Source organism: Micromonospora sp. NPDC050695, from assembly GCF_040654415.1.
GTDB lineage: Bacteria > Actinomycetota > Actinomycetes > Mycobacteriales > Micromonosporaceae > Micromonospora.
Genome location: NZ_JBFAHZ010000018.1, coordinates 1 through 111468 on the forward strand (window position 1 = coordinate 1; position 111468 = coordinate 111468).

Annotated in this window: 121 protein-coding genes and 2 pseudogenes (1 of these 123 only partly in view); 76 read left to right on the plus strand and 47 right to left on the minus strand. The window is 71.7% G+C overall.

The features are described 5' to 3' along the window. Positions 1-747 (plus strand): IS5 family transposase (locus AB0H52_RS16075; RefSeq protein ID WP_357948158.1); only part of this gene is annotated, 747 nt, incomplete at its 5' end. Beyond that, positions 744-1151, plus strand: a complete 408-nt coding sequence (locus tag AB0H52_RS16080) for a hypothetical protein (protein WP_151493387.1) — start codon at positions 744-746, stop codon at positions 1149-1151. The genes AB0H52_RS16075 and AB0H52_RS16080, both read left to right, overlap by 4 nt. Before the next feature lie 847 nt (positions 1152-1998). On the opposite strand, the gene AB0H52_RS16085 is transcribed toward AB0H52_RS16080, so the two are convergent. From AB0H52_RS16085 to AB0H52_RS16105, 5 genes are all read right to left on the minus strand, one after another. After that, on the minus strand, positions 1999-2280 hold the full coding sequence (locus tag AB0H52_RS16085; protein ID WP_357948161.1) for a hypothetical protein: 282 nt from the start codon (positions 2278-2280) through the stop codon (positions 1999-2001). Continuing rightward, positions 2277-2771 (minus strand): hypothetical protein, encoded by a 495-nt coding sequence (locus tag AB0H52_RS16090; protein WP_357948164.1) that lies wholly within the window; start codon positions 2769-2771, stop codon positions 2277-2279. The genes AB0H52_RS16085 and AB0H52_RS16090 overlap by 4 nt, the downstream gene beginning before the upstream one ends. Before the next feature lie 116 nt (positions 2772-2887). Next, positions 2888-3091 (minus strand): hypothetical protein, encoded by a 204-nt coding sequence (locus tag AB0H52_RS16095; RefSeq protein WP_357948167.1) that lies wholly within the window; start codon positions 3089-3091, stop codon positions 2888-2890. Between the two features lie 36 nt (positions 3092-3127). Then, entirely contained in the window at positions 3128-3376 is a 249-nt protein-coding gene (locus AB0H52_RS16100) for a hypothetical protein (protein ID WP_357948169.1), read from the minus strand. Next, entirely contained in the window at positions 3376-4077 is a 702-nt protein-coding gene (locus AB0H52_RS16105) for a hypothetical protein (protein WP_357948171.1), read from the minus strand. The genes AB0H52_RS16100 and AB0H52_RS16105 overlap by 1 nt, the downstream gene beginning before the upstream one ends. A gap of 181 nt (positions 4078-4258) precedes the next feature. On the opposite strand from AB0H52_RS16105, the gene AB0H52_RS16110 reads away from it, so the two are divergent. After that, positions 4259-4489, plus strand: coding sequence for a hypothetical protein (locus AB0H52_RS16110; protein WP_151492274.1), 231 nt, complete (start codon positions 4259-4261; stop codon positions 4487-4489). 458 nt (positions 4490-4947) lie between these two features. Here the strand turns inward: AB0H52_RS16110 and AB0H52_RS16115 are convergent, their stop codons facing one another. The 3 genes from AB0H52_RS16115 to AB0H52_RS16125 form a co-directional block, all read right to left on the minus strand. Then, the gene (locus AB0H52_RS16115; RefSeq protein ID WP_357948172.1) at positions 4948-7551 is read right to left on the minus strand and encodes a M48 family metalloprotease; all 2604 of its coding nucleotides are present in this window, start codon (positions 7549-7551) and stop codon (positions 4948-4950) included. Positions 7552-7814: 263 nt separating this feature from the next. After that, a complete protein-coding gene (locus AB0H52_RS16120) occupies positions 7815-8327 on the minus strand; it encodes a hypothetical protein (protein ID WP_278122743.1) in 513 nt (170 codons plus the stop codon). 48 nt (positions 8328-8375) lie between these two features. Next, positions 8376-8609: a hypothetical protein gene (locus AB0H52_RS16125; protein ID WP_151488970.1), complete on the minus strand. Its 234-nt coding sequence runs from the start codon at positions 8607-8609 to the stop codon at positions 8376-8378. A 145-nt stretch (positions 8610-8754) separates the two neighbouring features. On the opposite strand from AB0H52_RS16125, the gene AB0H52_RS16130 reads away from it, so the two are divergent. Continuing rightward, positions 8755-9192 carry a GNAT family N-acetyltransferase gene (locus AB0H52_RS16130; protein ID WP_151488969.1) on the plus strand — a complete coding sequence of 146 codons (438 nt, stop codon included), beginning with the start codon at positions 8755-8757 and terminating at the stop codon, positions 9190-9192. A gap of 5 nt (positions 9193-9197) precedes the next feature. Here AB0H52_RS16130 and AB0H52_RS16135 read toward each other — a convergent pair whose 3' ends face one another. Next, positions 9198-10109 carry an NAD(P)H-binding protein gene (locus tag AB0H52_RS16135; protein ID WP_357948176.1) on the minus strand — a complete coding sequence of 304 codons (912 nt, stop codon included), beginning with the start codon at positions 10107-10109 and terminating at the stop codon, positions 9198-9200. A 113-nt stretch (positions 10110-10222) separates the two neighbouring features. Between AB0H52_RS16135 and AB0H52_RS16140 the strand changes: the two genes are divergently transcribed. The 3 genes from AB0H52_RS16140 (at position 10223) to AB0H52_RS16150 (ending at position 12363) form a co-directional block, all read left to right on the plus strand. Beyond that, the gene (locus tag AB0H52_RS16140) at positions 10223-10594 is read left to right on the plus strand and encodes a hypothetical protein (protein WP_225854233.1); all 372 of its coding nucleotides are present in this window, start codon (positions 10223-10225) and stop codon (positions 10592-10594) included. Positions 10595-10784: 190 nt separating this feature from the next. Next, complete coding sequence (locus AB0H52_RS16145) at positions 10785-11330, plus strand: hypothetical protein (RefSeq protein WP_357948179.1); 546 nt, start codon at positions 10785-10787, stop codon at positions 11328-11330. Between the two features lie 88 nt (positions 11331-11418). After that, complete coding sequence (locus AB0H52_RS16150; protein WP_151488966.1) at positions 11419-12363, plus strand: acyltransferase domain-containing protein; 945 nt, start codon at positions 11419-11421, stop codon at positions 12361-12363. 72 nt (positions 12364-12435) lie between these two features. On the opposite strand, the gene AB0H52_RS16155 is transcribed toward AB0H52_RS16150, so the two are convergent. The 4 genes from AB0H52_RS16155 to AB0H52_RS16170 form a co-directional block, all read right to left on the minus strand. Next, positions 12436-15132 carry a PQQ-dependent sugar dehydrogenase gene (locus AB0H52_RS16155; RefSeq protein WP_357948182.1) on the minus strand — a complete coding sequence of 899 codons (2697 nt, stop codon included), beginning with the start codon at positions 15130-15132 and terminating at the stop codon, positions 12436-12438. 87 nt (positions 15133-15219) lie between these two features. Further along, entirely contained in the window at positions 15220-16401 is a 1182-nt protein-coding gene (locus AB0H52_RS16160; protein ID WP_357948185.1) for a ThuA domain-containing protein, read from the minus strand. Between the two features lie 281 nt (positions 16402-16682). Continuing rightward, positions 16683-17006 (minus strand): hypothetical protein, encoded by a 324-nt coding sequence (locus AB0H52_RS16165; protein WP_357948188.1) that lies wholly within the window; start codon positions 17004-17006, stop codon positions 16683-16685. Between the two features lie 77 nt (positions 17007-17083). Then, on the minus strand, positions 17084-17827 hold the full coding sequence (locus AB0H52_RS16170; RefSeq protein WP_357948191.1) for a methyltransferase domain-containing protein: 744 nt from the start codon (positions 17825-17827) through the stop codon (positions 17084-17086). A 515-nt stretch (positions 17828-18342) separates the two neighbouring features. Here AB0H52_RS16170 and AB0H52_RS16175 point away from each other — a divergent pair. Both AB0H52_RS16175 and AB0H52_RS16180 read left to right on the plus strand, forming a co-directional pair. Beyond that, positions 18343-18576 carry a hypothetical protein gene (locus tag AB0H52_RS16175; RefSeq protein WP_151488962.1) on the plus strand — a complete coding sequence of 78 codons (234 nt, stop codon included), beginning with the start codon at positions 18343-18345 and terminating at the stop codon, positions 18574-18576. An 85-nt stretch (positions 18577-18661) separates the two neighbouring features. Next, the gene (locus tag AB0H52_RS16180) at positions 18662-18844 is read left to right on the plus strand and encodes a hypothetical protein (protein WP_151488961.1); all 183 of its coding nucleotides are present in this window, start codon (positions 18662-18664) and stop codon (positions 18842-18844) included. A gap of 129 nt (positions 18845-18973) precedes the next feature. On the opposite strand, the gene AB0H52_RS16185 is transcribed toward AB0H52_RS16180, so the two are convergent. Both AB0H52_RS16185 and AB0H52_RS16190 read right to left on the minus strand, forming a co-directional pair. Next, positions 18974-19204 carry a hypothetical protein gene (locus tag AB0H52_RS16185; protein ID WP_151488960.1) on the minus strand — a complete coding sequence of 77 codons (231 nt, stop codon included), beginning with the start codon at positions 19202-19204 and terminating at the stop codon, positions 18974-18976. Then, positions 19174-19485: a flavin reductase gene (locus AB0H52_RS16190; protein WP_357948195.1), complete on the minus strand. Its 312-nt coding sequence runs from the start codon at positions 19483-19485 to the stop codon at positions 19174-19176. Before AB0H52_RS16190 ends, AB0H52_RS16185 begins: the two co-directional genes overlap by 31 nt. Before the next feature lie 231 nt (positions 19486-19716). On the opposite strand from AB0H52_RS16190, the gene cutA reads away from it, so the two are divergent. Continuing rightward, complete coding sequence (cutA, locus tag AB0H52_RS16195) at positions 19717-20040, plus strand: divalent cation tolerance protein CutA (RefSeq protein WP_192580186.1); 324 nt, start codon at positions 19717-19719, stop codon at positions 20038-20040. On the opposite strand, the gene AB0H52_RS16200 is transcribed toward cutA, so the two are convergent. Continuing rightward, complete coding sequence (locus AB0H52_RS16200; RefSeq protein ID WP_151488974.1) at positions 20015-21184, minus strand: helix-turn-helix transcriptional regulator; 1170 nt, start codon at positions 21182-21184, stop codon at positions 20015-20017. The two genes, cutA and AB0H52_RS16200, sit on opposite strands and share 26 nt — an antisense overlap. A gap of 147 nt (positions 21185-21331) precedes the next feature. On the opposite strand from AB0H52_RS16200, the gene AB0H52_RS16205 reads away from it, so the two are divergent. Then, positions 21332-21691 (plus strand): hypothetical protein, encoded by a 360-nt coding sequence (locus AB0H52_RS16205; RefSeq protein ID WP_151488958.1) that lies wholly within the window; start codon positions 21332-21334, stop codon positions 21689-21691. A 907-nt stretch (positions 21692-22598) separates the two neighbouring features. Here AB0H52_RS16205 and AB0H52_RS16210 read toward each other — a convergent pair. Beyond that, positions 22599-22961 carry a hypothetical protein gene (locus AB0H52_RS16210; RefSeq protein ID WP_151488956.1) on the minus strand — a complete coding sequence of 121 codons (363 nt, stop codon included), beginning with the start codon at positions 22959-22961 and terminating at the stop codon, positions 22599-22601. A 167-nt stretch (positions 22962-23128) separates the two neighbouring features. Between AB0H52_RS16210 and AB0H52_RS16215 the strand changes: the two genes are divergently transcribed. Further along, on the plus strand, positions 23129-23872 hold the full coding sequence (locus tag AB0H52_RS16215; RefSeq protein ID WP_151488955.1) for a neutral zinc metallopeptidase: 744 nt from the start codon (positions 23129-23131) through the stop codon (positions 23870-23872). A gap of 122 nt (positions 23873-23994) precedes the next feature. Then, on the plus strand, positions 23995-24645 hold the full coding sequence (locus tag AB0H52_RS16220; RefSeq protein WP_151488972.1) for an HAD family phosphatase: 651 nt from the start codon (positions 23995-23997) through the stop codon (positions 24643-24645). Positions 24646-24695: 50 nt separating this feature from the next. Here the strand turns inward: AB0H52_RS16220 and AB0H52_RS16225 are convergent, their stop codons facing one another. The 4 genes from AB0H52_RS16225 to AB0H52_RS16240 form a co-directional block, all read right to left on the minus strand. Further along, the gene (locus AB0H52_RS16225; RefSeq protein ID WP_357948200.1) at positions 24696-27251 is read right to left on the minus strand and encodes an FtsX-like permease family protein; all 2556 of its coding nucleotides are present in this window, start codon (positions 27249-27251) and stop codon (positions 24696-24698) included. Next, positions 27251-28018 (minus strand): ABC transporter ATP-binding protein, encoded by a 768-nt coding sequence (locus tag AB0H52_RS16230; protein ID WP_151488953.1) that lies wholly within the window; start codon positions 28016-28018, stop codon positions 27251-27253. Before AB0H52_RS16230 ends, AB0H52_RS16225 begins: the two co-directional genes overlap by 1 nt. 333 nt (positions 28019-28351) lie before the next feature. Further along, positions 28352-29038 (minus strand): response regulator transcription factor, encoded by a 687-nt coding sequence (locus AB0H52_RS16235; RefSeq protein WP_278122719.1) that lies wholly within the window; start codon positions 29036-29038, stop codon positions 28352-28354. A gap of 207 nt (positions 29039-29245) precedes the next feature. After that, a complete protein-coding gene (locus tag AB0H52_RS16240) occupies positions 29246-30160 on the minus strand; it encodes a PD-(D/E)XK nuclease family protein (protein WP_151488951.1) in 915 nt (304 codons plus the stop codon). Positions 30161-30237: 77 nt separating this feature from the next. On the opposite strand from AB0H52_RS16240, the gene AB0H52_RS16245 reads away from it, so the two are divergent. The 4 genes from AB0H52_RS16245 to AB0H52_RS16260 are packed head-to-tail and all read left to right on the plus strand — an operon-like array spanning position 30238 to position 33099. After that, positions 30238-31392 carry a M50 family metallopeptidase gene (locus tag AB0H52_RS16245; protein WP_151488950.1) on the plus strand — a complete coding sequence of 385 codons (1155 nt, stop codon included), beginning with the start codon at positions 30238-30240 and terminating at the stop codon, positions 31390-31392. A 44-nt stretch (positions 31393-31436) separates the two neighbouring features. Next, complete coding sequence (locus AB0H52_RS16250) at positions 31437-32390, plus strand: tRNA (adenine-N1)-methyltransferase (protein WP_278126925.1); 954 nt, start codon at positions 31437-31439, stop codon at positions 32388-32390. Further along, on the plus strand, positions 32387-32530 hold the full coding sequence (locus tag AB0H52_RS16255; protein WP_192580185.1) for a hypothetical protein: 144 nt from the start codon (positions 32387-32389) through the stop codon (positions 32528-32530). The genes AB0H52_RS16250 and AB0H52_RS16255 overlap by 4 nt, the downstream gene beginning before the upstream one ends. Next, complete coding sequence (locus tag AB0H52_RS16260) at positions 32527-33099, plus strand: hypothetical protein (RefSeq protein ID WP_357948206.1); 573 nt, start codon at positions 32527-32529, stop codon at positions 33097-33099. The genes AB0H52_RS16255 and AB0H52_RS16260 overlap by 4 nt, the downstream gene beginning before the upstream one ends. Positions 33100-33150: 51 nt before the next feature. Here AB0H52_RS16260 and AB0H52_RS16265 read toward each other — a convergent pair whose 3' ends face one another. Continuing rightward, on the minus strand, positions 33151-33441 hold the full coding sequence (locus AB0H52_RS16265) for a ferredoxin (RefSeq protein WP_074309704.1): 291 nt from the start codon (positions 33439-33441) through the stop codon (positions 33151-33153). Positions 33442-33619: 178 nt separating this feature from the next. Between AB0H52_RS16265 and arc the strand changes: the two genes are divergently transcribed. From arc to prcA, 7 genes are all read left to right on the plus strand, one after another. Further along, positions 33620-35404, plus strand: a complete 1785-nt coding sequence (gene arc / locus AB0H52_RS16270; RefSeq protein WP_151488948.1) for a proteasome ATPase — start codon at positions 33620-33622, stop codon at positions 35402-35404. Positions 35405-35565: 161 nt separating this feature from the next. Then, complete coding sequence (locus AB0H52_RS16275; RefSeq protein WP_357948209.1) at positions 35566-37554, plus strand: hypothetical protein; 1989 nt, start codon at positions 35566-35568, stop codon at positions 37552-37554. 110 nt (positions 37555-37664) lie between these two features. Further along, positions 37665-39182, plus strand: a complete 1518-nt coding sequence (dop, locus tag AB0H52_RS16280; RefSeq protein WP_151488946.1) for a depupylase/deamidase Dop — start codon at positions 37665-37667, stop codon at positions 39180-39182. Positions 39183-39286: 104 nt separating this feature from the next. Further along, positions 39287-39502 (plus strand): ubiquitin-like protein Pup, encoded by a 216-nt coding sequence (locus tag AB0H52_RS16285; protein WP_151488945.1) that lies wholly within the window; start codon positions 39287-39289, stop codon positions 39500-39502. 20 nt (positions 39503-39522) lie between these two features. Then, positions 39523-40209, plus strand: coding sequence for an endonuclease VII domain-containing protein (locus AB0H52_RS16290; protein ID WP_151488944.1), 687 nt, complete (start codon positions 39523-39525; stop codon positions 40207-40209). Beyond that, on the plus strand, positions 40128-40967 hold the full coding sequence (gene prcB, locus AB0H52_RS16295; RefSeq protein ID WP_192580184.1) for a proteasome subunit beta: 840 nt from the start codon (positions 40128-40130) through the stop codon (positions 40965-40967). The genes AB0H52_RS16290 and prcB overlap by 82 nt, the downstream gene beginning before the upstream one ends. A gap of 61 nt (positions 40968-41028) precedes the next feature. Beyond that, complete coding sequence (gene prcA / locus AB0H52_RS16300) at positions 41029-41850, plus strand: proteasome subunit alpha (RefSeq protein WP_151488942.1); 822 nt, start codon at positions 41029-41031, stop codon at positions 41848-41850. A gap of 70 nt (positions 41851-41920) precedes the next feature. On the opposite strand, the gene AB0H52_RS16305 is transcribed toward prcA, so the two are convergent. The 6 genes from AB0H52_RS16305 to rfbB are packed head-to-tail and all read right to left on the minus strand — an operon-like array spanning position 41921 to position 47200. Beyond that, on the minus strand, positions 41921-42949 hold the full coding sequence (locus tag AB0H52_RS16305) for a glycosyltransferase family 2 protein (RefSeq protein WP_357948215.1): 1029 nt from the start codon (positions 42947-42949) through the stop codon (positions 41921-41923). After that, a complete protein-coding gene (locus tag AB0H52_RS16310; protein WP_357948218.1) occupies positions 42946-44256 on the minus strand; it encodes a polysaccharide biosynthesis protein in 1311 nt (436 codons plus the stop codon). The genes AB0H52_RS16305 and AB0H52_RS16310 overlap by 4 nt, the downstream gene beginning before the upstream one ends. Then, positions 44253-44954, minus strand: a complete 702-nt coding sequence (locus AB0H52_RS16315) for a glycosyltransferase family 2 protein (protein WP_151488940.1) — start codon at positions 44952-44954, stop codon at positions 44253-44255. Before AB0H52_RS16315 ends, AB0H52_RS16310 begins: the two co-directional genes overlap by 4 nt. Then, positions 44947-45318, minus strand: coding sequence for a DUF2304 domain-containing protein (locus tag AB0H52_RS16320; RefSeq protein ID WP_139584287.1), 372 nt, complete (start codon positions 45316-45318; stop codon positions 44947-44949). Before AB0H52_RS16320 ends, AB0H52_RS16315 begins: the two co-directional genes overlap by 8 nt. Next, positions 45315-46202 (minus strand): dTDP-4-dehydrorhamnose reductase, encoded by an 888-nt coding sequence (gene rfbD / locus AB0H52_RS16325; RefSeq protein WP_357948221.1) that lies wholly within the window; start codon positions 46200-46202, stop codon positions 45315-45317. The genes AB0H52_RS16320 and rfbD overlap by 4 nt, the downstream gene beginning before the upstream one ends. Continuing rightward, entirely contained in the window at positions 46199-47200 is a 1002-nt protein-coding gene (rfbB, locus tag AB0H52_RS16330) for a dTDP-glucose 4,6-dehydratase (protein ID WP_151488938.1), read from the minus strand. Before rfbB ends, rfbD begins: the two co-directional genes overlap by 4 nt. 87 nt (positions 47201-47287) lie before the next feature. On the opposite strand from rfbB, the gene rfbA reads away from it, so the two are divergent. The 4 genes from rfbA to AB0H52_RS16350 all read left to right on the plus strand — a co-directional run bounded on the left by rfbA (position 47288) and on the right by AB0H52_RS16350 (position 50487). Beyond that, complete coding sequence (gene rfbA / locus AB0H52_RS16335; protein ID WP_357948224.1) at positions 47288-48178, plus strand: glucose-1-phosphate thymidylyltransferase RfbA; 891 nt, start codon at positions 47288-47290, stop codon at positions 48176-48178. Beyond that, positions 48175-48798 (plus strand): dTDP-4-dehydrorhamnose 3,5-epimerase, encoded by a 624-nt coding sequence (gene rfbC / locus AB0H52_RS16340; RefSeq protein WP_151488936.1) that lies wholly within the window; start codon positions 48175-48177, stop codon positions 48796-48798. The genes rfbA and rfbC overlap by 4 nt, the downstream gene beginning before the upstream one ends. Positions 48799-48866: 68 nt before the next feature. Next, positions 48867-50225: a Pup--protein ligase gene (gene pafA, locus AB0H52_RS16345; RefSeq protein WP_151488935.1), complete on the plus strand. Its 1359-nt coding sequence runs from the start codon at positions 48867-48869 to the stop codon at positions 50223-50225. Between the two features lie 67 nt (positions 50226-50292). Continuing rightward, the gene (locus AB0H52_RS16350; protein ID WP_151488934.1) at positions 50293-50487 is read left to right on the plus strand and encodes a hypothetical protein; all 195 of its coding nucleotides are present in this window, start codon (positions 50293-50295) and stop codon (positions 50485-50487) included. A 101-nt stretch (positions 50488-50588) separates the two neighbouring features. Here AB0H52_RS16350 and AB0H52_RS16355 read toward each other — a convergent pair whose 3' ends face one another. From AB0H52_RS16355 to AB0H52_RS16365, 3 genes are all read right to left on the minus strand, one after another. Further along, positions 50589-50774 carry a hypothetical protein gene (locus AB0H52_RS16355; RefSeq protein WP_151488933.1) on the minus strand — a complete coding sequence of 62 codons (186 nt, stop codon included), beginning with the start codon at positions 50772-50774 and terminating at the stop codon, positions 50589-50591. Positions 50775-50890: 116 nt separating this feature from the next. Next, positions 50891-51976, minus strand: a complete 1086-nt coding sequence (locus AB0H52_RS16360; protein ID WP_357948229.1) for a DUF3866 family protein — start codon at positions 51974-51976, stop codon at positions 50891-50893. 61 nt (positions 51977-52037) lie between these two features. Continuing rightward, positions 52038-53045, minus strand: a complete 1008-nt coding sequence (locus AB0H52_RS16365) for a cation diffusion facilitator family transporter (RefSeq protein WP_278122703.1) — start codon at positions 53043-53045, stop codon at positions 52038-52040. A gap of 129 nt (positions 53046-53174) precedes the next feature. Between AB0H52_RS16365 and AB0H52_RS16370 the strand changes: the two genes are divergently transcribed. The 6 genes from AB0H52_RS16370 to AB0H52_RS16395 all read left to right on the plus strand — a co-directional run bounded on the left by AB0H52_RS16370 (position 53175) and on the right by AB0H52_RS16395 (position 57980). After that, entirely contained in the window at positions 53175-54173 is a 999-nt protein-coding gene (locus tag AB0H52_RS16370; protein WP_151490693.1) for a WYL domain-containing protein, read from the plus strand. Further along, positions 54170-55210, plus strand: a complete 1041-nt coding sequence (locus AB0H52_RS16375; protein ID WP_357948232.1) for a YafY family protein — start codon at positions 54170-54172, stop codon at positions 55208-55210. Before AB0H52_RS16370 ends, AB0H52_RS16375 begins: the two co-directional genes overlap by 4 nt. A gap of 10 nt (positions 55211-55220) precedes the next feature. Next, positions 55221-55466, plus strand: coding sequence for a hypothetical protein (locus AB0H52_RS16380; protein WP_151490691.1), 246 nt, complete (start codon positions 55221-55223; stop codon positions 55464-55466). A 172-nt stretch (positions 55467-55638) separates the two neighbouring features. Then, positions 55639-55950, plus strand: a complete 312-nt coding sequence (gene tatA / locus AB0H52_RS16385; protein ID WP_139584298.1) for a Sec-independent protein translocase subunit TatA — start codon at positions 55639-55641, stop codon at positions 55948-55950. Between the two features lie 18 nt (positions 55951-55968). Beyond that, on the plus strand, positions 55969-56919 hold the full coding sequence (gene tatC / locus AB0H52_RS16390) for a twin-arginine translocase subunit TatC (RefSeq protein WP_278122700.1): 951 nt from the start codon (positions 55969-55971) through the stop codon (positions 56917-56919). Positions 56920-57056: 137 nt separating this feature from the next. Continuing rightward, on the plus strand, positions 57057-57980 hold the full coding sequence (locus AB0H52_RS16395) for a diacylglycerol kinase (protein ID WP_151490689.1): 924 nt from the start codon (positions 57057-57059) through the stop codon (positions 57978-57980). Here AB0H52_RS16395 and AB0H52_RS16400 read toward each other — a convergent pair. Both AB0H52_RS16400 and AB0H52_RS16405 read right to left on the minus strand, forming a co-directional pair. Then, the gene (locus AB0H52_RS16400) at positions 57943-58854 is read right to left on the minus strand and encodes an EamA family transporter (RefSeq protein WP_225854581.1); all 912 of its coding nucleotides are present in this window, start codon (positions 58852-58854) and stop codon (positions 57943-57945) included. The two genes, AB0H52_RS16395 and AB0H52_RS16400, sit on opposite strands and share 38 nt — an antisense overlap. Before the next feature lie 134 nt (positions 58855-58988). Further along, entirely contained in the window at positions 58989-59759 is a 771-nt protein-coding gene (locus tag AB0H52_RS16405; protein ID WP_151490688.1) for an HAD-IA family hydrolase, read from the minus strand. An 86-nt stretch (positions 59760-59845) separates the two neighbouring features. Here AB0H52_RS16405 and AB0H52_RS16410 point away from each other — a divergent pair, with 86 nt between their 5' ends. From AB0H52_RS16410 to AB0H52_RS16445, 8 genes are all read left to right on the plus strand, one after another. Then, a complete protein-coding gene (locus AB0H52_RS16410) occupies positions 59846-62647 on the plus strand; it encodes a DEAD/DEAH box helicase (RefSeq protein WP_357948237.1) in 2802 nt (933 codons plus the stop codon). 165 nt (positions 62648-62812) lie between these two features. Further along, positions 62813-63697 carry an MHYT domain-containing protein gene (locus AB0H52_RS16415; RefSeq protein WP_151490686.1) on the plus strand — a complete coding sequence of 295 codons (885 nt, stop codon included), beginning with the start codon at positions 62813-62815 and terminating at the stop codon, positions 63695-63697. A 109-nt stretch (positions 63698-63806) separates the two neighbouring features. Continuing rightward, a complete protein-coding gene (locus AB0H52_RS16420; protein ID WP_151490685.1) occupies positions 63807-64658 on the plus strand; it encodes a fumarylacetoacetate hydrolase family protein in 852 nt (283 codons plus the stop codon). Continuing rightward, positions 64655-65404 (plus strand): SDR family oxidoreductase, encoded by a 750-nt coding sequence (locus AB0H52_RS16425; RefSeq protein WP_151490684.1) that lies wholly within the window; start codon positions 64655-64657, stop codon positions 65402-65404. Before AB0H52_RS16420 ends, AB0H52_RS16425 begins: the two co-directional genes overlap by 4 nt. Positions 65405-65423: 19 nt before the next feature. Further along, a complete protein-coding gene (locus AB0H52_RS16430) occupies positions 65424-66173 on the plus strand; it encodes a (Fe-S)-binding protein (protein ID WP_151490683.1) in 750 nt (249 codons plus the stop codon). Between the two features lie 20 nt (positions 66174-66193). Further along, positions 66194-67615, plus strand: coding sequence for a LutB/LldF family L-lactate oxidation iron-sulfur protein (locus AB0H52_RS16435; protein ID WP_151490697.1), 1422 nt, complete (start codon positions 66194-66196; stop codon positions 67613-67615). Continuing rightward, on the plus strand, positions 67612-68220 hold the full coding sequence (locus tag AB0H52_RS16440) for an LUD domain-containing protein (RefSeq protein ID WP_192580315.1): 609 nt from the start codon (positions 67612-67614) through the stop codon (positions 68218-68220). The genes AB0H52_RS16435 and AB0H52_RS16440 overlap by 4 nt, the downstream gene beginning before the upstream one ends. Further along, the gene (locus AB0H52_RS16445) at positions 68221-68550 is read left to right on the plus strand and encodes an NIPSNAP family protein (RefSeq protein ID WP_357948243.1); all 330 of its coding nucleotides are present in this window, start codon (positions 68221-68223) and stop codon (positions 68548-68550) included. It begins immediately after the preceding gene. A 46-nt stretch (positions 68551-68596) separates the two neighbouring features. On the opposite strand, the gene AB0H52_RS16450 is transcribed toward AB0H52_RS16445, so the two are convergent. Continuing rightward, positions 68597-69790, minus strand: coding sequence for an endo-1,4-beta-xylanase (locus AB0H52_RS16450; RefSeq protein ID WP_151490680.1), 1194 nt, complete (start codon positions 69788-69790; stop codon positions 68597-68599). A 301-nt stretch (positions 69791-70091) separates the two neighbouring features. Between AB0H52_RS16450 and pdxY the strand changes: the two genes are divergently transcribed. Further along, complete coding sequence (gene pdxY, locus AB0H52_RS16455; RefSeq protein ID WP_357948246.1) at positions 70092-70943, plus strand: pyridoxal kinase PdxY; 852 nt, start codon at positions 70092-70094, stop codon at positions 70941-70943. A gap of 6 nt (positions 70944-70949) precedes the next feature. Here the strand turns inward: pdxY and AB0H52_RS16460 are convergent, their stop codons facing one another. Next, complete coding sequence (locus tag AB0H52_RS16460) at positions 70950-71120, minus strand: AbfB domain-containing protein (protein WP_225854580.1); 171 nt, start codon at positions 71118-71120, stop codon at positions 70950-70952. A gap of 550 nt (positions 71121-71670) precedes the next feature. On the opposite strand from AB0H52_RS16460, the gene AB0H52_RS16465 reads away from it, so the two are divergent. Beyond that, positions 71671-73452 (plus strand): family 43 glycosylhydrolase, encoded by a 1782-nt coding sequence (locus tag AB0H52_RS16465; protein ID WP_357948312.1) that lies wholly within the window; start codon positions 71671-71673, stop codon positions 73450-73452. Positions 73453-73870: 418 nt separating this feature from the next. Beyond that, entirely contained in the window at positions 73871-75136 is a 1266-nt protein-coding gene (locus tag AB0H52_RS16470; RefSeq protein ID WP_357948315.1) for an endo-1,4-beta-xylanase, read from the plus strand. A gap of 67 nt (positions 75137-75203) precedes the next feature. Here the strand turns inward: AB0H52_RS16470 and AB0H52_RS16475 are convergent, their stop codons facing one another. Beyond that, positions 75204-75329, minus strand: coding sequence for a hypothetical protein (locus tag AB0H52_RS16475; RefSeq protein WP_357948249.1), 126 nt, complete (start codon positions 75327-75329; stop codon positions 75204-75206). A gap of 17 nt (positions 75330-75346) precedes the next feature. Next, positions 75347-75613: a DUF1223 domain-containing protein gene (locus tag AB0H52_RS16480; protein ID WP_151490677.1), complete on the minus strand. Its 267-nt coding sequence runs from the start codon at positions 75611-75613 to the stop codon at positions 75347-75349. A 270-nt stretch (positions 75614-75883) separates the two neighbouring features. Here AB0H52_RS16480 and AB0H52_RS16485 point away from each other — a divergent pair, with 270 nt between their 5' ends. The 5 genes and pseudogenes from AB0H52_RS16485 to AB0H52_RS16505 all read left to right on the plus strand — a co-directional run bounded on the left by AB0H52_RS16485 (position 75884) and on the right by AB0H52_RS16505 (position 78419). Beyond that, the gene (locus AB0H52_RS16485; RefSeq protein ID WP_357948252.1) at positions 75884-76579 is read left to right on the plus strand and encodes a hypothetical protein; all 696 of its coding nucleotides are present in this window, start codon (positions 75884-75886) and stop codon (positions 76577-76579) included. A 288-nt stretch (positions 76580-76867) separates the two neighbouring features. Then, positions 76868-77113: a transposase family protein gene (locus tag AB0H52_RS16490; RefSeq protein ID WP_225854503.1), complete on the plus strand. Its 246-nt coding sequence runs from the start codon at positions 76868-76870 to the stop codon at positions 77111-77113. Between the two features lie 60 nt (positions 77114-77173). Further along, positions 77174-77545, plus strand: a pseudogene (locus tag AB0H52_RS16495) (ISAs1 family transposase); the annotation flags it as partial. Between the two features lie 134 nt (positions 77546-77679). Next, positions 77680-78066 (plus strand): transposase, encoded by a 387-nt coding sequence (locus tag AB0H52_RS16500; protein ID WP_357948255.1) that lies wholly within the window; start codon positions 77680-77682, stop codon positions 78064-78066. A gap of 47 nt (positions 78067-78113) precedes the next feature. Beyond that, entirely contained in the window at positions 78114-78419 is a 306-nt protein-coding gene (locus AB0H52_RS16505) for a GNAT family N-acetyltransferase (protein WP_225854504.1), read from the plus strand. Between the two features lie 57 nt (positions 78420-78476). Here the strand turns inward: AB0H52_RS16505 and AB0H52_RS16510 are convergent, their stop codons facing one another. Then, the gene (locus AB0H52_RS16510; RefSeq protein WP_151490035.1) at positions 78477-79403 is read right to left on the minus strand and encodes a 5'-3' exonuclease; all 927 of its coding nucleotides are present in this window, start codon (positions 79401-79403) and stop codon (positions 78477-78479) included. A gap of 58 nt (positions 79404-79461) precedes the next feature. After that, positions 79462-79689, minus strand: coding sequence for a hypothetical protein (locus tag AB0H52_RS16515; protein WP_151490036.1), 228 nt, complete (start codon positions 79687-79689; stop codon positions 79462-79464). Positions 79690-80097: 408 nt separating this feature from the next. Between AB0H52_RS16515 and AB0H52_RS16520 the strand changes: the two genes are divergently transcribed. Beyond that, positions 80098-80985, plus strand: a complete 888-nt coding sequence (locus AB0H52_RS16520) for a winged helix-turn-helix transcriptional regulator (protein ID WP_278122683.1) — start codon at positions 80098-80100, stop codon at positions 80983-80985. Between the two features lie 38 nt (positions 80986-81023). Here AB0H52_RS16520 and AB0H52_RS16525 read toward each other — a convergent pair whose 3' ends face one another. Continuing rightward, positions 81024-82394, minus strand: coding sequence for a glycosyl hydrolase family 18 protein (locus AB0H52_RS16525; RefSeq protein WP_151490039.1), 1371 nt, complete (start codon positions 82392-82394; stop codon positions 81024-81026). A 203-nt stretch (positions 82395-82597) separates the two neighbouring features. On the opposite strand from AB0H52_RS16525, the gene AB0H52_RS16530 reads away from it, so the two are divergent. From AB0H52_RS16530 to AB0H52_RS16540, 3 genes are all read left to right on the plus strand, one after another. Next, positions 82598-83707: a Xaa-Pro peptidase family protein gene (locus AB0H52_RS16530; protein ID WP_357948260.1), complete on the plus strand. Its 1110-nt coding sequence runs from the start codon at positions 82598-82600 to the stop codon at positions 83705-83707. Continuing rightward, positions 83704-84846, plus strand: a complete 1143-nt coding sequence (locus AB0H52_RS16535; RefSeq protein ID WP_151490041.1) for an acyl-CoA dehydrogenase family protein — start codon at positions 83704-83706, stop codon at positions 84844-84846. Before AB0H52_RS16530 ends, AB0H52_RS16535 begins: the two co-directional genes overlap by 4 nt. 108 nt (positions 84847-84954) lie before the next feature. Then, positions 84955-85461, plus strand: a complete 507-nt coding sequence (locus AB0H52_RS16540) for an Lrp/AsnC family transcriptional regulator (protein WP_151490042.1) — start codon at positions 84955-84957, stop codon at positions 85459-85461. On the opposite strand, the gene AB0H52_RS16545 is transcribed toward AB0H52_RS16540, so the two are convergent. Further along, entirely contained in the window at positions 85391-86002 is a 612-nt protein-coding gene (locus AB0H52_RS16545) for a histidine phosphatase family protein (protein ID WP_151490043.1), read from the minus strand. The genes AB0H52_RS16540 and AB0H52_RS16545 overlap by 71 nt on opposite strands. 156 nt (positions 86003-86158) lie before the next feature. Between AB0H52_RS16545 and AB0H52_RS16550 the strand changes: the two genes are divergently transcribed. The 6 genes from AB0H52_RS16550 (at position 86159) to AB0H52_RS16575 (ending at position 89240) form a co-directional block, all read left to right on the plus strand. Then, positions 86159-86353, plus strand: coding sequence for a CsbD family protein (locus tag AB0H52_RS16550; protein ID WP_151490044.1), 195 nt, complete (start codon positions 86159-86161; stop codon positions 86351-86353). A 74-nt stretch (positions 86354-86427) separates the two neighbouring features. Then, positions 86428-86769 (plus strand): YnfA family protein, encoded by a 342-nt coding sequence (locus tag AB0H52_RS16555; RefSeq protein ID WP_151490045.1) that lies wholly within the window; start codon positions 86428-86430, stop codon positions 86767-86769. Between the two features lie 348 nt (positions 86770-87117). Continuing rightward, the gene (locus AB0H52_RS16560; protein WP_225854505.1) at positions 87118-87798 is read left to right on the plus strand and encodes a polysaccharide deacetylase family protein; all 681 of its coding nucleotides are present in this window, start codon (positions 87118-87120) and stop codon (positions 87796-87798) included. A gap of 55 nt (positions 87799-87853) precedes the next feature. Then, a complete protein-coding gene (locus tag AB0H52_RS16565) occupies positions 87854-88033 on the plus strand; it encodes a sigma factor (RefSeq protein ID WP_225854506.1) in 180 nt (59 codons plus the stop codon). A gap of 23 nt (positions 88034-88056) precedes the next feature. Then, the gene (locus tag AB0H52_RS16570; protein ID WP_357948266.1) at positions 88057-88980 is read left to right on the plus strand and encodes a sigma factor-like helix-turn-helix DNA-binding protein; all 924 of its coding nucleotides are present in this window, start codon (positions 88057-88059) and stop codon (positions 88978-88980) included. Continuing rightward, positions 88977-89240: a hypothetical protein gene (locus tag AB0H52_RS16575; protein ID WP_357948269.1), complete on the plus strand. Its 264-nt coding sequence runs from the start codon at positions 88977-88979 to the stop codon at positions 89238-89240. Before AB0H52_RS16570 ends, AB0H52_RS16575 begins: the two co-directional genes overlap by 4 nt. A gap of 17 nt (positions 89241-89257) precedes the next feature. Here AB0H52_RS16575 and AB0H52_RS16580 read toward each other — a convergent pair whose 3' ends face one another. After that, positions 89258-89950 carry a TetR/AcrR family transcriptional regulator C-terminal domain-containing protein gene (locus tag AB0H52_RS16580; RefSeq protein ID WP_151490047.1) on the minus strand — a complete coding sequence of 231 codons (693 nt, stop codon included), beginning with the start codon at positions 89948-89950 and terminating at the stop codon, positions 89258-89260. 53 nt (positions 89951-90003) lie between these two features. Here AB0H52_RS16580 and AB0H52_RS16585 point away from each other — a divergent pair, with 53 nt between their 5' ends. Continuing rightward, positions 90004-91122, plus strand: a complete 1119-nt coding sequence (locus tag AB0H52_RS16585) for an NAD(P)/FAD-dependent oxidoreductase (protein WP_357948272.1) — start codon at positions 90004-90006, stop codon at positions 91120-91122. Between the two features lie 7 nt (positions 91123-91129). Here the strand turns inward: AB0H52_RS16585 and AB0H52_RS16590 are convergent, their stop codons facing one another. Then, positions 91130-92521, minus strand: a complete 1392-nt coding sequence (locus AB0H52_RS16590; protein ID WP_278122674.1) for a lysine 2,3-aminomutase — start codon at positions 92519-92521, stop codon at positions 91130-91132. A 153-nt stretch (positions 92522-92674) separates the two neighbouring features. Between AB0H52_RS16590 and AB0H52_RS16595 the strand changes: the two genes are divergently transcribed. The 9 genes from AB0H52_RS16595 (at position 92675) to AB0H52_RS16635 (ending at position 103031) form a co-directional block, all read left to right on the plus strand. After that, positions 92675-93724, plus strand: a complete 1050-nt coding sequence (locus tag AB0H52_RS16595; protein ID WP_192580275.1) for a zinc-binding alcohol dehydrogenase — start codon at positions 92675-92677, stop codon at positions 93722-93724. 4 nt (positions 93725-93728) lie between these two features. Beyond that, a complete protein-coding gene (locus tag AB0H52_RS16600; protein WP_151490051.1) occupies positions 93729-95294 on the plus strand; it encodes an amidohydrolase in 1566 nt (521 codons plus the stop codon). Between the two features lie 34 nt (positions 95295-95328). Further along, entirely contained in the window at positions 95329-96888 is a 1560-nt protein-coding gene (locus AB0H52_RS16605; RefSeq protein WP_151490052.1) for a lysine 5,6-aminomutase subunit alpha, read from the plus strand. Next, entirely contained in the window at positions 96885-97634 is a 750-nt protein-coding gene (locus AB0H52_RS16610) for an OAM dimerization domain-containing protein (RefSeq protein ID WP_278122671.1), read from the plus strand. Before AB0H52_RS16605 ends, AB0H52_RS16610 begins: the two co-directional genes overlap by 4 nt. Further along, on the plus strand, positions 97631-98038 hold the full coding sequence (locus tag AB0H52_RS16615; protein WP_151490054.1) for a hotdog domain-containing protein: 408 nt from the start codon (positions 97631-97633) through the stop codon (positions 98036-98038). The genes AB0H52_RS16610 and AB0H52_RS16615 overlap by 4 nt, the downstream gene beginning before the upstream one ends. A 100-nt stretch (positions 98039-98138) precedes the next feature. Beyond that, positions 98139-99476 (plus strand): glutamate mutase L, encoded by a 1338-nt coding sequence (locus AB0H52_RS16620; protein WP_357948277.1) that lies wholly within the window; start codon positions 98139-98141, stop codon positions 99474-99476. Positions 99477-100029: 553 nt separating this feature from the next. Continuing rightward, complete coding sequence (gene lnt, locus AB0H52_RS16625) at positions 100030-101595, plus strand: apolipoprotein N-acyltransferase (RefSeq protein ID WP_225854507.1); 1566 nt, start codon at positions 100030-100032, stop codon at positions 101593-101595. 34 nt (positions 101596-101629) lie between these two features. After that, a complete protein-coding gene (locus AB0H52_RS16630) occupies positions 101630-102439 on the plus strand; it encodes a polyprenol monophosphomannose synthase (RefSeq protein WP_151490057.1) in 810 nt (269 codons plus the stop codon). 67 nt (positions 102440-102506) lie between these two features. Then, on the plus strand, positions 102507-103031 hold the full coding sequence (locus AB0H52_RS16635; RefSeq protein ID WP_151490058.1) for an FxsA family protein: 525 nt from the start codon (positions 102507-102509) through the stop codon (positions 103029-103031). A gap of 63 nt (positions 103032-103094) precedes the next feature. Here the strand turns inward: AB0H52_RS16635 and AB0H52_RS16640 are convergent, their stop codons facing one another. Next, positions 103095-103436 (minus strand): RNA polymerase-binding protein RbpA, encoded by a 342-nt coding sequence (locus tag AB0H52_RS16640; RefSeq protein WP_046564157.1) that lies wholly within the window; start codon positions 103434-103436, stop codon positions 103095-103097. Positions 103437-103658: 222 nt separating this feature from the next. On the opposite strand from AB0H52_RS16640, the gene AB0H52_RS16645 reads away from it, so the two are divergent. Further along, positions 103659-105140: a peptide MFS transporter gene (locus AB0H52_RS16645; RefSeq protein WP_151490059.1), complete on the plus strand. Its 1482-nt coding sequence runs from the start codon at positions 103659-103661 to the stop codon at positions 105138-105140. 12 nt (positions 105141-105152) lie between these two features. Here AB0H52_RS16645 and AB0H52_RS16650 read toward each other — a convergent pair whose 3' ends face one another. Continuing rightward, positions 105153-106310, minus strand: coding sequence for a hypothetical protein (locus tag AB0H52_RS16650; protein ID WP_357948282.1), 1158 nt, complete (start codon positions 106308-106310; stop codon positions 105153-105155). 26 nt (positions 106311-106336) lie between these two features. Next, positions 106337-107707: an MFS transporter gene (locus AB0H52_RS16655; RefSeq protein ID WP_357948285.1), complete on the minus strand. Its 1371-nt coding sequence runs from the start codon at positions 107705-107707 to the stop codon at positions 106337-106339. A gap of 57 nt (positions 107708-107764) precedes the next feature. Between AB0H52_RS16655 and AB0H52_RS16660 the strand changes: the two genes are divergently transcribed. From AB0H52_RS16660 to AB0H52_RS16670, 3 genes are read left to right on the plus strand one after another with little or no spacing between them, the layout of a single operon-like run. Continuing rightward, complete coding sequence (locus AB0H52_RS16660) at positions 107765-108412, plus strand: TetR/AcrR family transcriptional regulator (protein WP_357948288.1); 648 nt, start codon at positions 107765-107767, stop codon at positions 108410-108412. A 55-nt stretch (positions 108413-108467) separates the two neighbouring features. Further along, entirely contained in the window at positions 108468-109802 is a 1335-nt protein-coding gene (locus tag AB0H52_RS16665) for an NAD(P)-binding domain-containing protein (protein ID WP_357948291.1), read from the plus strand. Next, positions 109799-110611 carry an SDR family NAD(P)-dependent oxidoreductase gene (locus tag AB0H52_RS16670; RefSeq protein ID WP_151491768.1) on the plus strand — a complete coding sequence of 271 codons (813 nt, stop codon included), beginning with the start codon at positions 109799-109801 and terminating at the stop codon, positions 110609-110611. The genes AB0H52_RS16665 and AB0H52_RS16670 overlap by 4 nt, the downstream gene beginning before the upstream one ends. 21 nt (positions 110612-110632) lie before the next feature. On the opposite strand, the pseudogene AB0H52_RS16675 reads toward AB0H52_RS16670, so the two are convergent. Next, positions 110633-110744, minus strand: a pseudogene (locus AB0H52_RS16675) (LysE family translocator); the annotation flags it as partial. A 229-nt stretch (positions 110745-110973) separates the two neighbouring features. On the opposite strand from AB0H52_RS16675, the gene AB0H52_RS16680 reads away from it, so the two are divergent. Next, positions 110974-111462 (plus strand): DUF1992 domain-containing protein, encoded by a 489-nt coding sequence (locus tag AB0H52_RS16680; protein WP_151491769.1) that lies wholly within the window; start codon positions 110974-110976, stop codon positions 111460-111462. Further along, positions 111441-111468: the start of a GNAT family N-acetyltransferase gene (locus AB0H52_RS16685; protein WP_357948295.1), read on the plus strand. The gene runs 578 nt beyond the window's last position; 28 of the gene's 606 nt are visible here — the first part of the coding sequence; it begins with the start codon at positions 111441-111443; the stop codon falls past the right edge of the window. The genes AB0H52_RS16680 and AB0H52_RS16685 overlap by 22 nt, the downstream gene beginning before the upstream one ends.

A 111468-nucleotide genomic window follows, 5' to 3' on the forward strand; every position in this document is an offset into this window, starting at 1 on the left:
GTGTCGGTGTCGGTGTCGGGCCGTCATGGTGACTACGACCTGCGGGAGATCGTGAACGCGATCTTCTACCAGAACCGGACGGGTTGTCAGTGGGCGTACCTGCCGCACGACCTGCCGCCGAAGTCAGCCACCTACTACTACTTCGCCCTGTGGCGTGACGACGGCACCGACCAGACGATCCACGATCTGCTGCGCTGCCAGGCCAGAGAGAAGGCCGGCCGTCGGGAGGATCCGACCGCGGTCGTGTTGGACACCCAGTCGATCCGGGCCGCGAACCACGTCCCGGCCGCCACGACCGGTAAGGACGCCGGCAAGAAGGTACCGGGACGCAAGCGGGGCTTGGCCGTGGACGCGTTGGGACTGATCATCGCGGTCGTCGTGACCGCGGCGTCGGTCACCGACAACGCCATCGGCATCCGGCTGCTCGACAAGGTCACCGAGCACACGCCGACGGTCACCCGCGCCTGGGTCGACGCCGGGTTCAAACAGGACGTAGCGCTGCACGGCGCCGTCCTGGGTGTCGACGTCGAGGTCGTCAAACGATCCGATACCAAGCCCGGGTTCGTACCGATCCGCAAGCGGTGGATCGTCGAGCAGGTCAACGGCACGTTGATGCTGCACCGTCGCCTCGCACGCGAGTACGAGAGCCGACCAGAATCCTCGGTGTCACGAACCCTGTGGGCATCGACAGCGAACATCGCGCGGCGACTGACCGGGACCAGCACACCCTCCTGGCGGCACCGGTGAACCTTCCCACGGTCCTCGACCTGATCGCCGACCGCGAAACCACCACACGCCACGACGCCGACCGGCTACGCGAGCAGATCACCGCACTGACCGGCGAACTCGCCCGCATCGACGGCGAACTGGCCGACCTGGCCACGACCCGCACCACCCTGCGCACTCTCGCCGCAGCCGAGTTCACCGCCGACGACCCGACGATCACCAGCGCCCCCTACCAGCAGATCCTGCACGTCCTCGCCACCGCGCCCACCGGCATGCGCGCCAAGGGCATCTGCCTCGCCCTCGACGTCGAACCCTCACCGAAACACGTCGAAGGCACCCGCGCGAAGCTGAAACGCATGGTCAACCGCCAGGTCCTCACCGAAGACGAGCCCGGAGTATTCACCCTCGCCCAGAAACGGACCTAACACTCCGAACCACCCTCTCAGATGCACGACAGGACGTAGCCCAGGGCGATGACGACCACGACGCCGGTCGCGACGAGGGTGCCTCTCACGATGCCCTCCCAGGGGCGGGTTTCGGGGGTGCTGGACAGGGGCCGCGACCACGCGACCAACGGGCGTTTGTGCTGGTCAGGGCTGGTCGCGGGGCTGGTCGCGGATCCGCGACCACGGTCCGTGCCGCGACCAGCTCTGCGACCTCTACTCGGCTTCGATTTCACGGCGCTGCTGGGCGGCCCGCGACGATGGCCGGAACACTGCCCCGCCCACCTTCTTCCCGGCGCCGGGAAGAAGGTCCCCCACACTGTGGGTACCCCTGCCCTCGCTACTGACGAGGGGCAGGTCCCGCTGTTACAGCAGTACCTGAACCGTCGTAACAGCAGTGCAGGTCCCGTCGTAACGACAGTGCCTGTCCGGACCGTCCGCACAACCGTGGCCGCCCCTGGTAGGGCACGCTCAGTGAAGTCTGCACTCTGCAATGCAGACTTCCCGGGGGCCCCTCCTGAGCGTGGAGAGGCCCGTAACTCTGCAATCTGCGGCCAAGTCTGCAATCACGCTCGGTGACTTGGAGGCTGGGCGACAACTCTCCCAACGGCGCTCCCTCCCTTAAGGGGTAGTGACCTCCAAGCCTGCCAACTTGGAGACTTGGAGCCCGGATTTGGAGCTCTGGTTGGTGACGCTCGGTGAACTGTCCACTCTCCATGGAGAGTTCCAGACCCCCGGTCGTGAGCGTGACGCCGCACGTAGAACGCCCGGAACTCTCCACTCTCCGATAGCAGAGGGTGAGGAGTTCCGGGCGTTGGAGGTGGTGCTGTCAGGCGTGGTCGGCGGCGTGGAGCAGCTGAGCGGCCAGCATCCGGGCACGAGCGGGGGTGAGCAGGATCGAGTACGGCTCTCCGTCGACCTGGACTACGACGTCAGGGGTTCCCCGCTCGCCGCTGGAGTCGTCGGCCAGCTCCGTCCACACCGTGACCCCGCTGGAGTCCTCAGCGGGGCTATGGGCGGTCGCGCTGCGGTGCCAGAGCAGGTCGTCCTCGCCGAACGCGTGGTGGTGCGTCGTGCACCAGGGCGGGCAGGTCACCGTGGCCGTCTTCATCGCGCGGTCACCATGCCGATGGAGTGGTAGTCCAGGCCCGAGGTGGCACGCCACTGGGCGACGGTCAACCGTCCGGCGAGGATGTCGCGGGCGGCGAGGGTGAGCCGGGAGACGGCCTCCGCGGCATCCGGGGTGATGTAGTCGTCCAGGTTGATGCTGACGCGCTCCCCGGCAGACTCGCCGGTGTACAAGTGGTCGACTCGGGTCAGCTCGACGCAGAGGTCCTCGTCGGCGTCGTAGCCCAGGCAAGCCGTGTGCCAGCGTTCCTGGCAGCTCTCCTCCAACCCGAACTTGAGCCGCGCGTTGGGGCTGTGGTCCTCTTCGCACCACACCGGGCACGGCCGGATCACCCGGCACGGCCGGTCCGCAGGTGGCACGGGGTGCGGCCCGGCCGGCACGGTCTGCGGCACGGCCTGGGCCGGTCGCGGCACGGTGATGAGGGTCGCGGTGGCCGCCAGGGCGGTACCGGTGAGCAGTCCACGTCGGTTCATCGTCTTGTCTCCATCGATCAGGGTTGCGGGGAGTGGTCCAGGTCGGTCGGTGGTCCACGTGGACCGGGGGGCCGTACCGCGCGGTACAGACGGTGCCGTCCGCGCGGTACGGCGGGTCAGGAAGTGAGCAGGGAGAAGGTGGACCGGCCGGCGGCGTAGATGGCGGTCCGCATCATCAGCGCGATGGCGTGACGCTGGTCCAGGCCGTCACCGGCCACCTGGTCGGCGCTGACCACCTGCCAGCCGCCCGGGCCGTTCACCGCCGCGGCGAGCGCCCCGCGCTGGGAGCTGGTCCACGTCACGGACCACGTACGCCTCACCGGCGCGGATGGTCTGCTTCAGCAGGACGGGGGCCATCAAGCACCCCCGGCGGTGGGGAAGCGGTACACGTGGCCGCACGCCCGGGTGTACCGGATCGGCGTGTGGGTGCGGTGCGCGGTGAGACCGACCGCGTAGGCGGCGGACACGGCCGGGATGGCGTGCGCCTCGCAGGCGTACAGGTTGGCGTCGAGCGAGCCGTACAGCGCGGCGCCGGCCGGGGAGTACACCTCGATGCGGATGGTGGCCGGCTTGCCGCAGCCAGCCCACACCAGGGGCCGACGCATCAGGCGTGACGGGCGATGCGGGCGGCGGACAGCAGCGCGTAGCCCAGCTGCTCCACCTCGTCCGGCGTGCCAGTCCAGCCCTGCGTGTCCTCACTGCCCGGGTAGCTGCCCCGGTCGCCCTCGGCGATCGACAGGACGACGCGGGTCGGGGTGATGACCTCGCCGCGCTCGGTGGTCGACTCCACGAACACCCGCGCCGTAGCCGGCCGGTTGTCGCTCCAGGCCGGATCCTCGGCGGTGAGGTCGGCCAGCATGCGCTCGTGGACGAGGCCGATCGAGAAACCATCGACCTCGGTGACCTGACCGCGGTGGTCGTCGGAGCAGTACGACGGGCAACCAGCCGGGCGAGCGTCCAACGCTCGCCGGAGGCCGTCGGCGTACCCGTGGGCGTAGCCCTCGTTGAAGTCGAGCCCACCGGATCGGCGGATCGCGTCAGCCAGCTCCCGCACGGCGGCGGGGTTGGCGACCAGCGCCGCCTGGACGAGCGCCAAGTCCGCGGCCTCGGAGGGGTCCGTCGTAACGCCGGTGCCCTCACCACTGTTGAGGGCAACCATGGGCGAGACGCCAACGGTTGCCGGCCGGGCCTGGTTGATCGGCCAGCGAGTGTCCGCCGGCCGCTGGAGCGCGGTCAAGTCGGTGGTGTCGGCGTCGTCGAGCCGGTACTCCGGTGGGACGGATGCGGATGCGATGATGTTTGCCATGGTCGACTCCTTCGCAGTCGATCTAGGCCCTCGGTCGGTGTTGACGCACCGCCGGGGGCCGACTTGTCGGCGCTCCCGGTGTCGGGGCCTGTGTGCTTGTGTATGTACACGTTAGCGTCCGTGTACATACACGTCAAGGGTTGCTAGCATCCTCGTGTACAGACACCGGAAGGGGAGACGGATGGCACCGCGCAGCAGGGGAGAGGGCAAGACCCCGCACCGAACCATCAGGGCCGAGCAGGAAATCTGGGATCCGTTCGGCGCTGCCGCGAAGCAACAGGGGGAGCCCGACCGCTCCGCAGTGCTCCGCGCGTTCATGGCGTGGTACGCCCGACTGCCCGGGGCGAAGATGCCGCAACGTCCGCCCGCCGAGTGGAGCTACCAACGGCCTGCCGCCGAGCCGGGGGAGTGACCCTCGGTGCTGGGGCACATGTGGGGCACATGGCAGCCCGTAGCGATGAGACACAGTGGGATGTCGTGAGGGGTAAAACCGCAGGTCATAGGCCAGGTGCCGAACCCTTTTCCTGGTCAGGCGAGACTGGCAGTCTTTCCAACGCCAAGTGACGGACACAGGTGCGCTGACCTGCACCTGAGGCCGTCCGGAAGGCCACTGAACCATGATCATGCCGTCTCCAGGCCGTCAACGGGTGCCGGTCCATCCTGGGCGGCCTGGTTCTCGCCGGACGCGGTGTCGATGGCGCGCCGCGTCCGGTCCTCGCTGGTCGATAGGAGATGCGTGTAGGTCCGCCGGGTGAACCCGGGGTCGGCATGGCCCAGGTGCGTCGACAGGGGCCTTGATGCTCTCCCCGGCGTCCAGAAGGACCGAGGCGTAGGTTAACCAGCATCATGACCACCGGATCCCGCGCAGGCCTAGCGGCTGAGGGCAGCCACCGTCGAGGAGACCGCCGCATTGAACACCCACTCGTCCAGCGGCTCCGCGATGGCGGTCAGCTGCACCTGCACCAGGTTGTGACCGATCCGGACCAGGCCGAACAGGGTTGTGCCGGTGATCCTGCTCGAACCACTGCCGAGGGAGAGGTCATACCGCACCCGCCAGGACTCTTCCCCCACCTGGGGAGCCGGCTGGGCGCTCACGGCGAACCGCACTGGTGAGCTGCCGGGGACGGTGGTGTCGAACCGGGGGCACGCGGCGCGGGCTGCCTCGGCCTCGTCGAGAAGGGTGTCGGGCACGGGGTGGGCGTACGAGGTGACGATCACGATGACGGTCGATTGCCTGATGCTGCTCGGCAATTTCCTGGTGGCAAAGCCGCGAATCTCGTCGACCCGTTCGTCCGACTCGATCCGGCGCAGATAGTCGTCCCGGGCCAATTCCCGGCAGGCCGCCGGCACGATGACGGTGTCGGGGTCCTCGGTCTCCTGCTCCTGCGGTTCCGGCTTCCAGAACGCCGGCAGTGGCCCCCGGACGGCGCTGGCGGCGGCACCGGCTTCCGCGACGGTAAGCAGCCGGCCGGGATCCGCACCGGTCCGCGCACCGGGCGAGACGCTGGCGTTCGGCCCGGCGGTGGTCGATGACGGCACCACCACGACCGCCGGGCCGGTGGTGGCCGGTGCCCCTGTGGGCAGCAGCAGCACCGGCCCACCGGGCAGGCCGATGACCGCCGCCGCCCCGACCAGGAGCACCGCCGTCACCGGACCCACCGCTGGCCACACCTGCGGTCGTGTGTCAGCCCGGCCGGGCGGCCATCCGATCGGGTCGGGTCGTTGTACGAGCCGTCCGGTGAGAGCGGAGAGCCCGATCAGGACGGGCATCGTGAGCACCGCGAGGTAGAGCCACCAGATCACCGGCACACCGACATAGAGCCGGAGCAGGGTCGCATCCGAGGTGCGACCGGCGACTATTTGGTGCACGAACTGCGAGGCCCCGGCCAGCGCCGCGACACCCGCACCGGCAACAAGGGCCCGCCCCAGACCGGGGTCACCACGTCCGATGGCGAGCACCACGAGCGCCGCCCACCCGGCCAGGGCGCAGATCCACCATCGCTGCTGGGAAAGGGAGAGCGCGGCGTCCAGCGTGATCGGTGGGTGCCGCAGCGCCTGTGCCGATGCGAGGCTCCCACCGATCAGCACCGTCACCACCACGATGGACAGGACGGCACGGGTGGCGACCCGGCGCCAACCGAGCAGGGCCACGACCGCCGCTGGCAAGGCTAGGCCCAGCCACGGCCACGGCGCGTCGGGCAGCGCGTAGACCAGCCAGGCACGTACCGGCACCGGCCGTTCCAGGCCGACGACGAGGGGCTGCAACGGCCAGCAGATCGCCGTGACGGTCGCGGAGGCCGCCAGATAGGTGAACCCTCGCCGGAGTCGGGTGTACCGGTCCGGGCCCCGGCGGGCCGCCATCTCGGCGAGCACGGTGCAGGTCGTGACGGCGACCACGCCGGCCAGTGCGACCACGATCGCGAACCGCAGACTGACGCCCAGACTGGCCGTGCCGGCCGGGAACGACGCACCGCCACCGGTCGTCCCGGTAGGAAAGAGGAAGCCGCCCACGGCGAGACCGGCAGCGGCCGCGACGACCGGGAGCCAACGCCGCGACGGCGCACCGGTGAGCGCCCTGCGGCGCAGCGCGGGGGTCAGCCCGAACCCGAGCAGCACACCGACCAGACCGGCCGGCAGCACGGAGAGATCCCGGTCAATCGCCAAGGCGCTGACCGCCTGGGTCGCCGCCCCCGCGACGATCGCCGTCACCGCCCCGGTCACCGCGGCCTGCATCGGGCCACTAACCGACACCTGTTGCCCGCCACGCAGCGCGGCGGCCCGTCGCTGCGGCGTCGGGTGCCGGGCGAACAGCCGGCGCAGCCGCCCGGGGCGGTGCGGTCGGATCGAGGCGGCGGCGTCCAGCAGCCAGACCAGCGCGGTCCGATCACCGGTCCGGTTGACCTGCTGATCCGCCTCGTGTTCGCGCAGTCGCAGCACCTGCGCCCGCAGCAGGGCGCTCAGCAGCACCAGCAGCAGCGCCCGGCTGAGCGTGACGACCGGGATCTCGGTGAGCCCTTCCCGGCGGATCTCGGAAACACTGGCCACCGCCACCGCCGGTACGACCAGCCACAGCAGACCACGCACGGCGGAGACCCACCGGACGTCCCGACCCTGCACATGCGCCAACTCGTGCTGGACGACTGGGTCGAACCGCGCCGGATCCCGGTGACCCACCGCCACCGCGGCTGGCAGCACCACGAGTGGTCGGCCGCCGGGCCGGACGGTGGTGAACGCCTGCCGCACCGATGGTCCCGCCACGAACAGCCGGGGCCGGTGCCGACCGTGCAGCCCTTGCTGATCGCAGAGCTCGGCAAACCGCTGCTCGGCACCGGCGATGGTGCCCGGGAGTCGGTGGCGACGCAGCCGCCAGTGATCGACCACCGGGGTGAGCGTGACGATCAGGGCCAGCCCGACCAGCAGCAGGACGCCGCCGGTGAGCATGACCAACCCGCGTATCCGGGACGGGTCGGACATGCAGGTCAGGAATTGCATTGTCCGGGTGACATCGAACTCGGCGGAACTGCTTGGGTCGATGTCATAGGTCCGGGAACACCGGACGGTCGCCTGCGCGTAGGGCTGCGCCAGTGGACGGCGACCGAAGAAGAAAACTGTGCCCAGCGCGACACCGACGCCACCCACCACGCCAACGACTTGGAGATAGAGCCAGAGCAGTGGGGTGGGATGTCCGCCGGGTCTCCGGGCCTGCGGAGCAGCCGGCGGCGGCGCGTCGGTGCCGATCACTCCGGTGCGGACCTGCGGACGTGCAGGGCTCCCACCGCCGCGTCGGCCAACAGGACGGCCTGCTCCTCGGTGAGCCCAAGGGTGATTCCGTGGCGCCGGCATGCCTCACGTAGAGCCTGTGCCTGCGCATCAGTCAGCACCAGCCGGTCCCCGTCGATGACCGGCTGGGGTTCGTCGCCGCCCGACTCGACCGTTGCCGGCGCCGTCGACCGGCGTAACCGGCGCCTGCTGCGCCACCAACCGGCACCAGCCGCGGTCGCACCGGTCGCGAGGATGTCAGCGAGACCCGACGTGACCGCCTGCAGTGCGATCTCGCTGACCAGGACCGAGTCGATCCCGAACCCGATCGACCCGCCAGGCGCCGGTCGGCCCCGTAGCGACGACCCGTCCCGCCGCCACTTCTGGGCGACCGGGGCGAAGACCGCCAGCTCCTCGGGGGCTAGCCGGGCCACCCCGGCGCGTGCGGCGGCCTCAATGAGGCCCGGCAACTGCGTGTGCGTGTCGACCATGCCCACCCTCCACAGAGTAGGCATTAGGATACGCAACGTCCGCCAGCCTCATCGGGCAGAAGACAGGGCTGCTGCCGTTCGTAAGTCGACTTCTCGGCCGGCCGTCAAGCCGACGACCAGTAAACCCAAACCGAAGTCGACAACGGCAGCGCCGAAACCGAAGCCGGCCACCACCAAAACCAATCCGCCAACAGTCTCGACAGTGCATCCCGGATCGTTCTGCTCGAAGCAGGGCGCTCGCGGCGTGACGAAGACGGGCAAGCCGATGGTGTGTACGACCACCGCAAAGGATCCCAAGAAGCGGTGGCGGGCCGCCTGATGTCACAAACGACTGAGTCCGGCCATTCGAAATGGTTGTCGGGACGCCAGCCGCCCAGCCCACGCGCAAGGGTCCGCCGGCGTGCCGCGCCGTGGTTAGGCTCCTGACATGTTTCGTACGGCTCGGCCCGACGACTTCGCGCAGATCGTCCACCTCTACCGGCAGTTGAATCCCGACGATCCGGTTCTCGACGACGGATCTGACGCGGCGGCCTACCAGCAGATCTTGGATTCGCCGGCGCTGCACCTGTTCGTCCTCGACGTCGATGGGGTCGTCGTCGCCACGACGTACCTCAACGTGATCCCGAACCTCACCCGGTCGGCGTCGCCGTACGCGGTCATCGAGAACGTCGTCGTCGACGAGTCGCGGCGCGGCACCGGCCTGGGCCGGCAGATCATGGCCGGCACACTTCAGGCCGCGTGGGATGCGGGCTGCTACAAGGCGATGCTGATGACGGGCTCGCGGACGCCGGGAACCCACGCCTTCTACCGGGCCTGCGGGTTCTCCCCGGACGCCAAGACGGCGTACCTGGCCCGGCCGTCGTGACGGGGCTAGGTGGCGGGGAACGTCTCGCGCAGCGCGGAGTCCAGCGACCGCCCGGTCGTCGGCTCGACGAACAGGTCGGCGAGCAGGAGGTCGGGCAGGTGGCTCGGGTTGACGCCGGACTCCTTGCGGCCGAGGGCCTGTAGCGCGCCGCCCAGTCGCAGGGCGGCCCGCGCCGCGCCGGACGGCATCCGCGCCACCCGGCGGCGTCGGCCGACCGCCTCGGCGATGCGGCCGATCATGTCCGTCCAGGTGAGGTTCTCGTCGGCGACCGGGATGTCGTCACCGCGGGCCTGCTCCAGGGCGTCCACCGCGATCTCGGCCACGCTGCGCGCCGAGGTCGCGGCGGTCCCGCCGGTCGGGCCTACCAGGGGTGTACGGGAGCGGGCCCACCGGTCCAGCGGCCCGGCCCAGTTGGGGAGCCGGTCGCCGGCCCGACCGAAGACGAAGGGCAGTTCGAGTACGGCGATCGGCAGGTCCGGGCCCGCCGCCGCCCGCCCCTCCACGGCCTGCTCGACCCGGCAGCGGATGTACGTGTGGCGCTCCGCGAGCCGCCACTGCGGGTGCAGCCGGTCGAAATAGGTGTAGTACGAGCCCATGACGACGCCGCGGGTGAGACCTTCCTGGCGGGCGGCGGTGAACAGGCGTACCACCGGCTCGACGTTGTCCCGGCGGAACCGCGGATAGATCGGCTTGGGCAGCGGTCGCTGCTCGTCGGTGCGGGTGGCGTACACGACGCCGTCGTGGCCGGCGAGCAGCGCCCGCAGCTCGTCGATCGAGGCGGCGTCGACATCCACGAGATGGTCGACGCCCGGCTGGGCGGTACGCGCCACTGTGGTCGCGGCGTGGCCCCGCTCGCGCAGCACGTCCACGACATGCGCGCCGATCAGACCGCTGCCACCCACCACGAGAATTCGCACGCTGCATCGTCCACTCTGGACCCGGTCGTTTGTCAAGTCACGATCGGCACCGGGCGGGGCGGCTCTCGAATGTCGGTAGTGTCGAGACCGTTTGGGGTCTACCGTGGCCCGCCGTGCTCTCAAACGAACAGATAATCGGACAGGCCCTGGATCGGATCGAGGCAGGGTACGTCTTTGCTGACAAGGTCGAGGACATCGGCGCCGCGATTCGGCGCCGTCTCGCGGCGGGCGAGTACGACGACCTGGACGGGCCGGTGCTATCGCGTACGCCGATGAAGGCGCCGCCGCGATCGGCGCGGCCATGCAGTTGGTCGCCCTCAGCTCCGCGCTCATCCTGGACCTGCGCGGCCGCGCCGGTGGCGCGCCGGAGGGAGCCGCGATGTGGCACCAACTGGGAGGGCGTCGGGGTGGTCCCCGATGTGCCCGTGCCGGCGGACCAGGCACTCGACACGGCACGCACGGCCATCATGGCCTCCGGCGCGTAGACGCGGCCTCGTACGCGGGGCTCGGGTCGACCCGAGCCTGTGCACGAGACACCCGAACGGAACACCGCCGTCGCTCGGCATGAGTTGTTGATCCATAGTGGTGGAGTCGTATACGTTCAGTGACGGTTGCCCGACTGTGGGACGCACCGGCCGCATGAGAAGTCCTCACGCCGTGATGAACGGGGGAAGAATGCCGGAGACGCGCGCCTTCTGGCTGGACGAGCAGTTCGACCGCGAACACGGCACCGACGGGCGGGGTCGCTACGAGGTTGAGGTGCACGCCCGGATCGACGAGTTCGCCGACACGTGGGGTGACTTCGCGCCCGTCGCGTTCGCGGCGACGGCCTGGCGGGTGGCCAGCGAGCTGTCGCCCGGTTTCGTCCGCTGGCACCGGCGGATCATCTCGGCGGACTGCGCGCGCAGCCCGTGGGACGGCAGCATGGTCTGCGCGGTGACCGTGGCGTCCCGCTGGCCGGCGGAGCTCACCTGGACCAAGCAGTGGCAGCGCGACCGTGGTTGGCAGGACTGGCCGCGGCTGTTCGGCCAGTTCACGGACCCCACGGAGCAGGACCAGACGCGCCACCCCATCTGCGCGCGCTGCTCCAGGTGCAGGCGCCGGTCCCGCTCGACGATCTGCCGCCGGCCCCCGGCGGCCCGGACGACGACGTCGCGTCCGCGGCGCGTCGGGCCGTCGTGGTGCTGGCTCGGGAACTCAACGACCTCCTCGCGCCGATGATCGGCCAGCTCGACGCCGGGGTACCCGCCGACTCCTGAGCCCTCGGGGCGGGCCACCGGGAGCCCTCCTCGCCGGTAGGGTCGCCCTCGTGGATCTGGACGACACCGCCGCGCGGCTCGGCGTACCCGTCGAGGACGTCGACCGCGTGCACCGGCTCGCCGGCGGCCGACCGTCGGCTCCGCTGCCCGCCCGGGCCGATGCGCCCGCGATCCTCGACCGGCTCGGCGTGCCACCGGACGACGCGGTCGAGATCATGGACGGCTGGCCCGACCCGGATTCCCCACTGTGGACCCCGGAGCTGCGCTGGCTGCTCGACCGCTCGATCGCCCTGGTCCGCGCCGATCTCGGTGGCCACGAGTGGCTGCCGCCCGGTCCGGAGCTGCCGCGTGAGCGTGGCCTCGCCTCGCGGCACCTCTACGTGTACGCGTACCTCGCCCTGGTCGACGTGGCGCGGGCGTACCACCGCGATCACGGCATCGCCGACGCGGTGTCGTGGCTGAGCCTCGCCGATCTGGGCCGCAACCTCGCGATCGACCGGCGGATGCGCGGTGAGGGTTGGCCGGTCATGCAGAGCTGGCTGACGCTGCACGTACGCGGCAGCGTCTACGAGCTGGGCCGGTTGCAGCACCACCGGGGCGGCGAGACCCTCGCCCTGCACGTCCCCGATGCGGGTCCGTTGACCCCCGACGCGGTCGACGCGTCGCTCGACGAGGCCCGCGCGTTCTTCCCGCGCCACTTTCCCGACGAGCACTACGAGGCGTTCTCCTGCGGCTCGTGGCTGCTCGACCCGCAGTTGCGGGAGTACCTGCCGGCGGAGTCGAACATCGTCCGATTCCAGCGGCGGTTCGAGCTGACCCCCTACGAGGAGCAGGAGGGGCCGGACGCCGACGTCGAGGTGCTGCGTTTCGTGTTCCGTACCCTGAGCACGCCGCTCGACGAGCTGCCCCGCCGCACCGCGCTGCAGCGCGCGGTCGTCGACCACCTGAGGGCCGGCCGCCACTGGCAGTGGCGGCACGGCCGCTTCCCGGTCTGAGGGCTCTGCGCAGCCGGTGGTTCGGTGGGTCCGGCCCGGCCGCCGACCAGGGCGGGCCGGACCCACCACCGGTCAACCGGTCAGCGTGAACCTCTCCCAGGCGCCGACCGTCGCGCGGTTGGCGATCAGCGGCTCCGCGCCCGCGTTCTCGGCGCAGACGTACAGGCCGTTGGCGCGCGACCGCAGGGCGATGGTGCCGTTGCCGGCGTCCACGCGGTCGAACTGCTCGGTCGTTCCGACGCTGGCCTTGTTGGCGATCAAGGCGGCGGTGCCGACCGCCGACACGTACTGGTTGTTGACCTGCGCCCGCAGACTGATCACCCCGCTGCCGCCGGTCGTGCCGGTGGTGAAGGTGAACGCGTCCACGTCGAACAGGTAGCCGGACCCGCCCTTGAACACCAGGTACAGCGTGGCCGTCGAGGCGGGCGGGTTGGTGATGGTCGCGGACACCTCGGTGAAGGTCTCCCAGTTGCCGGTCACCGGCACCGTGACAGTGCCCAGCAGGGTTCCGGTGGCCGAACCGGCCCGTACCTCGATGGTGCCGCCGGCGCCGGCCGACGACGCCCGCACGGTGATGCGATTCGCGTTGGACAGGTTGTACGGCTGGTACGAGATCCAGTCGTTGTTCTCGATGAACCCGGCGGTGCGACCACCCTCGGCGCTGGTGTGGTCGGTGGCCTGGACGCCCGACTGGGCGCCGAAGTGCTCACCCTGGCGGTGCTTCGGTTGCAGGGTCCGGATGCTGTGCGTGGTGAGCCCACCGTTGTCGGTGTACGCGGCGTCGAAGACGCCGTAGATGTTGGCCGCCGCGTCGTGCTCCCCGTCGGTCGGGACGGTGATCGAGCCACTGCACCCGGTCTTCGAGGTGATCTGGTGGGCGTGGCTGTCGTGGCCCAGCGCGTAGGTCAGGCTCACCTTGGAGCAGTCGATCGTGCCGTCCTGCGGGTCGCTCACCGAGATCGTGTACGGCACCGTGTCACCGAAGGTGAACAGCTGCCCGTCCGCCGGCGAGGTCAGCGTCACCGTCGGAGCGGTGTTGCCCACGGTCACGACCAGGCTCGCCGTGCCGGACAGGCCGGTCGGGTCGGTGACCTTCAACGTGGGGGAGTACGTGCCGTTCGTGGTGTACGTCTTGGTGGGGTTCGCCGCCGTCGAGGTGGTGCCGTCGCCGAACGTCCACAGGTAGCTCAGCGCCCCGCCCTCGGGGTCGGAGCTGCCGGCCGACGAGAAGGTGACCGTCAACGGGTTGGCCCCCGACGTGGGGTTCGCCGAGGCGACCGCGATGGGGCTGCGGTTGCCGCCGCCGATGTACTCGATCCGGAACAGCGCCTGGTTGTTCGAGCCGGTGCCGTAGTCCAGCACGTACAGGGCGCCGTCCGGGCCGAAGGCCATGTCCATGACCTGGGTGCCGCTCCACGGGAAGTTGGAGATCTCGCCGCGGCTGCCGTCGGCGTTGACCGCGATGGCCTTGATCCAGCGGCGGCCGTACTCGCCGGCGAAGAACTGGCCGTTCAGCGACGCCGGGAACTTGATGCTGGAGTTGAGCGAGGCGTCGTACCGGTACACCGGGCCGCCCATCGGCGACTCGGAGCCGCTGCCGAACTCCGACGGTGACCCGGAGTCGCCGGCGTACTTGATCCAGGCCGGCTTCGCCGCGGGCAGCGTGGTGAGCCCGGTGTTGCGGAACGAGTTGTTCGTCGGCCCGCCCGTGCAGTTGTACTTGGACTGCGACGGCCCGGACGGGAACGTGTATTCATTGTATGTTTCGGTGCTGGTGTTGCTGCCGGTGCAGTACGGCCAGCCGTAGTTGCCGGGTGCCGTGATGCGGTTGAACTCGACCTGACCGGAGGGGCCACGGCTGGAGTTCGTGGACCCGGCGTCGGGGCCGTAGTCGCCGAGGTAGACGACGCCGGTCGCCTTGTCGACGCTCATCCGGAACGGGTTGCGCATACCCATCGCGTAGATCTCCGGCCGGGTGATGGCCGTGCCGGGCGCGAACAGGTTGCCCGACGGGATCGTGTACGTGCCGTCCGCCTGCGGTTTGATCCGCAGCACCTTGCCCCGCAGGTCGTTGGTGTTGGCCGCCGAGCGCTGGGCGTCGAACTGCGGGTTGCGGTCGGTCCGTTCGTCGATGGGCGCGTAGCCGGACGACTCGAACGGGTTGGTGTCGTCGCCGGTGGTCAGGTACAGGTTGCCGGCGGCGTCGAAGTCGAGGTCACCGCCGACGTGGCAGCACTGTCCACGGTCGTTGGCGACCTGGAGCACGATCTTCTCGCTGCCCAGGTTGAGCGTGTCGTCGGAGTTGAGGGTGAACCGGGACAGCCGCAGGTGCCCCTTCCACCGGTCCCAGTCGGACTGCGTGCCGGTCGTCGGGGCGTCCCCGGACGGGGTGCTCAACGTGGGGGAGTAGTAGAGGTAGATCCACCGGTTGGTGGCGAAGTTGGGGTCGACGGCGACGCCCTGCAACCCCTCCTCGTCGTGGGTGTAGACCGACAGGGTGCCGGAGATCTTGGTGTTGCCGGCCACGTCGGTGACCCGCAGGACGCCGTTGCGGGCGGTGTGCAGCACCGGCCGGTTCGGCAGGACGGCCAGGGACATCGCCTCACCCAGCTCGGCCGAGCCGGTGGCGAGTTTGACCTGCTGATAGTCGGAGGCGGGAATCACCGCCGCCTGGGCGGTGGATGGTGCGGCAACGGCCAGGGTCACGCTCGCGGCGGCGGTGAGCGCCGCGACGAGGACCCGGGACCAGCGCCGGGGGTACGAGAACATGATCGTCCTTCCTCGACGACCGGGGCCGGGCGTGCGGGGACGCACCACGGCCAGGTGGGGGTGGTGAGAGGCGGGCCGGGCCCGGGGTCAGCTGGTGGCGAGGTCGAACTTCTCCCACTGCCCGATGGAGGTCCGGTTGGCGATCAGCGCGGACGCGCCGGCGTTCTCGGCGGCGACGTAGCGGCTGTTCACGGTGGCCCGCAGGCTCACCGTGCCGTCGGAGTTACGGATCAGCTGGAAGGTCTCCCACGCGCCGGCGGTGGCCCGGTTGGCGATCAGCGCGGCGGCACCGGCGTTCTCGGCCGCGACGTACTGGCCGTTGCCCTTGGCGCGCAGCGCCACGTTGCCGTTGCCGAGGTCGACCAGGTCGAACTGCTCGGTGGTGCCGGCGCTGCTGCGGTTGGCGATCAGCGCGGTGGTGGAGTTGGGCGCGCTGACGAACAGGTTGTTGGCCCGGGCCCGCAGGGTGGAGCCGCTGGTGGGCGGCGGGGTGGTGGTGCGGGGCGAGCAGTCGGCCGTCACGGCGCCCGCCGCGACGCGCAGGCCGCCGAGCAGCATCTGGGTGAACTTCGGGTCGGTGTACGACGCCTCGGTGTGCCCGAGACCCGTGTACCAGGCCCGCCCGCCGCCGTACGCCTTGCACCAGGTGATCGGGTGGTCCCCGCTCATGTTGCCGCCGCTGTACGACGACTCGTCGAGGCTGGCGAGCACCCGCGCGCCCGAGCGGGGGTTGGTGCGGTAGTTGTACCACTCGTCGGAGCGGACCCAGGTGGTGCCGAGGTGGGCGGTCGACGGGTTCGTCTGGTCCTCGATCCGCACGGTCGCGGTCTGGATCGCCGGGTGCGAGTCGAACCAGGCGCCGACCAGCCCGCCGTACCACGGCCAGCTGTACTCGGTGTCGGCGGCGGCGTGCACGCCGACGTACCCGCCGCCGGCGGCGATGTACGACTCGAAGGCCGTCTGCTGGGAGGCGTTGAGCACGTCGCCGGTCGTCGACAGGAAGACCACCGCCTGGTACTGCGCCAGGTTGGAGGTGGTGAACTGGGCGGCGTCCTCGGTGGCGGTCACGGTGAAGCCGTTGGCCGAGCCGAGTTGCTGGATCGCGGCGATGCCGTTGGGGATGGACGAGTGGCGGAAGCCCGCGGTCTTGCTGAAGACCAGAACCTTGGTCAGCGGGGCCGCCGAGGCGGGAGTCGGCAGGGCGACCAGGCCGGCCAGTAACACGGCCAGGCCGGTGACGAATGCCAGCACACGGGGACGGGAACGCATGGTGGTGCTCCTCTGCTGAGCGTCGGCCCGGGGCGGTGCACGAGGGCATGCCGGGGGCCAGGGTGGCGGTGGTGCGGAAGCCGGGCCGCCGATGCTCGGCTGAGGTGGTGCGAGGTGGTGGTGTCGTGGTGCGGTGGACCAGCCGGCGACTCCGACCACCCAGTGTGGACGGTCGGGAACATCGACTGGCATCGTTGAGGCAGTAAACCTCCGATGTCTGGGCCCCGTCAAGCCCACGATCGGCCGCGTCCACAGGCTGGAACCGTGCCGCCGACGAATCCTCAGGAGGCGGGCTCCGGTTCGAGGGCCAGCCAGTTCAGGTGATGCCGGTGTCGTCGCTCGATGACGGTCCAGCCGAGGGCGAAGGGCAGGCCGCCCAGCGCCACGAGCCCCAGAACGTCGGACCCGGTCACGTCGAAGACCCCGCCGACATCTCCGAACAGTTGGGCGACGCTCTGGAAGGCGACGTGGAAGCCGATGCCCGCCCAGATGTCCCCGGTGGCCGCCCGGAAGCCGCCGAGCAGCAGCGCGAAGACGACGAACAGCGCGAGCCGGCCGGGGGATCGGGCTGCCCCGACGAGGAACCCGAACAGGGTGAACAGCACCGCCTGCCCGATGACCGCCTGCCAGGCCGGCAGTCGTTCACCACCCGCGGCGTATGCAGCGGCGTCAACGACGGTCGTCAGCGACCGAGGACGAGGTAGGCCAGGCCAAGGAGCCCTCGGTAGGTGCCGACGTACTGGCGCAGCCGGTCGTCGAGCTCCGCGCGGACCTCTGCGGCGCGGGGGTCTTCGGGGTACGTGAACAGCCACTCCTGCCGGCCCGCGAGCCAGGTGGACTCGAAGTCGTCCCATTCCCGCTGGTCGGCGGTGCTCAGGTGCAGCACCCGCCAGCCACGCTCCCGAGCTGTCTCGACGAGGCCCGCCAGCACCGTGACCTCGGTGCCGAAGATCTGCTCGGCCGCCGGGGTTGGGGGTCGTTCCCAGTAGGCGTCGCCGAACAACAGCCGACCTCCGGGCCGGACCACGGTGGCGAGCGCGTCCAGCGCGGCGCCGGTGCCACCGAAGGCGTGTGCCGAACCGATGCACAGGACCCGGTCGGCGGGCTCCTGCCAGGCCGCCGCCTCGCCCATCACGAACGCGACATGCCGGTTCAGCGACCGACCTGCGGCGAGCCGCCGCCCTCGGGCGAGCGCGTCGTCGTCGGTGTCGACACCGACGCCCCGGGTGGCGAGCGGGCCGGACACGCCACCGGCCGCGACGGCCCGCAGCAGCAGCTCACCCCAGCCACAGCCGAGGTCGAGCACCCGCGCGCCGGGGCGTACGTCGAGCCGTTGCAGCAGCAGCGCGGCGTGCTCCTCGGACAGGGGCGTGTTCCAGCGCATCCGCGCGTAGCGGCTGGCGGCGAGGTGGTCGGTTGCCTGCATCCGTTGAGGGTGCCAAGTCGCGATTGACGGCGCACGCCGCGACAGGGTGTCGGCATCACCAGCCTGAGCAACCGGGCCACCGCCCGCGCCGCCGAGCTGACGGCGGCGGAGCTGGTGGCGGGCGTCACCGGCCTGGCGGTCAAGGCGGAGCGGTACCGGCCGCGCTGGGTGGCGATCCTCGGGGTGACCGCGTATCGGATCGCCCTTGTTGAAGGGACTGTGCGTGGTGACGAGAGCAGAACGCGTCAAACGGTCGAGCCTGGACTTCGGCTGCATCGTGACTGGTCTGGGCGTGATCATCCATCAGACGGTGGTGGTGCCGCCGGGGCAGGCGTCCGAGGCGCTGCTGGTGGCGGCCGTGTCGGTGTTGGGGATCCCGGCTGGCGTGGGGCTGCTGTCGCTGGGAGCAGTGGCGCTACCGGTACAACGTTGCCGCCGTTGCCCTCTCCGGGTTCGGGCTCACCGCCGCCACCATCATCACCGTCGCCCGCGCCGTCAGGGGCGGGCGATTCGTCGTGACGTTCCGAGCCTGGCAAACCTTGGTGGTGGCGCTGCTGTTCGCGGTGCTGACCGGGGCGGCATCGATGGCGTACTCGAATCGTGCAGCGGCTGCGTTGGAGCGCAAGTGGTGCGATCTGCTGTCCACGTTCGATGACGCCTATCGGGAGACGCCGCCGCAGACTCCGACGGGCAAGAAGATCGCCGACCGGTTGCGCGAGCTGCGGGGGCAGCGGTTCAACTGCCCGTAGCGGACGAATCCTGTTGCCATCTGACCCACCTATCGTGCCCGCCCGGACCTGCCGGAGCGGGCTTCTTCATGCCCGGGAGGCATCCGTGAAGATCGGCAGTTACGCCAAGACCATCGTCGCCGCCGTCGTCGCTGGTGGGGTTGCCCTCACCGTGGCCATGGGTGACGACACCTTGACCGCCACCGAGGGCATCTCGGTGGCCCTGGCCGTGCTGGGGGCGCTCGGCGTGTACGTCGTGCCCAACTCCACCGACAGCCCCAAGCGGTAAGGCCGGTTTGGCCCAACCCGGAGCCCCCGTTTGGGGGTACCCCCGAGAATTACCGTTCCCGTCGGGAACGCCCATGAGCTGGTCTGCTACTCCCCAGCGGCAGGTCCAACGAGACGCCCCGCCGACCCTTCACCGGGTCGGCGGGGCGTTGTCGTCGTTTCGGGGCCGGCGCACATCCAAGCCCCGCTGGTGATCCTCCATGTGCGCCTTGAGCGCCGCCTGCCACGCGGCCTGCCCCGCTTCGTCGGCCGGGCCACCGGACCACCGGTGCGACCAGTCCGAGTGGTGCAACCCTTCGTCGCCGCGGTGGATGCTCCCCACGCCGAGGGTCAGCGCACCCAGCTCACGAACCGTGCCCACGTCTCACCGTTGGTCGTGACCGGCAGGTCGTTGACGGCGGCGGCGTAGAGCGCGCCGCAGTACATGGCTAGGCCGATGCGGTCCCTGCCGTATGCCTCGCCGAGGCGGACCTGCGCCGGGGCGCACGGCCAGTCGGCACCGCAGCCGGCGCAGTCCCATTGCGGCCGGCGCGGCGTGTGCTGGCCGTCGAGCCGCCGGTCGAGGGCGTCGACGGCCTTGCGCCCGCGTTCGCGGTCGGCTCGCCGGGCGTCGTGGATGGTGGTTGGTGCCTCCGCGATCAACGCTGCCCCCTCCGTCAGTGGCTGGAGGGGCGCCCGGTCATCTCCGGCGCGGACGCCCCCCGCCTCTCGGCGGGACGGCCGTGGTCGCCGCACACATCGCATAGGTTCGGAATTCACCACGGCCGTCCCGTCAATCGGACGCTACGGACAACCAAGGGCGGTGAGGTGGGGTCGGCTGTCCGCCGACTGTCCGCAACCGTCCGCGGACACCCTCCCCGCTAGCCTGTACAGGTGAGCGACTACGTGCAGGTGTCGACGGCCGCACCCACCCGGGATGCGGCGGTGAAGCTGGCCGAAGGAGCAGCAGCGGCACGATTGGCGGCCGGCGCTCAAGTCGTCGGCCCGGTGACATCAGTCTTCTGGCACCTCGGCGAGCAAGGCACAGGCGAGGAGTGGCAGGTGCTGCTGTACACGACCGACGACCGGTATCCGCAGCTAGAGGCTTACCTGCTAGACGCTCATCCTTGGGACAACCCGCAGGTCACCGCCGTCCCGGTTGTTCGCGGCTCGGCCGCCTACCTGCAATGGATCACACGGACAGTCGAGGGCGTGTAGACGCCTCGGCGGCCAGGGATCGCAGTTCAACGACGCACGGCATTTCGGCGTGGGGCTCCAGCCGGTTGAGGAACGTGTTGAGGCGCTGGGCGGGCCGCACCGACCCGACCCCACCGGCGAGGCCGATCGCGGTCCCGGCAGTGGCGCACGCCTGCTCGACCTCGTTGGCGTCGAGGTAGGCGTCTGCCAGCCACGACAGGTAGAGGGCTTTGTCGCGGGAGTGAGTGTCGTCGAATCGGGCGAGGGCGCGTTCCAGCACGGGGATGGCGCGCATCGGCCTGCGCAGGACCGTCCAGCACCGCCCGGTCATGATTTCGCCTTCCACATGGTCGACCCAGTACACCCAGTCAGGCTCGGGCCGATCGTCGTGCTCGGTCAGGCACGTGGTGCCGTGCGCAAGCTGCTGGTCGGCCGCTGCGGCGTTGCCCTCGACGGCGTACGCCCAGGCGGCCCTCAGGTGCAGCAGCGCGCGAACGGTTGGCGTTGCGGTCGAGGCGGTCTCGCATCCGGCTGCGGCGGTGTCGGCGGCGGGCTGGCCGAGTGCAAGTTGCTGGTAGGCGAGGAACGCGAATGCGTTGCCGGTGAGGGCGTGGTCGTCGGCGTCGCGGGCAGCGGAAAGGCTGGTCCGGTACAGCCGTTCTGCGTCGGCGTGCCGTCCGGAGTCGAATGCCGCCCATCCCGCGAGTTGGGTTTGCTCGGCGAGGACGGCAAGGAGTTGCCGGCCGACGGTTTCGCTGTAGGAGCCTTCTTGGATGAGTCGGGTGGTGGAGTCCGCTTCGGCTTGGTACAGGCGGTGGGTGTCGGCGCCGCCGAGGAAGTTGTCGAGGCGGCGAAGTCGGGCGGTGCGTTCGGCGAGCCGTCCGGCGGTTCCGGGTCCGACGTGTCGGCCGTGGCCGAGCAGGGTGTGGGGTAGGGCGGCGGCGAGTCCGGCGGCGGCCACGAATTCGCGGCGCCGAATGGTGGGCTGGGTGGCGAGGGCGACGAGTTCACCGGCGGCGTTGAGTGCGTCGTCGATGCGCTGGGCGACCTGGCTGGTGGGCTTTTTCATGCCGGTCTCCAGCTCATGCAGGTACGTCTTACCGTGATAGGTGATCTTGGCGAGGTTGCGCAGGGAGATGCGCTGCGCGTCGCGGAGTTGTCGCATCCGTCCGGCGAACGACGGGTCAGTCACGGCGTGCCTGCCTTCGGGGTAGAGGGCCCGATGGCGGCACCGCCGGCCTCTACCCCGGCGGGCCGCCACCTGGCACGCTACTCCGGGCAGCTATCACCGTCACGTATTGCGAGGGCTATCATGGACGACTTCTTGTACCGGACCATTGACTTCCGGCCCGCGCAGGTCCATGGATGGCGCGCATGCTTCATTGACGACGACGGCAGCCTTCGAGTGGATCCGGTTGTCGGGTGGCTTGTGCAGGAGAGGTACGGGGTCTACCGCGACGGCCGCGAGCATGTTCACGAGGAACCCGTCGAGGGTTACGAGCGGAGGGTCATCGCCGCAACTCATTCGAGTGAATGGGAGGGGCGTGTCTTCGAAGTTGACTTCGGGGACGGCTTCTGGAAGATCCTGCCGCCCGGCGCCGCCGATCCGACGACTGAGGAAGTGGCGGCCGAGCGCAAGTATCAGGAGCAGCGGAAGAACGCCAGACGGTGACGCGGGAGGGACGCCCGACACAGGCGTCCCTCCGCCGCAACCTCTGCGTACGTGCTATTTGATCTTGCTGTCACTCTGAGATCATCTCTGTTGCCGAAGCTACGACGTGCCCCGATACAGGATCGACGACCCTCGGCTTCAGCAGTACATGGAGGAGCAGGCCAAGCAGACTGCCGCCGACTGGCCGGAGCTGGACGACGCTCAACGAGCGACGCTCGCCCGCCTTCTGGCTTCCGCCCCGCCGCCTCACGTACCCAGTCACATCATCGAAGCAACCGTGCGGGAAGCGCCACCGCTCAACTCGGAACAGATCGACCGTCTCCGCCCGGTCCTTCAGCGTTGGAGGGATTCGACGTAGCGCCGCATCATGGCCGTGTGCTCGTCGAGAGCGCGGGCCAAATTGAAGTTGGGCGTGTGGCTGTCGCTCAGCGCGTTCGTCAGACTGGCCATCGTCCTGTCGACGCCGCTCGCAGAGGTGACCGCCGCGTGGTGACGGAGTTCCTAGTACATAGCGAGCACAGCATGCACAGTGGCTGCTGCGGGGTTGAGTTCCGAACCGCCGGGGTGTTCCTCCTCGTAGTGATCCAGGATCGCTTTCGCTCGACTCGCGGCAAGCTCACCACGTGTCCGATGGCTCGGCTAGCCGGCCGGTCGGAAGCCCGCCCCGACAGCACGTCGTAGTCCTGCTGCGACCCGTAGAGCAGAATCATGTACTTCACGATGGTTCCTCCTGTCCCTGGTGCCGGCTGGCACCGTCCACCAGAAACGTCGAACCCGCCCCCCCGTCCCCGGACACCCTCACCCAGCAACCTCGGTGATCAAGAAGTTCGCGTCACGACACGCCGGTCGGGCTGACGCCAACCTCGTGATCACCCAGGCGGAGGGAGCCGGAGCCCCGCGGGTGGGGTTACTGGCCGTAGGAACGGCGCAGCCGGTGGTTGATCAGGTAGTTGAGGCGGTGTCGCAGGTAGCCGAGGGTGCTCTCGCTCGGCAGGTCGCCGTCGGTGGTGAGCGTCCAGCGGAGCGCGCAGTCCCCGCCGGGTGGCCCGGACGTCAGGTCGAAGCGGATGCGGTCCAGCGGCCGGTGCGGCCACAGCGATGACCACACCAGCAGCACCGGCGCGTAGCCCGCCACCACCCGGGGCGGCACCTCGTCGTCGCGCAACTCCAGCCACGGCCTGCTGCCAGCCTCGTACGGATCGCGCAGCGAACGCCACACGATGGGCGCCGGCGCCGGCTGACGCCGCAGACGGCTGCCCAACTCGTGCATCGCGACCCTCCTCGGCGGACGGCCACACCCCGCCCCAGGCCATTGTGGCGGCCCGGCCCCGGCCAGGTGAACCGTCCGGCCGCACCCCGCGTGAATCCGGTGACGGGCGTGGCGGTCGTATCGTCGGGGTACTGCGCACCGTGAGTACCGATGTCTGGGGAGGCACAGTGGGGGCACGGTCAGGACACGACGCCCGAGGTCCGCTGGCGGGCCTGCTGATCGCCGCGCTGGTGTCGGTCGCCTGCGCCGGTGGCGGCCTGGCCGACCCCGAGGGCGACCGCCCAGGGGCGAACCCGCCCGCCGCCTCAGCGGAGCCGAGCACCACCCGGGCCGACAGCACCACCAGCGTCGCCGAGTTCGAGCAGGACGTCGCCGACGCGCAGGCGGTCGCCGAACGGTACTGGGCCGCCCAGTTCAAGGAATCCGGGCAGCGCTTCGAGCCCATCCGGCGGATCACCCCGTACCAGCGGGCCGGGGAGGTGTCCTGCGGCGGGCAGCCGCTGCCCCGCAACAACGCCGTCTACTGCTCCAAGGGCGACTTCATCGCGTACGACGTCGCCTGGTCGGTGGGCGCGTTCCGGCAGGTCGGCGACGCGTTCGTGTTCTACCTGCTCGGCCACGAGTACGCCCACGGCATCCAGGTGCGCCTCGGCATCAACTACAGCTTCACCATCCAGCAGGAACTGCAGGCCGACTGCATGGCCGGGGCGTACCTCGGCGACTCGGTGCGCTCCGGCGTGCTGACCCTGGCCGAGGGCGACCTGGACGAGTTCCGGGAGGGGGTGGCGGCGGTCGGCGACGACCCGGACCAGCCGTGGTTCGCCGAAGGCGCGCACGGCACCGCCGAGCAGCGCACCGACTCGTTCTTCCGCGGCTACGAGCGTTCGCTGGGGGCGTGCGACCTGGGCTGAGCGGGGTTGCCCGGATCACCCTGGCGCCGGTTGCCGCCACCGGTGGCGGGCGGTGCTGGCAGGATCGCCGATGTCGGCCCGTGACCCTGGAGGATCCGCTGAACAGCCACCACCCCGCCGCCGTGCTCTTCGACATGGACGGCACGCTGGTCGACAGCGAGAAGCTGTGGGACGTCGCGTTGCAGGAACTCGCGAAGGAGTACGGCGGGGAGCTCTCCGCCGACGCCCGCCAGTCGATCATCGGTACCGCCATGGCCGAGTCGATGCGCATCCTGCACGACGACCTGGGGCAACCCGAACGGGATCCGGACATCAGCGCCGCGTGGATCAACGCACGGATCCTGGAGTTGTTCCGCACCGGCCTGCGCTGGCGTCCCGGCGCGTTCGCCCTGCTGCGCGCGGTCCGCGCGGCGGAGATCCCCACCGCCCTGGTGACCTCCAGCCCTCGGGCGCTGGTCGAGATCGCCCTGGACACCCTGGGCCGGGACAACTTCGACACGGTGGTCGCCGGTGACGAGGTGATCGCGGCCAAACCACACCCCGAGCCGTACCTGACCGCGGCGCGGCTGCTCGGCGTGCCGATCGAGCGGTGCGTGGCGATCGAGGACTCGCCGACCGGGGTGGCCAGCGCGCTCGCCTCCGGCGCGGCGGTGCTGGCCGTACCGGCGGAGGTGGCGTTGCCGGACATCGCCGGCGTACACCAGGTGGAGAGCCTCACCGGCGTGGACCTGGAGTTGCTCGCGGCCCTGCTGGCCGACCGGGCCGCGGCCTAGCGGCAGGAAGGGGGCCCCGCGGATCGCGGGGCCCCCTTCCTGCCGGGCACTCAGTCGTGGGCGATGGCGCCCAGGACGTTGATCCGGGCGGCCCGCACGGCCGGGAGCACCGCGGCCACCACACCGATGACGGCGGCGAGACCGAGGAACACACCCATCTGCCCCCACGGCAGGATCAGATCGGTGATGCCCTCGTCCTTGAGCGCCTCGACCACCGCGGCGCCGAGTCCGGTGCCGACCGCCACGCCGAGCAGCGCGCCGAACACCGAGATCACCACCGCCTCCACGGTGATCATGCCCATCGTCTGACCACGGCGCAGGCCGATCGCCCGCAGCAGACCCAACTCGCGGGTCCGCTCCAGCACCGACAGCGCGAGGGTGTTGATGATGCCGAGCACGGCGATCACGATGGCCAACGCCAACAGGATCTGGATCATCGTGAGCAGCCCGTCGAGCTGACTGGTCTGCTGCTTGATGAACGCGTCCCGGTCGGCCACCGACACCTCGGGGCTGTCCGCGAGCAGCGTCTCCACCTGCGGCTGCACGTCGGCCACCCGGGCGCCGGGGGCCAGCTGGATGAAGGCCTGGATGGGCTGCGGGATGGCGAAGTCCTTCGCCGCCGTCGCCGGCAGCGTCACCGGGTTCGTCAACTGCGTCGACTCGTAGATGCCGCTGACCGTGTACGTGCGCGCCTCACCCCGGGTCAGCTGCACGTTCACCGTCGAGCCCACCGACCAGCCCCGCGACGTGGCCGTGTCCGAACTGGCCAGCATCTGGGTCGGCCCGAGCCGGTCGATGTCACCGGCGGTGGCCTTCGCGCCGAAGATCTGCCGCAGGGACGCGATGTCGCTGCTCGCCGTGACCCAGGTGCTCTCGCCGTCGATCCTCGCCATGTCGCCGTACTCGCCGTCGACCAGCTGCACACCGGGCAGGGCCTTGGTCCGGTCCAGTACGCCCGGGTCGAAGCTCGGCGGACGCGGACCGCCCTGCTGCCCGGAGATCACCAGCTCGGCCTTGATGGTGTCCTGGGCGAGCGCGCTGAGGCTGCCCTTGGCCGAGTCGAGGATCACCGTGACGCCGGTGACCAGCGCGATGCCGACCATCAGCGCCGCCGCGGTGATCGCCGTACGGCGCGGGTTGCGCCCGGAGTTGAGCCGGCCCAACTTGCCCGGCACCGACCAGGAGAAGATCGCGCCGAGCAGACTCACCACCGGCCGGCTGATCAGCGGGGTCAGCAGCGCCACGCCGATGAACGCGAACAGCACCCCACCCAGGATGGTCGCCAGGGTCTGCCCGCCCGCGTTGCCGCTGAGACCCAGGAAGAGCAGCACCGCGCCGATGCCGGTGACCAGCGACCCGGCCACCGTGACCTTGGTCAACGGCCGGTCCGGGGTGGCCACGTCCTGCATCGCTGCGATCGGCGGGATCCGCGACGCCCGCAGCGCCGGCAGCAACGCCGCCACCACCGTGATCACCAGACCGACGGCGAACGAGCCGATCACCGCCGCCGCCGGCACACCGATCCCGGCGAGGGTGAGCCCACCGGCCAGCTTGCCGAACAGGAACGCCAGCAGCGCGCCCACACCGATGCCGGCGGCCAGGCCGAGCACCGACGCGATCAACCCGACCGCGATGGCCTCCAGCACCACCGAGCCGATGATCTGCCGACCGCTGGCGCCGATGGCACGCATCAACGCCAACTCCCGGGTGCGCTGCGCCACGATGATGGAGAAGGTGTTGAGGATCAGGAAGGTGCCGACCAGCAGCGCCACCGCGGCGAAGCCGAGCAGGATCTTGTTGAAGAACGACAGACCCTCCTTCAGGCTGGCCGAGGCGTCCGCGGCCACCTGTTCGCCGGTCTTCACCTCGAAGTCGGCACCCAGGGTGCGGGCCACGTCGTCGCGCAGCGCCTCGTCCGACACGCCGTCCGCGGCGCGCACCGTGACGCTGCTGAACGTGTCCGGCTCGCCCAGCATCAGCCGCTGCGCCACCGGCGTGGTGAAGAAGACCTCGTTGACCCCGCCGATCGAGTCCCGGTCACCGCTGTAACCGGCGACGCCGACCAGGGTGAACTCGCGCTTCTTCGACTCGAACGCGGTCAGCACGCCGACCTTCTGGCCAACCTGCACCTTCGCCGTGGTGGCCAACGCCCGGTTGATGACGATCTCGTCCTCGGCCTGCGGAGCGCGTCCCTCCCGCAGTTGCAGCAGGTCGCTCTCGCCGGTCCAGTTCTCACCCAACTGGGGCGGACCGAACGAGGTCACCACCTTGCCGTTGCTGCCGATCACCCGGGCACCGTCGGCGTTGACGATGCCCGTCGCCGAGGCGACCCCCGGCACCTGCGTGACCCGGTCCACCACGGCGGCCGGCAGCGGGGAGGCGGTCTGCTCGCCCTCCAACTCGCTGATCTCGACCTTCGGCTTCGCCGCGACGTTCACGTCGATCTCGGAGAAGCCGTCGGCGAAGACCGAGTCGAAGGAGCGGCCCAGCGTGTCGGTGAGCACGAAGGCACCCGACACGAACATGACCCCGAGCACCACCGCCAACCCGGACAGGATCAGCCGGACCTTGCGGGCCAGCAAACTCTTCAGTGTCGCCCGGAACATCAGTTGCCCACCTCGGCCGGAGTGTCCAGCTTCTTCATGGTGTCCAGCACCGTGTCGGCCGTCGGCTCGATCAGCTCCGACACGATCTGCCCGTCGGCGAGGAAGACCACCCGGTCGGCGTACGCGGCGGCCGTCGGGTCGTGGGTGACCATGACGATGGTCTGGCCGTGCTCGCGTACCGAGTTGCGCAGGAAACCCAGCACCTCCGCGCCGGAACGCGAGTCCAGGTTGCCGGTCGGCTCGTCGGCGAAGATCACCTCGGGGCGGGAGACCAGCGCCCGCGCGCACGCCACCCGCTGCTGCTGCCCGCCGGAGAGCTGTGCCGGCCGGTGGTCCAACCGGTCCCGCAGACCCACCGTGTCGATCACCGTGTCGTACCAGGCCGGGTCCGGCTTGCGCCCGGCGATCGACAACGGCAGCAGGATGTTCTCCTTCGCGGTGAGCGTGGGCAGCAGGTTGAACTGCTGGAAGATGAACCCGACCTTGTCGCGGCGCAACTTCGTCAACCCGCCGTCGCCCAGCCCGGTGACCGTCGTCTCACCGATCGACACCGTCCCCCGGGTCACCGAGTCCAGGCCGGCCAGGCAGTGCATCAGCGTCGACTTGCCGGAACCCGACGGGCCCATGATCGCGGTGAAGCGGCCACGTTCGAACTCGGCGCTGACCCCCCGCAGCGCGATGACCTGAGCCTCGCCGCTGCCGTACACCTTCCACACGTCGTTCGCCCGGGCCGCGGCCTGCGCCTGCTGGCCTACCGTCGCGGTCACGTCATCTACCTCTTCCGTCTGTCCGAAAATGCACGCCGCCCCCGATGGTCCGGCGCGACTGTTCAATCATCGGTGCCGCACACGCCCGTCCCGTCCGCCCCTGGGGGGACTCGGCGCGGATTTCCCGCTGCGGGTGCACCCCCATGCCGGATCAGGGTTGCCCCTGACCCGATGGTCGGTCGAGCGTGTTTCGCGAGCCTGCCCCCTCACGTCACAGGAGGGTCAACCCCGCCAGACCGTCTCCGGTCACGGTAGGTGACGGCGGCAACGGCGGCCGTCACCCCACGGAGGGATCTTCGGGTACGCCGGGTGAGGTATTCCGGCCCGGCGCGGCTACGCCCGCGGGCGGACCAGCCCCGACTCGTACGCCAGCACCACCGCCTGCACCCGGTCCCGCAGCCGCAGCTTGGTCAACAGGTGCCCGACGTGGGTCTTGATGGTGGTCTCGCTGACCGACAGCACCGCGGCGATCTCGGCGTTGGACAACCCGCGCGCCATCTGCACCAGCACCTCGCGTTCCCGGTCGGTGAGCGCGTCGAGGGCCGCCGACGGTGTCCGCGCCGGATCGGGCAGCAGCTCGGCGAAACGGTCCAGCAGCCGCCGCAGGATCCGCGGTGTCACCACCGCGTCCCCACCGGCGACCGTCCGGATCGCCGCGATCAACTCCTCGGCCGGCACGTCCTTGGCCAGGAACCCGCTGGCACCGGCCCGCAACGCGCCCACCACGTACTCGTCCAGGTCGAACGTGGTCAGCACCAGCACCCGCACCGGCAGCCGGGCGTCGACGATCGCCCGGGTCGCGGCCACCCCGTCCATCCGCGGCATCCGGATGTCCATCAGCACGACGTCGGGCAGCAGCCGACGGGCCAGCTCCACCGCCTCCACGCCGTCGCCGGCCTCGGCCACCACGTCCAGGTCGCCCTCGGTGCCGAGCACCATCCGGAAGCCGGTCCGCAGCAGCGGTTGGTCGTCGGCGAGCAGGATCCGCACCGGCCGCGCCGAGGCCACCCGATCGGTCATCTCGTCTCCCGTCCCGCTCACGCCGTGCCGCCGCACCGGTCATCCTCCCGTACGCGGGCCGGTGCGTCGTGGACCGCGGTAGAGACGGACCCGGCGCCCTGTCCCGATCGGCGTGGCACCGATCCGGTCGGGTCCGGTCGCGAGGCCGGCTCCGGTGGGCGCCGGACGCCACCCGGTCGACGGCGCGCGGACCCGGCTACCGGTGGGTCACTCGTCGGTGCCGGGCGTCACCGGAGCGGACCGGGCGTCGCGCAGCGGGTCGGCGCCCGCCGCCGCGACCGGGAACGGTGGCGGAGTGCCGCCGAAGCTCGGGCACAGCGCCTGGTGGCTGCACCAGTCGCAGAGCCGGCTGGGCCGGGGCCGGAAGTCCTGCCGGGCGGTGGCCTGCTCGATCGCCCGCCACAACGCCACGACCGTGCGCTCGAAGCGCACCAACTCGTCGGCGTCCGGCGTGTAGTCCAACACCTCGGCGTCGCGCAGGTAGAGCAGCCGCAGCACCCGGGGCACCACGCCGCGGGTGCGCCACAGCACCAGCGCGTAGAACTTCAACTGGAACAATGCCCGCGCCTCGAACGCCTCCCGCGGAGCGCCACCGGTCTTGTAGTCGACCACCCGCAACGCGCCGTCCGGGGCCACGTCGAGCCGGTCGAGGTAACCGCGGATCAGCAGTTCCTCGTCGACCACCGCGGAGATCAGACTCTCCCGTTCGGCCGGCTCCAGCCGGGTCGGATCCTCCACCGCGAAGTAACCCTCCAGCAGCCCCGCCGCCGAGCGCAGGAACTCCACCGGCCCGGCCGGCTCCGACCCGTCGAACAGCTCGGCCAGGTCGGGCTGTTCGGTGACCAGCCGGTCCCACTGGGGGGCCACCAGGTCGCCGGCCGCCGCCGGCGTACGCCCGACGGCCGGCAGGTCGAACAGGCGCTCCAACACCGCGTGCACCAACGTGCCCCGGGCCTGCTCGACGGTGGTGCGCTCGGGCAGCCGGTCGATGCTGCGGAACCGGTAGAGCAGGGGGCAGGTCTTGAAATCGGCCGCCCGCGACGGGGACAGCGACGCCCGCACCGTCGGCGGGACCTGCGCCGGTAGGGGGGACTGGGTGGTGGTGACCGGTTCCGCCGTCATGTCGGCAAAGGTTAGGGCACCGGTGTGACACCCACCGCCACCCGCCCCGGGCGGCACCGGTCCGTAGCATCGTTGCGATGGAGCAGACATCCCGCCCGTCGCGCCGGCCCGACCGGCGTCCCGGCCTGAGCGTGGGACGCGTGTTCGGTGTGCCGCTGCACCTCAACGGCTCGATGGTCCTGCTCGCGGTGCTCGTCGCCGTGCTGTACGCCGAATTCGCCCGCCGCCAGCTGGACCTGCCACAGCTCGCCGGCTACCTGATCGGTTTCGGGTTCGTGGTGTCGCTGCTCGGCTCGGTGCTGCTGCACGAGCTGGGCCACGCGCTCACCGCCCGGCACTACGGCATCGGTGTGCGCGGCATCACCCTGGAACTGCTCGGCGGCTACACCGAGATGGACCGCGACGCCCCGTCACCCCGCGTCGACCTGCTGGTGTCGCTGGCCGGCCCGGCGGTCTCCGCGGTGCTCGGCGTCCTCGCCGTCGCCGCCACCGTCGCGCTGCCCGAACGGACCGTCGCCCACCAGCTCGCCCTGCAGCTCGCCGTGAGCAACGTCATCGTCGCGGTGTTCAACAGCCTGCCCGGGCTGCCGCTCGACGGCGGACGGGCACTGCGCGCCCTGGTCTGGGGGCTGACCCGCGACCGGCACCGTGGCACCGAAGTCGCCGGCTGGGCGGGACGGGCGGTCGCCGTCGGCACCGCCGCCGTGGTTCTGCTGCTCACCCTCGCCGACTACCTCGCGCCGTTGGCGCTGCCCCTGATGCTGCTGGTCGCCTTCACCCTGTGGCGCGGCGCCGGGCAGGCCATCCGCGCCGCCCGGGTCAGCCGACGGTTCCCGCTGATCGACCTGTCCCGGCTGGCCCGACCGGTCTGGCCGGTGCCCACCGGCACGCCGCTGGCCGAGGCGCAACGCCGCCGCGCCGAGGCGGGACAGCCCGGCGCCGCGCTGCTGGTCACCGACTCCACCGGCCGGCCGGTCGCGCTGGTCGACCCGGCCGCCGCCGAGGCGGTGCCCGCCGAGCGACGCCCCTGGCTGGCGGTCGACGCCGTCGCCCGGTCGCTGGGCGCGCTGCCCACCCTCGCGGCCGGGCTCGACGGGGAGCGGGTGATGGATGCCGTACAGACCCACCCGGGCGCGCAGTACGTGGTGACGTCAGGCGAAGATGTCGTCGGCATTCTGCACATCGGGGACCTGGCACAGCTCCTCGAACCCAACCGGAAGATGACATCGTGACCGCAACGTCCTCCACCGTCCCGGCCGACGCCGCCACCCCGGCGCTGACACCCGTGCACCGTGGGCCCTTCCGGCCCGGCGACCGGGTGCAGCTGACCGACCCGAAGGGGCGGATGCACACCGTGACGCTGGAGCCCGGCAAGGAGTTCCACACCCACCGGGGCATCCTGGCGCACGACACGCTGATCGGGCTGCCCGACGGCAGCGTGGTGACCACCGCCGGCGGCGGCACGGCGTTCCTGGCGCTGCGGCCGCTGCTGTCGGACTACGTGCTCTCCATGCCGCGTGGCGCGCAGGTGATCTACCCGAAGGACTCGGCGCAGATCGTCGCCATGGGCGACATCTTTCCCGGCGCGAAGGTTCTCGAAGCCGGTGCCGGCTCCGGCGCGCTGAGCTGTTCACTGCTGCGGGCCGTCGGCACCGAGGGTGAGCTGCACTCGTTCGAGGTGCGCGACGACTTCGCGCAGATCGCCAAGCGCAACGTGGAGGCGTTCTTCAACGGCCCGCACCCGTCCTGGAACCTGCATGTCGGCGACGTGGCACAGTGCCAGGAGACCGGTTTCGACCGGATCATCCTGGACATGCTGACCCCGTGGGAGACCCTCGACATGGTCGAGCGGGCGCTGGTGCCCGGCGGTGTGTTCATCGGTTACGTGGCCACCACACCGCAGCTCTCCGAGCTGGTCGAGGCGCTGCGCGAGCGCGGTGGCTGGACCGAGCCGCGCGCCTGGGAGTCGCTGGTGCGCGACTGGCACGCCGAGGGCCTCGCCGTCCGCCCGGACCACCGGATGATCGCGCACACCGCGTTCCTGGTCTCCGCGCGCAAGCTCGCCCCCGGCGTCACCGCCCCGCCCCGGCGGCGCAAGCCCAGCAAGGGCACCGAGGCGTACGCGCAGCGCCGGCAGGACCTGCGCGCGGCGGAGGCGGCCCGGCAGGCGGCCGCCTCGCAGGCGGCCGGCGCGCAGCCCGACGCGACGGGGGAGATGGACAGGCCGTGACGATGGAGCTGGGCGCCGGCGTGACCCGGCGGATCGAGCTGGGCGCCGGCGTGACCCGGCGGATCGAGCTGGGCGCCGGCGTGACCCGGCGGATCGAGCTGGGCGCCGGCCCCGCCGGGCGGGGGGAGGCGGCGGCATGAGCCGACCGGGCTACGGCGGCGGCGACCTACCCGCGGTGTTTCCGGACTGGTCGCCCTACCAGGACCTGGAATCGGCGGCGCGGGCCTACCTGCGCGACCCGGACGTGGCCCTGGAGGCGCTCGGCGGGGTGCTGCGGGGCGCGTCGGTGCTCGGCTTCACTCTGGAGCGTTTCGTCAACGAGGTCAACGGCGTGTGGCAGGAGGTCGTGGTCTGCGACGGCAGCCGGCTGATCCTCTGGCACGGCGAGGACGTGCCGCCGGGGGAGGGGCCGCCGGGGTCGATGACCTCGTCGCTACGGGTGGTGCCGGCGTCCACCGTCACCGAGGTCGGCTGCCGGCGTCGGCTCAACCGCCTGGAGAACGGGGAGATCCGGGTCGACAGCATCGACGTCTACCTGCTGCTCACCTCGCTGGACGAGGCGCCGCCGAGCGAGGAGATGGCCGGCACGCCGCGGCATGACGCGCTGCGCTTCGGCAAGACCCTCGACGACGGTGGCGCCGGGCAGATCGCCCGCCTGGAGGAGTTCGCCCGGCTCGTCGCCTCGGTGGTCGGCCGCCCGATGCTCTGAGGCGTACCCCTCACCACCGGCCGGGCCGCGCGGCCCGGCCGGTGGTGGGCTTCAGTCCTCGGCGTCCGGGCCGGCGACCTCGACGCCGTCGCCGCGCACCACGTGGATGCAGTCGCCCGGGCACTCCTTCGCGGAGTCGATCACTTCGAGTCGCAGGTGTTCGGGCACGTCGACGCGACTGCCCGGCGCCATCCGCAGCTCACCGTCGGCGCCCTTGACGTACGCCAGGCCGTCGATGTCGAACTCGAAAACCTCCGGCGCGTACTGCACGCAGAGCCCATCGCCCGTGCAGAGATCCTGGTCCACCCAGACCTGCAACTGGTCGGTCGCGACCTCGGCCACCGGTGCACCCCCCATGTTCTCCCGTACCAGCCTCCGACGGTACCCGAACGCCAGTACCGGCCCGCCGGGCCACCCTTGGCGATCAAGGTTCGGTGACGAGGGTGTTGCATGGGACCGAATCGGCCTCATAGCGGCTAGTGTTAGGGCAGAACGTTCAAGCCCCCCGGGGAGGTGGGACGTGGCAGCACGCAGCGACGACGCGGACTCGCGCGCCGCACGGTGGGAGAAGGAAGCCCACGATCTCTCCACGCAGGTCGCGTTTCTTCAAGAGGAACTCGCCCTGGTGCGGCGTAAGTTGACCGAGAGCCCCCGACACGTCCGGCAGCTCGAAGAGCGGCTGGCGGCCACCCAGGCACAGTTGGCGCGGCTGACCGAAAACAACGACCGGCTGGTGAGCACCCTCAAAGAGGCTCGCACGCAGATCGTGACGCTCAAGGAGGAGATCGACCGCCTCGCGCAACCGCCGAGTGGCTACGGCGTCTTCCTGGCCAAGCACGACGACGGCACCGTGGACGTCTTCACCGGCGGCCGCAAGCTACGCGTCGCCGTCTCGCCCTCGCTGGACGTGGCCGAGCTGCGCCGCGGGCAGGAGGTTCTGCTCAACGACGCGCTCAACATCGTCGACGCGTTCGGCTACGAGCGGGTCGGCGAGGTGGTGATGCTCAAGGAGATCCTGGAGGGTCCGGGCGGCGGGCCGGGTGACCGGGCGCTGGTGGTCTCCCACTCCGACGAGGAGCGGATCGTGCACCTCGCCGAGACGCTCATCGGCTCGACGATCCGGGCCGGCGACTCGCTCATGATCGAGCCCCGCTCGGCGTACGCGTACGAGCGGATCCCGAAGAGCGAGGTCGAGGAGCTGGTCCTGGAGGAGGTGCCCGACGTCGACTACTCCGACATCGGTGGCCTCCAGTCACAGATCGAGCAGATCCGCGACGCGGTGGAGCTGCCCTTCCTGCACGCGGAACTGTTCCGTGAGCACCAACTCCGCCCGCCCAAGGGCATCCTGCTCTACGGCCCGCCCGGCTGCGGCAAGACGCTGATCGCCAAGGCGGTGGCCAACTCGCTGGCCAAGAAGATCGCCGAACGGCAGGGCAAGGAAAAGCACACCAGCTTCTTCCTCAACATCAAGGGCCCCGAGCTGCTCAACAAGTACGTCGGCGAGACCGAGCGGCACATCCGGTTGATCTTCCAGCGTGCTCGGGAGAAGGCCGGCGAGGGCACCCCGGTGATCGTGTTCTTCGACGAGATGGACTCGATCTTCCGCACCCGTGGCTCCGGTGTCTCCTCCGACGTGGAGAACACCATCGTTCCGCAGCTGCTCAGCGAGATCGACGGCGTGGAGGGGCTGGAGAACGTCATCGTCATCGGCGCCTCCAACCGGGAAGACATGATCGACCCGGCGATCCTGCGCCCCGGACGACTCGACGTGAAGATCAAGATCGAGCGACCGGACGCCGAGGCGGCCAAGGACATCTTCTCCAAGTACATCCTCTCCGGGCTGCCCCTGCACCCGGACGACCTGGCCGAACACGGAGCCGACCCGCAGGCCACCGTCGCCGCCATGATCGACGCCGTGGTGCTGCGGATGTACTCGGAAACCGAGGAGAACCGCTTCCTCGAGGTCACCTACGCCAACGGTGACAAGGAAGTCCTCTACTTCAAGGACTTCAACTCCGGCGCGATGATCCAGAACATCGTCGACCGGGCCAAGAAGATGGCCATCAAGGAGTTCCTCACCTCCGGCCGTAAGGGGCTACGCCTGCAGCACCTGCTCGACTCCTGCGTCGACGAGTTCCGCGAGAACGAGGACCTGCCCAACACCACCAACCCCGACGACTGGGCCCGGATCTCCGGCAAGAAGGGCGAGCGGATCGTCTACATCCGCACGCTCGTCTCCGGCGGCAAGGGCACCGAGGCCGGCCGGTCCATCGAGACCGCCAACAACACCGGCCAGTACCTCTGAACCGCCCAGCGGCGGCACCGGACACGTCCGGTGCCGCCGCTGCACGTGTGCGACACCCACCCCACCGGCGGGCCAACGGCCGCGCCCGTTCCCGCTAGACTGCGGCGACTCCGCCGACCAACCGAACGAGGACTCCCGTGCGTGCCGACGCCACCATGGAAATGCCAGCAGTGCCAGGTGGCACCGACAACCGGAGGCCGGCCGAACAGCCGCCCGCGCCACCAGCCGCCCGACGCCTCGGAATCGGCCCGCTGCTCGCCATCCTGCTCGCCTGCTGGCTCGTCCCGTTCGCCGCGAACGCCGTACACGCCGCGTGGCTGCTGCCCCCGGTGATCCTGCTCGGCACGGCCAGCCTGGTGCGCTCCGGCCGCACCCTGCTCGACCGGATGATGCTCGCCCTCGCCCTGCTCGCCGGCCTCACCTGCGCCACCGGGCTGCTCTTCACCGTGTGGCCCTGGGGCCTGCACCCGGTCCCCGTCACCGGCCTGGCGCTGACCGTCCTGACCCTGGCCGCCGTGCTGTCCCAGCGCGCACCCCGGCTGCCCCGCCCCAGCTGGTCCGACCTCGCCACGCTCGCCGCGGCGGCCCTCGCCGCCGGCTACCTCGCCACCCCCTACCTGCGGGCCGACACCTTCGGTCAGCGACTCAACCTCGCCATGGTCGGCGAGGACAACGGACGCCACCCCGCCCTCTTCGACGTGATCGGCCGCCTCGGCGGCTACCTCTTCCTCGACGCCGACACCGCCCGCGAGAACATCTTCTCCGGCCTCGTGCACTACCCGCAGGGCTGGCACTTCACCACCGCCCTGCTCGACGGCTTCCTGCGCAGCGCTGGCGACCCACCCACCGGCGCGCGACTCATGGACCACTACGTGCTCTGGTGCCTCCTCACCTTCGCCGGGCTGCTGCTCGCGCTCAGCTGGGCCGCCCAGCACGTCGCCGGCCCCCTGCACCCGCTGCGCCGCCTGGTCCTCATCGTCGCCGTCACCGCCCTGGCCCTCGGCACCGAACTGCCCCGCCTGCTCGTCGCCGGCTACCCCAGCGAGACCTTCGGGCTCAGCCTGTCCGCGATCCTCGTCGCCCTCGTCGTCCGCCCCCTCAACCGGCTGCGCGAACAACTCCTGCTCGTCGGGGCGCTGCTCATCGGCATCGGCTTCAGCTACTACCTCTTCCTCTTCCCGACCGGCGCCATGGTTCTCTGCTGGCTCATCGCCGACCGGCGCCGACTTCGCGCCCGCCCCGGCACCGTCGCCGCCATCGCCGTGCCCACCGCGGCGCTGGCCCCGCTGATCCCCCTGCTCGGCCTGCTCGTCGCCGGCCAGAGCGAGGCCCTTGCCGCCCCCGGCGGCACACCTCCGGTCGAGACCTACAACACCATGCTCGGCCTCGGCGCGGTCGTCGCCGCCATCCTCGTCCGCACCAACCTCGCCGAGTCCACCTGGCGGCGCTACCTCGTCACCCTCGGCGTCGGCCTGCTCTTCTCCGCCAGCATGGCCGCCGTGAACCTGGCCAACGGCACCCAACCGGCCTACTACTTCGGCAAGACCGCCCACCTGGTCATCGCCGTCCTCATCATCGGCGCCGCCGCACCCGCCCGACTGCTGCCCGTGCCCGCTCAGAGCACCGACTCCGAGCCACGGCGACGCCCCATCACCGGCACCCTCCCCGCCGTCGCCACCGCCGCCCTCGTGACGCTCGCGGTGCTCGCCGGCACCGGCGTGCTCGGCTGGACCGGCGGCTACTTCCACCGCACCGGCAGCAACGGCACGTGGGCGAAGGACTGGGCCAGCCGGGACGTCCGGAACATCACCCGCTCCGCGTCGGTCACCTCCATCGCCTACCGCAACTACCCGGCGATCCCCGGCACCGTCACCCTCGTCGTGGACAAGCAGGGCCTCCAGGGCTACCGGGAGTCGATCTTCCTCTCCGCCATGCAGGGCACCAGCGGCCAGACCGAACCCGGCATCTACTTCCGGATCTACGACGAACCCGCCCGGACCGCGGAGATCCTGCGCCGCGTTCCCCGCCCGCTGCGCCTCATCGTCGCCGACCCGGCTGCCCAGCGGGCCATCGACGGCGCGCTCACGGCAGACCCGACCCTGCGCGACGGCCTGACCCTGGTGCCACTCAAGCCCGCCACGGCGCGGTAACGCGCCGCGCCGACCGGCGGGGCCGCGCGGTCGGCCACCACGCAGACTAGTCTCGATGGTGTGAGCGGCGGGCACGCCGGCTCCGTGGGGCGAGCGAAGCGAGTGGTCGCATGACGGTACGTCGGATCATGGGCACCGAGGTCGAGTACGGCATCTCCGTTCCCGGCCAGGCCGGAGCCAACCCGATGGTCACCTCATCGCAGGTGGTCAACGCCTACGGGGCCCGCCCCGAACTCAACCGAGGCGGGCGGGCCCGCTGGGACTACGAGGAAGAGTCGCCGCTGCGCGACGCCCGCGGCTTCACCTACTCCGGCGCGCTCTACGACCCGGCCGAGGCCCTCGCGGACGAGGACCTCGGCCTGGCCAACGTGATCCTCACCAACGGCGCACGCCTCTACGTCGACCACGCCCACCCCGAATACTCCACCCCCGAGGTCACCACCCCTCGCGACATCGTGCGCTGGGACAAGGCCGGGGAGCGGGTGATGGCCGAGGCGTCCCGCCGTGCCGCCACCATCCCCGGCAGCCACCCGATCCGTCTGTACAAGAACAACACCGACAACAAGGGCGCCAGCTACGGCGCCCACGAGAACTACCTGATGCGCCGGCAGACGCCGTTCGCCGACATCGTGGCGTACCTGACGCCGTTCTTCGTCACCCGGCAGATCGTCTGCGGCGCCGGCCGCGTCGGCATCGGCCAGGACGGCGGGCAGAGCGGCTTCCAGATCTCCCAACGCGCCGACTTCTTCGAAGTCGAGGTGGGCCTGGAAACCACCCTCAAGCGGCCGATCATCAACACCCGCGACGAGCCGCACGCCGACGCCGACAAGTACCGCCGACTGCACGTCATCATCGGCGACGCCAACCTCTCCGAGATCTCCACCTACCTCAAGGTCGGCACCACCGCGTTGATCCTCACCATGATCGAGGAGAAGGCGCTCGGCGCCGACCTGGGCATCGCCGACCCGGTCAGCGAGCTGCGCGCGGTCAGCCACGACCCCGCCCTGTCGCACCTGATGCGGCTGCGCGACGGCCGCCGGCTCACCGCCCTCGACCTGCAGTGGGCGTACCTGGAGCGGGCCCGGTCCTTTGTCGACGACCGGTACGGCACCGACGCCGACGAGCAGACCGTGGACGTGCTCGACCGCTGGGAGAGCGTCCTCGACCGGCTCGGCCGCGACCCGATGCTCTGCGCCGACGAACTAGACTGGGTGGCCAAGCTGCGGCTGCTGGAGGGCTACCGGGAACGCGAGAAGCTCGGCTGGGGCTCGCACAAGCTCCAGCTGGTCGACCTGCAGTATTCCGACGTCCGGCCGGAGAAGGGCCTCTACAATCGGCTGGTCACCCGGGGGGCGATGAAGACGCTGCTCACCGACGACGAGACGCGCTCGGCGATGACCGAGCCCCCGGAGGACACCCGGGCCTACTTCCGGGGCCGCTGTCTGGCCCAGTACGCCTCCGAGGTGGTCGCCGCCAGCTGGGATTCGGTGATCTTCGACGTGGGTCGGGAGTCGCTCGTCCGGGTGCCGATGATGGAGCCGGAGCGGGGCACCCGCGCGCACGTCGGGGCGCTGTTCGACCGCTGCGCCAGCGCCAAGGACCTCCTGGAGACGCTGACCGGCGGCTGAGCACGGGCCCGAAAGCCCGTCATGTGCCGCGAGCCGGCGCGTGGCGGGCTTTTCGTCGTCCGTGCGAGGTAAGTTCATCGCAGACGATCGTGGAGGAGACAGCTATGGCCACTCATGACAGCGGCGGTCAGTCGCAGTCCGGCAAGTCCCGCCAGGGCGAGGAGATCGAGGACGTCGTCACCGAGGCCAACCCCGAGGTGGCCGAGCGGCACTCCAAGACCACCGAAAGCACCAAGGACCTCCTCGACGTGATCGACGAGATCCTCGAAGAAAACGCAGAAGAGTTTGTGAGGGGCTACGTTCAAAAAGGAGGTCAGTGAACATATAGGGTAATTCGGACATGGCTAAAGCGAGCGATGATCGTGACGGGCTCCGTCGCTGCCGAGATTGCGGCGAATGGAAGGCGTTCGATCAGTTCTGTGTGAGCTCCAAGAGGCCGGGCGGGCGGGGTAGCTACTGCAAGCTCTGCTTCAACGAGCGATCCAAGGCGAGCTACGCGCGGCGGGTGAGAGCCGAGTTTGGCCGCGAGGTGCGCGGAGGTCGCGTCGTGCCGGAGGGGCACAAGCACTGTCCGGCCTGCGACGCGGTCGAGCCGTTCGATGCCTTCCCCCGCAACCGGGCGGACACGTCCGGCTGCGCCACCTACTGCAAGCCCTGCCACAACACCAAGACCAAAGAGACGAAAGAGCGCCTGTACGGGGGTAACCGCGAGTATCACCTGCGGCGGCGGTACGGCGTCGGGGAGAAGGAGTTTCAGGAGCTCCTGGCCGAGCAGGGCGGGGTCTGCGCGATCTGCGGCGGCGCGGACCCGCAACATCTGGACCACGATCATCGCACCGGATGGGTGCGCGGGATACTCTGCTTCAACTGCAACGGTGGTCTTGGCCAGTTCCGTGACAGTCCCACGAGGCTGGCCAGGGCGATCACGTACCTGAGAGGAACCACGTGGCAGCGGGCTTTGATCCATCCGGGCGTCTACCAGATGTGTTCACCAACGCGGGGACGTCCTCCTTCACGACGTTTCTGAGCCGGGTGGCACCCGAGATGCTGCCCGGTCGGCGACCGCTGCCGCCGGGCATGGCCGCCGACCTGGCGCCGCACGCGACCACCATCGTGGCCATCGCGGCCGTCGACGGTGTGGTGATGGCGGGCGACCGGCGGGCCACCATGGGCAACCTGATCGCCCAGCGTGACATCGAGAAGGTGCACCCGGCCGACGCGTACTCGCTGGTCGGTATCGCGGGCACCGCGGGCATCGGTATCGAGCTGATGCGACTGTTCCAGGTGGAGCTGGAGCACTACGAGAAGATCGAGGGCGCGATGCTCTCGCTGGACGGCAAGGCCAACCGGTTGGCCTCGATGATCCGGGGCAATCTGGGCGCGGCCATGCAGGGGCTGGCCGTGGTGCCGCTCTTCGCCGGCTTTGACCTGGCCGCCGCCGATCCGGCGAAGGCCGGTCGGATCTTCAGCTTCGACGTGACGGGTGGCCCGTACGAGGAGACCGGTTACGACGCGATCGGTTCCGGGTCGCTGTTCGCCAAGTCCGCGCTGAAGAAGCGGTTCCGGGCCGGGTTGTCCGTCGCGGACGCGACCCGGCTCGCGGTCGAGGCGCTCTACGACGCGGCCGACGACGACACCGCGACCGGTGGCCCGGACCTGACCCGGCGGATCTACCCGGTGGTGATGACCGCGACCGCCGAGGGCACCCACCGGCTCATCGACGCCGAGACGGCGACGATCGCCGAGGGCGTGGTCGCCGGTCGGATGGAGAATCCGGGCGGTTGAGCCGCGCCCACCCCCACCAGCCAGCAGTCGTCAGCACAGCGCCGTTAGGAGAACCGCCGCCGTGGCCATGCAGTTCTACGCCTCGCCCGAACAGATCATGCGCGACCGTTCCGAGCTGGCCCGTAAGGGCATCGCCCGGGGCCGCAGCGCGGTGGTCCTGAGCTACGCCGGCGGGGTGCTCTTCGTCGCGGAGAACCTCTCCAGTGCCCTGCACAAGGTCAGTGAGATCTACGACCGGATCGGGTTCGCCGCGGTGGGCCGGTACAACGAGTTCGAGAATCTGCGTCGCGCCGGTGTGCGGATGGCGGATCTGAACGGGCTCAGTTACGACCGTCGGGACGTGACCGGCCGGGCCCTGGCCAACGCGTTCGCGCAGACCCTGGGTGCGATCTTCACGGAGCAGTCGAAGCCGTTCGAGGTGGAGATCTGCGTGGCGGAGGTCGGGCCGACACCCGCCGACGACGAGTTGTACCGGCTCACCTACGACGGTTCGGTCAACGACGAGCCGGGGCGGATGGCGATGGGTGGGCAGGCCGAGGCGATCACCGGCGTGTTGAAGTCCAACCACCGGCCGGACATGTCGCTCGCCGAGGCGGCGAAGGTGGCGGTGCAGGCGTTGAGCACCGTCGGTGGGGAGGGCGGTGCCGCCCGGACGATCGCCGCGAACCAGCTTGAGGTGGCGGTGCTGGACCGTCAGCGGGTCGGTCGGACGTTCCGGCGGATCACCGGGGCCGCGCTGACCGCCCTGTTGGACGGGGAGTCGACGCCGCCGACCAGCGACCGACCGGACACGCCGAGCGTGCCGACCGGGGAGGCCGGTAAGCCGACCAGTTCGGCGGGTTCCGCGGATCTGGAGGACCGGCCGGGTCAGCCCGACAACTGACGGTGTGACGACGAAGCGCCGGTGCCCACGTGAGGTGGGCGCCGGCGCTTCGGTCTGTCTGTCGGGTGGGTCAGCGGCGTTGCAGCAGCGGTCGGGCGAGGGCCCAGTAGCCGGCGGCGACGGCGTTGAACACGCCCATGCCGGGCGGCGAGTCGACGTTCGACGGGGCGACGCGGGCGGTCATCAGGTCGGCGATGACCCCGTCGGGCACGGTGCGTTCGCGTTGGAGTTGACGGCGGCGGGAACCCACCCAGGCGCGGTTGCTCCACAGCCAGCCCCAGCCGCGGGTCTTCTGCCTGGTCCAACCGCCAGCGAGCGCGGCGGCGAGCATGGCTGCCTCGGTGAGCAGCAGCATCGGGGCGAGCACCACCAGCGTCCGGGTCTGGTAGGCGGTCAGCAGGGTGACCAGTCGGTTGCGTTCCACCAGGTAGAGCTTGAGGTCGTTGCGGGAGAACTCGTAGTGGTGGCGGACAACGGCGTCGGGGACGTACTCCAGGCGCAGGCCGCGTTGCCACAGCCGCAGGCTGAGTTCGGTGTCCTCGTGGTAGGCGAAGTATTCGGCGGCGAAGCCGTCGAGGTCCTGCCAGCGTTCGCGGCTGATCACGAAGCAGCAGCCGCTGAGGGAGGGCACGGTGGTGCGTACGGCGTGTGCGGTGGCGGGTTCGCCGTTGCCGCCGGCCCAGGACAGCCCGGTGAAGTGCAGCGGGTTGCCGGACGTGTTGATCAGCTCGGGGTTGTCGGCGAGCCGGATGGAGGCCATGGCCGCGCCGACGCCCGGTTCGGCGGCCACCGCGACGGTCTTGGCGAGGGCGTCGGGGGCGACGATGGCGTCGGAGTTGACGAAGGCCAGCCAGTCTCCGGTGGCTTCGGCGGCGCCGACGCGGCAGCCGCCGGAGTAGCCCGTGTTCTGTTCGGGTCGGACGACCCGGACCTGGGGGAAGCCCTTGACGATGTCGATGCCGTCGCCGGTGCAGCCGTTGTCGACGACCACCAGGTCGATGTCGACGTCGGTGCTGGCCAGCACGGCACGGGCGGCGTCGACCAGGTACGGCTCGGTGCCGTAGGCGAGCATCACCGCGGTCACCTGTGGGCGGGTCATCGGATGCCTCCGGTTACGGCAGGGGCGACGGCGTCGTCGAGGGGCCGGGTGGGGGTGGTGGGTCGGCGGAAGCCGCCGCGCAGCAGGACGGCCATGGTGGCGGCGACGACGACGGAGCCGACGGTGTAGGCCAGTTCGACGCGCAGGGTGACCGGGGCCGGGATCAGTGTCACGGCGACCAGGGCGGCGACGCCGACGGTCCAGGCGAGGGCCTGTGCGCGGTGCCGGTCGAGGGCGAGCAGGGCCTGGCCGAGCACCATGGCCCAGAGGTAGGCGAGGGTGGCGACGGCCAGCCACGCGAAGTCGCCGTGGCCGAGCACGTCGGGGGCGTCGAAGAGGGTGCGGACCAGCCATGGGCCGATCAGTACGGCGCCGAGCGCCCCGGTGAGGCCGAGTGCGGTGACGATGCCGAGTGCGCGGCGCAGCAGGCTGTGGAAGCCGGCCTGGTCGCCGGTGGTGGCGGTGGTGGCGAGGCCGGGCAGGAGGGACGCCTGGAGTGAGCCGAAGACGAACAGGGGGATGCGGACCAGCACGAGGGCGGAGAGCAGGGCGCCGGCGGCGGCCGTCTCGGTGGGGGCGAGCAACTGCACGTTGATCACGCCGATGTTGACCACGACCTGGGAGAGCAGGCTGGACGCGGTGAGCAGGCCGAGGCCGCGCAGCAGGGTGGCCCAGGCCACGGGTGCGCCGCCGCCGATGGCGCGCAGTACCGGGGGCAGGGTGAGCAGGACGCTGACCAGTGGGGCGGCGACCAGGACGAGGCCGTACCAGACGGGGGAGGTCACTCCGGCGAGCCCGAGCAGGGCGACCAGGATGATCCGCAGGCCGCCGTCGGCGCCGAGCTGGGTGCCGTACCAGGGGAAGAGTTGCAGGCCGGAGAGGACGCCGCGGGTGGCGTAGGCGACGGCCATCGCGGCGAGCGCGCCGACCAGCACGGTGACCATGGTGCCGTCGCCGTGGAAGAGCTTGTCGGCGAGCAGCTGGCGGCCGGCGGTGACGGCCAGCACCAGCACGGCGAGCATCACGGCGGCCACGGTGACGCCGCGGGCCAGCACGGGCCCCGGGGGGAGCCCCTGGCTGTGCCGGGCGGCGACGACCCGGGCGACCTCCTGCTCGACGGGCATGAACACGCCGATGCCGAGGGTGAACACGATCGACCAGAGCACCGAGAGCGATGAGTAGTCGACTTCGGTGAGGTTGTGGCCGGCGACCGCGAGGTGGACGTATGAGGCGAGGCCGAGAAGACCCAGCCCGGCACCAACAGCGATGGTGCCGGGCGGGATCAGGCTCAGCAGGCGACGGATCACCGGCGGATGAGCGCCAGCGTGAGTACCGCGAACGCGCGACCGAGGTAGATCATCGCCTTGGCGGGGGAGTGGCTGGGCGTGCCGGCCATCCGCTTGCGCATGGCGACCGGCACCTGCCGGATGCGGAAGCCGCGGCGGGCGGTGTGCACCAGGGTCTCCACCGTGTCGCCGAGGTACTCGGCCGGGTACCACCCGGCGAACATCTCGATGACCCGCCGGTTGGCGGCCCGGAAGCCGGAGGTGGTGTCGGTGAGCTTGGTGCGGGCGACCCGGGACAGCACGGCGGAGAGCATGACCATGGCCCAGCGGCGGGGGCCGCGGACGTTGTAGTCGCCCTCGCCGGCGAAGCGGGCGCCGATGACCAGGTCGTTGTCGTCGAGCAGGTCGACGAGCTTTGGCACGTACCGGGGGTCGTGCTGGCCGTCGGCGTCGATCTGGATGGCGACGTCGTAGTTGTTGTCGCGGGCGTAGCGGTAGCCGAGGCGCATGGCCCCGCCGACACCGAGGTTGTACGGCAGCTTCGCGACCCGGGCGCCGGCGGCGGCGGCGACGTCGGCGGTGCGGTCGGTGGAGCCGTCGTCGACGACGAGCACGTCGACGCCGGGCAGCTCGCCGCGGACCTCCCCGACGACGTCGGCGATGGAGCCCGACTCGTTGAGGGCCGGGATGATGATCAAGGTGCGCTTGCCGTTAACCATCGGTGGACACCAGTTCGTCTCGGGCCGCCCGGTCCGCGTCGATCTGCGCGCGGAGCAGGGCGAAGTCTTCGGCCAGGGTGCGGGTCTCTTCTTCCAGGGCGCTGACCTCCCAGCTGAGGTGTACGCACACCAGCAGCAGGAAGACGATGCCCAGGAAGAGCACCAGGCTGACACCGGAGGCGACGCCGAGGAGTTCGGCGACGTTGTCGAGCAGCCGGGGGAACAGGGACAACGGGATCACGATGATCAGTACGGCGAGCCAGAGCATGCCGTACTTCTCGCGCAGCTGACGACGGCGCAGCAGCTCGACGATGGTGCCGAGCAGCAGCAGGCCGGTCAGGCCGGTGACGAGGGTGAGCTTCATGCGACCTTCCACGGGGCGGGTGGAGCGGGGGAGTGGAACGCGTCAACCAGGGTGGAGTGCCAGTCCTGAAGTGGCGGCAGACCCGCGGCCGCCCAGCGGTTGTGCCCTAGCACACTGTACGCCGGACGGGGGGCGGGACGAGGATACCGGTCGCTGGTGGTGGGTCGGATCCGGTCCGGGTCCAGTCCGGCGAGCGTGAACGCGGCGCGGGCGAGCCCGTACCAGGTGGTCTGGCCGGCGCAGGTGCCGTGGTACACGCCGGGCGCCGCCCGACCGGCCAGGGCGGCGTCGGCGAGCGCGACCAGCCGCTCGGCGAGCCGGTAGGACCAGGTGGGTTGCCCGTGCTGGTCGTCGACCACGTCGAGGTGCTCGTGCTGCCCGGCGAGCCGCAGCATGGTGGCCACGAAGTTCGGCCCGTGCGCCCCGTACAGCCAGGCGGTCCGGACCACGTACCCGGTGTCCGGGAGCAGTCGGGCGACGGCCTGCTCGCCGACCAGCTTGCCCCGGCCGTACGCGTTGACGGGCGCGGTGGGCGCGTCCTCCGGGTAGGGGGTGTCGGCGTCGCCGGAGAGGACGTAGTCGGTGGAGACCTGGATCAACCGGGTGTCGCCGGTGGCGCACGCCGCCGCGAGGTTCGCGACGCCGTGGCCGTTGACGGCGGTGGCCGCGGCCTCCTCGGCCTCGGCGCCGTCGACGTTGGTCCACGCCGCCGCGTTGATCACGACGTCGTGTCCGGCGACCGCGGCGCGCACGGCGGCGGGGTCGGTGACGTCCAGGTCGGCGCGGGCGGCGGTGGTGACCTTCAGGTCGGGCCGGGCCCCCAGCACGGTGACCAGGTCCCGACCGAGCATCCCGCCGGCGCCGGTGACGAGTAGTCGGGTCATGCGGTGGGCGCCGACTTCAGCGGCTCCCACCAGGCCCGGTTCTCCTGGTACCAGCGCACGGTGTCGGCGAGGCCCTCGTCGAGGGTGATGCTGGGCTGGTAGCCCAGCTCCGCGCTGATCTTGCTGATGTCGAGGGAGTAGCGGCGGTCGTGGCCCTTGCGGTCGGTGACGGGCACGACGCGGTCCCAGCCGGCGCCGCAGGCGTCGAGGAGCCGGCCGGTGAGCTCCTTGTTGGTCAGCTCGGTGCCGCCGCCGATGTTGTAGACCTCGCCGGCGCGGCCCTTCTGCTGGACCAGGGCGATGCCGCGGCAGTGGTCGTGCACGTGCAGCCAGTCGCGGATGTTGCCGCCGTCGCCGTAGAGCGGAACGGTCCCGCCGTCGACCAGGTTGGTCACGAACAGCGGGATGACCTTCTCGGGGAACTGGTACGGGCCGTAGTTGTTGGAGCAGCGGGTGACGACCACGTCCATGCCGTGGGTGCGGTGGTAGGCCAGGGCGAGCAGGTCGGAGCCGGCCTTGGACGCCGAGTACGGCGAGTTGGGGGCCAGCGGCCAGGTCTCGGTCCAGGAGCCCTCGTCGATGGAGCCGTACACCTCGTCGGTGGAGACGTGCACGAACCGGCCGGTGCGGTGGCGCAGCGCGGCGTCGAGCAGGGTCTGGGTGCCCAGCACGTTGGTGGTGACGAACGGCGCGGCGCCCTCGATCGACCGGTCGACGTGCGACTCGGCGGCGAAGTGCACGATCACGTCGTGGTCGGCGACGACCTGGTCGACGACGACCGGGTCGCAGATGTCGCCCTGCACGAACCGTAGTCGCGGGTCGTCGCGTACGGGGTCGAGGTTGGCCAGGTTGCCCGAGTAGGTCAGCTTGTCGAGCACGGTCACGACCGCCGGCTCGAGCGGCGGCACGCCCTCGGCGCTGCCCAGGGGCTTGCCCAAGAGCAGACGAACGTACTCCGACCCGATGAATCCGGCTCCGCCGGTGACGAGGATCCTCACGGGTCCGGAAGTGTACGCGAAGTTGCGCCCGGGGCGTGGGACGCGACCCCCACGCACGTTCCGTAGCCGTGCCGGTAGGCTTCCCCGGTGCGTGGAATCCTACTTGCCGGCGGCACCGGATCCCGGCTCTGGCCGATCACCCGGGCGGTCTCGAAGCAGCTGATGCCGGTCTTCGACAAGCCGATGGTCTACTACCCGCTCTCCACCCTGGTGATGTCCGGGGTCCAGGAGATCCTGGTGATCACCACCCCGGAGGATCAGGACCAGTTCCGTCGGCTGCTCGGCGACGGCAGCCAGTTCGGGCTGCGGCTGGACTACGTCACCCAGGAGCGCCCGGAGGGCATCGCGCAGGCGTTCATCCTCGGCGCGGACTTCATCGGCGACGAGTCGGTGGCGTTGATCCTCGGCGACAACATCTTCCACGGCGTGGGTCTGGGCCGGCAGCTCGCCGACCACGGTGACCCCGTCGGCGGGCGGGTCTTCGCCTACCAGGTGGCCAACCCGCAGGAGTACGGCGTGGTCGACTTCGACGCCGACGGTCGGGTGCTCTCGATCGAGGAGAAGCCGGCCCGGCCGAAGTCCCGCTACGCGGTGCCCGGTCTGTACTTCTACGACAACCGGGTGGTCGACATCGCCCGCAAGCTCACCCCGAGCGCCCGGGGCGAGCTGGAGATCACCGCGGTCAACGAGGTGTACCGGGAGACCGGCGAGCTGTCGGTGACCGTGCTGGACCGGGGCACCGCCTGGCTGGACACCGGCACGTTCACCTCGATGATGCAGGCCGCCGAGTTCGTCCGGGTGGTCGAGGAGCGGCAGGGCCTCAAGATCGGCTGCGTCGAGGAGGTGGCCTGGCGGGCCGGCCTGATCGACGACGACCAGCTGCGCGCGCTGGCCGCGCCGCTGACCAAGAGCGGGTACGGCGACTACCTGCTTCGCCTCCTGGACGAGCGCGACGGCAGCCACGGGGTGTCCCGGTGAAGCTGCGGGAGCTGAGCATCGAGGGCGCCTGGGAGATCACCGCGCAGCAGCACGGTGACGCGCGCGGCATGTTCATGGAGTGGTACCGCTTCGACCGGCTCGCCGAGGCGGTGGGGCACCCGCTGCGCCTGGCGCAGGCCAACCTGTCGGTCTCCGCGCGTGGCGTGGTGCGTGGCGTGCACTTCGCCGACGTGCCGCCCGGCCAGGCCAAGTACGTCACGTGTGTGCGTGGCGCGGTCCTCGACGTGATCGTGGACCTGCGGGTGGGCTCGCCGACGTTCGGCCGGTGGGAGGGTGTCCGGCTCGACGACACCGACCGCCGGGCCGTCTACCTCAGCGAGGGCCTGGGGCACGGCTTCTGCGCGCTGACCGACGACGCGACGTTGAGCTACCTCTGCTCGGCCACGTACAACCCGACGGGTGAGCACGCGGTGCACCCGCTGGACGAGGAGTTGGGCATCGAGTGGCCCGCCGACGTCCCGCTGCTGTCGGCGCGCGACGACGCGGCGCCGACCCTCGCCCAGGCCCGCGAGCGGGGCCTGCTGCCGGAGTACGACGCGTGCCGGCGGTTCGTTTCGAGCCTCGGGGCGGACGGAATGTCGCACTCAGCCGGTATGTGACCGCCCCCGAGGCACGACCTGCGGTGTGACAGTGACGAACCGGGCCTCCGGGCGGCTAATGTCACACCATGGAGCGGCGAATCTTCGGCCTCGAGACCGAGTACGGCGTCACCTGCACCTATCGCGGGCAGCGGCGGCTGTCCCCGGACGAGGTCGCGCGGTATCTGTTCCGTCGCGTGGTCTCCTGGGGTCGGTCGAGCAACGTGTTCCTGCGCAATGGGGCCCGGCTCTACCTGGACGTCGGGTCGCACCCGGAGTACGCGACACCGGAGTGCGACTCGGTGACCGACCTGGTCGCCCACGACCGGGCCGGCGAACGGATCCTGGAGGGTCTGCTCGTCGACGCGGAGAAGCGGCTGCACGACGAGGGCATCGCGGGTGAGATCTACCTGTTCAAGAACAACACCGACTCGGCCGGCAACTCGTACGGCTGTCACGAGAACTACCTGGTCTCCCGGCACGGCGAGTTCGGGCGGCTCGCCGACGTGCTCATCCCGTTCCTGGTCACCCGGCAGTTGATCTGCGGGGCCGGCAAGGTTCTGCAGACCCCGCGCGGCGCGGTCTACTGCCTGTCACAGCGGGCCGAGCACATCTGGGAGGGCGTCTCCTCGGCGACCACCCGCAGCCGTCCGATCATCAACACCCGCGACGAGCCGCACGCCGACGCCGAGCGTTACCGGCGGCTGCACGTGATCGTCGGGGACTCCAACATGAACGAGGTCACCACGCTGCTGAAGGTCGGCACCGCCGACATCGTGTTGCGGATGATCGAGGCCGGGGTGGTGATGCGCGACCTGTCCCTGGAGAACCCGATCCGGGCGATCCGGGAGGTGTCGCACGACATCACCGGGCGTCGCAAGGTCCGGTTGGCCTCCGGTAAGGAGGTCAGCGCCCTGGACATCCAGCAGGAGTATCTGTCCAAGGCCACCGAGTTCGTGGAGCGCCGGGGCGGCGACCAGGCCGCCAAGCGGGTCGTCGAGCTGTGGGGCCGGGTGCTCAACGCCGTGGAGAGCGGTGACCTGGAGCCGGTCTCCCGGGAGATCGACTGGGTCAGCAAGCTGCGGCTGATCGAGCGCTACCAGCGCAGGCACGACCTGCCGCTGTCGCACCCCCGGGTCGCGCAGATGGACCTGGCCTACCACGACGTGCGTCGCGGTCGCGGCCTCTACGGTCTGCTGGAGCGGCGCGGCGAGGTCGACCGGGTGGCCACCGACCCGGAGATCTTCGAGGCCAAGGAGACCCCGCCGCAGACCACCCGGGCGCGGCTGCGCGGCGAGTTCATCCGGCACGCCCAGGAGAAGCGGCGGGACTTCACCGTCGACTGGGTGCACCTGAAGCTCAACGACCAGGCGCAGCGCACCGTGCTCTGCAAGGACCCGTTCCGGGCGTACGACGAGCGGGTGGAGCGGTTGATCGCCAGCATGTGACGGGTGTGCCGGCCCCGGCGGTGGTATCCGTCGCCGGGGCCGGCCGGCCCGGTAGGCTGGGCGCGCCATGACGACTTCTGGATCTTCCGACCGCCCCGAGCGCGGCACCGAGCGGCAGAACTGGGTCGAACGCCGGCGGGAGAAGATCCGCGCCGAGATCGACCGTAACCGCCGCGGCGAGTACACCGTGCCGACCTGGGTGCTGGCCCTGGCGCTGGTGCTGATCGTCGGCGGCTGGCTCGCCCTGATCTTCCTGGCCTGACCCCGCGGCGGGTGCCGGTACGCGGTGCGGGCTGCTGCGCGGGACCATCCAGCCCGCACCGGCGTACGCGCCGTCCGTGTCGCGCCGAGCGCTGGCGGACGTCAGGAGTCGAGGCGGCCCCGGACCGTGGGCGTGCGGCGGTGGGTTCCGCCGCCACCCGGGCTGTGGGCGGCCCCGGCCAGCCAGTCCTCGCCGCTCGTGTCGGCGGTCGAAGTGTGCCAGTCTTCGCCGGTGCCGGCCGCGCGACCGGTCGTTGCGGTGCCTGCCCAGATGACGTGTCGTCTCATGGGCACGACGCTAACGTCGACTTGTCAGAAACCCGTGAGGGTCCGGTTGGGATCTGTTGGCGCTGTCACCGTGCCCGCCACGGTCGGCAGCGCCGCGCGGTGGCGACGGACACCGGTCAGGGCAGCAGGGTGACGGCGTGCCGACCGGCCGCGGCGGCGGCCAGGAAGTAGGCGTGGTCGGCGTCGAGGCCACGGCCCATCGTGGACAGCGGCACGGTGCTGGCCCGCAGCGCGGCGTCGAGGCCGCCGGTGGGCACCCGGACGACGCGGTGCCGGGCGGCCAGGGGGGCCAGCGCGGCGTCCACCTCGGCGGCGAGGTCCGGCTCCAGGTCGTCGGGCAGCACCAGGTCCGCCGGGGCGAGCGCGACCCGGCCGTACGCGGTGAGGCTGTGGTGGGACACGCCCCGGTGGCGGGGGCGGGGGTCGGCGGCGGAGATCCGCAGCGATCCGACCGGCCGGCCGCCCAGCGTGGCGACCGCGTTGACGGCCTCGCCGACGGCCACCCCGGAGAAGCCCCACCGGGTGCCGGTGCCCAGGTTGCCGGGCCCCTGGGCGACCACGGCCACGTCCGCGTGCAGCACGTGTCGGGCGGCGAGCAGGCCGCCGTGCAGGGTGGTGGCCTCCAGGTCGCCGCCGAACGCCTGCCCGACGGTGATCGTGCCGGCCAGGTCGCCGCGGAGCCCGGCGAGGGTGCGGGAGAACCAGGCCGGCAGTGCCCCGCCGTCGGTGAGCAGGTACGCCACCCGGGCGTGCGGAGCGTCGGCCCGGATGCCGGCCAGGATCGCCGGCAGGGCCGAGTGCAGGTCGGCGGTGACCACCGGCAGGCCGGCCAGGTCGTCGGCGTCGGCGAGCACGTCGCGGTGCGGCGAGGCCTCCTCGTCGACGCCGAGCAGGATCGGTTGCAGCGGCGTGTACCGGGCCTTCACGAGGTGCCCGGCGTCGCGGGTGTCACCGGCGTCCGGCGGGTCCGGCGGCAACCGGTCCGGCAGGGCCACCACCAGGGCGTAACCGCCGGTGCCCAGCCCCATCAGCAGGGCTCCCGCGTTGAGCAGCACCCGGTCGCCGGGCTCGGGGGTGCCGACCAGTTCCGGGTACGCCAGCGCCCGCATCCGCGTGCCGTCGGGCAGGTCGACGTCCAGTTCCACCGCCCCGGTCCACTGCCGTCGCAGCGTCGCCACCGTCCCCGTACGCCATCGCACCATGACGGGCACGCTAGCCGCGCGTGCCCGGCGGCCCGCGCCCGGGTGCGGGCCGTGGCGTGGTTCAGGTCTGCTCGGGGCCGCCGCCGGCGTCCGGGCTCGGCCGGGCCTGGGTGTGCCGGGCGGTGCCGGTGGCGCCGGGCAGCGAACGGGTGGGGTCGAGGAAGACGAAGCGGATCTCCGGGTACCGCTCGGTGAGTCGCCGCTCGGCCTCGTCGGCGGTGGCCTCGATCTGCGCGCCGGTGGCCTCGTCGCGGAAGTCGACCTTCGCGGCGACCAGGATGTCGTCCGGGCCGAGCTGCATGGTGAGCAGGGTGTCGATGCGTTCCACCTCGGGCAGCTCGGCCAGCTCCCGCTCGATCTCCCGACGCAGCCGCGCCGGGACCGCCCGGCCGACCAGCAGCGACAGGTTGTTGGCGGCCAGGATCCCGGCGACGGTCAGCAGCAGCAGACCGATCAGGATCGACGCGACGCCGTCCCACACCTCGTCGCCGGTGGCGTGCGACAGGCCGACGCCGAGGCCGGCCAGCAGCAGACCGATCAGGGCCGCGCTGTCCTCCAGGAAGACCGCCTTGACGGTGGTGTCGGCGGTCAGCCGCAGGAACCGCCACGGGGTCGTCTCCCAGCGGCGGGACTCGCGACGTACCTGGCGCACCGCCCGGGCCAGCGAGATCGACTCGATGACGAACGACACCCCGAGCACGATGTACGAGATCAGGTAGTCGCCGCTGTGCTCGTGCACCAGGATCGTCGTGACGCCGTGGGTGACGGCGAACCCGGCGCCGGCCACGAAGGTGAACATGGCGGCGAAGAACGCCCAGACGTAGCTCTCCTTGCCGTACCCGAAGGGGTGCCGCTGGTCGGCCGGCCGGGCGCCGCGGCGCAGCGCCTGGAAGAGCAGCACCTCGGTGGTGGTGTCGGCGACCGAGTGCGCCGCCTCGGAGAGCATCGCGGCCGACCCGGAGATCAGTCCGGCGATCAGCTTCGCCACCGCGATGGCGAGGTTCGCGGCGCCCGCGACGACCACGGTGCCGACGCTCTCGCTCTCCGGCCTGGCCTCCGCTTGCGACATGAGAGCCACCCTATGACCGGTGGTGGCGGCGCGCCGCGGTAGTGGCCCGCGACACCACCGATCCGAACAGATGTGCGGCACGCCCGCGCGGGTGCACGGCTCGGGCGCGTCGGCTGCTAGCGTCTACCCGTGTCGCGGACCCGCACCGAACGCCTGGTCAACCTGGTGATCTGCCTGCTGTCCACGCGACGGTTCCTGACCGCCGCGCAGATCGCCGCGACCGTGCCCGGCTACGAGCACGATCCCGACGACGCGCGGGACCACGAGGCGTTCCAGCGCAAGTTCGAACGGGACAAGGCCGAGCTGCGTGAGCTGGGCGTGCCGTTGGAGACCGGGACGGCCAGCGCCTTCGACGCCGAACCGGGCTATCGGATCGCCCACCGTGAGTACGCGCTGCCGGACATCCCCCTGGAACCGGACGAGGCCGCTGCGGTGGGCATCGCCGCCCGCCTGTGGCAGCACGCCGGGCTGGCCGCCGCCGCGTCGTCCGGGCTGGCCAAGCTGCGCGCCGCCGGCGTGGACGTGGACCCGCAGGCCACCCTCGGCCTGGAGCCGATGGTCACCGTCGACCCGGCGTTCGCGCCGCTGACCGCCGCTGCCCGGGACCGCCGCGAGGTCGGCTTCGACTACCGGGTGCCCGACCGCGACGCGCCCAGCCGCCGCCGGCTCCAACCGTGGGGCGTGGTCTGCTGGCGCGGCCGGTGGTACGTGGTCGGCCACGACCTGGACCGCGCGGCGACCCGCTGCTTCCGACTGTCCCGGGTGGTCGGTGCCGTCCGGGTGACCGGCGCGCCCGGCGCCTACCAGCCGCCGGCCGGTGAGGACCTGATCAACCACGTGGCCCGCTGGTCGGGGCCGGTGGAACGGACCGGCCGCGCCACCGTGTTGGCCGTGCCGGGCCGGGCCGCCGGGCTGCGCCGCTGGGCGGTCGAGGTGACCGCCGGGCCCGACGGCGACCGGCTGGTCCTGCCGTACGCCGACCCGGACGGGCTGGCCGGGCACCTCGTCGGGTACGGCCCGGACGTGCGGGTGCTCGACCCGCCGGAGGTCCGCGAGGCGGTCATCCAGCGGCTCAAGGAGATCGCCGTGCGCCACGACGAGCTGACCGTGACCGGAGGTGCCCGGTGACCCGTCCCGCCGCCCGGGGTGGCTCCCGCGCGTCCGCCGACCGGTTGGCCCGACTGCTCAACCTGGTGCCGTACCTGCTGGCCCGGCCGGGCATCGAGATCGCCGAGGCGGCCGGTGACCTGGGTGTCACCGAGCGGCAGCTCCGGGAGGACCTGGAGTTGCTCTGGGTGTGCGGCCTGCCCGGGTACGGCCCCGGTGACCTGATCGACATGGCCTTCGACGGTGACCGGGTGACCATCACCTACGACGCCGGTATCGACCGGCCGCTGCGGCTCACCCCCGACGAGGCCCTCGCGCTCGTGGTGGCGCTGCGGATGCTCGCCGAGACGCCCGGGGTGGCCAACCGGGAGGCCGTCGAGCGGGCCCTCGCCAAGATCGAGGACGCGGGCGACCTGGTGGGCGCGCCGGTGGCGGTCCGGCTGCCCGGGGACAACCGGCGGGTGGAGGCGCTGCGCGCGGCCGTGGAGGGCGGGAAGGCGCTGCGGATCACCTACTACACGGCGGCCCGGGACGAGACCACCGAACGGGTCATCGACCCGCTGCGGGTGCTGATGGTCGGTGGCCGGGCGTACGTGGAGGCGTGGTGTCGACGCGCGGAGGCGGTCCGGCTGTTCCGGGCCGACCGGATCGACGCGATCACCGAGTTGGACGAGTTGGCGACGGTGCCGCCGCAGGCCGTGCCGCACGATCTCACCGAGGGCGTCTTCCGTCCCTCGCCCGACCTGCCGCTGATCACCCTGCGGGTCGGACGGGGTGAGCGGTGGATCACCGAGTACTACCCGTGCGAGCGGGTGGAGGCCGGCGACGGCGACCAGTGGCTCGTCTCGCTGCGGGTGACCGACCTGGGGTGGGCGCGTCGGTTCGTGCTCGGGCTCGGCCCGGAGGTCACCGTGGTGTCCCCGCCCGAGTTGGCCGAGCAGGTCCGGGCGACGGCGGCCGCCGCGCTGGACGCGTACGCGGTGCCCGCGGCCGTCGACCCGGCGGTGCTCGGTGGCGCGCCGTCGGGCGACCCGGCGGTGGCGGGCCGCACCCAGTAGGCTGGCCGCCGTGCTGATCTGGATCGTGCTCGCGGTGGTGCTGCTCCCGCTCGTGGCGCTGGCGCTGGCCGTGCGTCCGGTGCTGACCCGGCTGCCCCGTCTGCGCCGGGCGGCCGTGGCGTTGCAGCGGCGGGCCGCCGAGGCCGACACGCTGCGGGAGTCCGCCGAGGCGTTGCAGGAACGCGCCGAGGGGGTCCAGCGGCAGCTCGACACCGCGCAGCGGCGGCTCGCGGTGATCAAGGCCAAGCGCGGCTGACCGACCGGCGTCGCCGCACCCCACCCGCGGCGGTTGACGGATCATCACGCGTTGGTCGAGACTTCACCGGCCGGGGCGGACCACCACCACCCGGCGGGTGGCAACCGACCGATCCGCACGTACGATGGGCTGCGTACCACCCCCGGACACAGAGCGACTGGAGCTTCTCATGGTGGGTGCCCTCAAGCCGTGGCACATCGCAGTTCTCGTGGTTGTGCTGATCCTGCTCTTCGGTGCGAAGCGGCTTCCTGACGCGGCCCGCTCGCTGGGCCGTTCGCTGCGGATCATCAAGGCCGAGACCAAGAGCCTGCAGGACGACGACCGCGACCTCGCCGAGAAGGCCGACGCGCAGGCCGGCTACCAGCCGCTGCCGCCGCACGCCGGGCAGCAGGCGCCGTACGCCGGTCAGCCGCAGCAGGCTCCGTACCAGGCCCCGCCGCAGCAGCCGGTCGTCGACCCGGTGCACCGCGTCCGCGACAACTGACCGAAGGGCCCGAGTCCCGTGGCCTTCGCACTGCGTAAACGCGGCCCGAGCAGTTTCGAGCGGGCCGCCGACGGTTCGATGACGCTCATCGAGCATGTCCGCGAGCTGCGCAACCGTCTCTTCCGCGCGTCCGTGGCGATCCTGATCGGCTTCGGCCTGGGCGTGTGGCTGGCCAAGCCGGTGCTGCACCTGCTGCAGCAGCCCTACTGTGACCTGCCGCAGGCCCGGATCGTCAACGGCAAGTGTGAGTTCGTGCAGCTCGGCCCGGCCGACCTGTTCCTGCTCAACCTGAAGGTCGCGCTCTGGGTCGGCCTGATCGTGGCCGCGCCGGTGTGGCTCTACCAGCTCTGGGCGTTCATCGCGCCCGGGTTGCACCGGCACGAGCGGCGCTACGCGTACTTCTTCACCGCCCTGGCCGCGCCGCTGTTCGCGGCCGGTGCGGTGCTGGCGTACTTCGTCACGGCCAAGGGCCTGGAGTTCCTGCTCAGCATCTCGGACAGCGAGATCAGCACGACACTGGAGATCACCAAGTACATCTCCTTCGTCACCAACCTGATCCTGCTGTTCGGTGTGGCCTTCGAGTTCCCGTTGATCGTGCTGATGCTCAACTTCGTGGGCATCGCCAGCGCGAAGCGGCTGCTCAGCTGGTGGCGTGTGGCGATCTTCGTGTTCTTCGCGTTCTCCGCCGTGGTCACCCCCACCCCGGACCCGTTCGGGATGACCGCCCTGGCGATCTGCCTGTCCGCGCTCTACTTCGGTGCGGTGGGCATCGCCTTCATCAACGACCGGCGGCGCGGGCGTGGCAAGGAGATCTACGCCGGCATCGACGACGACGAGGTGTCGCCGTTGGAGTACGACGCGGATCCGGTCGTGGCCGGGCAGCGGGTCGACGCGTCCGCGCCGATCGGTGCGCCCGAGCCGATCGCGAAGCCAGCGCCGATCGAGCGTCGTTACGACGACATGACCTGACGGCTGCGCGCCGCCCGGTTCGCCGACGCCGTCCCCGTTGTCCGGGGGCGGCGTCGGCGCGTCACCCGCCGCGCCGGCGCCGGGACCGGCCGTGACGGTGCCTGCCCCCGGTGAACGGTGGGTGTCCGACCGGTACGGTGCTGCCCGTGACCGCAGACGATCACCTGCCCGGCCCGGTCGCCGTGCTCACCAACCCGACCGCGGGGCGGGGACGCCACCGCGCCGTGCTGCCCCGGCTGCTGGACGGGTTGGCCGCCGCCGGCCGGCCGGTCCGGCTGCTGTCGGCGTCCAGTCCCGCCGAGGCGGAGGCGGCGTGCCGTGCCGCGGTCGCCGAGGGCGCCGGTGCGCTCGTCGCGATCGGCGGGGACGGGACCGTGCATCGCGCGTTGCAGGCGGTCGCGGGCACCGGCGTGCCGTTCGGGCCGGTGCCGGCGGGCACCGGCAACGACTTCGCGCTGGACACCAGCTTTCCCGCCGATCCGCTCGCCGCGGTGGCGGTCATCGCCGACGCGCTGCGTGCCGGCCGGACCCACGTGGTGGACCTGGCCCGGATGACCGGCGCCGACGGCGTCGAACGCTGGTACGGGGCGGTCCTCGCGGCCGGGTTCGACGCGATCGTCAACGAGCGGGCCAACCGGATGCGCTGGCCGCGCGGCCCCCGCCGGTACGACCTGGCGATCGTGGTCGAGCTGGCCCGGCTGCGGCCCCGCCGCTACACGCTGCGCCTCGACGGGGTGCCGCACGAGCTGGACGCGGTGCTGGTGGCGGTGGGCAACTGCCCCACCTACGGCGGTGGGATGCGCATCTGCCCCGACGCCGACCCGACCGACGGGCTGCTGGACGTGGTGGTGGCGGGCCGGGTCAACCGGCGGACCCTGATCCGGGTGAAGCCGCGCATCTACCAGGGCACCCACGTCAGCCACCCGTTGGTGACCAGCTACCGGGCCCGCACCGTGGAGCTGGCCGGCGAGGGCATCACCACGTACGCCGACGGGGAACGCTCCCTGAAGCTGCCGGTGACGATCAGCGCCGTGCCGGGCGCCCTGAAGCTGCTGCGCTGACCCGCACCGCGCCGATGCTCGCCACGATGACCAGCACGATGGCGGCGCACTCCAGCAGGGTCAACGCCTGACGCAGCACCAGCCACCCGGCGAGCGTGGCGATGGCCGGGCCGAGGCTCATCAGCACCGCGAAGGTGGCGGTGGGCATCCGGCGCAGCGCCAGCAGCTCCAGCGTGTACGGCAGGCCGGAGGCGAGCACCGCGAGGGCCGTACCGAGTGCCAGGACCGGCGGGTCGAGCAGTACCGCGCCGCCGTCGACGATGCCCAGCGGCAGGGTCACCAGCGCGGCGACGGTCAGCGCCAGGGCCAGCCCGTCCGCGCCCGGGAACCGGCCGCCGACCCGGGCGCTCAGCACGATGTACGCGGCCCACATCGCGCCCGCGCCGAACGCGAACGCCACCCCGGCCGGGTTGAGCCGGTCGAAGCCGCCCTGCCCGAGCAGCGCCACCCCGGCCAGGGCGAGACCCGCCCAGCACCAGCTGACCAGCCGGCGGGCCGTGCACACCGACAGCGCCAGCGGCCCCAGCACCTCCAGGGTGACCGCCGGACCGAGCGGGATGCGTTCGATGGCCTGGTAGAACAGCGAGTTCATGCCGGCCAGCGCCAACCCGAAGCCGCCCGCCGCCAGCCAGGCCGACCGGTCGTGCCCGCGTAGTCGGGGCCGGCACACGACGAGCAGCAGCATCGCCGAGATCGTCAGCCGCAGGGTCACCGCGCCGGCCACCCCGGTACGCGGGAAGATCAGCGCGGCCACGGCGGAGCCGAACTGCACCGACAGCGCCCCGCCGAGCACCAGCCCCACGGCGGCGACGCCACCACGGCGCTGCAGAGGCGCGTCGGCCGGTCGCGGTGTGGGCAGCAGGGTGTCGGTCACGGGCACGACGCTAGGCGGTCGCCGTCGCCCACCTTCCGGCGGTGTCCACCATCCTGACGGCGGAGGGCGGCCGGTACGGCGACGGCGAGCTACCGGTGAGCCGCATGCCCGTCCGACGGCACCGCAGCCGCGGGTCAGGCGGGCAGGGCCAGGTCCAGGACGGCGCCGAGCCCGTTCTCCCGACCCGGGTCGGCGGCCGGGAGCACCAGCACCGCGCAGCCGGCGGCGACCGCGCCCGCGTCCGCCGGGGTGTCGCCGACCATCAGCGTCTGCTCGGGGTCGACGCCCAGCATCCCGCAGGCACGCCAGAAGATCGCCGGGTCGGGTTTGCAGCGCCCCACCTCGTACGACAGCACGAACGCGTCGACCAGGTCGGTCAGGCCCCAGGCGTCGAAGTGTGGCCGCAGGTCGAAGCCGATGTTGCTGACCACCGCCACCCGCACCCCGGCGTCACGCAGCGCGGCCAACGTGGGGGCGGTGTCCGGGTACGGCAGCCAACCCTCGGCGATCAGCAGCCGCTCGTAGAGAGCGTCGGCGAAGCCCTCGATGCCCGCGTCGACGGTCTCCGCGAGACCGGTGTACGCGCCCCGGTGGGCGTGCGGGTAGAGATCCCGGTCGGCCCACAGCTCGGCCAGCCGGGGCGGCACCCGCGCCGGCAGTGGCCCTCCGGCGCGCCCGGCGGTCAGCAGCCGGTCGGCCAGCGAGGTGGCCCGGACCCGGTCCAGGGTGACCCCACAGGCCGCCGCGGCCTCCAGCACCCACTGCCGGGGCTCCTCGACCTGGGCGAGGGTGCCGTGGAAGTCGAAGAGCACCGCCTTGACGGGCCGTCGGGACGCCCGCGGGGCGGCCGCGGCCTCGGCGCTGCCCGGCGCAGGGGTCTGGGGCGGTTCGGCATGGTCCGGCACGCCGTGCACCCTACCGACCCCCGCCGACGACCCCTCCGGACGGCCTTGTGGGGTGTCCTGTCCTGGCACGCACTAATCTTGGTGCCATGTCGAGCCCCGCCGAGCGGTACTCAGCGGCGCGCCGCCGAGCCGCGCAGGCCGCACAGCTCCCGGCGCTGGACGAGTTCGCCCTTGACCTGGGGTTTGACCTCGATGACTTCCAGCGGGAGGCGTGCCAGTCGCTGGAGCGGGGCAGCGGCGTTCTGGTGTGCGCCCCGACCGGAGCCGGCAAGACCGTGGTGGGCGAGTTCGCCGTACACCTGGCTCTGCGCGGGCGGCCCGGCGACCCGGCGGCGGCCGACGACGCGGCGACGCCGCCGACCCGGCGCAAGTGCTTCTACACCACGCCGATCAAGGCGCTGTCCAACCAGAAGTACCACGACCTGGTCGCCCGGTACGGCGCCGAGCAGGTCGGCCTGCTCACCGGTGACAACGCGATCAACGGCGACGCGCCGGTGGTGGTGATGACCACCGAGGTGCTGCGCAACATGCTCTACGCGGGCTCCAGCACCCTGCAGGGGCTGGCGTACGTGGTGATGGACGAGGTGCACTACCTGGCCGACCGGTTCCGCGGCGGCGTGTGGGAAGAGGTGATCATCCACCTGCCCGCCTCGGTCACTTTGGTCTCGCTGTCGGCGACCGTCTCCAACGCGGAGGAGTTCGCCGACTGGCTGGTCACCGTGCGCGGCGAGACCGCCGTGGTGGTCAGCGAGCACCGGCCGGTGCCGCTGTGGCAGCACATGCTGGTCGGCAAGCGGATGTTCGACCTGTTCCACGACGCCGACGCGGCCCGCAAGCACGACGTGCACCCGGAGCTGCTGCGCTACACCCGCGACCAGATGCGCCGCCTGGAGCTGGGGGAGGGCCGCAGCGCCGGGCCGGGCTCCGGTCGGCGCGGCCCCCGGTGGCGCGGCCCGATGCGCCCCGACATCGTCGACCGGCTGGACCGGGAGGGTCTGCTGCCGGCGATCCTGTTCATCTTCAGCCGGGCCGGCTGCGCCGCCGCGGTGCAGCAGTGCCTGGCCGCCGGCCTGCGGCTCACCTCGCCCGACGAACGCGCCGAGATCCGCCGGGTCGTCGAGTCCCGGGTCACCGCCATCCCCGGCGAGGACCTGTCGGTGCTGGGCTACTGGGAGTGGCTCGACGGCCTCGAGCGCGGTCTGGCCGCCCACCACGCCGGCATGCTGCCGGTGTTCAAGGAGGTCGTCGAGGAGCTGTTCGTCCGCGGTCTGGTCAAGGCGGTCTTCGCCACCGAGACCCTCGCGTTGGGCATCAACATGCCGGCGCGCTGCGTGGTGCTGGAACGCCTCGTGAAATACAACGGCGAGGCGCACGTCGACCTGACCCCGGGGGAGTACACGCAGCTCACCGGTCGGGCCGGCCGGCGGGGCATCGACGTCGAGGGGCACGCCGTCGTGGTGTGGTCCCCGGAGACCGACCCGCGGCACGTGGCCGGGCTCGCCTCCACCCGCACCTACCCGCTGCGCTCCAGCTTCCGGCCCTCGTACAACATGGCGGTGAACCTCGTCGGCACGGTCGGCGCGGAACCCGCCCGGGCGTTGCTGGAGTCGTCGTTCGCCCAGTTCCAGGCGGACCGGTCGGTGGTCGGCCTGGCGCGGCAGGTGCAGCGCAACACCGAGACCATCGAGGCGTACGGCGCGGAGGCCGCCTGCCACCACGGCGACTTCGACGAGTACTTCGCGCTGCGGGTGGCGATCGCCGACCGGGAGAAGGCCATCGCCCGGCAGGGGCAGACGCAGCGCAAGGCCGCCGCCGTGGCGTCGTTGGAGCGGCTACGCGTCGGCGACGTGATCCGGGTGCCGTCCGGCCGCCGCGCCGGCCTGGCCGTCGTGCTGGACCCGGCCACCGGCGGGTTCGGTGAACCCCGGCCGCTGGTGCTCACCCAGGACCGCTGGGCGGGTCGGGTCAGCCCCGGCGACTTCACCACCCCGGCCGAGGTGCTGGCCCGCATCCGGGTGCCCAAGCACTTCAACCACCGGTCGCCGGGTGCCCGCCGGGATCTGGCCGCCGAGGTCAGCGGCACCGGCCTGGACCGGCACGGTGGCCGCCGGGGCGGCCGTTCCCGGCAGGTGGCCGGCGAGGACCACCGGCTCACCCAACTGCGCGGTGAGCTGCGCCGCCACCCCTGTCACGCCTGCCCGGAGCGGGAGGAGCACGCCCGGTGGGCGGAGCGACGCCGACGGCTGGAGCGCGACACCGAGGAGCTGCGCGAGCGGGTCTCCGGGCGTACCGGGTCGCTCGCTCGCACGTTCGACCGGATCGTCGCGTTGCTGACCGACCGTGGCTACCTCGCCGGCGACGGTGCGGTGACCGACGCCGGCCGGATGCTGGGGCGGATCTGGACGGAGGCGGACCTGCTGGTCGCCGAGTGCCTGCGCCGGGGCGTGTGGGACGGCCTCTCCCCGGCTGAACTGGCCGCCGCGGTGTCCGTGGTGGTCTTCGAGGCGCGCCGCGACGTCGACGAGCGCGCGTCGTTGCCGCGTGGCCCGGTGGCCGACGCGGTCGACGAGACGCTGAAGCTGTGGGGCGAGATCGAGGCCGACGAGGCGGCCCGGGGCCTGACCGCGACCCGCGAACCGGATCTCGGTTTCGCCTGGCCGGTCTTCCGGTGGGCGCGGGGTGAGGCGCTGGCCAAGGTGCTCGGCAGCGGGCACGAGATCGACGGCGAGATGCCGGCCGGTGACTTCGTCCGCTGGGCGCGGCAGGTGGTCGACCTGCTCGGTCAGCTTTCCGACTCCGGGGGCGCGTCGCCGGAGCTGCGCTCCACCGCCCGGCAGGCGATAGCGGCCATCAACCGGGGTGTACTGGCGTACCACACCTCCGCCTGATCATCACTTTCGGTCAACGCCGCTATCGAATCGACGCATCGGACGGTCACCGCGACGGCACCCCCCGGATAGCCCGGGGGGCGCTGTTGCGGCTGCTCGGAGCACCCCTGATCATGGCCCGAGCGCCGTGTTTACGCGCCGGTAACGAATGGGGAGAAGACCGCCGTGGCGGAGATCAATCACTTTGAGTACGGGTGGATCACGCCCGCGCTGAGCTACGCGCTGTCCGTGCTCGGGTCGATCCTGGGGCTGGTCTGCGCCGGGCGCATCCGTACGGCCCGCACCGCCGGGCAGCGCGCCTGGTGGGGCCTGCTGGCCGCCTGGGCGCTCGGCGGCACCGCCATCTGGGCCATGCACTTCATGGCCATGCTCGGCTTCGCCGTCGACGGCACCCGGATCCGCTACGACGTGCCGCTCACCGCCGCCAGCACCGCCATCGCCGTGGTCGCGGTCGGCATCGGCCTGGCCATCGTCGGCACCGGCCGCCTGAACCCGGCACGGCTGATCGCCGGCGGCATCTTCACCGGCGCCGGCGTCGCCGCCATGCACTACACCGGCATGGCGGCGATGCGCCTCAACGGCGACCTCGGCTACGACACCACCCGGGTCGTGCTCTCGGTGGTCATCGCGGTCGTGGCGGCCACCGTCGCGCTGTGGCTCGCGATGACCGTCCGCCGCGCGGTGGCCATCTTCGGCTCCGCGCTGGTGATGGGCGTCGCCGTGAACGGCATGCACTTCACCGGCATGAGCGCGGTCTCGGTGCACCAGCACGAGACCCGTGGTGCGGTGACCGGCGCCAGCGTGGGCGCGCTGCTGGTGCCGATCGTCCTCGCGGTGATTTTCGGGGTGGTCGGTCTGCTCTACGCGCTGCTCGCCGCCCCCACCGACGACGACCGGGCCGCCGCCGCGTACCTGGACGCACGGCGGTTGCCCGAGCCGGCCCCGGCGGCACCCACCGCGGCACCGGACCCGGTCGGGCTGCGTGCCCGCTCCACCCTCGGCCAGCCCGGCACTCCGTTCCCGTCCCGGCGGGACAACCCGCCCCGGTAGGCGATCCCGGCGTCAGGTCTCCCGCTCTGCCATCCGCAGGTGGTGTCGGTGTTGAATGTGAGAGCCGCTCGACAGCGGCTCGGCACCGGCAACCACAGAGGAGACAGAGTTGAACTTTCTGCGCCTCGGCCCGGCCGGTCGGGAGATCCCGGTCGTCCAGCGTGACGGTACGACCTTCGACCTGCGCACCCTCACCGCCGATCTGGACGGGGCGTTCTGGTCGTCGGACGGGATCGCGCGTACCCGGGCCGCGCTCGACCGCGGCGAGTTGGTCGAGCTGCCCGACGCGGACACACTGCGGGTTGGGGCGCCCATCGCGCGCCCCAACAAGATCGTCTGCATTGGACTGAACTACCGTGACCACGCCGCGGAGACGGGTGCGCCGCTCCCCGCCGAGCCGGTGGTCTTCATGAAGGACCCGATGACGATGGTCGGGCCGTTCGACGACGTCCACGTCCCGCGCGGCTCGACGCAGACCGACTGGGAGGTCGAACTCGCGGTCGTCATCGGTACGACCGTTCGCTACGCCGGGTCCCCGGAGCACGCTTTGCGGCACGTCGCCGGGTACGCGGTGTCGCACGACGTCTCGGAGCGTGGTTTCCAGCTTGAGCGCGGCGGTCAGTGGGACAAGGGCAAGAGCTGCGAGACGTTCAACCCGCTGGGGCCGTGCCTCGTGCCGGCGGACGAGGTGGACGATCCGCAGGCGCTGTCGCTGCGGTTGTGGGTCAACGGGCTGCTCCGCCAGGACGGCACGACCAAGGACATGATCTTTCCGGTCGCGCACGTCGTCTGGTATCTCAGCCAGTTCATGGTCCTGTATCCCGGCGACGTGATCAACACGGGGACGCCGGCCGGGGTGGCACTCGGGCTGCCGGATCATCCGTACCTGCGCGCCGGTGACGTGGTGGAGCTGGAGATCACCGGCCTGGGGCGGGCGCGCCAGACGCTGGTGGCGGCATGAGCGGGGAGTTCGCCGGGCTGAGCGCGATCGTCACGGGTGGCTCGTCCGGCATCGGTCGCGCCACCGCCGAGGAGCTGCGCGCCCGGGGTGCCCGGGTGGCCGTCCTCGACCTCGACCCGAGCGGGCTCGCCGAGGACATCGCCGGCTTCGCCGCCGACGTGGCGAGCCGTCCGTCGGTGGCGACGGCGGTTGCCGCGGCCGCCGACGCGCTCGGCGGCATCGACGTGGTGGTCAACAACGCCGGGGTCGGAGCGACCGGCACCGTCGTCGACAACAGCGACGACGAGTGGCACCGCGTGCTCGACGTCAACGTGGTCGGCATGGCGAGAGTCGTCGGCGAGGCCCTGCCGTGGCTGCGCCGCTCCGAGCACGCGTCGGTCGTCAACGTCTCGTCCATCGCCGCGCTCAACGGCCTGCCGGGGCGGGCGCTCTACTCGGCCAGCAAGGGTGCGGTGCTGTCGCTGACCCTCGCCATGGCCACCGACCACGTCCGCGAGGGCATCCGGGTCAACTGCGTGTGCCCCGGTACGGCGGACACACCGTGGGTCGGGCGTCTGCTGGCGCAGGCGGAGGATCCGGCCGCCGAGCGGGTGGCGCTGCGGGCCCGCCAGCCGATCGGACGCCTGGTGACGCCGGAGGAGGTCGCGAACGCGATCGTCTACCTCGCGTCGCCGAGGGCGGGTTCCACCACGGGTACGGTGTTGGACGTCGACGGTGGAGTCACCCACCTGCGGGTGCGGCCGTGACGACGGTCGGGGGTGTGCCGTGCGGATCGCGCTGTTCGTGACCTGCCTGGCCGACACCATGTTCCCGCAGGCGGCGACGTCGACGGTGCGCCTGCTGGAACGGCTGGGCCACGAGGTGGTCTTTCCGCCGGGGCAGACCTGTTGCGGGCAGATGCACACCAACACCGGCTACCGGTCCGACGCGGTGCCGTTGGTGCGCCGGCACGTACGGGTCTTCGACCCGTACGACGTGATCGTCGCGCCGTCGGGCTCGTGCGTGGGGGCGGTGCGGCATCAGCACGCGATGGTGGCCCGGCACGCCGGCGACCGGGCGTTGACCAGTCGGGCCGAGTCGGTGGCGGCGCGCACCTACGAGTTGTCCGAGCTGCTGGTCGACGTGCTCGGGGTGACGGACGTCGGCGCGTACTACCCGCACCGGGTGACGTACCACCCGACCTGCCACTCGTTGCGGATGCTGCGGGTCGCCGACCGGCCGCGGACGCTGCTGGCGGCGGTGCGCGGCCTCGACCTGGTCGAGTTGCCGGCCGCGGAGCAGTGCTGCGGGTTCGGCGGCACGTTCGCCGTGAAGAACGCGGAGACCTCCACGGCGATGCTGGCGGACAAGATGCGCCACGTGCTCTCCACCGGCGCCGATGTGTGCACCGCCGGCGACGCCTCCTGTCTCCTGCACATCGGCGGCGGGTTGTCCCGGCTGCGGACCGGCGTGCGGACGGTGCACCTCGCCGAGATCCTGGCCTCGACCGAGCAGGAATCGGCGGTGCGACGGTGACCCGCCGGACGTTCCTCGGTATGCCGACGACCGCCCCGCCCGGCGTGGGGCACCTGCGCGGCGACGAGTCGTTCCCGGCGGCCGCGCGACGCAGCCTGACCGACCCGCAACTGCGGCGCAACCTCCGGCACGCGACGACCACGATCCGCGCCAAGTCCGCCGGCGTGATCGCGGAACAGTCGGACTGGGAGCAGTTGCGGGCGGCCGGCGCGGCGATCAAGGCCGACACCCTGCACCGGCTGCCGGAGCTGCTCGAACAGCTCGAGGCGAGGGTCACCGAGGCCGGTGGGGTGGTGCACTGGGCGGCGGACGCGGTGCAGGCCAACGCCATCGTGACCGACCTCGTCCGGACGGCCGGCGCGGACCGCGTCATCAAGGTCAAGTCGATGGCCACCCAGGAGATCGGCCTCAACGAGGCACTGCACGCCGCCGGCGTCACCGCCGTCGAGACCGACCTGGCGGAGCTGATCGTGCAGCTCGGCGACGACCGGCCGAGCCACATCCTGGTTCCCGCGATCCACCGCAACCGGGCCGAGATCCGGGAGATCTTCCTGCGCGAGATGCCTGGCGTCGACCCGGAGCTGACCGCCGATCCGGCGGCCCTCGCCGCCGCCGCGCGCCGCTTTCTGCGGGAGACGTTCCTGAGTACGCCCGTCGCGGTGTCCGGGGCGAACTTCGCCGTCGCCGAGACCGGCACCCTGGCCGTGGTGGAGTCCGAGGGCAACGGGCGGATGTGCCTCACCCTGCCCCGAACGTTGATCACGGTGATGGGCGTGGAGAAGGTCGTGCCGACCTGGCGGGACCTGGAGGTGTTCCTCCAACTGCTGCCCAGGGCGTCGACGGGGGAGCGGATGAACCCGTACACGTCGATGTGGACCGGGGTCACCCCGGGCGACGGGCCGCAGGCGTTCCACCTGGTCCTGTTGGACAACGGGCGCAGCGCGGTGCTCGCCGACGAGGTCGGGCGGCAGGCGTTGCGGTGCATCCGCTGCTCGGCCTGCCTCAACGTGTGCCCGGTGTACGAGCGTGCCGGTGGGCACGCGTACGGGTCGGTGTATCCGGGGCCGATCGGTGCCGTGCTGTCGCCCCAGCTCACCGGCATCGACGACAACGCCTCCCTGCCGTACGCGTCGACGCTGTGCGGTGCCTGCTACGACGCCTGCCCTGTGAAGATCAATATTCCGGAGGTGCTGGTGCACCTGCGTGCCGAGGCGGTCGACGCGCGTCGCCGGCCCACCGCCGAGTCGATCGCGATGGCCGCCGCCGCGTACACGATGGATCATCCCCGGCTGTACGAGGCCGCGCAGCGCGCCGCCCGCATGAGCCGGGTCGCCGGCCGGCGCGGACGGGGTCTGCCGCCGCCGTTGAACGGCTGGACCGGCAGCCGGGACCTGCCGGAGCCGCCGGCGCAGACGTTCCGCGAGTGGTGGGCCGACCGATGAGCGCCCGGGATCTCGTCCTCGGCCGACTGCGGGCCGCACTCGCCTCCGGCGCCCATGCCCCGGTCGAGGTGCCGCGCGACTACCGGCACACCGGCACACTCGACCTCGACCAGCTGGTGGAGCGGCTGACCGACTACCGGGCGCACGTGCACCGGGTCGTCGAGGCCGCCGTCGCCGACACGATCGCCGACATCCTGCCGGCCGGTGGCACCGTCGTCGTACCCCCGGGTCTGCCCCCGGCCTGGCTGCCGCCGACGGTGACCGCCCTGCCCGACGACGGCCTCGACAACATGCGGATCGGCGCCGCGGACGCCGTCGTCACCGGCGCCGCCGTCGCCGTCGCCCAGACCGGCACGGTCGTCCTCGACGGCTCGCCCGACCAGGGGCGGCGGGTGCTCAGTCTGCTGCCGGACCGGCACGTGTGCGTGCTCCGGGCCGACCAGGTGGTGGCCACCGTGCCGGAAGCGCTCGCCCGGCTGACGCCGCACCGTCCACTGACCTGGATCAGCGGTCCCTCGGCCACCAGCGACATCGAACTGATCCGGGTGGAGGGTGTGCACGGCCCGCGCCAGCTGCACGTCATCCTGCTGCCCTATCGTGAATGAATGATCACGTGCGTCGTGCACTACACCATCGACCCGGCGCAGATCGAGGCGTTCGAGCGTTTCGCCCGCGCGTGGATGGAGCTCGTGGCCCGGCACAGTGGTGTGCACCACGGCTACTTCCTGCCGGCCGAGGGCGCCAGCGACCGGGCCGAGGCGCTGTTCAGCTTCGAGAGCCTGGCGGCGTACGAGCGGTACCGGGTCCGTTTCGGCAGCGACCCGGATTTCGTGGCGGCGGACCGCATCCGCGACGAGTCGGGCTGTGTGCTGCGCTACGAACGAACCTTCATGCGTCCACTCCTGCCGGACGACGGAGCGGCCGCCGCGCGCTGACGCGGACCGTGCGGGGAAGGGTGGACCCCGCACGGTCCGTGTCAGCTCAGCGGCGCGGCCTGGGCGTGCCGCGGGGCAGGACGTACGGCGGCCCGGCGACGATCAGGTCGGACTTCAGCTCCTGGTACGCCCGCTTGGGCTGGTAGTTCTCGTCATAGATGGTGGCCAGACCCTCCGGGGGGTCGTTGAACCAGTCCGGCACCCACGAGTACCTGTCGGTGAAACCCCAGACGGTGTACGACAGGCAGCTCCGTACGGCGAGGCACGCCTTCATCAGCACGCTGAAGTTGGCGGCCGACGCCTGCAGACGGGGGTTGATCTCGTTCGCGTCGCCGGCCTGGACCGCCTCGGTCATCTGGCTGCGGACGTCCACCTCGGTGAACGCCGTGGCGAGGCCCAGCGCGGCGAACCTCTTCAGCGCGGCGGTCACCTGGAGGGTGTCGAAGTTGCCGTACTGGGTGCCGAGGTGGCCCTGTGAGCCCACGCCGTCGATCGGGACGCCCTGCCGGAGCAGGTCTCTGGCCATGTCGTACACGAACTGCGTCTTGTCGTCGGCGGGGTTGCCGGAGCCGAACGTCTCGATGTTGTAGTCGTTGTAGAACAGCAGCGCCTTCGGGTCGGCGGCGCGCGCCCAGCGGAACGCGTCGGCGATGTAGCCGGGGCCCAGGTTCTGCGCCCAGAAACCCTTGTAGTGCAGCGTGGACGGGGTGTCCCACGGGTCGCTGACCGCCTCGTTGACCACGTCCCACTGCCAGATCTTGCCCTTGTAGCGGTTGACGACCGTGGTGATGTGCTTGCGGAGCAGCTCGCGGAGCTCCTGCTTGCTGATGGAGCCGTCGGCGACGCCGCTGGTCAGCCAGGTGGGCAACTGGTTGTGCCAGACGAGCACGTGACCGCGCACGCTCTGCCGGTTGCGTTTGGCGAACTCGACGAGCTGGTCGGCCTCGGCCCAGTTGTAGGTGCCGCGGGTGGGCTCCAGGCTCTCCCACTTCATCGCGTTCTCCGCGGTGACCGAGGAGAACTCGGTGCTGGCCAGCCGGCGGTACTGCGGGTCGGTGGCGTCGTTGAGGGCCGTGGCGTTCACGGCGGTGCCGATGTGCAGGCCGTGGCGCTGGCCGAGCGTCGCCAGGCTCTGCGTGGTCGGGTCGTACGGCCGGCTCGCGGTGGCCGGCACGGTGTTCAGCGCCGCGACGGTCGCGACGGCGACCACCCCGACGGTGAGCCACTGCCTTGGCTTCATCTGCCTTCCCTTCGACGTTGATCGACAATCTTCGATCATGGGCGCGAGAGTTCGGGTCCGGTGCGGATGTGCGGGGCCGGTGCCGGTCGTTCCGGAGCGGGGCCGGAAACGTGCCCGAAACGTTAAGCCGATCGATGTCCGGCGTCAACCGTGGAAATTTTCGGAAATACGTCCGATGACCTGCGATCCGGTCGGGTGGAGCGCGACCGAAAGTTTCGGCGGCGGAGGGCGCGGTGTGGGCCAGCGGACAGAATCGCCGGGCAGGACGCGGGGCACTGACGGGACCGGCCATGATGGTCCGGTGAAGATCCTGTCCATCCAGTCGTCGGTCGCCTACGGCCACGTCGGCAACTCCGCCGCCGCATTCCCCCTGCAACGGCTGGGGCACGAGGTCTGGCCGGTCCTGACCGTGCACTTCTCCAACCACACCGGGTACGGCGCGTGGCGCGGGCCGCTGCTGGATCCGGCCCAGGTGGCCGAGGTGATCGCGGGGATCGCGGACCGGGGGGTCCTCGGCAGCGCCGACGCGGTGCTGTCGGGCTACCAGGGCGACCCGGCGATGGGCGCGGTGATCCTCGACGCGGTGGACACCGTCAAGGCGGCCAACCCGGACGCCGTGTACTGCTGCGACCCGGTGCTGGGCGACGTCGGCCGGGGCATGTTCGTCCGCCCGGGCATCCCGGAGTACATGCGCGACGTCGTGGTCCCGCGCGCGGACATCATCACCCCGAACCACTTCGAGTTGGACTTCCTCGCCGGCCGCGCGACCACCACCCTGGCCGAGGTGCTGGACGCGGTCGACGCGGTACGCGCGACCGGGCCACGGCACGTGCTGGTGACCAGCGTGTTGCACGCCGACGTGCCGGCGGGATCACTGGAGGTGGTGGCCGTCTCGGACGACGGCGCCTGGTCGGTGACCACGCCCCTGCTGCCGATCAACCCGAACGGTGGCGGCGACGTCACCGCGGCGCTCTACCTCGCGCACCTGTGCACGACGGGTTCGCCCGCGACGGCGCTGGAACGCACCGTCTCCTCCGTCTTCGCCGTCCTGGAGGCCACCCTCGCGGCGGGCACCCGGGAGATCCAGCTCATCGCTGCCCAGGACGAGATCGCCGCGCCGCCGGCGCGGTTCGCCGCCCGGCGACTGCGCTGAGGCGACCTACGAGGTGATCCGGAAGGTGGCGTCCTGCCGGTCACCGGCGCTCGAACTGCCGCTGAGCGGGTCGATGCGCGGCAGGTAGGTGGCGTGTCGCAGGTAGCGGGTCGGGACGTTGTAGGAGCGCAACGACGTCCAGGTGGCGTCGGCGAGGCCGGGCACCGTTCGCCACATCTGGATGGGTAGCGGCTCGGGTGGGTGCGAGCCCTGGCAACCCCTTGTCGGTCGGCACCGACGCCGCCCGGGGTGCCACCGCGGCGATGCCCCCGGGTGCGCACCGGCCGCAGGCCCGGACGGCGGCCGATCCGGGGCGCGGTCGCGCCGCGTGTCGACGCCATCCGCCGTCGTCCGTGACGGAGGGTCAGCGCGAGAAGTGCGGTTCCTCCGTTGACGGCCGGCGTGCCGCTCAGTACGGTCCATCGTAAATCTTAGATGTCAGCGTCGATACGACAATGCGGCAACGCGATTACGTCGTTGATATTGCACACCCTGAAATCCCAGGTCAAGCAGGCGACAATCGGGCTCGGGAGGTGCCCTTGGCAAGGTGTTAGCGCTAACAGATCACGAGCAATCACGCCGATCACGGTCCGGGATGGGATCCGGTCGATCGGCAGCCGGCGTCGCGGCAGGCGACCCGCGACCCTCTCAGGGAGTAACCGTGAAGGTGGCACACCGAACCACAGCATGCAGCAGGTCCGGCGCCAGGCGCGGCATCGCCTGGCTGATGAGCCTGGTCTGCGTCCTCGCACTGGTCCCGGGCACGGCCAGGGCGGACAACCCGATCGTCCAGCACATCTACACCGCCGATCCGGCCCCGTTGGTGCACAACGGCAGGGTGTACCTCTACACCGGCCACGACGAGGACGGCTCCACGTACTTCACGATGAAGGAGTGGCGGGTCTGGTCCTCCGCCGACATGGTCAACTGGACCGACCACGGCTCGCCACTGAACATCAGCACCTTCAGTTGGGCGAGCGCGAACGCGTGGGCCGGCCAGGTCGTCGCCCGCAACGACAGGTTCTACTGGTACGTGCCGGTGACCAACCGGGCGACCAACTCGATGGCGATCGGCGTGGCGGTGGGCGACAGCCCCACCGGACCGTTCCGCGACGCCATCGGCCGACCCCTGGTGGGCAACGGCGAGATCGATCCGACCGTGTTCATCGACGACGACGGTCAGGCGTACCTGTACTGGGGCAACCCGAACCTGTGGTACGTCAAGCTCAACCCGGACATGATCTCCTACTCCGGTGCGGCGACGAGGATCGCTCTCACCACCGCCGGATTCGGCACCCGAAACGGCAACGCGAGCAGGCCCACCCTCTACGAGGAGGGGCCCTGGGTCTACAAGCGCAACGGCACGTACTACAACGTGTTCGCGGCGGAGTGCTGCTCCGAGTTCATCGCCTACTCGACGGCCCCCGGCCCCACCGGACCGTGGACCTACCGGGGCACCATCATGCCCCGGCAGGGCGGCAGCTTCACCAACCACGCCGGCGTCGTCGACGTCAACGGCGGCTCGTACTTCTTCTACCACAACGGCGCCCTGCCCGGTGGTGGCGGCTACACCCGTTCGGTCGCGGTGGAGAAGTTCAGCTACAACTCCAACGGCACCTTCCCGACGATCAACATGACCACCACGGGTGCGCCGCAGGTGGGCACGCTGAACCCGTACGTGCGGCAGGAGGCCGAGACGATCGCCTGGGGCTCCGGCATCGAGACGGAACCGTCCAGTGAGGGCGGGATGAACGTCGGCTGGATCGAGAACGGCGACTACATCAAGGTCAAGGGCGTCGCGTTCGGCGCGGGCGCGACCTCGTTCGCCGCCCGGGTCGCCTCGGCGGGCAGCGGTGGCCGCATCGAGGTGCGGCTCGACAACAGCACCGGCCCGCTGGTGGGTACCTGCACCGTTCCGGTCACCGGTGGCTGGCAGACCTGGACCACCAGCACCTGCGCGGTGAGCGGGGCGACCGGGACGCGCGACGTGTTCCTCCGCTTCGCGGGTGGCAGCGGCAACCTGTTCAACGTGAACTGGTGGCAGTTCAGCGGCACCGGCGGCAGCGGTGGCAACCTGCTGACCAACGGCAACCTGGAGAGCGGGACGACGGGTTGGGGTGTGGTGGGCAGCGGCACATTGTCGTCGAACACGGCCGTCGTGCACGGCGGCACCGGCTCGCTGTCGATCACCGGCCGGACCGCGTCGTGGAACGGCCCCGGCCAGGACGTGACGTCGAAGCTCACCAACGGCAAGAGCTACACCACGAGCGTCTGGGTACGGTCGCAGAGCGGAACGCCGTCGGCGACGGCGACCCTCTCCCTGACCGCCAACGGCACGACGAACTACCTGCAACTGACCCCGGCGACCGGGGTGAACGCCAACGGGTGGACCCAGCTCACCGGCACCGCGACCGCGTCGTGGAGCGGGACGCTGACCGGTGCCACCTTCTACGTCGAGACCGCGGAGGGGACCGACAGCCTCCTCGTCGACGACGTCTCGTTGCAGTGACGCACGGGGTGCCGGGGTCGCCTGCGTGCGGCTCCGGCACCCGACGCACCGCCATTCGTTACGACTTGACGAACGGCATGTTATCGCTCACAGTCGATGGTTGAGGACGGCCGCACCCGAGGTTCACCGGGCGAGCCCGCTGGCCGTACCTCGGAGCACGACGTCCGCCCAGGGCATGCCGGGCGTCGTGTCAGGACTCCCATCAGTGGGTGCCGTTGACGGCGACCGGGCTCTTGCCCGTCATGGTCTCGCCAGCTTGGGACGAAAACGTGGTCGGACCGGCGTCGACATCGTCGACGCCTCCGACGCCGCACCTTCACCGCTGGAACACCACCACAGAGAAGGAACCCACATGAACCACGCAAGAGCCCTGCGAGCGGCGGTGACCATCGCCGTCACCGGCGTGCTCGCCGCCGGGATGGCGATGACGCTGTCCACCGCCGCCAGTGCCGGGACGACCCTCGGGGCGTCGGCGGCCGAGAAGGGCCGCTACTTCGGCGCGGCCGTCGCGACCGGCAAGCTGTCCGACAACACGTACGTGACCGTCCTGAACCGCGAGTTCAACAGTGTCGTGGCCGAGAACGAGATGAAGTGGGACGCCACCGAGCCGCAGCAGGGCCGGTTCAGCTACACCGGTGGTGATCGTCTGGTCAGTCACGCGCGCGCCAACGGGATGAGCGTGCGGGGTCACACCCTGCTCTGGCACCAGCAGCAGCCGGGCTGGGCGCAGGGGATGTCCGGCAGTGCGTTGCGCAGTGCGGCGATCAACCATGTCACTCAGGTGGCGACGCATTTCCGGGGGCAGATCTATGCCTGGGATGTGGTGAACGAGGCGTTCGCCGACGGTGGCGGCGGTGGTCGGCGTGATTCGAACCTGCAGCGCACCGGCAATGACTGGATCGAGGCGGCGTTCCGGGCCGCGCGGGCCGCGGATCCGGGTGCGAAGTTGTGTTACAACGACTACAACACCGATGGCATCAACGCGAAGTCGACCGGCGTCTACAACATGGTGCGGGACTTCACGTCTCGTGGCGTGCCGATCGACTGCGTCGGCTTCCAGTCGCACCTGGGCACCACGATTCCCGGTGACTACCAGGCGAACCTGCAGCGTTTCGCCGATCTCGGCGTGGACGTGCAGATCACCGAGCTGGACGTGATGACCGGCGGCAACCAGGCCAATATCTACGGCACGGTCACCCGGGCCTGCCTGGCCGTCACGCGCTGCACCGGCATCACGGTGTGGGGCGTGCGCGACTGCGACTCCTGGCGAGGATCGGACAACGCCCTGCTGTTCGACTGCGGCGGCAACAAGAAGGCCGCGTACACCTCCGTCCTCAATGCCCTCAACGCCGGCGGCACCACGCCTCCGCCCACGACCCCGCCGCCGGGCCCGGGTGGATGCTCCGCGTCGGTGTCGCTGAACTCGTGGACCGGTGGATTCGTGGCCACCGTGACGGTGACCGCCGGTTCGTCCGGCACGAACGGCTGGACCGTCAGCATGACGCTTCCGGGTGGTGCGAGCGTCACCAACACCTGGAGCGCCACGGCCAGTGGCTCCACCGGCGCCGTCCGGTTCACCAATGTGGACTACAACGGGCGGCTCGGCGCGGGCCAGGTCACCGAGTTCGGCTTCCAGGGCAACGGCAGCGGAGCCGGCCTGACCCCCACCTGCTCGGCCAGCTGAATTACGGCGTCGGTGCGGAGGACCACCACCGGTCCTCCGCACCGACCCGCCTGTTGCGGGGGCCGCCTCACTCGGACGCGACGGGCAGTCCGATCGCCGTGGCACCCACGACGGCCTGGTTGCCGTCGTGCTGCACGTAGCCGACCACCGCGGCCTGCCGGGGGTCCAGGTCCGGCGGCGTCCGCAGATCCACCCGGCCCTGCCCCGCGTTCAGCGCCGCTCGGCCTGGTAGTCCACCTCCACCCGACGGCCCCCGTCACGGTTCCGCACCGGCAGCGCGAGGGGCGTGGTGGCGGCCGACGTCAGCACGGACGCGATCGTGTCGGCCGCCCGTCGCCGGTCGGACCCGACGAACTCCGCCGTGCCGTTGACGATCATCTGCGGGGTGTAGAGGCGCCCGGGGCCGAACGCGCGGGCAACTCGAGCCTGGGAGGTGAACAGCCCCACGACGGCGAAACCGGTCGACGGGTCCGTCACGGCGCGTCTTCTTCCACGGGCCTGCTGGCGGGTCTGCGGTTCCCGTTACGGGGCGTTGCCACGTAGCGTGACCTCCCCACCAGCGCCGGCGCGGTTGAGGTCGTGAACCGAAGCGCGCCCTATCTCGTTGTATCGTTGGTGGTGCAGTGCTCGCGGTAGGCGTGGCAGGGGGAGCAACACGACGCTTGGGTTGGTCGGATGCCATAGCGCGCATAGCTAACCTGCACGACTGACAGTCGAAAGTGGCAAGTCCTATTTGTTGGGGGGGTCATGCATCAAGCTGAAAAGCCCAGAGGCAGCGATGAACAAGAACCGTATGTCCGAGCGGGCATGCTTTACAGGGCCTTTACTGAAGAATCATTCTTCGAATCAAAGGACAAGCGCAAAGGGCGCCTTGAGCGTTTGTTGTACGCGGTTTTTTCGCGGAGTGGTGGTGATGAGGCGGAAAAAATCGGGAAAATTCTTGGGCACCAGGAGTTCAACCCGACTCGGCTGGAACTCTCTGATGCTGTCGCCGAAATCCGCGATGACTACACCGCGCTTGCCGGTATTCAGATAAACAAGCTCTGCCCGCCTGTGGGCGTCTCTTTGATTCCGCTGGAAGAGGTGCAGTCAGCTCTCTCGCGCCTGAGTAGAATGGAGGCCCATGCGGACAGGGAAACAAAGCTCGATGTGACTAAGGAGGCCAAATCTGATCTCGAGTCATACCGCAATCTTGCGAGAGGAAAGGCAGCCGTAATCGATGAAGTCGCAATTTACCGGTATGCCAGTGTCCAGTTGGTTACATCAAACGCGAGTAGCTTCACCAGGGGCTTCAAAGAGGCGAGTGGTCCTGCTAGAGTGGCGAACGTAGCCGGCTTGAGCTCGTCGATCGGATACGGGGGCCGGCCCCCAAGCGGGAGCGTCGTTAGTCGTCCGGCTGGGGCGCAGCAATTCCCTGCATCGTCGAGTCAGTCGCTGCGGTGACCAGGGCGTTCACAAGGGATCTGTTGGCTAACTCGCTGTGATCTTGGCTGTCTGGCAGAGGCTCTTTAAGGGTGTTCGGGGCCGGGCCGGGCCGGGCCGGGGCGGGTTGGTTGTTGCGGTGGGACCGGGGCGGAGGCTCAGGGCGATTGCGTAGTCGATCGGTGGGTGCCCTGAGCTGGGTATCTGCGGGTTGAGTGGCCTCTGTGGAGGCAGGAAGAGCGGGTGAGATCGCGTTGGTGATCGTGGAGTTCTCTTGGCTTCACGACACCCCGAGGACCTCACCCGCCGATGTCATCGTGCCCGATCCCCGTGCTGTCTTCGGTCGTCGGCGCCCCTGGCACGTCCTCATGGTCTGTTACTGCGGGTGAGACGAGGGGACTGCTACACGCCGTGGCGGCGGTCCCGGATCCTCGAGATCCACGGGGAGTGCGTTACCCGCTGTCGGGCTTGCTCGCGGTTGCGGTGTGCGCGGTCCTCGCGGGGGCGTCGTCGTTCGCCGCGATCACCGATTGGTTGCACGATCTGGATGAGTAGGCCCGCGACCGGTTCGGCTTCGGCCGTGGGGTGCCGGCGGGTACGACGGTATGGCGGTTGGTGACCGGCCTCGACGATCAGTTGTTGTCTACTGTCCTCGCGGGTTGGCTGGAGGTCCGCGCCCGGCCGGTCACACCCCGGCCGCACCGATATCGGACGGTGATCGCCGTGGATGGGAAAACGCTGCGGGGAGCCCGCGGTGTTGACGGCGGTCAGGTTCATCTGCTGTCCGCGCTGGACACCAGCACCGGCATCGTCCTGGCCCAGGTCACCGTGAGCGCGAAGAGCAACGAGATCGGTGCGTTCGCATCGCTGCTCGACGCGGTCGAGTCAGTGTTGGGCAGCCTGACTGGTCTGCTGTTCATCGCCGACGCCCTGCACACTCAGACCGCCCACGCCGAGGAGATCGCCGCCCGCGGCGCCCACCTGATGATCCCGACGAAAGGCAACCAACCCACCCTGTTCAAGCAGCTCAAGACCTGCCCTGGCCGGAGATCCCGATCGGGCACCGCCACCGCGACACCCGCCACGGCCGCCGCGAGATCCGCACCGTCAAAGCCATCACCGTGGCTACTCCGGCCGGCATCGGGTTCCCCCACGCCGAGCAGGCCGTCCGGATCACCCGCACCCGCACCCGCAGCGGGAAGACCAGTCGCGAAACCGCCTACTACACGGTGTCTCTGCCCGCCGAGCAGGCCCAACCCGCCGACCTGCAGCACTGGGCCCGCCTCGAATGGCATATCGAAAACCGCGTGCATCACGTCCGGGACGTCACTTTCCGTGAAGATTTCCGCCAAGCCCGGACCGGCACCGGACCCGCCGTCCTCGCGACCCTGCGTAACACCTCGATCGGCTACCACCGCACCAACGGCGAGGCCAACATCGCCCGCGCCACCCGACGCCCCCACGACCTCATCACCGCCGTGACCAGCAGCATCCCGACAACGCAATGACCCTGCCCTGCCGCCCGGTGCGGGATCGGCCCAGGGACTCGCGGTCCTTGGGCTGCTCGCCCGCGGCGGCCAGCGTTTTTGGGTGGCGCTTCGAGGCGCGCGACGAGGCGGGCGTGGTCGCCGGGTTCGTCACGTACCAGCTGACCGGCGGCATCGTCGCCTACACCCACACCGAGGTCGATCCGGCGTTCGAGGGCAGGGGCATCGGCTCGACGCTCGCGCGCGCGGTGATGGACGACGCGCGAGCCCGGCGCCGGACGGTGGTGCCCATCTGCCCGTTCCTCGCCGAGTGGCTGACCAAGCATCCGGAATACGAGGACATCGTGGCCCGATCGACCCGCAAGGTGAAGTAGGGCACCGAAGGACGTGACCGCCGTCGCCTTCCGTGCCCTGCACCATGCCCGTGCCGCTCAGGCGTCGGCGCGGGCGGCGAGGGCGTCTACCAGGCGGCGGGCGGAACCGGCCAGGTTCCACCTGGAGGCCAGGTCGAGCAGCCGGTCCGGGTCGGCGGGCGCGGTGGGCAGCGCGGTGGGCAGCTCCGGCAGGGGGACGTCCAGGGCGACCCGGACCACGGTCGGTGCCACACCCAGGTAGTCGCGGGCGGCGACCAGCTTGGTGCGCAGACCTGGAGCGAAGGACGAGTCGGAGTCGTCCAGCGCGGCCAGGATGCCGGCGATACTGCCGTAGCGCTCGATGAGCCGAGCGGCGGTCTTCTCGCCGACACCCGCCACCCCGGGCAGGCCGTCGCTGGGGTCGCCGCGCAGCGCGGCGAAGTCGGCGTACCGGTCGGCCGGCACGCCGTAGCGCGACCGCACGGCGGCGTCGTCGCAGTCATCGAGCTTGGCCACGCCACGCCCGATGTAGAGCAGCCGGACGCCCCGGGCGTCGTCGACGAGTTGGAACAGGTCCCGGTCGCCGGAGACCACCTCGACCGGACCCGGCTGCGTCACCGACAGTGTGCCGAGCACGTCGTCGGCCTCGTAGCCGGTCGCGCCGACGGCGGTGATGCCGACGGCCTCCAGCACCTCCAGGATCATCGGCACCTGCGGGGAGAGCGTGTCCGGTACGACTTCGCCGCCCTGCGGCGCCACCCGGTGCGCCTTGTACGACGGCAGCAGGTCGACCCGCCACGCCGGCCGCCAGTCGTAGTCCAGAGCGCAGATCATCCGGTCGGCGCCGCGCCCCCGGATGAGGGTGGCGAGCATGTCGAGGAAGCCGCGCACCGCGTTGACGGGGGTGCCGTCCTCGGCCCGGGCGGCGGACTCCGGAATGCCGAAGTACGCCCGGAAGTAGAGGCTGGGTGCGTCGATCAGCAGGATCGGGGATCGGTGTGCCACGCCGGACAGCCTGGCACAACCCTCCGACGATCAGGGGTACGCCCGGCCGTCGACGTGATCAGCGCTGCTCGTCGTGCCGGTAGACGGTCTCCCGCCGGGCCAGGTGCTGCACGACGTAACTGGTCACCAGCAGCAGGATCGCGACCAGCACCTCGACCCAGGCCGCGACGCCGTCGGCCACGGTGAGGCCGATGATCAGCAGCACCAGGCCGACGAGCGCGAGCACTCCGGCCCACAGTTGCCAGCGACGGCGTGTCGCCGCCCGGTTCGCCTCGTTCGCTGCCACTGGTCCTCCCGGTCGGGCCTGCCCGCGCGGGCGACCCGATCCCAGGCTATGGCCCCCGCTGCCGTCCGACCAGGAAAACCACCGCGCGGGCCGGCCCACACACCGCGCGGCGCCGACCGGTACGTGTTCGGCGACGCGACCGGGGTTCGCCGGGTGGCCGACGGCCTGTGGTCGGGCGCCGAGGTCACCGATCGCCGAGGGTGGGCGCGGTCAGTGGCCGGGCTGGGCACGCCGACCGCCGACCCGACCATGCTGGTCGTGCCGGCGGTCCACCATCGCCGGAACACTCCGGTCCGTTCGTCGACGCGCGTGTCGCCGGCCCCCGTCCGCCGTGCCGACGCGTTCCCGACGTCGATGCGTTTCAATCTGGAACGGACTATAGTCGCGAGAGACGAGAGGGGGAAGCGGGTGCGACGAGAGGATCTCGCCGACGCGGACTGCGGCATCGCGCAGGCGCTCGGCGTGCTGGGGGACTGGTGGACGTTCCTCATCGTGCGCGACGTCGCCGGCGGTACGACCCGCTTCGACGCGCTCCAACGCGACCTGGGGGTCAGCCGGCGGGCGCTGACCGAACGTCTCACCGCCCTGGTCGAGCACGGCGTGTTGCGACGCCGCCCGTACTCCGCGCACCCGCCACGGCACGACTACCTGCTCACCGCGAAGGGCGAGGGACTGCTGCCGGTGCTGATCGCCCTGCAGGACTGGGGAACGAGGCATCTGATGGGTGACGGTGATCTGACCGCGACCGCCGACGCCGCGTCGGCCGAGGCGCGCCGGGTGCGGGACCTGGTCGGGCGGCGGCTACCCGAGGTCGCCCTTCCCGGCCCGGACGGCCGGCCGGTCCCGCTGACCACGTCGGACGCCTGGAGCGTCCTCTACCTCTTCCCCGGGGCGTACGCGCCGGACGCGCACGACTATCCGCCCGGCTGGGAGGGAATCCCCGGCGCCCGCGGCTGCACCCTCGAATCGAGCACCTACGCCGACCGGCACCCGGACTTCCGGGCCGCCGGGGCGCGGGTGTACGGGATCAGCACCCAGCGGCCGGACCAGCTCGCCGCCTTCACCGCGTACGCCGGGTTGCCGTTCCCGCTGCTGTCCGACCAGGATGGTCGGTTCGGCGCCGGGTTGCTGCTGCCGGTCTTCCGGGCCGGAGGGCTGACCCGGTTCAAGCGGATGACGCTCCTGGTCGACCCGGGGTCGGTGGTCCGGTCGGTGCAGTTCCCGGTCACCGATCCGGCCGGTTCGGTCGACGAGATGCTCGCCCTGGTCCGCGAGTACGCAGAGGTTCCCGGCTGACGCCGGGCGTCGACCGGGGACCTCTGCGGAACGCACCGTCAGGCCGGGAGGGTCCAGCGCTGGTTGGCGCCGGCGAAGCAGTCCCAGATCTGTAGCCGGGTGCCGTCGGCCGAGCTGTTGTCCGTGGCGTCCAGGCACTTGTTCGACTGCGGGTTGCGCAGCGTGCCGTTGGACTGCGCCTGCCACACCTGGGCGCCGCCGCCGGTGCAGGCCCAGAGCTGGACCTTGGCCCCGTTGGCCGTGGAGTGGTCGGTGACGTCGGCGCACTTGCCGAAGGCACGCAGCGTGCCGTCGCTGGCCACGGTCCAGGTCTGCGCGGCGGTGCCGTTGCAGGCAAAGAGCTGGATGGCGGCGCCGTTGGTGGTGCTCGCGCCCGCCACGTCGACGCACTTGCCGCCGATGCCGGTGATCCGGCCGGTACGACCGGTCGGCGGCGGGGTGGTGCCGCCCATGATGGTGTCGTACATGGCGCTGACCAGTGAGGTCGAGCCGGTGGTGTCCTGCGACAGCTCCCAGTTCATCACGCCGCCGGCGTTCGCGAGGGCCCACTGCGTCTTGCGCTTGACCGTCGGGACGCCGTTGTAGCACTGCTGCGCGCCGCCGGCGGTGGTGCAGTCCCGGTTGGCGTTGGCCGGGTCCATCGCGACCAGCGCCGAGTAGGTGTAGTAGCCGGGGCGGCTGTAGAACGGGATGCCGAGGACGGCCTTGCTGGCCGGCAGTCCGCGGGCCTTCCACAGGTTGATGCTGTTGATCGACCAGTCGTAGTTGGAGTGCGGGCTGCCGCCGTCGTACGCCATGATGTTGAGCCAGTCGACCTGGCTGAACACGGCCGTCGGTACGCCGTCGAGGTAGTAGCCCTCGGAGACCACGGCGGCGGTGAGCAGCTTGCCGCGGCTGTGCATGGCGCTGCCGAGCTGCGTCATGAGCTGGGTGTAGTTGGTGGCCGAGGCGCCCGGGTCCGGGTACTCCCAGTCCATGTCGACGCCGTCGAGGTTGTACTGGTTGACGAAGTTGACGAGGTTGTTGACGAAGGTGGTCCGGCTGCCGGAGTTGGCCGCGAGGGCCTCGAACGCCGAGTCGTTGCCGTCGTTCCAGCCGCCGACGGCGATCGACACCTTGACGTTGTTGGCGTGCGCGAGAGAGACCAGCGAGGAGAGCTTGCTCGGGTTCTCCACGGCGCGCAGGCTGCCGTCGTTGTTGGGCAGCACGAAGGCGTAGTTGATGTGGGTGAGCTTGTTGTACTGGATGCTGTTGACGTTGCCGGCCCACGAGGGCATGTAGCCGACGCTCTTGAAGTTGTTCGGCAGCACGACGGCCTGCGCCGCGGTGGGTACGAGGGTGAGGGTGGCGCCGGCCGTGGCCAGCGCGAGCAGGCCGGCGACGAGGGCGCGGCGCAGTGGTGAGGACATCGGGGGCCTTCCCGTGGGCGGGGGACGACGCCCGCCCGCGCAGGGTTGTCGCGGGCGGGAGGTGCGGGAGCAGAGACGGGTGGGCCTCGAGGCAACCAAATCTTAAAGAGTGTTAACTGTCGACGTCAATCAACGTCGGTAGATTTCCTTCGTGCCGGTTGTCCGAATTCGGATCAGGCCCAAACGACCGTTAAGCTGACGGGGTGGGAACCGACGAGCTGTACCCGCCGGACCGGCTTTCCGCCGCGCGACGCGCCACGGCCGCCGCCGGCCTGGACGCCCTGCTGCTCACCCCCGGCTCCGACCTGCGCTACCTGACCGGGTACGACGCCCACGCCGGTGAGCGGCTGACCTGCCTGGTGCTGCCTGCCGAGGGTGAGCCCACGCTCATCGTGCCGAGACTGGAACGTCCGGCGGCGGAGGCGGCACCGAACACCGGCGTCCGCATCGTCGACCACCCCGACGGCACCGACCCGTACCCCCTGGTCGTGGCCGCCCTCGACGGCCCGCCGGCGGCGGTCGGGCTCACCGACCGGATGTGGGCCGAGCAGGTCCTCGCCCTGCGCGCGGCGCTGCCCGGCGCCGCGCAGCGGCTCGCCGGCGAGGTGCTGCGCGAGCTGCGGATCCGCAAGTCCCCGGCGGAGGTCGCGGCGCTCGCCGAGGCCGGCGCGGCGATCGACGAGGTGCACCTGCGGATGGGGGAGTGGCTGCGCCCCGGCCGCACCGAGGTGGAGGTGGCCGCCGACATCGCCGCGGCGATCCGGGCGGCCGGGCACGTCAGCGTGGACTTCGTCATCGTGGCCGCCGGACCGAACGGGGCCAGCCCACACCACGGCACCTCGGGCCGGCCGATCGGCGCCGGCGAGCCGGTGGTGGTCGACATCGGCGGCACGATGGCGTCGGGCTACCGCTCGGACTGCACCCGCACCTACGTGGCGGGCGGGCCGGCGCCGGCGGACTTCCCGGACTACTACGCGGTGCTGTGCGACGCCCAGCGCGCGGCGGTGGCGGCGGTGCGGCCCGGCATCACCGGCGCGCAGGCCGACGCCGCGGCCCGCGAACCGATCGCCGCCGCCGGCTACGGCCCGGCGTTCCTGCACCGCACCGGGCACGGCATCGGCCTCGACGGTCACGAGGAGCCCTACCTGGTGGCCGGCAACGACCGGCCCCTGGAGGCCGGCATGGCGTTCTCCATCGAACCGGGCATCTACCTGTCGGGCCGCCACGGCGCCCGCATCGAGGACATCGTCGTCTGCACCACCGACGGCGTGCAACGGCTCAACACCACCCCCACGGAGCTCATCGCGCTATGACTGTCGACCGGATCCTCCCCACCGCCGAGGCCCACGACCTGCTGGACCTCGCCACCGAGATCGCCGACCGCGAGCTCGCCGGAAAGGCCGCCGCCTTCGAGGAACGCGCCGAGTTCCCCCGCGAGGTGCTGCGCACGATCGGCCGGGCCGGCCTGCTCGGCCTGCCGTATCCGCAGGAGCACGGCGGGGCGGCCCAGCCGTACGAGGTGTACCTGCAGGTGCTGGAGGTCCTGGCCAGCCGCTGGCTGGCGGTCGCCGAGGCGGTCAGCGTGCACACCCTGTCCTGCTACCCGGTGGCCGCGTTCGGCACCGACGAGCAGCGCAAGCTCCTGCCGGACATGCTCGGCGGCGAGCTGCTCGGCGCGTACTGCCTGTCCGAGCCGCAGGGTGGCTCGGACGCGGCGGCGTTGAGCACCCGGGCCGTACGCGACGGCGACGCGTACGTCGTCTCCGGTACCAAGGCGTGGATCACGCACGCCCGGACGGCCGACTTCTACAACATCTTCTGCCGCACCGGCGGGCCCGGCGCGAAGGGGATCTCCTGCCTGCTCGCCGACGCCGGCACCGCCGGCATCGCCCCGCAGGCGGCCGAGCGGACGATGGGGTTGCGGTCCTCCCCGGTGGCGCAGATCGCGTTCGACGGGGCGCGGGTGCCGGCCGACCGGTTGATCGGCGGTGAGGGCGTCGGTTTCACCATCGCGATGTCCGCCCTCGACTCGGGTCGGTTGGGCATCGCGGCGTGCGCGGTCGGGCTGGCCCAGGCGGCGCTGGACTACGCGGTCTCCTACGCCCGGGAGCGGCAGCAGTTCGGCCGGTCCATCATCGACTTCCAGGGGCTCGGCTTCCTGCTCGCCGACGCGGCCACCCAGATCGCCGCCGCCCGCGCGCTGACCCTCGCGGCGGCCCGGCTGCGCGACGCCGGCCGGCCGTACTCGATCGAGGCGGCGAAGGCGAAACTGTTCGCCACCGACATGGCGATGCGGGTGACCACCGACGCGGTGCAGGTGCTCGGCGGCGCCGGCTACGTGAGCGATCACCCGGTGGAGCGGTACATGCGTGAGGCCAAGGTGTTGCAGATCGTGGAGGGCACCAACCAGATCCAGCGGCTGGTGATCTCCCGTTCGTTGGCGAAGGGCTGAGGACGGTACGTGGTGGCGCGGCTGCGGTGGGTCCACCGCGGCCCGCCGTCCGCGCGTGCGGCGGGTGCTTCGTCGCCGTCGGGCCGTTTTCCCGGTAGGTTGCTCGCTGTGGAGGAGATCGACCGCGCCATCGTCGCAGCGTTGACCGCTGACGGCCGCCTGTCGTACACGGATCTGGCCGAGAAGGTGGGCCTGTCGGTGTCCGCGGTGCACCAGCGGGTGCGCCGGCTGGAGCAGCGCGGGGTGATCAAGGGGTACGCCGCCCGGGTGTCGTTCGAGGCGTTGGACCTGCCGCTGACCGCGTTCGTGGCGATCCGCCCGTTCGACCCGTCGCAGCCCGACGACGCCCCGGAGCGGCTCGCGCACCTGCCCGAGATCGACTCCTGCTACTCGGTGGCGGGGGAGGACTTCTACCTGCTGCTGGTGCGGGTGGCCAGCCCGGCGGACCTGGAGCGGGTGCTGCAGGAGATCCGCACCTCGGCGAACGTGACGACCCGGACGACGGTGGTGCTGTCCACCCCGTACGAGAACCGTCCGCCGAAGATCAGTGCTGGGGCGCCGAGTCGGTCGCGGTCCCGGGTGCCGGAGGAGCCGGCTGGTTCCACCGCAGGATGACCTGCCGTCCGTGTTCGTGACCGAGCACGCTGACCGTGGCGGTGTCCAGCCGCAGTCGGCCGCCGGCGGACGGGGGCAGGCCGATCCAGCGGGCGCCGAGCACCCGCAGGCTGTGCGCGTGGCCCACCAGCGCCACGGTGCCCCGGTCGAGCAGCGGGGTGACCCGGGCCAGCACGCGGTCGAGCCGTTCACCCACCTGCGCGGGTGACTCCCCGCCGGGGCAGCCGTCGGTCCAGATGTTCCAGTGCGGGTCGTCCTCGTGGATGTCGACGGTGGTGCGGCCCTCGTACTCGCCGTAGTTCCACTCGCTGAGGTCCTCGTCGACGGTGTCGACGGTGAGCCCGGCGAGCTGCGCGGTGCGCAGCGCCCGGGAGCGGGGGCTGGCGAGGACGGTGACGAACCGGCGGCCGGCCAGGAACGCCGCGAGGGTGCGGGCCTGGCGCTCACCGTCGGGAGTCAGCTCCAGATCGGTGTACGAGGTGTGCCGCAGGCTGGCGCTCCAGGTGGTCTCGCCGTGCCGGATCAGCAGGAGCTCTCCCATGCGGCCAGTTAACCATCGGTGGGCGGGCCGACATGCGGCCCACCCTCAACCTATCTTCCTAGGATGCCCTAGCGGGTGTGCGGACCGGCACCGCCGGTTTCGGCACCCGAAGACCGGGCAACCGAACCGGGACACACGCCAGACCGAGGAGGCGCGATGAGCTTCACCGAGAAGGCACGGAACAAGGCCGAGCAGATGGCCGGTGCCGCGAAAGAGCGGGTCGGCGACCTGACCGACGACGAGCGGATGCGTGGCGAGGGTGCCAGCCAGCAGAGCGACGCGCGCGCCAAGCAGGCCGGTCAGAACGTCAAGGACGCCGGCCGCAACGTGAAGGACTCCTTCACGAAGTGACCTGAGCGGTTGGCGGGTCCCCGGGCGGCACGGTCGTCCGGGGACCTGCCGTGCGCGGCGGTTAGGGTCGCGGGGTGACGGTGCTGCGTTCCCTGGTGTTGTTCGCGTTGGCGGCGCTGGCCGAGATCGGTGGCGCCTGGCTGGTGTGGCAGGGCTGGCGTGAGCAGCGGGGCCTGTGGTGGATCGCCGCCGGTGTCATCGCGTTGGGTTGTTACGGCTTCGTCGCCACGTTCCAGCCGGACGCGAACTTCGGCCGGATCCTGGCCGCGTACGGCGGGGTGTTCGTGGCGGGCTCGCTGGTCTGGGCGATGGTGGTGGACGGGTTCCGCCCGGACCGGTGGGACGTGACGGGCGCGGCGCTGTGCCTGCTCGGCGTGGCCGTCATCATGTACGCCCCGCGCGGCGGTCCCGCGTAGCCGGTGCAGCCTCCTGGATCGACTGCGATCGTCAGGGCGACTCGCGCGGGACACTGAGGGATCCTCGCGTCTGCGATGATCGGCGGCGTGATCGGACCCCGGCTTCGCCCGTTCTGGTGTGGCGTACTGGTTGTGGTGGCCGTCGTCGCCACTGCCGGATGCACGGCGTCGCGGGTGCCACCGCCGGACCAGCCGGTCTTCGTCGGCACGTCCGCCTCTGCGCCCGCGCCCTCGACCTCGCCCTCGACCTCTGCGACCGCGGCCGCTCCGGCCTCTGCAGCCATGCCGTCGGCCGGACCGACGACACCGCAGGTGGCTCCGACGGCCATGGCGTCCGGGGCGACGTGGGTGGGGACCAGGGCACCGGTGGTGGACCACGGGCCGCGCACCGGCAACCGGGTGGCGTTGACGTTCGACGCGGACATGACCGACGGGATGTTGGCCAACCTGCGGGCCGGTCGGGTGAAGTCGTACGCCAACCTGCGCATCCTCGACCTGCTGGAGCGGGAGCAGGTGCCGGCGACGTTCTTCCTGACCGGCAAGTGGGTGCAGCGGTATCCGGAGGTCACCCGGCGGATCGCCGGCAATCCGCGCTTCGAGTTGGCCAACCACACCTACGGGCACGCGGCGTTCACCGACGACTGCTACGACCTGCCCCGCCTGCCCGTCGGCGAGTTGGCCGACGACGTGGCGAGGACGTTCGCGGTGATCGAGCCGTACGGGGGTCGGCAGACCCGGTACTTCCGCTTTCCGGGGCTGTGCCATGACGCGGCGGCGCTGGACGCCCTGGCGCCGCTGGGCGTGACGGTGGTCGACGGGGACGTGGTGAGTGGCGATCCCTTCGCGACGGCGTGGAAGCCGTTGGTGCGGGCGGTGTTGGACGGCGTGCGCCCCGGGTCGGTGGTGATCATGCATGTGACCGAGGCGAACGCCGCGATGACCGATGAGGCGCTGCCGCACATCCTGGCCGGGTTGCGCGAGCGGGGTCTGGCGCCGGCACCGTTGTCGGAGGTCCTGGCCGGCGCCTGAGGTTCAGCCTCCCGTGGCCTGTCACGGTTGAGGTCGCCCCGGACATGGAGTTGTTGTGAGTTCCGGGGAGATGAACGACGAGGATCGCTTCCAGCGTGTCTACGCCGAGGACTTCGAGTCGCTGTTGGCGTATGCGTTGCGGCGGGTGGCGCACTCCGAGGACGCGGCGGATGTCGTCGCGGAGACCTTCCTCGTCGCGTGGCGCCGCAGGCGGGACATTCCGGTTGAGGGGTGAGGCGCGGCTGTGGTTGTACGGGGGTGGCCCGTCGTGTGCTGGCCAACTATCACCGTGGTGGTGTTCGCCGGCAGCGGCTCGGTGAGCGGTTACGTCAGCAGATTGTGGCGGCGGTCGCCGATCCGGGTGGTGAGGTGCCGGAGCGGCTTGCGGTCCGGGCGGCGTTGGCGGGTCTGGCCGAGTTGGATCGGGAGGTGCTGATGCTCACCGTGTGGGAGGGATTGCGACCGCAGGAGGTGGCCGAGTTGCTGGGGGTGGAGCCCGCTGCGGTGCTCGAGGGTGTCGTCGAGGTGCCGCGGCGGCGGTCCCGGGTGCGTCGCTTCGCCGGCGTGGTGACGGCGGCTGCCGTGCTCGTGAGCGTTGTGCCGATGTCCGTGGTGATGCGGGGGCAGTCGGTGGATGGCGGGGTGTCGCCCATTGCGACCGCTGACGCTCAGGCGGTCTATTCGCCGCTGGCGGTGGCGGCGGCGCAGAGGCACCCGCGGTTGCTGATCAACCGGTCCGGCTGGAAGGTGACCAGCCTGTACGGGTTCGTCGAGGAGCATGGCACGGTCGTGTTCCGCCGGGGTGGGCAGGAGTTGGAGATGAACTGGTATCCGGCGTCCGGGTATGCGGAGCGCCGGACCGACCGGCTCGGTGTCGGGCCCGCGACGTCGGTGCAGGTCGACCGGTGGCCGGCTGATCTGTTCCAGTACTTCGCCGGTGATTTCGCGGTGCTGGTGCGTCCGCGTGACGGGGTGTTCGTCGAGATGCGTACCTCGGGCAACTGGTCGCGTAAGGATCTGGACCGGTTGTCGCATACATTGTCCGGGTGGATGCGCGGACGTGGTTGGCGGCGCTTCCGGCGGAGATGGTCGCGCCGGTGGGGGAGCGGGCGGCGGCGGTGCTCGCCGATGTGCCGTTGCCACCCGGGTTCGATGTCGCCGCCCTGGAGGACATTGGTGTGAGTGACGCTTACCAGTTCGGTATGGGTGTGATGTCCCGGGTCGGGTGTGGGTGGATCGCGGAGTGGCAGCGGGCGCGGGTGAGTGGGGATGAGGCGGCGGTGCGGCGGGCCGCGGACGTGCTGCGCGGTAGTCACGGGTGGCGGGTGCTGCGCGAGTTGGACCGGGCCGGTGACTGGCCGGAGGTGTTCTGGGGGTACGCCGATGAGGTCGCGGCGGGGACGTTGCGGGCCGGTTACTCCCAGGGTCTGGGCTGTGCCTGACCTGGCCGGAGCGGGGGTTACGCCGGCGGTCGGGTGAGTTTGGCGGCCACGGCGTCGAGGACCCAGTCCAGGCCGGTGGCGAAGGATTGCTCGGCGTCCGCGTCTGCGCCGTCGTGCACGGCCTTGGTGAGGGCGGGATAGCGGCCCGTGGCCAGCATTGTCGTCAGGCGCGGGCCGGAGGCGCGCTGCCAGTCGCTTTTGGACAGGCCGGTGGCGCGTTCGGCTCGGCGGTTCGCGATCTCGCGCCTGATCGCGCCGGTGACGTAGGCGCTGACAGTTTCCGTGGCGCGCAGGACGGTGTCGATGTCGGCGAGGCCGTCGAGGGCGGCCAGTTTTGTCTCGGTGAGGGCGAGGCCGTTCGGGCCCAGGGATGGGCGGCCGCCGAGCAGGTCGGTTAGCCATTCGTGACGCAGGGCGGCCTGCCTGGTGCGGTGGGCGAGGGTGCGCAGGGCGTCCCGCCAGTCGTCGGGCTGTTCTGCGGGGAGGATCTCGGCGTGGACCCGGTCGAGCATGAGGTCGAACAGGTCGTCCTTGGTGGAGATGTATCCGTACAGGCGCATCGGGCCGGCGTTCAGCCGGGCGGCGACCTTGCGGACCGACACCGCCGCCAGGCCGCCCTCGTCGGCCAGCGCGATGGCGGCGGCGATGATCTGTTCCCGGTCGAGCGGCACGGGGGGATTCGGTGGTTCCGGCCGGTCCCACACGGTCATGGTCACTCCCTGCTGTTGCGGCACAGTGTACGGCCCCGATACAGTGTATCGCCATGAGACACCGTATAGCCGTGGTCGGGGGTGGCCCCGGGGGCCTCACCTTCGCCCGTGTCCTGCGCCGCCACGGCCACCCCGTCACCGTCCTCGAACGCGATCCGGCACCCGACTCCCGTCCTCCGGGCGGCACGCTGGATCTGCACGAGGGGCTGGGCCAGCTGGCACTGGACAAGGCGGGGCTGCGGGCAGAGTTCGAGGCGCTGTCTCGTCCCGAGGGGCAGGCCATGCGCATCCTGGACACCGCCGGGACCGTTCTGCGGGACTGGCGACCGTCTCCGGATGAGCGGGCCCATCCGGAGATCGACCGCGGGCACCTGCGTGACCTGCTGCTCGGCTCCCTCGACGTGCGGTGGGGCAGCGAGGTGACGCGGGTGGTGCCGGGCAGCGGGGATGGCGTGCTGGTCCAGTTCGCCAACGGACGGCAGGAGACGTTCGATCTCGTGGTGGGCGCGGACGGCGCCTGGTCCCGGGTCCGCCCGGCGGTCTCGCCGGTGACGCCGCAGTACACCGGCGTCACCTCGGTCGAGACCTCTCTCGACGACGTCGACGCCCGCCACCCCGATCTCGCCCGGTTGATCGGTGACGGTTCGGTGGCCGCGTACGGCGTGAATCGGTCTCTCGTCGCCCAGCGCAACAGCGGCGGTCACGTCAAGGTGTACGCCAAGTTCCGCGCGCCCCTGGACTGGCACGCGGACCTGGACCTGGCCGACGCCGAGGCCACGCGATCGGCCCTTCTGGCGCTGTTCGACGGCTGGGCCGAGCCCGTGCTCGACCTGCTTCGCCGCGGCGGCGCGTTCGTCCACCGCCCGTTCTTCGTCCTGCCCGGATCCCACACCTGGGCGCACGTGCGTGGCGTGACGCTCCTGGGCGACGCCGCCCACCTGATGCCACCGTTGGGGGCGGGCGCGAACCTCGCGATGCTGGATGGTGCCGAGCTCGCGGAGTCCGTCGCTGCCGACCCGGAGGAGCTGGACGAGGCCGTCCGCGCCTTCGAGGAGCGGATGTGGGCACGGGCCGGCAGGTGGGCGGAGATCACGACGGCCGGTCTGGAACGCCTCGTGAGCCCGGACCCTGCCGAAGCCGTCGCCCTCTTCGACCACGTTCAGCCGTCCTGACCGGTGGTCAGTCGTCGCGGTGGTCGGCCCACCACTGCTGCCCGCCCTCGGGGAGGGTGTCGATCGGGTCGTAGTAGGCGTAGCGCTTGTTGAGCGCCTCCAGGTCGGCGGACTCGATGGAGGTGCGGTAGTTCTTGGTCCAGTAGGAGATGCCGCGCTCACGGTCGTAGTCGGTGAGCATGTGCACCCACCGCTTGCCGACGAAGGGGACGTCGCAGACGATGCGGGGGGTGGCGTAGCCGGGCAGGTAGCCCATGATGTCGTGCTGGAGTTGCTGGGCGTGCCAGACGGGGACACGCCAGTGTTCGGCGTTGGGGATCATGTCGCACATGTAGAAGTAGTAGGGCAGGATCCCGGCCTCGCCCTGCAGCGCGAAGCAGAGGTCGAGCAGTTCCGGGGTGGTGGCGTTGACGCCGCGCATGAGCACGCCCTGGTTGCGGACGTCGCGGACGCCGACGTCGAGGGCGGTCTGGGCGGCCTTGGCGACCAGCGGGGTGAGCGACTGGGCGTGGTTGACGTGGGTGTGGATGGCGAGGTTGACGCCGCGTCGGGCGGCGGTGCGGGCCACGCGCTCCAGGCCCTCGACGACGTCGGGCTGCAGCCAGTGCTGGGGCAGGCCCATGAGGGCCTTGGTGGCGAGCCGGATGTCGCGGACCGTCTCCAGTTCCAGCAGGCGCATGAGGTACGACTCGAGGTTGCGCCACGGCACGTTGGCGACGTCGCCGCCGGAGACGACCACGTCGCGGACACCGGGGTGGGCCTTGAGGTAGGCGATGTGGGCGTCGTAGCGCTCGACGGGCTTGAGGGTGAGCTTCAGCTTGTCGACGGCGGGGGTGGAGTTGCCGACCAGGTCCATGCGGGTGCAGTGCCCGCAGTACTGCGGGCAGGTGGAGAGCAGCTCGGCGAGGACCTTGGTGGGGTAGCGGTGGGTGAGGCCCTCGGCGACCCACATGTCGTGCTCGTGGAGGCTGTCGCGGCTGGCGTAGGGGTGTGACGGCCAGTCGGTGCGCCGGTCGGAGGCGACCGGGATCATGTAGCGGCGGATGGGGTCGGCAAGCAGCGCCTCGGTGGTGAGGGGCGCGAACGGCACCATCGTGTTGATCATCTGGGGTGGCACCAGCATGGACATGGTGGCCAGGGCCTTCTGATCGGCCTCGAGGTCGGTGTAGAAGCTGTCGTCGATGAGGTCACCGAAGACGGTGCGCAGCTGCTTGATGTTCTTGACGCAGTTGACGCGCTGCCACTGGGCGGACTCCCACTGGTCGCGGGTGACGTGACGCCAGCCGGGGAAGCGGGTCCAGTCGGGCTCGACGAGGGGGCGGCGGTGGTATTCGTACGGCTGCCCGGCGGTCGGCGCGTCGACCGGGGCGTGACGGGGGTGCGGGATGGTGTGGGTCACGGCCCCTCCTTGGTGCTGCGGCTGATCATCGAAGCTCGAAGGCTACTGGAAAATATTCGGCAAAGAAATTAGTCTGCCGTAAGTTTTCCCGTTACGCGAGCCTTGACCGGGGCTTCGGGCGGCTGGACAGGGGAGGTCGGCGTGACGTCACCGGTGGGACTGCACCGCGTCGTACAACCGGCGGGGGTGCTGCCGCAGGCGGCCTGGCGGCTGGACGCGTCCGCCGCCATCGCGCCGAACGAGGTCCGGATCCGGGTGCAGCGGCTCAACCTGGACGCGGCGAGCTTCCGGCAGTTGTCGGAGAAGCACGGCGGGAACGGCGACGCGGTCCGCGCCGAGGTCCTGGAGATCATCTCCACGCGGGGGAAGATGCAGAACCCGGTGACCGGGTCCGGTGGGATGCTGATCGGCACGGTTGAGGAGGCCGGCCGGCGGTCCCCGCTCGGGCTCAAGGCCGGTGAGCGGGTCGCAACGCTGGTGTCGTTGACGCTGACGCCGCTGGTGATCACCGACGGGCTGGCGCGCTGGGACGGGCGCAGCGAGCAGGTGCCGTGCGACGGGTGGGCGATCCTGTTCGCCCGTTCCATCGCCGCGGTGCTGCCCGACGACGAGGACCCGCAGTTGTCCCTCGCCGTGCTGGACGTGTGCGGGGCACCCGCGCTGACCGCCCGGGTGGTGTCGCGCTACGTCGAGGACCGTCGGCGTACCGATGATCCGACGCCGGTGCGGGTCGCGGTGATCGGCGGGGCCGGCAAAAGCGGATCGCTGTCCCTCGCCGCGGCGCGGCGCGCGGGCGCCGCTCGTACCGTCGGGGTGGTGCCGGTGGCCACGGAGCGCGACGCGCTGACGGCCGCCGGTCTGGCCTCGGTGGTGGCGCTGGCCGACGCGCGCGACCCGGTGGGGCTGTCCACGGCGGTGACCACGGCGCTGGGCGCCCCGGCCGACGTCACGGTGGTGTGCGTGGACGTGCCCGGCTGCGAGCACGGCGCGGTCCTGGCCACCGCGGACGGCGGCACGGTGGTCTTCTTCTCGATGGCGACGAGTTTCTCCGCGGCGGCGCTGGGCGCCGAAGGGCTCGCGGCGGACGTGACGATGCTGGTCGGCAACGGGTACGTGCCGGGGCACGCGGAGCTGGCGTTGGGGCTGCTGCGCGCCGAGCCGGGGGTGCGTCAGCTGTTCGCGGCGCGGGTCGCGGCAGACTGAGGCCATGACGAACCCCTCGACGTTGTACCGCGGCGGCGTGCTGCACTGCCCCGCCGACCCGAGCGCGACCGCGCTGCTGGTGTCCGGTGGGCGGATCACCTGGTTGGGGACCGACGGTGACGCGCCGCCGGCGGACAGGGTGGTGGACCTGGACGGGGCGCTGGTGACGCCGGCGTTCGTGGACGCGCACGTGCACGCCACCGACACCGGGTTGACGTTGTCCGGGCTGGAGTTGTCCCCGGTGCGCTCGGCCGGGCAGCTGCTCGACGCGGTGGCGGGCTTCGCGGCGGGTCTGCCGGCGGACGCGGTGGTGCTGGGGCACGGCTGGGACGAGTCGGGTTGGCCGGATCCGGCGTTGCCGGACGCGGCGGCGCTGGACCGGGCGGCCGGGGGCCGGCGGGTGTACCTGTCGCAGGCGTCGATCCACTCGGCGCTGGTGTCGTCGGCGCTGCTGGCGGCGTGTCCGCAGGCGGCGCAGGCGGCGGGGTTCGACGCGTCGGGCTGGTTGCGGCGCGACGCGCACCACGTGGTGCGGGCCGCGGCGCAGGCGTCGGTGAGTCGGGCGCAGCGGGTCGCCGCGCAGCGGGTGGCCCTGGCGCACGCGGCGTCGCTGGGCATCGCGGCGGTGCACGAGTGCGGTGGCCCGGAGATCTCCGACGAGGAGGACTTCACCGGCCTGCTGGGCATCTCCGGCGCCGGGCTGCCGGAGGTGTACGGGTACTGGGGTGAGCTGGGCGGCGCGGCGCGGGCCCGGGAGCTGGGTGCGGTGGGCGCCGGTGGTGACCTGTTCGCCGACGGGGCGTTGGGGTCACGCACGGCGCACGTGTCGCAGCCGTACGGCGACGGGGACGGCTGCGGGCACGGTTACCTGACGGTCCAGCAGGTGCGCGATCACCTGCTGGACTGTGCGGCGCACGGCCTGCAGGGCGGGTTCCACGCGATCGGTGACGCGGCGATCGGCACCGTCCTCGACGGGTTCGCGCAGGCCGCCCGCACGGTGGGTGTGGAGCGGCTACGCGCGGCGCGGCACCGCGTCGAGCACGCGGAGATCATGAGCAAGGCGATGATCGCCCGGTTCGTGGAGTACGGGATCGTGGCGAGCATGCAGCCGGCGTTCGACCGGTTGTGGGGCGGCGCGGGCCGGATGTACGAGTCGCGGTTGGGTCTGGACCGGTCGTTGGAGTCCAACCCGATGGGTGCGATGCACTCGGTCGGGGTGGCGTTGGCGTTCGGGTCGGATTCGCCGGTGACGCCGCTGGACCCGTGGGGTTCGGTGCGGGCCGCCGCGGCGCACCACAACCCGGCGCAGCGGATGAGTGTGCGGGCGGCGTTCGCCGCGCACACCCGCGGTGGGTGGCGGGCGGTGCACCTGGACGTCGAGGGTGTCCTGGCCCTGGGCGCGCCGGCGACGTTCGCGGTGTGGTCGACGCCGGCGGGGGTGGAGCGGGGCCTGCCGGTGCTGCTCGCCGAGGACCCGGAGGTGCGGGGTCCGGACGATCCGACGCCGCTGCCGGTGTGCCGGCGTCTGGTGCTGCGCGGTGAGGTCATCTACGAGGAAGGGTCGTCGTGAACGAGCGGACGAGCGGTGTGGCGGGGGCGACGGCGTGACCGGCAAGCTTGATCTTGACCCGGTGTTGGTGGCGCGGGCGCGGGAGTTGGCGCGGCGGGCCGGCCAGCCGGTGGTGGACCTGGCGCGCAGCCACACCACCGTGTCGGTGGAGCGGGCGGTGTTGCGGCTGGCCGGGGTGACCGGCGCCGACCCGGACGGCATTCCGTGGGTGAACCGGCTCGTCGACGCGGTCGTCGCGGACGTCGGGTTGGGTCACGGGGTGGCGGTGCCGGTGTTCGATGCCCTCGCCCGCGAGGGCATCACCGACGTGACGTTGCTGGCGCAGAAGGCCGCCGCCGGGTCGGTGCGCTTCGCGCTGCCCACCGGACGGGCGGCGACGGCGGCCCGCTCGGCGGCCCGCAGGGCCGTCGGCGCGGGTGTGCGGCGCATCGACCGTCGGCGCGCCGAGCGGGACCGGCTCGTCACGCGCCACGGTGACCCGCGGCAGCGGCCGTGGATCTACCTGATCGTCGCGACCGGGGACATCTACGAGGACATTCCGCAGGCGCAGGCGGCGGCGCGCGCCGGCGCGGACGTGATCGCGGTGATCCGCTCCACGGGGCAGTCGCTGCTGGACTACGTGCCCGAGGGCGCGACGCGGGAGGGGTTCGCCGGCACGTACGCCACGCAGGAGAACTTCCGGCTGATGCGCGCCGCGCTGGACGAGTCGTCGAAGGAGTTGGGCCGCTACGTGCGGTTGACCAACTACGCGTCGGGGCTGTGCATGCCGGAGATGGCGACCCTGGCCGGTTTGGAACGCCTCGACATGATGCTCAACGACTCGATGTACGGGATCCTGTTCCGCGACATCAACCCGGTGCGCACGTTCGTCGACCAGCGGTTCTCCCGGCAGGTGCACGCCCGCGCCGGGATCATCATCAACACCGGTGAGGACAACTACCTGACCACCGCCGACGCCGTCGACGAGGCGCACACGGTGACGGTGTCGCAGCTGCTCAACGAGTTCTTCGCGCACGAGGCGGGCCTGGCCGACTGGCAGTTGGGGCTCGGGCACGCGTTCGAGATCAACCCGGAGGTGCCGGAGTCGTTCCGGTTGGAGCTGGCGCACGCCCTGCTGGCGCGGGAGTTGTTCCCGGACGCGCCGCTGAAGTGGATGCCGCCGACGAAGCACATGACCGGTGACGTGTTTCGGGGCAACCTGCTCGACGGGTTCTTCAACCTGGCGGGCACGCTCACCGGGCAGGGCATCCTGCTGGTGGGGATGATGACCGAGGCGGTGGTGACGCCGTGGCTGTCCGACCGCGACATCGCCCTGCAGAACGTGCGCTACGTGCTGGGCGCGGCCGGTGGGCTGCACGAGGACTTCGTGCCCGCGCCCGGCGGGTTCATCCGCCGCCGCGCCAACCAGGTCCTCGGTGAGGCGTTGGACCTGCTGGAGCGCATCGGGGAGCAGACGCTGCTCACCGCCATCGCCGAGGGCACGTTCGGGATCATGAAGCGGCCGGCGGACCGGGGCAAGGGCCTCGACGGGGTCGCCGCGCACGAGGCCGACTACTGCAACCCGGCCACCGACATCCTGGAGGCGGCGGCGTGAGTGGGCAGATCGTGCGGCCGTACGGGGACACCACCGGCGACGGGATGGTGCAGGTGTCGTTCACGCTGCCGGTGGCGCACGACAAGCGGGCCGAGGGCGCGGCGGTGCAGTTGGCCAACAAGATGGGCATCGACCCGGCGATGGTGGTGCACGCCAAGCCGATGGGCGACGGGTTCACCTTCTTCGTCGTGTACGGGCGGGTCAACCACCTGGTCGACCTCGACGCGGTGCAGGTGGTGGAACGCGACTTCGCGCTGCTGTCGGCCAAGGAGGTCAACACGGTGGTCAAGCAGCGGCTGCGGCGCAAGCTGTCCGTGGTCGGGGCGTGCATCGGCACCGACGCGCACACCGTGGGCATCGACGCGATCCTCAACGTCAAGGGCATCGCGGGGGAGAAGGGCCTGGAGTACTACCGGGAGTTGAAGGTCACCAACCTGGGCGCGCAGGTCAGCGTGCCGGAGCTGGTGGAGGCCGCCCGGGCGGAGAAGGCCGACGCGGTGCTCGTCTCCCAGGTCGTCACCCAACGCGACGCGCACCTGCACAACACCCGGGAGATGTCCGCGGCGTTCCGTGAGGCGATGCCGGCGGGACGGCGTCCGCTGCTGATCGTCGGCGGTCCCCGCTTCGACGAGACGATGACCGACGAGTTGGGCGTGGACCGGATCTTCGGCCGGGGCACCACGCCCGGCGAGGTCGCCAGCTACCTGGTGCACGCCCTGATCACGCAGCGGAAGGCGATGGCATGACCGACGCAAGGCTCGGGTTGACGGTGACGCACCGGCGCTACGTGCCGTACGCGCACGCCCACTACGCCGGCAACCTCGTCGACGGGGCGTACGCCCTCGGGCTGTTCGGCGACGTCGCCACCGAGGTGTGCATCCGCACCGATGGTGACGAGGGACTGTTCGCCGGGTACTCCGACGTGCGGTTCACCGCGCCTATCCGCGCCGGCGATGTGGTGGAGGTGACCGCCCAGGTGTCGCGGGTGGGTGCCCGCAGCCGCACCCTGGAGCTGAGCTGCGCGGTGGTGTGCCGGGGCCGCCCGGACCGCTCCGAGTCCGCCGCCGAGGTCCTCGACCCGCCGATCGTGGCGGTCACCGCGACCGGCACCGTGGTCGTTCCCGCCGCCAGCGTGAGTCGCGAGGAGTGAGCCGGGGTTGCGAGCCCCGCAGTCGCGAACACCAGAGGCAGCGTGAGTCGCGAGGAGTGAGCCGGGGTTGCGAGCCCCGCAGTCGCGAACAGGGACACTCGTGACCCTGGCGGTCTGCGCCGACGTCGGCTCCACGTACACGAAGGTGGCCGTGGTGGACGTGGCCGCCGGTGTCCTCGTCGGCGCGGCGGCCGCGCCCACCACGGTCGGCAGCGACGTGCTGCACGGCCTGGACGCCGCGGTCACGGCGGCCACCGCCGGGCTCGGGGTCCGTGACGTGCCGTGGTACGTGTGCTCGTCGGCCGGCGGTGGGCTGCGGCTGGCCGTGATCGGCTACGAGCCGCTGGTCACCGCGCAGGCGGGTCGGCGGGTCGGGTTGTCCGCCGGCGCCCACGTGGTGCACACCGCCGCCGGGCGGCTCGGCGCGGCGGACCTGACGGCGCTGCGGGCCGCCCGATGCGACGTGGTGCTGCTCGTCGGCGGCACCGACGGCGGTGACGCCGACACGATCACCCACAACGCGACCCGGCTGGCGCGGGCCCGCTGGCGGATCCCGGTGGTGTACGCGGGCAACGCCGACGTGCGGGCGGAGCTGACCGGGCTGCTGGAGGCCGCCGGGGTGCCGGTGACCGGCGCGGACAACGTGCTGCCCCGCATCGGGGTGCTCGCCCCGGATTCGGCGCGCGCCGCGATCCGGGCGGTGTTCCTGCACCACGTCATCGGCGGTAAGCGGCTGTCGAAGGGCGGCCGGTTCGCGCGGCTGGTGCGCGCGGCCACCCCCGACGCGGTCCTCACCGGCGTGGAGGTGCTCGCCGACACCATCGGCGGGGACCTCGCCGTCGTCGACGTGGGTGGCGCCACCACCGACGTGTACTCGGTGCTCACCCCCGACGAGCGGGCCACCGGGCCGGGCCGGGAGGTCGCCGGCAGCCTGTGGCGGGCCCGCACCGTGGAGGGTGACCTGGGGATGCGGTGGAGCGCGCCTGGGGTGGTGCGCGCCGCCGCCGAGGAGCGGCTGCTCGCCGCCGGTGAAGCCGAGATTCTCGCCGGTGCCGCGGCACGCCGCGGCACCGACCCGGGGTTCATCGCCGTCGATGACGCCGAACGGGCCGTGGACGCCCGCATCGCGGCCCTCGCGGCGACGGTGGCGCTGCGCCGGCACGCCCGCGGCGCCGCCACCGGGGAACGCGCCGGACGGGACCTGCGCGACGTGCGGCTGATGGTGGGCTCCGGCGGGGTGCTGCGGCACGCGCCGCCGGACGCGGCCGGGCGGGTGCTGGCGGCCGTCCTCGGCGACTACGCCGGCGGGTGGCCGCTGCCCCGCGCCGCGGACGCGGTGGTGGACGTCGACTACGTGCTGGCCGCCGCTGGGCTGCTCGCCGAGGAACACCGGGCGGCGGCGGGGACTCTGCTGCGCCACCATCTGCGTACGCATTGAGACGTGCCGACCCGACACGCCGTGTCGGAACACACGACAGGCCGGCGTGGGTTGACAGGAGACGGGGTGCAGCACGTACCGTCTTTGAGTCCTACCACGGGAAGCGGCTGTTGTTCGCTTCGTCCCTTCGTCCGCTGGCCGAGCGACATTTTTGAGCGTCATCGTCGCGGCGGCCAGGTCCAGCGGGCGGGGGTCGGCGGGGCGGCGCGAACCGGTCGCGGTTACCGGTGTACGGGCAGGGTGAGGTGCACGGCCAGTAGACAACGGCCCGGCGGGGGCAGCCAGTCCGCGTCCGGTCGGTCCGAAGGTCGGCGTGCCACATCCTCGCCACACCGGCCGGGGAGGGCCTGGGAGCATCGGGGCGCGGCGCGAGCCGCGCCCCGATTTCATGTCCGCCGGGCGGATCGTCCCCCACGGCCCGATGCGGCCGACACCACCGCCGGCCAGGTAGCCTTCGCCGGGTGATCGAGGTGAAGCTGCGGTGACGACGCTGGACCGGGACGAGACCCACACCCCGCAGGCGTCGACCCGTCCGGTCGTCGCCGCCGCGCCGCTGCCGTTGCCGGCCGCCGCGCTGATGGCGGTCGCCGCCGGGCTGGCCCTGCTGGTGGCGTTCCCGCCGTACGGGGTGTGGCCGCTCGCGCCGGTGGGCGTGGCGTTGCTGGCCGCCGCGGCGCACCGCCGACGGTTGCGCGCCGGCGCCGGCCTGGGCTTCCTCACCGGCGTGGCGTTGTTCGCGCCGCTGCTGGCCTGGACGAACCTGCACACCGGCTACCTGCCGTGGGTGTTGCTGTCCCTGTTGCAGGCCGGCTACCTGGCGCTGCTGGGCATGGCCACCGCCTGGGTGTCGCCGCTGGCCGACCGCGGCCGCTGGGCGTGGCCGGCGCTGACCGGCCTGCTGTGGGTGGGGCAGGAGGCGCTGCGCGACCGCACCCCGTTCGGGGGGTTCCCGTGGGGCCGGCTGGCGTTCAGCCAGGACTCGTCGCCGCTGCTGCGCCTGGCCGCGCTCGGTGGCGCGCCGCTGGTCACCTTCGCGGTGGCCCTCGTCGGTGGTCTGCTCGTCACGGCTGTCTGGCGGGGCTGGGTCGCCGCCCGCACCACCGCGCGCAGCGAAGGCCCGCCGGCCGCCCGGTGGGCGCCGGTGGCCGCGCCGGCCGCCCTGGCGGTGGCGCTGACCGCCGCGAGCCTGCTCGTGCCGGTCGCCGCCACGGGCGGCGGCGACACGGTCACCGTGGCGATCGTGCAGGGCAATGTGCCGCGCCTGGGCCTGGACTTCAACGCGCAACGCCAGGCGGTGCTCAACAACCACGTCGACGCCACGCTGCTGCTGGCCGCGCAGGTCACCGCCGGCGCGCAACGCCAACCCGACCTGGTGGTGTGGCCGGAGAACTCCAGCGACATCGACCCGCTGCGCAACCCCACCGCCGGGGCGCGGATCTCGCAGGCCGCCGACGCGGTCCGCGCGCCGATCCTCGTCGGCGCGGTCCTGCAGGGCCCCGGCGCCGGTCAGGTCCGCAACGTGGGCATCCTGTGGCGGCCCGGCACCGGCCCCGACCTGGGCCAGCTGTACGCCAAACGCCACCCGGTGCCGTTCGCCGAGTACGTGCCGCTGCGCGACGTGGCACGGATGGTCAGCGACAAGGTCGACCTGATCCGGTCGGACTTCGTGGCCGGCAGCACCCCGGGCGTGGTGCGCGCCGGCCCGACGGTGCTCGGCGACGTGATCTGCTTCGAGGTCGCCTACGACGAGGTGGTCCGCGACACCGTCACCGGCGGCGCCCAGCTGCTCGTCGTGCAGACCAACAACGCCACCTTCAACGTGGCGGAGGCCCGCCAGCAGCTGGCGATGGTGCGGCTGCGGGCGGTGGAGCACGGCCGGCCGGCGTTGATGGCCTCCACGGTCGGGGTGTCCGGGTTCGTCGCCCCGGACGGGCGGGTAAGCGATGCCACCGGGTTCAACACCCGGGAGGTCGTGGTGCGGCAGATGCGGCTCGACGGCGGACGTACCCTCGCAACCCGCCTCGGCTGGTGGCCGGAGGTGGCGCTCGCCGGGCTGGCCGCAGCGGCCCTGGTCGGCGCGGCCGTGCTGCGCCGGCGGCAGCGGGTCATGCCCGGATAGCAGCAGCCGGTACGCCGGCGGGAGCGGAGGAACCGTGATCCAGGCGACCGATACGATCCGGCGTCCCGACGAGGTGCCCGGCGTGGGCCGGGTGCTGGTGGTGATCCCCACCTACAACGAGGCCGACAACGTCGCCGCGATCGTGGGGCGGGTCCGCCGGGCCGCCCCGGCCGTGCAGATCCTCATCGCCGACGACAACAGCCCCGACGGCACCGGCGCGATCGCCGACGCCCTCGCCGACGGCGACGCGCACGTGCAGGTGCTGCACCGCGAGGGCAAGCAGGGCCTCGGCGCCGCCTACCTGGCCGGGTTCGGGTGGGCGCGGGAGCGCGGCTACGACGCGGTCGTGGAGATGGACGCCGACGGTTCGCACGCCCCGGAGGACCTGCCGGCGCTGCTGACGGCCGCCCGAGACGCCGACGTGGTGATCGGGTCACGGTGGACCAGCGGCGCGCGGGTGGTGAACTGGCCGCTGCGGCGGCTGCTGCTGTCGCGCTGCGGCAACCTGTACGCGCGGCTGGCCCTGGGCATGCCGATGTCCGACGCGACCGGCGGCTACCGGGTGTACCGGATCAGCGCGTTGGACGCCATCGACCTGGATTCGGTGTGCTCCCAGGGCTACTCGTTCCAGGTGGAGCTGTCCCGGCTGGCGCATCAGGCCGGCGTGCGGATCGTGGAGGTGCCGATCACGTTCGCCGAACGGGAACGCGGGGACAGCAAGATGAGCCCGCGCATCGTGGCCGAGGCGTTGTGGCGGATCACCACGTGGGGCGTGCAGGACCGGCGCCAGGCGGTACGCCGCGGCCTCAACGGCACCCCCACCGGTCAGGTGCGGTGGCCGTGAGCGCGGCCGTGTCATGCTGGATGGGCGGGACACGCCCATGGTGTCGCGGGAATGGCGATGAGGTGAGATGCGCCGAGGACTGAGGTTCGTGCCGTTGGCCCTGCTGCTGACGGTGGTGCTGGAGTTGGCGGTGTTCGTCGCGGTGGGGCGGGCGCTGGGGTTCGGCGCGGCGGTGCTGTTGGTGTTCGCCGCGTCGCTGCTGGGGCTGGTGCTGCTGCGCCGCGAGGGCATGCGCGCCTGGCGGGGGTTCCGTTCCGCCGCTGCGGCCGGGCAGCCACCGGGGCGGCAGGTGACCGACGGGCTCGTCGGGTTGGCCGGTGCGCTGCTGCTGGCGGTGCCGGGCCTGGTCAGCGGTCTGGTCGGGTTGCTGCTGATGGTGCCGCCGCTGCGACGGTTGGCCCGTTCCGGGGTGCAACGCACCGCGGAGCGGCGGGTGTCGTCGATGGTCGCCGGTGACCTGTTTGGTCCACGGACGGTGCGGGTGCGCCAGGGTGCACCGCAGCCGACGCCGAGCGCGCAGCCGCAGCAGCCGGTGGTCGTCGACGGTGGCCGGGCCATCGAGGGCGAGATCATCGAGCCTGGCCGCAACTGACGCTACGACACGACGGCGCCCCCGGGGAGAACCCCGGGGGCGCCGTGTCGTGCGGTGTGCGGCTCAGGCGCGGCCGCGACGGGTACGAACCTCCTGGAGCCGTTCGGCGAGGATGTCCTCAAGCTCGGCGATCGAGCGCCGCTCCAGCAGCATGTCCCAGTGGGTACGCGGCGGCTTGGCCTTCTTCTGCTCCGGCTCGCTGCCGTCGACGAGTCGGGCGACGCTGCCGTCGAACTTGCATTCCCAGGTCGTCGGGACCTCGGCGTCGACGGCGAACGGCACCTCGAACTGGTGGCCCTTGGCACAGAGGTACTCGCGGGTCTGACGCGGCGCGAGCTCCGTGTTGCGGTCGGATTCGTAGCTGACCGCGCCCAGGCGGCTTCCGCGCAGCATACGCTCGCCCATGATCGACTTCCCCTCGTTCGTGGTGCTGGTCTTCTGGGTGTAACGGTGCGTGCCCGTCGCCCCATTCCCGCCCGAGGGCGTGAGGCGTCCACGGGTGGGCCGCGACCAAGGGTAGCCGGCCGGGGCGGCCACCCGGCCAGGTGATCCCCGGGCGGGTCGCGTTGGTGGAGTGTTTCGGCTGCCACCGGGGATGTTAACCGCCCGAGCGCAGTGGAGGTTGCGATGGCCCAGGACGTCCCGGTCGAACGCCGAGCCGCAACCGGGCGCACGTTCTTCGGGCATCCCCGGGCCCTGGCGACGCTCTTCCTCACCGAGATGTGGGAGCGGTTCAGCTTCTACGGGATGCGGGCGATCCTCGTGCTGTATCTCACGGCCGAGGTCTCCGACGACGGGTTGGGGCTGGGCGAGGCCAGCGCCAACGCGGTCTACGGCACGTACAACGCGATGGTGTACCTGCTGGCGCTGCCCGGCGGGTGGGTCGCCGACCGGCTGATCGGCGCCCGCCGCAGCGTGCTGTGGGGCGGGGTGGTGATCGCCGCCGGGCACTACGTGATGGCGGTGCCGGTGCGGTGGAGCGTGTTCGCCGGGATGACGCTCATCGTGCTGGGCACCGGGCTGCTCAAACCGAACATCTCGACGATGGTCGGCGCCCTGTACGACCGGGACTCCCCGCGCCGCGACGCCGGCTTCTCGATCTTCTACATGGGCATCAACCTGGGCGCGTTCCTCGCCCCACTGATCACCGGCTTCCTCGGCGAAAAGATCAACTGGCATCTGGGGTTCGCCGTGGCCGCGGTCGGCATGACCGCCGGCGTGATCCAGTACGTGCTGGGCCGGCGCAACCTGGGCGACACGGGGGACCGGCCGGCCGACCCGCTGCTCGGCGCCGACCGCCGGCGGGCGCTGACCCGGGCCGGCCTGGCGCTGGTGGCGCTGCTCGTCGTCGTGGCCGTCCTCGCCCTGCTCGGGCTGTTCACCGTCAACACGGTGGTGAACGTGCTCACCGCGGTCACCGTGCTCGTCGCCATCGGCTACTTCGCCCGGATCATGACCGACCGGGAGCTCAGCACGACCGAACGTCTGCGGATGAGGGCGTACCTGTGGCTGTTCGTGTTCGCCGCCGCGTTCTGGCTGATCTACGACCAGGCCGGCTCGGTGCTGAACATCTTCGCCGCCGACCGCACCGACCGGGACGTCGCCGGGTTCACCTTCCCCGCGTCGTGGTTGCAGTCGGTCAACCCGATCCTGATCATCATCGGCGCGCCGCTGTTCGCGCTGCTGTGGCTGCGCGCCGGCAACCGGGTGTCCACCCCGGTGAAGTTCGCCGTCGGGCTCATCCTCAACGGCCTGTCGTTCGTGCTGATGGCCGCCGCGGCGCAGGCCGCCGTCGGCGGCGAGCGGGTGTCGCCGTGGTGGCTGGTCGCGGTGTACGCCATCCAGGTCGCCGGTGAGCTGTCGCTGAGCCCCGTCGGCCTGTCCGCCACCACGAAGCTCGCGCCGGTGAAGTACGCCAGTCAGATGCTCGGGCTGTGGTTCCTCGCCACCGCCGTCGGCGACGCCATCGGCGGTCAGGTGGCCCGGCTCGCGCAGACCTGGTCCGAGTCGACCTACTTCCTCACCTTCGGCCTGGCGTCGGTGGCGTTCGGGGTGGGCGCGGTGATGTTCGCCCGACACATCCGCGCGTTGATGGCCGGCATCCACTGACCGGCCCGGCGGTCAGCCGGTGGCGTCGTCGGGCGTGGCGGCGCCGAGGCGGGCCAACGCCAGCGCCAGGTCGCTGACCTGGTCACCGAGCTGCGCCACCTGCCGCTGGGCCACGTCCCGGTCGGCTTCGGCGGCGTCCAGTCGTACCGTCAGGGTGCTGACCTGGCCCTCGGCGGTGGCCGCGGCGTGCCGGGCGGCGGTCAGCTCGGCGGTCAGCGCGTCGCGGTGCGCGAGGGTGGCGGTCAGCTCCGCGCGCAGCCGCACGGCCAGTTCGGCGGCCTCCTGACGGGCCGTGTCGGCCTGGTCGGCGGCGACCTGCGCGCGGTCACGGGCGCGTTCGGCCTGCTCGCGGGCGCGGGCCGCGTCGGCGGCCTCGGTGCGGGTCCGCGCGGCGTCGGCGCGGGCCTGGTCGATCTGGCGACGGACGTCCTGCACCTCGGTCTGCCACCGCCCGGCCCGCTCGGTGGCCTCAGCGGCGGCCCGGGTGGCCCGCTCGGCGTCGGCGCGCGCCGCGTCCCGGTCGACGCTCAGATCGGCCGCCCGCTGCCGCTCGGCGTCGCGTGCCACCCGCAGCTCGTCCGCGTCGCGGCGGGCCTGGTCCCGATCGAGTTCGGCCTGGGCGCGCAGCGCCTGCGCCGCGCTGGCGTCGCGGCGGGCCTCGTCCCGGGCCGCCTCGGCGAGCCGGGCCCGCTCGTCGGCGGCGGTGACCTGCTGCCCGGCCCGCTCGGCGCGCTGGCGGGCGTCGTCGGCCTCGACCCGGGCGGTACGGGCCTGCTCCCGCGCCCGCGCCGCGTCGGCCGCGGCGGTCTCGGCGTCGTCGCGGGCCTCGTCGCGTTCGGTCTGCGCCGCCGCGATCTCGGTGGTCGCCTCGGCGCGGGCCTGTGCGAGTTGTCGCTGCACCCCCACCGGGGACAGTTCGGCGTGCAGCGCCTCGGTCAACGTCTCGACGATCTGGTCGAGCCGGTCCACGGCCTCCCACGTGCGGGCCACCTGCCCGGGCAGGCCGGGGGCGTTGCGGTGGCGCATCCGGCTGTTGCGCGACGCGCGTTGGCAGGCGCCGTCGTTGTCCCGGCAGTAGCGAAACGGCCGACCGGCGCCGACACGCTGCGCCACCGGCCGTCCACAGTGGGCACACGGACGGGTCTCGGCGGGGGTGAGCTGCGCGTCCATCGAGGGCGAAGTCTAGTGCCGGCCGTTCAGCTGGTGGCCCGGGCCGTCGCGTCCAGGGTGTAGCGGCGTTGCAGCAGCAGCGCCGCGAGCATCGCCACCGCCGGCAGCAGGCCGAACCCGTAGCGGACCGCCGCGAGCGCCGCGTCCGGCTGCGTCGGCGACTCACCGGCCGTCGAGGCCACGAAACCGCCGATGGTCAGGCACAGGGCGTACGCGTACGGGCCCAGGGCTGCGCCGGTCGCCTCGGTGGCCGTCCACACCCCGGTGTAGGTGCCCGCGCCGGTCGCGCCGGTGTCGGCGGCGCTGGTGTCGGCGGCGCGGATCACGTCGGGCAGCATCGAGAACGGCAGCAGCTGCATGCCGGCGAAGGCCACCCCGAGCACCGCCACGGCGCCGATGAGCACCGCCAGCCCGGCCGGGCGGCCCACCGCCAGCACCACCGAGCCGAGCGCGAACGCGCCCTGCGCGCCGAGCAGCGCCCGCTGCTTGCCGACGCGGCGGGCCAGCACCAGCCACCCCGGGGTGACCAGCAGCGCCGGGGCGACGAACGCGGCCACCAGCACCGTGGTCAGTCCGGGCGCGCGCAACTCGTACTCGGCGTAGTAGGGCACCCCGGCCAGCACCAGGTGGTTGGTGGTGGACATGGCCAGGTAGGCGGCGACGAGCCAGCGGAACTGCCGGTCGCGCAGCGCCGTGCGCAGCGCCCGCCACCCGCCGTGCCCCGCTGGGGCGGGGTCCGCCGCCCCGGCGCGCAGCCGGGCGATGCCGGCCACGCCGATCAGCATGGCGACCAGCATCCCGACGGCGAGGACCAGCCCCATCCGCTGGTATCCGGCGCGGGTCGCGGCGTCCCCGCCGGTGAGCAGCGGGGCCAGCAGCCCGGAGAGCAGGATGCCCAGGGTCAGCACGACCATCCGGAACGCCATCAGCCGGGTGCGTTCGTGGTAGCCGATCCGCAGGTCGGCCGGGGTGGACAGGTAGGGGACCTGGTAGGCGGCGAAGAGCAGGTTGCCGGCGACGAAGAACACCGCCACCCACCCGGCGGCCGACGCGCCGGTCAGGCCGCCGGGCACCGCGAACAGCGCGGCGAACACGACCGGCAACACGCAGCCGAGCAGCAGCAACCGCCGCCGGTCGCCCCGGCGGGCCTGTTCGACGTCGGCGCGGTGCCCGACCCAAGGGTGCAGCAGCACGTCGGCGATCTTCGGCAACAGCAGCGCGAGGCCGGCCAGCCACGGCCCGACGGCCAGCACGTCGGTCAGGAAGTAGAGCAGCAGCAGGCCGGGCACGGTCACCCAGACGCCCATGCCGATCGAGCCGGCGGCGAACCCCGCCAGGGGGCCACGGGGCAGCCGCGTGTCGGTGGCGGCCGCGGGCCGCCGGTCGAGCCCGGTCATCGCCGCTTCCTCTCCGCAATCCAACGGTTGCTGGATTCTAGGGGCAGAATGGCGGCCATGACCATGCCCCGCCGCCGTCCCGGTCGGCCCCGGCGCGACGAGACCCGACCGACGCGCGAGGTCGTGCTCAACGCGGCCACCGTGCTGTTCGCCGAACGTGGCTTCGACGCCGTCGGGCTGCGGGAGGTCGCCGCCGCCGCCGGCGTCGACGTGGCCACGGTCGCCCACCACACGGGTACGAAGGCAGCGCTCTACGACGCCTGCTTCGCGCGGGTGTTCGCCGCCGAACGGGAGGTGCTGACCGAGGCCGCCGAGCAGGCCCGCCGCGCGTTGGACGCCGGCCCGGACGCCGCGCGACGGGCCCTGCACGATCTGGTCGACGTCTTCGTCGACTTCCTCGAGGACCGGCCGGAGACCACCGCGTTGTGGCTGCGCCGCTGGCTGGAACCGCAGCGGCACGCCGACCTCGACCAGCGCTACGCCGAACCGCTGTACCGGCTGGTGGCGGAACTGCTCACCGCCGCCGCGTCGGCCGGCGCGCTGGCCGAGCCGACCCCGCACATCACCGTGCGCAGTCTGGTGTGGGCGACGCACGGGCACGTGGTGGCGCTGGCCGCCGGAGCGCCGGGCGCCCGGGAGCGGCGCGAGTTCCGGGTGTTCGTGCACCGCCTGCTGGACGGGCTGTACGGAACCCCGGCCCCTTGACGGGCCGCCACCACGCGACGATTATCCATCGGACGTTGGATTAGTGGGGGCGGCAATGGGCGTACCACCTCAGGTGGCGGTGATCGGCGCCGGCGCGGCCGGGCTGGCCGCCGTCAAGGCACTGCGCGACGCCGGCCGGCCGACGGTCTGCTTCGAGGCCACCGACCAGGTCGGCGGCCTGTGGGTGTACGGCGCGCCCGACTCGCCCGCGTACCGCACCCTGCACCTGAACACCAGCCGTGGCCGCACCGAGTTCGCCGACCACCCGATGCCCGGTGACTGGCCCGACTACCCCGACCACCGTCGCGTCGCCGGCTACCTGGCCGACTACGCCGACCGCTTCGCCCTGCACGACAGCATCCGCCTGCGACACACCGTCGAGCGGGTCACCCGGGATCCCGCCGGCCGGTGGACGGTGCGCGCGAGTGGACCGGACGGGCCCGTCGAGGTCACCGTCGACGCCGTCGTCGTCGCCAACGGCCACAACCGGGTGCCCCGGCTGCCCCACCCGCCGTACGCCGGCACCTGCACCGCCGAGCAGCTGCACAGCCACGACTACCGCGGCCCCGAGCAGTTGGCCGGCAAACGGGTCCTGGTCGTCGGAGGTGGCAACTCCGCGATGGACATCGCCGTCGACGCCTCGTACGCCGCCGGGCGCACCCTGCTGTCGCTGCGCCGCGGCGTCTGGGTGGTGCCCAAGTACCTGCTGGGCCGCCCCTCGGACACCCTCAACGGCGCGCTGGCCCGCCGGCTGCCGTGGCGACTGCGCCAGCGCATCAGTCAGACGATGCTCACCGCGACCGTCGGCAGCCCCACCCGCTACGGCCTGCCCGCGCCGACGCACGGCTTCCTGCAGGACCATCCGACGCTCTCCGACGGGCTGCTGTCCCGGCTCACCCACGGCGACATCGAGGCGCGGCCCGGCGTCGCCGCGCTCGACGGCGACCGGGTCGAGTTCACCGACGGGCGCAGCGACCACGTCGACCTGATCGTCTGGTGCACCGGTTACCGGGTGGAGATCCCGTTTCTCGACCCGGAACTGCTCGGCGGCGGCGCCGACACTGTGCCGCTGTACCGGCACGTGTTCCACCCCGACGCGCCCGGCCTGACGTTCGTCGGTCTGATGCAGTCCACCGGTTCCGCGTTCCCCCTGGTGGAGGCGCAGGCCAAACTGATCGCCGCGCAGCTCGCCGGCCGGTACGCGCTGCCCGAGCCGGCGCGGCAGCGCGCCGCCTGCCGAGCGGAGCTGCGCGCGGCGACGGCCCGCTGGGGCCAGCGCCGGCCGGCGATGCGGGTGGACTTCGACGCCTACCTGGCCGAGCTGACCCGGGAGCTGGCCTCGGGCGCCCGCCGCGCCCGCCCGAACGCGTCGACCGGTGCCGGGCGGTGACCGGTCTGACCGGCCGGCGGGTGCTGGTCACCGGGGCGAGCGGCACGTTCGGCCGGCACCTCGGCGCCGCCCTGCGCGCCGGCGGCGCCCGGGTCGTCGGGCTCGACCTGCACCCCGCCGACGACCCGCCGGTGCTCGGCTGCGACCTGACCGACCCGGCGGCCGTGCCCGCGGCGGTCCGGTCCGCGGTCGAGCGGCTCGGTGGGCTGGACCTGCTCATCAACAACGCCGGGGTCGGCGGCCCCGCGCCCGCCGAACTGCCGCCCGACGAGGTGGTCCGCCAGCAGCTGGAGGTCAACCTGCTCGCCGCCTGGCGGACCACCGCCGCCGCGCTGCCCCCGCTGGTCGCGGCACGCGGGCGGGTGATCTTCGTGTCGAGCCGGATGGCGGTGCTGCCCCTGCCGCTCGCCGCCGCGTACGGAGTCAGCAAGCGGGCCCTGGTCGCGTACGCCGACGCGCTGCGCCACGAGGTGGGCACCCACGTCGGGGTGAGCGTCGTCTACCCGAGCATGGTCGCCTCCCCGATCCACGACAGCACCGCCGCGGCCGGCCTGTCCCTGCGCGGGGTGTCCCGCCCGGAACCCGTCGACGGGGTGGTCACGGCGATCCTGCGGGCCGCCACCGCCCGCCGCGCGCCCCGGGACGTGGCGACCACCCGGCGTGGACGACTGGAGATGGCGGTGGCCCGGCACGCGCCGGCGCTGGCCGACCGGATGGTGCGCCGTACCCTCGCCGCCCGGCTCACCGCCGGCGACCTGGACGCCGCACCGCTGGCCGCCGGGATGCTGCGTCGCCACCGGGGGCGGTGAGCGCCGGGTCAGGTCGCGGCGACCGGCCCGGCGGCCCTGCGCCACCGAACGGGACACCAGGTAGACCATGGTCGGGCCGGGCGTGAGCACCAGCCACCAACGCGATGCCCAGCAGCGCACCCGGACCCACCATCACGCGTCTCCCGTTCGATAGTCCCCACACCGACCGCAATCAGGATGAACATCCCGGTCCAGGTCCACCCGGCAGGCCGTGGCCCGCGGCCCAGCGTGCTCCGCTCGGGTGCGGTGAGAGCCCGGGACCTGCGGCGGGAATGGTCACCGTCGCGGGCGCGCTGACCCCTTGCGGGTACGCGTCGCCGGCCGGAGGTGGCGCGTTACGGTGGCCAGGGAGGTGCCGCACGGTGACCGAGGCATGGGAAGCGTCCGTGGAGGCGAAGATCCAGGACGCCGTGCAGCGCGGCGAGTTCGACAACCTGCCCGGCATGGGCAAGCCGATCCCCGGGCGCGGGATGCCGTACGACGAGGCGTGGTGGATCAAGAGCTTCCTGGAGCGCGAGGCACTGTCCAGCGACCTGCTGCTGCCCACCTCGCTGCAACTGCGCCGACGCGTCGAGCAGGTCCCCGACGAGGTCCGTGACCTGCCCACCGAACAGGCCGTCCGCGACTTCGTGGGGCAGCTGAACGCGCAGATCGTGGCGTGGCTGCGCTTTCCCGACGACGGACCCCGGGTGACGGTGCGTCCGGTGAACACCGAGGACGTGGTCCGCCGCTGGCGTGCCGAGCACACACCGCCCCGCACCGTCACCCCCACGACCGAGCCGGTGACCGCCGCCGCCGCGCGCCGGTCCCGCCGCACCTGGTGGCTGCCGTGGCGGCGCCGGCCGCGCTGAGCGGGC

Bases quoted from the DNA above. Each gene is read 5' to 3' on its own strand.
- AB0H52_RS16490 (WP_225854503.1), top strand. From the start codon at position 76,868: ATGTCATCGTGCCCGATCCCCGTGCTGTCTTCGGTCGTCGGCGCCCCT.
- AB0H52_RS16105 (WP_357948171.1), bottom strand. From the start codon at position 4,077: ATGGCAAACATCATCGCATCCGCATCCGTCCCACCGGAGTACCGGCTC.
- AB0H52_RS16650 (WP_357948282.1), bottom strand. From the start codon at position 106,310: ATGGACGCGCAGCTCACCCCCGCCGAGACCCGTCCGTGTGCCCACTGT.
- AB0H52_RS16660 (WP_357948288.1), top strand. From the start codon at position 107,765: ATGACCATGCCCCGCCGCCGTCCCGGTCGGCCCCGGCGCGACGAGACC.
- AB0H52_RS16485 (WP_357948252.1), top strand. From the start codon at position 75,884: ATGCATCAAGCTGAAAAGCCCAGAGGCAGCGATGAACAAGAACCGTAT.
- AB0H52_RS16245 (WP_151488950.1), top strand. From the start codon at position 30,238: ATGGAGCAGACATCCCGCCCGTCGCGCCGGCCCGACCGGCGTCCCGGC.
- AB0H52_RS16090 (WP_357948164.1), bottom strand. From the start codon at position 2,771: ATGAACCGACGTGGACTGCTCACCGGTACCGCCCTGGCGGCCACCGCG.
- AB0H52_RS16290 (WP_151488944.1), top strand. From the start codon at position 39,523: ATGGCTAAAGCGAGCGATGATCGTGACGGGCTCCGTCGCTGCCGAGAT.
- AB0H52_RS16440 (WP_192580315.1), top strand. From the start codon at position 67,612: ATGAGCGCCCGGGATCTCGTCCTCGGCCGACTGCGGGCCGCACTCGCC.
- AB0H52_RS16410 (WP_357948237.1), top strand. From the start codon at position 59,846: ATGTCGAGCCCCGCCGAGCGGTACTCAGCGGCGCGCCGCCGAGCCGCG.
- AB0H52_RS16315 (WP_151488940.1), bottom strand. From the start codon at position 44,954: ATGGTTAACGGCAAGCGCACCTTGATCATCATCCCGGCCCTCAACGAG.
- AB0H52_RS16645 (WP_151490059.1), top strand. From the start codon at position 103,659: ATGGCCCAGGACGTCCCGGTCGAACGCCGAGCCGCAACCGGGCGCACG.
- AB0H52_RS16460 (WP_225854580.1), bottom strand. From the start codon at position 71,120: ATGTGGCGAACGGTGCCCGGCCTCGCCGACGCCACCTGGACGTCGTTG.
- AB0H52_RS16285 (WP_151488945.1), top strand. From the start codon at position 39,287: ATGGCCACTCATGACAGCGGCGGTCAGTCGCAGTCCGGCAAGTCCCGC.
- AB0H52_RS16115 (WP_357948172.1), bottom strand. From the start codon at position 7,551: ATGTCCGACCCGTCCCGGATACGCGGGTTGGTCATGCTCACCGGCGGC.
- AB0H52_RS16550 (WP_151490044.1), top strand. From the start codon at position 86,159: ATGAGCTTCACCGAGAAGGCACGGAACAAGGCCGAGCAGATGGCCGGT.
- AB0H52_RS16655 (WP_357948285.1), bottom strand. From the start codon at position 107,707: ATGACCGGGCTCGACCGGCGGCCCGCGGCCGCCACCGACACGCGGCTG.
- AB0H52_RS16305 (WP_357948215.1), bottom strand. From the start codon at position 42,949: ATGACCCGCCCACAGGTGACCGCGGTGATGCTCGCCTACGGCACCGAG.
- AB0H52_RS16615 (WP_151490054.1), top strand. From the start codon at position 97,631: ATGACCGACGCAAGGCTCGGGTTGACGGTGACGCACCGGCGCTACGTG.
- AB0H52_RS16210 (WP_151488956.1), bottom strand. From the start codon at position 22,961: ATGCACGAGTTGGGCAGCCGTCTGCGGCGTCAGCCGGCGCCGGCGCCC.
- AB0H52_RS16365 (WP_278122703.1), bottom strand. From the start codon at position 53,045: ATGTCGCAAGCGGAGGCCAGGCCGGAGAGCGAGAGCGTCGGCACCGTG.
- AB0H52_RS16600 (WP_151490051.1), top strand. From the start codon at position 93,729: ATGACGAACCCCTCGACGTTGTACCGCGGCGGCGTGCTGCACTGCCCC.
- AB0H52_RS16100 (WP_357948169.1), bottom strand. From the start codon at position 3,376: ATGCGTCGGCCCCTGGTGTGGGCTGGCTGCGGCAAGCCGGCCACCATC.
- AB0H52_RS16425 (WP_151490684.1), top strand. From the start codon at position 64,655: ATGAGCGGGGAGTTCGCCGGGCTGAGCGCGATCGTCACGGGTGGCTCG.
- AB0H52_RS16320 (WP_139584287.1), bottom strand. From the start codon at position 45,318: ATGAAGCTCACCCTCGTCACCGGCCTGACCGGCCTGCTGCTGCTCGGC.
- AB0H52_RS16155 (WP_357948182.1), bottom strand. From the start codon at position 15,132: ATGTTCTCGTACCCCCGGCGCTGGTCCCGGGTCCTCGTCGCGGCGCTC.
- AB0H52_RS16110 (WP_151492274.1), top strand. From the start codon at position 4,259: ATGGCACCGCGCAGCAGGGGAGAGGGCAAGACCCCGCACCGAACCATC.
- rfbD (WP_357948221.1), bottom strand. From the start codon at position 46,202: ATGACCCGACTACTCGTCACCGGCGCCGGCGGGATGCTCGGTCGGGAC.
- AB0H52_RS16360 (WP_357948229.1), bottom strand. From the start codon at position 51,976: ATGGTGCGATGGCGTACGGGGACGGTGGCGACGCTGCGACGGCAGTGG.
- AB0H52_RS16450 (WP_151490680.1), bottom strand. From the start codon at position 69,790: ATGAAGCCAAGGCAGTGGCTCACCGTCGGGGTGGTCGCCGTCGCGACC.
- AB0H52_RS16350 (WP_151488934.1), top strand. From the start codon at position 50,293: ATGACGACTTCTGGATCTTCCGACCGCCCCGAGCGCGGCACCGAGCGG.
- AB0H52_RS16225 (WP_357948200.1), bottom strand. From the start codon at position 27,251: ATGTTCCGGGCGACACTGAAGAGTTTGCTGGCCCGCAAGGTCCGGCTG.
- AB0H52_RS16260 (WP_357948206.1), top strand. From the start codon at position 32,527: ATGAGCCGACCGGGCTACGGCGGCGGCGACCTACCCGCGGTGTTTCCG.
- AB0H52_RS16525 (WP_151490039.1), bottom strand. From the start codon at position 82,394: ATGTCCTCACCACTGCGCCGCGCCCTCGTCGCCGGCCTGCTCGCGCTG.
- AB0H52_RS16085 (WP_357948161.1), bottom strand. From the start codon at position 2,280: ATGAAGACGGCCACGGTGACCTGCCCGCCCTGGTGCACGACGCACCAC.
- AB0H52_RS16640 (WP_046564157.1), bottom strand. From the start codon at position 103,436: ATGGGCGAGCGTATGCTGCGCGGAAGCCGCCTGGGCGCGGTCAGCTAC.
- AB0H52_RS16665 (WP_357948291.1), top strand. From the start codon at position 108,468: ATGGGCGTACCACCTCAGGTGGCGGTGATCGGCGCCGGCGCGGCCGGG.
- AB0H52_RS16130 (WP_151488969.1), top strand. From the start codon at position 8,755: ATGTTTCGTACGGCTCGGCCCGACGACTTCGCGCAGATCGTCCACCTC.
- AB0H52_RS16585 (WP_357948272.1), top strand. From the start codon at position 90,004: ATGAGACACCGTATAGCCGTGGTCGGGGGTGGCCCCGGGGGCCTCACC.
- AB0H52_RS16235 (WP_278122719.1), bottom strand. From the start codon at position 29,038: ATGACCGATCGGGTGGCCTCGGCGCGGCCGGTGCGGATCCTGCTCGCC.
- AB0H52_RS16170 (WP_357948191.1), bottom strand. From the start codon at position 17,827: ATGCAGGCAACCGACCACCTCGCCGCCAGCCGCTACGCGCGGATGCGC.
- AB0H52_RS16120 (WP_278122743.1), bottom strand. From the start codon at position 8,327: ATGGTCGACACGCACACGCAGTTGCCGGGCCTCATTGAGGCCGCCGCA.
- dop (WP_151488946.1), top strand. From the start codon at position 37,665: ATGACGGTACGTCGGATCATGGGCACCGAGGTCGAGTACGGCATCTCC.
- AB0H52_RS16200 (WP_151488974.1), bottom strand. From the start codon at position 21,184: ATGCGACAACTCCGCGACGCGCAGCGCATCTCCCTGCGCAACCTCGCC.
- AB0H52_RS16275 (WP_357948209.1), top strand. From the start codon at position 35,566: ATGCCAGCAGTGCCAGGTGGCACCGACAACCGGAGGCCGGCCGAACAG.
- AB0H52_RS16465 (WP_357948312.1), top strand. From the start codon at position 71,671: ATGAGCCTGGTCTGCGTCCTCGCACTGGTCCCGGGCACGGCCAGGGCG.
- AB0H52_RS16240 (WP_151488951.1), bottom strand. From the start codon at position 30,160: ATGACGGCGGAACCGGTCACCACCACCCAGTCCCCCCTACCGGCGCAG.
- AB0H52_RS16160 (WP_357948185.1), bottom strand. From the start codon at position 16,401: ATGCGTTCCCGTCCCCGTGTGCTGGCATTCGTCACCGGCCTGGCCGTG.
- pafA (WP_151488935.1), top strand. From the start codon at position 48,867: ATGGAGCGGCGAATCTTCGGCCTCGAGACCGAGTACGGCGTCACCTGC.
- AB0H52_RS16445 (WP_357948243.1), top strand. From the start codon at position 68,221: ATGATCACGTGCGTCGTGCACTACACCATCGACCCGGCGCAGATCGAG.
- AB0H52_RS16205 (WP_151488958.1), top strand. From the start codon at position 21,332: ATGGACGACTTCTTGTACCGGACCATTGACTTCCGGCCCGCGCAGGTC.
- AB0H52_RS16355 (WP_151488933.1), bottom strand. From the start codon at position 50,774: ATGAGACGACACGTCATCTGGGCAGGCACCGCAACGACCGGTCGCGCG.
- AB0H52_RS16580 (WP_151490047.1), bottom strand. From the start codon at position 89,950: ATGACCGTGTGGGACCGGCCGGAACCACCGAATCCCCCCGTGCCGCTC.
- AB0H52_RS16145 (WP_357948179.1), top strand. From the start codon at position 10,785: ATGCCGGAGACGCGCGCCTTCTGGCTGGACGAGCAGTTCGACCGCGAA.
- AB0H52_RS16545 (WP_151490043.1), bottom strand. From the start codon at position 86,002: ATGGGAGAGCTCCTGCTGATCCGGCACGGCGAGACCACCTGGAGCGCC.
- AB0H52_RS16635 (WP_151490058.1), top strand. From the start codon at position 102,507: ATGCGCCGAGGACTGAGGTTCGTGCCGTTGGCCCTGCTGCTGACGGTG.
- AB0H52_RS16535 (WP_151490041.1), top strand. From the start codon at position 83,704: ATGACTGTCGACCGGATCCTCCCCACCGCCGAGGCCCACGACCTGCTG.
- AB0H52_RS16435 (WP_151490697.1), top strand. From the start codon at position 66,194: ATGCCGACGACCGCCCCGCCCGGCGTGGGGCACCTGCGCGGCGACGAG.
- AB0H52_RS16470 (WP_357948315.1), top strand. From the start codon at position 73,871: ATGGCGATGACGCTGTCCACCGCCGCCAGTGCCGGGACGACCCTCGGG.